Annotated in this window: 108 protein-coding genes and 1 pseudogene (1 of these 109 running past the window's edge); 63 read left to right on the forward strand and 46 right to left on the reverse strand. The window is 67.9% G+C overall.

Annotated features, from left to right (window positions below; all coding sequences use genetic code 11):
* The coding region (locus tag NON00_RS00820) for an AAA family ATPase (protein ID WP_370688646.1) at positions 1–1,244 on the reverse strand (1,244 nt) is incomplete at its 3' end.
* Entirely contained in the window at positions 1,241–1,834 is a 594-nt protein-coding gene (locus NON00_RS00825) for a thioredoxin domain-containing protein (RefSeq protein WP_256016511.1), read from the reverse strand. The genes NON00_RS00825 and NON00_RS00820, both read right to left, overlap by 4 nt.
* 288 nt (positions 1,835–2,122) lie before the next feature.
* Here NON00_RS00825 and NON00_RS00830 point away from each other — a divergent pair, with 288 nt between their 5' ends.
* Positions 2,123–3,400, forward strand: coding sequence for a solute carrier family 23 protein (locus NON00_RS00830; RefSeq protein ID WP_256016513.1), 1,278 nt, complete (start codon positions 2,123–2,125; stop codon positions 3,398–3,400).
* Between the two features lie 127 nt (positions 3,401–3,527).
* The gene (locus tag NON00_RS00835) at positions 3,528–4,313 is read left to right on the forward strand and encodes an SDR family oxidoreductase (protein ID WP_256016515.1); all 786 of its coding nucleotides are present in this window, start codon (positions 3,528–3,530) and stop codon (positions 4,311–4,313) included.
* 75 nt (positions 4,314–4,388) lie between these two features.
* Here the strand turns inward: NON00_RS00835 and NON00_RS00840 are convergent, their stop codons facing one another.
* A complete protein-coding gene (locus NON00_RS00840) occupies positions 4,389–4,832 on the reverse strand; it encodes a DciA family protein (RefSeq protein ID WP_256016518.1) in 444 nt (147 codons plus the stop codon).
* A gap of 95 nt (positions 4,833–4,927) precedes the next feature.
* Between NON00_RS00840 and NON00_RS00845 the strand changes: the two genes are divergently transcribed.
* The 4 genes from NON00_RS00845 to NON00_RS00860 all read left to right on the forward strand — a co-directional run bounded on the left by NON00_RS00845 (position 4,928) and on the right by NON00_RS00860 (position 8,334).
* Positions 4,928–6,094, forward strand: coding sequence for an A/G-specific adenine glycosylase (locus tag NON00_RS00845; RefSeq protein ID WP_256016521.1), 1,167 nt, complete (start codon positions 4,928–4,930; stop codon positions 6,092–6,094).
* Positions 6,091–6,615: a biotin transporter BioY gene (locus NON00_RS00850; protein ID WP_256016523.1), complete on the forward strand. Its 525-nt coding sequence runs from the start codon at positions 6,091–6,093 to the stop codon at positions 6,613–6,615. Before NON00_RS00845 ends, NON00_RS00850 begins: the two co-directional genes overlap by 4 nt.
* 196 nt (positions 6,616–6,811) lie before the next feature.
* Positions 6,812–7,450: a chloramphenicol acetyltransferase gene (locus tag NON00_RS00855; protein ID WP_256016526.1), complete on the forward strand. Its 639-nt coding sequence runs from the start codon at positions 6,812–6,814 to the stop codon at positions 7,448–7,450.
* A gap of 38 nt (positions 7,451–7,488) precedes the next feature.
* Entirely contained in the window at positions 7,489–8,334 is an 846-nt protein-coding gene (locus NON00_RS00860) for a universal stress protein (RefSeq protein WP_256016528.1), read from the forward strand.
* Positions 8,335–8,475: 141 nt separating this feature from the next.
* Here NON00_RS00860 and NON00_RS00865 read toward each other — a convergent pair whose 3' ends face one another.
* Positions 8,476–9,366 (reverse strand): SMP-30/gluconolactonase/LRE family protein, encoded by an 891-nt coding sequence (locus NON00_RS00865; protein ID WP_256016531.1) that lies wholly within the window; start codon positions 9,364–9,366, stop codon positions 8,476–8,478.
* A gap of 247 nt (positions 9,367–9,613) precedes the next feature.
* Between NON00_RS00865 and NON00_RS00870 the strand changes: the two genes are divergently transcribed.
* Positions 9,614–11,980, forward strand: coding sequence for a xanthine dehydrogenase family protein molybdopterin-binding subunit (locus NON00_RS00870; protein ID WP_256016533.1), 2,367 nt, complete (start codon positions 9,614–9,616; stop codon positions 11,978–11,980).
* Positions 11,981–12,124: 144 nt separating this feature from the next.
* Here the strand turns inward: NON00_RS00870 and NON00_RS00875 are convergent, their stop codons facing one another.
* From NON00_RS00875 to NON00_RS00910, 8 genes are all read right to left on the reverse strand, one after another.
* The gene (locus tag NON00_RS00875; RefSeq protein ID WP_256016536.1) at positions 12,125–12,805 is read right to left on the reverse strand and encodes a hypothetical protein; all 681 of its coding nucleotides are present in this window, start codon (positions 12,803–12,805) and stop codon (positions 12,125–12,127) included.
* 11 nt (positions 12,806–12,816) lie between these two features.
* Positions 12,817–13,416 carry a hypothetical protein gene (locus NON00_RS00880; protein ID WP_256016538.1) on the reverse strand — a complete coding sequence of 200 codons (600 nt, stop codon included), beginning with the start codon at positions 13,414–13,416 and terminating at the stop codon, positions 12,817–12,819.
* Positions 13,417–13,703: 287 nt separating this feature from the next.
* On the reverse strand, positions 13,704–14,585 hold the full coding sequence (locus NON00_RS00885) for an MBL fold metallo-hydrolase (protein ID WP_256016541.1): 882 nt from the start codon (positions 14,583–14,585) through the stop codon (positions 13,704–13,706).
* The gene (locus NON00_RS00890) at positions 14,582–15,799 is read right to left on the reverse strand and encodes a lipase family protein (RefSeq protein ID WP_256016543.1); all 1,218 of its coding nucleotides are present in this window, start codon (positions 15,797–15,799) and stop codon (positions 14,582–14,584) included. Before NON00_RS00890 ends, NON00_RS00885 begins: the two co-directional genes overlap by 4 nt.
* 141 nt (positions 15,800–15,940) lie before the next feature.
* Positions 15,941–16,912: a DMT family transporter gene (locus NON00_RS00895; protein WP_256016546.1), complete on the reverse strand. Its 972-nt coding sequence runs from the start codon at positions 16,910–16,912 to the stop codon at positions 15,941–15,943.
* Between the two features lie 216 nt (positions 16,913–17,128).
* On the reverse strand, positions 17,129–17,461 hold the full coding sequence (locus NON00_RS00900; protein ID WP_256016548.1) for a multidrug efflux SMR transporter: 333 nt from the start codon (positions 17,459–17,461) through the stop codon (positions 17,129–17,131).
* Complete coding sequence (locus tag NON00_RS00905; protein ID WP_256016551.1) at positions 17,461–18,444, reverse strand: glycosyltransferase family 2 protein; 984 nt, start codon at positions 18,442–18,444, stop codon at positions 17,461–17,463. Before NON00_RS00905 ends, NON00_RS00900 begins: the two co-directional genes overlap by 1 nt.
* A gap of 42 nt (positions 18,445–18,486) precedes the next feature.
* A complete protein-coding gene (locus NON00_RS00910) occupies positions 18,487–19,224 on the reverse strand; it encodes a class I SAM-dependent methyltransferase (RefSeq protein WP_256016553.1) in 738 nt (245 codons plus the stop codon).
* Positions 19,225–19,430: 206 nt separating this feature from the next.
* Here NON00_RS00910 and NON00_RS00915 point away from each other — a divergent pair, with 206 nt between their 5' ends.
* The 3 genes from NON00_RS00915 to NON00_RS00925 all read left to right on the forward strand — a co-directional run bounded on the left by NON00_RS00915 (position 19,431) and on the right by NON00_RS00925 (position 22,226).
* Positions 19,431–20,300: a MaoC family dehydratase N-terminal domain-containing protein gene (locus NON00_RS00915; RefSeq protein WP_256016556.1), complete on the forward strand. Its 870-nt coding sequence runs from the start codon at positions 19,431–19,433 to the stop codon at positions 20,298–20,300.
* A gap of 142 nt (positions 20,301–20,442) precedes the next feature.
* Positions 20,443–21,324 (forward strand): DMT family transporter, encoded by an 882-nt coding sequence (locus NON00_RS00920; protein WP_256016558.1) that lies wholly within the window; start codon positions 20,443–20,445, stop codon positions 21,322–21,324.
* The gene (locus NON00_RS00925; RefSeq protein ID WP_256016561.1) at positions 21,321–22,226 is read left to right on the forward strand and encodes a DMT family transporter; all 906 of its coding nucleotides are present in this window, start codon (positions 21,321–21,323) and stop codon (positions 22,224–22,226) included. Before NON00_RS00920 ends, NON00_RS00925 begins: the two co-directional genes overlap by 4 nt.
* 129 nt (positions 22,227–22,355) lie before the next feature.
* Here the strand turns inward: NON00_RS00925 and NON00_RS00930 are convergent, their stop codons facing one another.
* Together NON00_RS00930 and NON00_RS00935 are read right to left on the reverse strand one after the other, a co-directional pair.
* Entirely contained in the window at positions 22,356–22,988 is a 633-nt protein-coding gene (locus NON00_RS00930; RefSeq protein ID WP_256016564.1) for a GPP34 family phosphoprotein, read from the reverse strand.
* Between the two features lie 24 nt (positions 22,989–23,012).
* Complete coding sequence (locus NON00_RS00935; protein WP_256016567.1) at positions 23,013–24,671, reverse strand: gamma-glutamyltransferase; 1,659 nt, start codon at positions 24,669–24,671, stop codon at positions 23,013–23,015.
* 171 nt (positions 24,672–24,842) lie between these two features.
* Here NON00_RS00935 and NON00_RS00940 point away from each other — a divergent pair, with 171 nt between their 5' ends.
* The gene (locus NON00_RS00940) at positions 24,843–27,005 is read left to right on the forward strand and encodes a malate synthase G (RefSeq protein ID WP_256016570.1); all 2,163 of its coding nucleotides are present in this window, start codon (positions 24,843–24,845) and stop codon (positions 27,003–27,005) included.
* Positions 27,006–27,142: 137 nt separating this feature from the next.
* Here the strand turns inward: NON00_RS00940 and NON00_RS00945 are convergent, their stop codons facing one another.
* Entirely contained in the window at positions 27,143–27,706 is a 564-nt protein-coding gene (locus NON00_RS00945; RefSeq protein WP_256016572.1) for a GNAT family N-acetyltransferase, read from the reverse strand.
* Positions 27,707–27,956: 250 nt separating this feature from the next.
* Here NON00_RS00945 and NON00_RS00950 point away from each other — a divergent pair, with 250 nt between their 5' ends.
* The 3 genes from NON00_RS00950 to NON00_RS00960 are packed head-to-tail and all read left to right on the forward strand — an operon-like array spanning position 27,957 to position 29,917.
* On the forward strand, positions 27,957–28,667 hold the full coding sequence (locus tag NON00_RS00950) for an ATP12 family chaperone protein (protein ID WP_256016574.1): 711 nt from the start codon (positions 27,957–27,959) through the stop codon (positions 28,665–28,667).
* A gap of 30 nt (positions 28,668–28,697) precedes the next feature.
* On the forward strand, positions 28,698–28,973 hold the full coding sequence (locus tag NON00_RS00955) for an acylphosphatase (protein ID WP_256016576.1): 276 nt from the start codon (positions 28,698–28,700) through the stop codon (positions 28,971–28,973).
* The gene (locus NON00_RS00960; protein WP_256016578.1) at positions 28,970–29,917 is read left to right on the forward strand and encodes a hypothetical protein; all 948 of its coding nucleotides are present in this window, start codon (positions 28,970–28,972) and stop codon (positions 29,915–29,917) included. Before NON00_RS00955 ends, NON00_RS00960 begins: the two co-directional genes overlap by 4 nt.
* Positions 29,918–30,009: 92 nt before the next feature.
* On the opposite strand, the gene NON00_RS00965 is transcribed toward NON00_RS00960, so the two are convergent.
* Both NON00_RS00965 and NON00_RS00970 read right to left on the reverse strand, forming a co-directional pair.
* A complete protein-coding gene (locus NON00_RS00965; RefSeq protein WP_256016580.1) occupies positions 30,010–31,035 on the reverse strand; it encodes an amino acid ABC transporter substrate-binding protein in 1,026 nt (341 codons plus the stop codon).
* A 172-nt stretch (positions 31,036–31,207) separates the two neighbouring features.
* On the reverse strand, positions 31,208–32,245 hold the full coding sequence (locus tag NON00_RS00970; RefSeq protein WP_256016583.1) for an amino acid ABC transporter substrate-binding protein: 1,038 nt from the start codon (positions 32,243–32,245) through the stop codon (positions 31,208–31,210).
* Between the two features lie 451 nt (positions 32,246–32,696).
* On the opposite strand from NON00_RS00970, the gene NON00_RS00975 reads away from it, so the two are divergent.
* Positions 32,697–33,875, forward strand: coding sequence for a multidrug effflux MFS transporter (locus NON00_RS00975; protein ID WP_256016586.1), 1,179 nt, complete (start codon positions 32,697–32,699; stop codon positions 33,873–33,875).
* A gap of 472 nt (positions 33,876–34,347) precedes the next feature.
* Here the strand turns inward: NON00_RS00975 and NON00_RS00980 are convergent, their stop codons facing one another.
* From NON00_RS00980 to NON00_RS01015, 8 genes are all read right to left on the reverse strand, one after another.
* Positions 34,348–36,324 (reverse strand): tetratricopeptide repeat protein, encoded by a 1,977-nt coding sequence (locus NON00_RS00980; protein ID WP_256016589.1) that lies wholly within the window; start codon positions 36,322–36,324, stop codon positions 34,348–34,350.
* 2 nt (positions 36,325–36,326) lie between these two features.
* Entirely contained in the window at positions 36,327–36,959 is a 633-nt protein-coding gene (locus NON00_RS00985) for a hypothetical protein (RefSeq protein ID WP_256016591.1), read from the reverse strand.
* Between the two features lie 10 nt (positions 36,960–36,969).
* Positions 36,970–37,410, reverse strand: coding sequence for a hypothetical protein (locus NON00_RS00990; RefSeq protein ID WP_256016594.1), 441 nt, complete (start codon positions 37,408–37,410; stop codon positions 36,970–36,972).
* A gap of 98 nt (positions 37,411–37,508) precedes the next feature.
* A complete protein-coding gene (locus NON00_RS00995) occupies positions 37,509–38,864 on the reverse strand; it encodes a hypothetical protein (protein ID WP_256016596.1) in 1,356 nt (451 codons plus the stop codon).
* 49 nt (positions 38,865–38,913) lie between these two features.
* Positions 38,914–40,731 (reverse strand): ATP-dependent helicase, encoded by a 1,818-nt coding sequence (locus tag NON00_RS01000; protein WP_256016598.1) that lies wholly within the window; start codon positions 40,729–40,731, stop codon positions 38,914–38,916.
* Positions 40,718–42,502: an AAA family ATPase gene (locus NON00_RS01005; protein WP_256016601.1), complete on the reverse strand. Its 1,785-nt coding sequence runs from the start codon at positions 42,500–42,502 to the stop codon at positions 40,718–40,720. The genes NON00_RS01000 and NON00_RS01005 overlap by 14 nt, the downstream gene beginning before the upstream one ends.
* Before the next feature lie 18 nt (positions 42,503–42,520).
* The gene (locus NON00_RS01010) at positions 42,521–43,540 is read right to left on the reverse strand and encodes a nucleotidyl transferase AbiEii/AbiGii toxin family protein (protein ID WP_256016604.1); all 1,020 of its coding nucleotides are present in this window, start codon (positions 43,538–43,540) and stop codon (positions 42,521–42,523) included.
* The gene (locus NON00_RS01015; RefSeq protein ID WP_256016606.1) at positions 43,533–44,126 is read right to left on the reverse strand and encodes a DUF6088 family protein; all 594 of its coding nucleotides are present in this window, start codon (positions 44,124–44,126) and stop codon (positions 43,533–43,535) included. Before NON00_RS01015 ends, NON00_RS01010 begins: the two co-directional genes overlap by 8 nt.
* A 124-nt stretch (positions 44,127–44,250) precedes the next feature.
* On the opposite strand from NON00_RS01015, the gene NON00_RS01020 reads away from it, so the two are divergent.
* From NON00_RS01020 to NON00_RS01205, 38 genes and pseudogenes are all read left to right on the forward strand, one after another.
* Positions 44,251–44,805 (forward strand): hypothetical protein, encoded by a 555-nt coding sequence (locus NON00_RS01020; protein ID WP_256016609.1) that lies wholly within the window; start codon positions 44,251–44,253, stop codon positions 44,803–44,805.
* 8 nt (positions 44,806–44,813) lie between these two features.
* Positions 44,814–45,842: a hypothetical protein gene (locus tag NON00_RS01025; protein ID WP_256016611.1), complete on the forward strand. Its 1,029-nt coding sequence runs from the start codon at positions 44,814–44,816 to the stop codon at positions 45,840–45,842.
* A gap of 122 nt (positions 45,843–45,964) precedes the next feature.
* A complete protein-coding gene (locus NON00_RS01030; protein ID WP_370688648.1) occupies positions 45,965–48,940 on the forward strand; it encodes a TrlF family AAA-like ATPase in 2,976 nt (991 codons plus the stop codon).
* A gap of 157 nt (positions 48,941–49,097) precedes the next feature.
* Positions 49,098–50,294 carry a DUF932 domain-containing protein gene (locus NON00_RS01035; protein WP_256016615.1) on the forward strand — a complete coding sequence of 399 codons (1,197 nt, stop codon included), beginning with the start codon at positions 49,098–49,100 and terminating at the stop codon, positions 50,292–50,294.
* A gap of 197 nt (positions 50,295–50,491) precedes the next feature.
* Positions 50,492–52,600, forward strand: coding sequence for a ParB/RepB/Spo0J family partition protein (locus NON00_RS01040; protein ID WP_256016618.1), 2,109 nt, complete (start codon positions 50,492–50,494; stop codon positions 52,598–52,600).
* A gap of 62 nt (positions 52,601–52,662) precedes the next feature.
* Positions 52,663–53,697: a toprim domain-containing protein gene (locus tag NON00_RS01045; protein WP_256016621.1), complete on the forward strand. Its 1,035-nt coding sequence runs from the start codon at positions 52,663–52,665 to the stop codon at positions 53,695–53,697.
* A gap of 310 nt (positions 53,698–54,007) precedes the next feature.
* Positions 54,008–54,931, forward strand: a complete 924-nt coding sequence (locus NON00_RS01050) for a DUF2493 domain-containing protein (RefSeq protein ID WP_256016622.1) — start codon at positions 54,008–54,010, stop codon at positions 54,929–54,931.
* Between the two features lie 84 nt (positions 54,932–55,015).
* Positions 55,016–55,594 (forward strand): hypothetical protein, encoded by a 579-nt coding sequence (locus tag NON00_RS01055; protein ID WP_256016624.1) that lies wholly within the window; start codon positions 55,016–55,018, stop codon positions 55,592–55,594.
* Between the two features lie 225 nt (positions 55,595–55,819).
* Positions 55,820–55,987 (forward strand): replication initiator protein A, encoded by a 168-nt coding sequence (locus NON00_RS01060; RefSeq protein WP_256016627.1) that lies wholly within the window; start codon positions 55,820–55,822, stop codon positions 55,985–55,987.
* A 141-nt stretch (positions 55,988–56,128) separates the two neighbouring features.
* The gene (locus NON00_RS01065; RefSeq protein ID WP_256016629.1) at positions 56,129–56,572 is read left to right on the forward strand and encodes a hypothetical protein; all 444 of its coding nucleotides are present in this window, start codon (positions 56,129–56,131) and stop codon (positions 56,570–56,572) included.
* A 562-nt stretch (positions 56,573–57,134) separates the two neighbouring features.
* On the forward strand, positions 57,135–57,461 hold the full coding sequence (locus NON00_RS01070) for a DUF736 domain-containing protein (RefSeq protein ID WP_256016631.1): 327 nt from the start codon (positions 57,135–57,137) through the stop codon (positions 57,459–57,461).
* Between the two features lie 187 nt (positions 57,462–57,648).
* Positions 57,649–57,891, forward strand: coding sequence for a helix-turn-helix transcriptional regulator (locus NON00_RS01075; RefSeq protein ID WP_256016634.1), 243 nt, complete (start codon positions 57,649–57,651; stop codon positions 57,889–57,891).
* A 120-nt stretch (positions 57,892–58,011) separates the two neighbouring features.
* The gene (locus NON00_RS01080) at positions 58,012–58,275 is read left to right on the forward strand and encodes a DNA -binding domain-containing protein (RefSeq protein WP_256016636.1); all 264 of its coding nucleotides are present in this window, start codon (positions 58,012–58,014) and stop codon (positions 58,273–58,275) included.
* A 118-nt stretch (positions 58,276–58,393) separates the two neighbouring features.
* Positions 58,394–58,528 (forward strand): annotated as a pseudogene (locus NON00_RS01085) (transcriptional regulator domain-containing protein); the annotation flags it as partial.
* A 31-nt stretch (positions 58,529–58,559) separates the two neighbouring features.
* On the forward strand, positions 58,560–59,159 hold the full coding sequence (locus tag NON00_RS01090; protein ID WP_256016639.1) for a DUF2285 domain-containing protein: 600 nt from the start codon (positions 58,560–58,562) through the stop codon (positions 59,157–59,159).
* Between the two features lie 127 nt (positions 59,160–59,286).
* Positions 59,287–59,568 (forward strand): AlpA family transcriptional regulator, encoded by a 282-nt coding sequence (locus NON00_RS01095; protein ID WP_256016641.1) that lies wholly within the window; start codon positions 59,287–59,289, stop codon positions 59,566–59,568.
* A 10-nt stretch (positions 59,569–59,578) separates the two neighbouring features.
* Positions 59,579–60,463 carry a replication initiator protein A gene (locus NON00_RS01100; protein ID WP_256016644.1) on the forward strand — a complete coding sequence of 295 codons (885 nt, stop codon included), beginning with the start codon at positions 59,579–59,581 and terminating at the stop codon, positions 60,461–60,463.
* 208 nt (positions 60,464–60,671) lie between these two features.
* Positions 60,672–61,310 carry a ParA family partition ATPase gene (gene parA, locus NON00_RS01105; protein WP_256016646.1) on the forward strand — a complete coding sequence of 213 codons (639 nt, stop codon included), beginning with the start codon at positions 60,672–60,674 and terminating at the stop codon, positions 61,308–61,310.
* Positions 61,307–61,564 (forward strand): hypothetical protein, encoded by a 258-nt coding sequence (locus tag NON00_RS01110; protein ID WP_256016657.1) that lies wholly within the window; start codon positions 61,307–61,309, stop codon positions 61,562–61,564. The genes parA and NON00_RS01110 overlap by 4 nt, the downstream gene beginning before the upstream one ends.
* Positions 61,561–62,082, forward strand: coding sequence for a DUF2840 domain-containing protein (locus NON00_RS01115; RefSeq protein WP_256016660.1), 522 nt, complete (start codon positions 61,561–61,563; stop codon positions 62,080–62,082). Before NON00_RS01110 ends, NON00_RS01115 begins: the two co-directional genes overlap by 4 nt.
* Complete coding sequence (locus NON00_RS01120) at positions 62,079–62,624, forward strand: S26 family signal peptidase (protein WP_256016663.1); 546 nt, start codon at positions 62,079–62,081, stop codon at positions 62,622–62,624. Before NON00_RS01115 ends, NON00_RS01120 begins: the two co-directional genes overlap by 4 nt.
* A gap of 36 nt (positions 62,625–62,660) precedes the next feature.
* Positions 62,661–63,011: a DUF736 domain-containing protein gene (locus NON00_RS01125; protein ID WP_256016666.1), complete on the forward strand. Its 351-nt coding sequence runs from the start codon at positions 62,661–62,663 to the stop codon at positions 63,009–63,011.
* Between the two features lie 3 nt (positions 63,012–63,014).
* A complete protein-coding gene (locus NON00_RS01130; RefSeq protein ID WP_256016668.1) occupies positions 63,015–63,791 on the forward strand; it encodes a lytic transglycosylase domain-containing protein in 777 nt (258 codons plus the stop codon).
* 244 nt (positions 63,792–64,035) lie between these two features.
* Entirely contained in the window at positions 64,036–65,772 is a 1,737-nt protein-coding gene (locus NON00_RS01135) for a VirD2 family relaxase/mobilization nuclease (protein ID WP_256016671.1), read from the forward strand.
* 28 nt (positions 65,773–65,800) lie between these two features.
* Complete coding sequence (locus tag NON00_RS01140; RefSeq protein ID WP_256016673.1) at positions 65,801–67,795, forward strand: conjugal transfer protein TraG; 1,995 nt, start codon at positions 65,801–65,803, stop codon at positions 67,793–67,795.
* Positions 67,796–67,802: 7 nt separating this feature from the next.
* Complete coding sequence (locus NON00_RS01145) at positions 67,803–68,237, forward strand: ribbon-helix-helix domain-containing protein (protein ID WP_256016675.1); 435 nt, start codon at positions 67,803–67,805, stop codon at positions 68,235–68,237.
* 51 nt (positions 68,238–68,288) lie between these two features.
* Entirely contained in the window at positions 68,289–69,011 is a 723-nt protein-coding gene (locus tag NON00_RS01150; RefSeq protein WP_256016678.1) for a hypothetical protein, read from the forward strand.
* A gap of 318 nt (positions 69,012–69,329) precedes the next feature.
* Positions 69,330–70,265 (forward strand): P-type conjugative transfer ATPase TrbB, encoded by a 936-nt coding sequence (gene trbB / locus NON00_RS01155; RefSeq protein WP_305123143.1) that lies wholly within the window; start codon positions 69,330–69,332, stop codon positions 70,263–70,265.
* Positions 70,262–70,594, forward strand: coding sequence for a TrbC/VirB2 family protein (locus NON00_RS01160; RefSeq protein WP_256016682.1), 333 nt, complete (start codon positions 70,262–70,264; stop codon positions 70,592–70,594). Before trbB ends, NON00_RS01160 begins: the two co-directional genes overlap by 4 nt.
* Positions 70,594–70,875 carry a VirB3 family type IV secretion system protein gene (locus NON00_RS01165; RefSeq protein ID WP_008125099.1) on the forward strand — a complete coding sequence of 94 codons (282 nt, stop codon included), beginning with the start codon at positions 70,594–70,596 and terminating at the stop codon, positions 70,873–70,875. The genes NON00_RS01160 and NON00_RS01165 overlap by 1 nt, the downstream gene beginning before the upstream one ends.
* A gap of 9 nt (positions 70,876–70,884) precedes the next feature.
* Entirely contained in the window at positions 70,885–73,323 is a 2,439-nt protein-coding gene (trbE, locus tag NON00_RS01170; RefSeq protein WP_256016685.1) for a conjugal transfer protein TrbE, read from the forward strand.
* Positions 73,320–74,084, forward strand: a complete 765-nt coding sequence (trbJ, locus tag NON00_RS01175; protein WP_256016687.1) for a P-type conjugative transfer protein TrbJ — start codon at positions 73,320–73,322, stop codon at positions 74,082–74,084. Before trbE ends, trbJ begins: the two co-directional genes overlap by 4 nt.
* Before the next feature lie 10 nt (positions 74,085–74,094).
* On the forward strand, positions 74,095–74,481 hold the full coding sequence (trbK-alt, locus tag NON00_RS01180; protein ID WP_256016690.1) for a putative entry exclusion protein TrbK-alt: 387 nt from the start codon (positions 74,095–74,097) through the stop codon (positions 74,479–74,481).
* A gap of 4 nt (positions 74,482–74,485) precedes the next feature.
* The gene (trbL, locus tag NON00_RS01185) at positions 74,486–75,841 is read left to right on the forward strand and encodes a P-type conjugative transfer protein TrbL (RefSeq protein ID WP_256016692.1); all 1,356 of its coding nucleotides are present in this window, start codon (positions 74,486–74,488) and stop codon (positions 75,839–75,841) included.
* Complete coding sequence (gene trbF, locus NON00_RS01190) at positions 75,841–76,524, forward strand: conjugal transfer protein TrbF (RefSeq protein WP_256016695.1); 684 nt, start codon at positions 75,841–75,843, stop codon at positions 76,522–76,524. The genes trbL and trbF overlap by 1 nt, the downstream gene beginning before the upstream one ends.
* 2 nt (positions 76,525–76,526) lie before the next feature.
* Positions 76,527–77,549, forward strand: coding sequence for a P-type conjugative transfer protein TrbG (trbG, locus tag NON00_RS01195; protein WP_256016836.1), 1,023 nt, complete (start codon positions 76,527–76,529; stop codon positions 77,547–77,549).
* Between the two features lie 71 nt (positions 77,550–77,620).
* Positions 77,621–78,751: a TrbI/VirB10 family protein gene (locus tag NON00_RS01200; protein WP_256016839.1), complete on the forward strand. Its 1,131-nt coding sequence runs from the start codon at positions 77,621–77,623 to the stop codon at positions 78,749–78,751.
* 1 nt (position 78,752) lies between these two features.
* The gene (locus NON00_RS01205) at positions 78,753–79,001 is read left to right on the forward strand and encodes a DUF2274 domain-containing protein (RefSeq protein WP_256016698.1); all 249 of its coding nucleotides are present in this window, start codon (positions 78,753–78,755) and stop codon (positions 78,999–79,001) included.
* On the opposite strand, the gene NON00_RS01210 is transcribed toward NON00_RS01205, so the two are convergent.
* The 4 genes from NON00_RS01210 to NON00_RS01225 form a co-directional block, all read right to left on the reverse strand.
* Positions 78,993–79,886, reverse strand: a complete 894-nt coding sequence (locus tag NON00_RS01210) for a LysR family transcriptional regulator (RefSeq protein ID WP_256016701.1) — start codon at positions 79,884–79,886, stop codon at positions 78,993–78,995. The two genes, NON00_RS01205 and NON00_RS01210, sit on opposite strands and share 9 nt — an antisense overlap.
* 62 nt (positions 79,887–79,948) lie before the next feature.
* Positions 79,949–80,818 (reverse strand): SDR family oxidoreductase, encoded by an 870-nt coding sequence (locus NON00_RS01215; RefSeq protein ID WP_256016703.1) that lies wholly within the window; start codon positions 80,816–80,818, stop codon positions 79,949–79,951.
* Positions 80,819–80,840: 22 nt separating this feature from the next.
* Positions 80,841–81,959: an alpha/beta hydrolase gene (locus NON00_RS01220; protein ID WP_256016706.1), complete on the reverse strand. Its 1,119-nt coding sequence runs from the start codon at positions 81,957–81,959 to the stop codon at positions 80,841–80,843.
* A gap of 188 nt (positions 81,960–82,147) precedes the next feature.
* A complete protein-coding gene (locus tag NON00_RS01225; protein WP_256016709.1) occupies positions 82,148–83,032 on the reverse strand; it encodes an NmrA family NAD(P)-binding protein in 885 nt (294 codons plus the stop codon).
* A gap of 108 nt (positions 83,033–83,140) precedes the next feature.
* Between NON00_RS01225 and NON00_RS01230 the strand changes: the two genes are divergently transcribed.
* Both NON00_RS01230 and NON00_RS01235 read left to right on the forward strand, forming a co-directional pair.
* Complete coding sequence (locus NON00_RS01230; protein WP_256016712.1) at positions 83,141–84,034, forward strand: LysR family transcriptional regulator; 894 nt, start codon at positions 83,141–83,143, stop codon at positions 84,032–84,034.
* Positions 84,035–84,499: 465 nt separating this feature from the next.
* Positions 84,500–84,784, forward strand: coding sequence for an AlpA family transcriptional regulator (locus NON00_RS01235; protein WP_256016715.1), 285 nt, complete (start codon positions 84,500–84,502; stop codon positions 84,782–84,784).
* On the opposite strand, the gene NON00_RS01240 is transcribed toward NON00_RS01235, so the two are convergent.
* A complete protein-coding gene (locus NON00_RS01240; protein WP_256016718.1) occupies positions 84,750–86,006 on the reverse strand; it encodes a site-specific integrase in 1,257 nt (418 codons plus the stop codon). The two genes, NON00_RS01235 and NON00_RS01240, sit on opposite strands and share 35 nt — an antisense overlap.
* Before the next feature lie 292 nt (positions 86,007–86,298).
* Positions 86,299–87,873: a glutamine-hydrolyzing GMP synthase gene (guaA, locus tag NON00_RS01245; protein ID WP_256016721.1), complete on the reverse strand. Its 1,575-nt coding sequence runs from the start codon at positions 87,871–87,873 to the stop codon at positions 86,299–86,301.
* A gap of 137 nt (positions 87,874–88,010) precedes the next feature.
* Between guaA and NON00_RS01250 the strand changes: the two genes are divergently transcribed.
* Entirely contained in the window at positions 88,011–88,733 is a 723-nt protein-coding gene (locus NON00_RS01250) for a DUF1028 domain-containing protein (RefSeq protein WP_256016724.1), read from the forward strand.
* A 112-nt stretch (positions 88,734–88,845) separates the two neighbouring features.
* On the opposite strand, the gene NON00_RS01255 is transcribed toward NON00_RS01250, so the two are convergent.
* From NON00_RS01255 to ccoN, 12 genes are all read right to left on the reverse strand, one after another.
* Complete coding sequence (locus NON00_RS01255) at positions 88,846–89,760, reverse strand: SH3 domain-containing protein (RefSeq protein ID WP_256016727.1); 915 nt, start codon at positions 89,758–89,760, stop codon at positions 88,846–88,848.
* Positions 89,761–90,046: 286 nt separating this feature from the next.
* Complete coding sequence (gene infC, locus NON00_RS01260) at positions 90,047–90,559, reverse strand: translation initiation factor IF-3 (protein WP_305123150.1); 513 nt, start codon at positions 90,557–90,559, stop codon at positions 90,047–90,049.
* A gap of 80 nt (positions 90,560–90,639) precedes the next feature.
* A complete protein-coding gene (gene thrS, locus NON00_RS01265; protein WP_256016730.1) occupies positions 90,640–92,595 on the reverse strand; it encodes a threonine--tRNA ligase in 1,956 nt (651 codons plus the stop codon).
* 294 nt (positions 92,596–92,889) lie between these two features.
* Entirely contained in the window at positions 92,890–93,078 is a 189-nt protein-coding gene (locus tag NON00_RS01270) for a hypothetical protein (protein ID WP_256016733.1), read from the reverse strand.
* Positions 93,075–93,242, reverse strand: a complete 168-nt coding sequence (gene ccoS / locus NON00_RS01275; RefSeq protein ID WP_256016736.1) for a cbb3-type cytochrome oxidase assembly protein CcoS — start codon at positions 93,240–93,242, stop codon at positions 93,075–93,077. The genes NON00_RS01270 and ccoS overlap by 4 nt, the downstream gene beginning before the upstream one ends.
* Positions 93,239–95,647: a heavy metal translocating P-type ATPase metal-binding domain-containing protein gene (locus tag NON00_RS01280; RefSeq protein ID WP_256016738.1), complete on the reverse strand. Its 2,409-nt coding sequence runs from the start codon at positions 95,645–95,647 to the stop codon at positions 93,239–93,241. Before NON00_RS01280 ends, ccoS begins: the two co-directional genes overlap by 4 nt.
* A complete protein-coding gene (locus NON00_RS01285; RefSeq protein ID WP_256016741.1) occupies positions 95,644–96,120 on the reverse strand; it encodes a FixH family protein in 477 nt (158 codons plus the stop codon). The genes NON00_RS01280 and NON00_RS01285 overlap by 4 nt, the downstream gene beginning before the upstream one ends.
* Positions 96,121–96,147: 27 nt before the next feature.
* Complete coding sequence (ccoG, locus tag NON00_RS01290) at positions 96,148–97,629, reverse strand: cytochrome c oxidase accessory protein CcoG (protein ID WP_256016744.1); 1,482 nt, start codon at positions 97,627–97,629, stop codon at positions 96,148–96,150.
* A gap of 6 nt (positions 97,630–97,635) precedes the next feature.
* Positions 97,636–98,511 carry a cytochrome-c oxidase, cbb3-type subunit III gene (ccoP, locus tag NON00_RS01295; RefSeq protein WP_256016747.1) on the reverse strand — a complete coding sequence of 292 codons (876 nt, stop codon included), beginning with the start codon at positions 98,509–98,511 and terminating at the stop codon, positions 97,636–97,638.
* 2 nt (positions 98,512–98,513) lie between these two features.
* Complete coding sequence (locus tag NON00_RS01300) at positions 98,514–98,696, reverse strand: cbb3-type cytochrome c oxidase subunit 3 (protein WP_256016750.1); 183 nt, start codon at positions 98,694–98,696, stop codon at positions 98,514–98,516.
* Positions 98,697–98,709: 13 nt separating this feature from the next.
* Positions 98,710–99,441 carry a cytochrome-c oxidase, cbb3-type subunit II gene (gene ccoO, locus NON00_RS01305; RefSeq protein WP_256016753.1) on the reverse strand — a complete coding sequence of 244 codons (732 nt, stop codon included), beginning with the start codon at positions 99,439–99,441 and terminating at the stop codon, positions 98,710–98,712.
* Between the two features lie 13 nt (positions 99,442–99,454).
* Positions 99,455–100,939 carry a cytochrome-c oxidase, cbb3-type subunit I gene (ccoN, locus tag NON00_RS01310; protein ID WP_256016756.1) on the reverse strand — a complete coding sequence of 495 codons (1,485 nt, stop codon included), beginning with the start codon at positions 100,937–100,939 and terminating at the stop codon, positions 99,455–99,457.
* Between the two features lie 252 nt (positions 100,940–101,191).
* On the opposite strand from ccoN, the gene NON00_RS01315 reads away from it, so the two are divergent.
* Positions 101,192–101,992, forward strand: coding sequence for a DUF2189 domain-containing protein (locus NON00_RS01315; RefSeq protein ID WP_256016759.1), 801 nt, complete (start codon positions 101,192–101,194; stop codon positions 101,990–101,992).
* A 76-nt stretch (positions 101,993–102,068) separates the two neighbouring features.
* Here the strand turns inward: NON00_RS01315 and NON00_RS01320 are convergent, their stop codons facing one another.
* A complete protein-coding gene (locus NON00_RS01320) occupies positions 102,069–102,560 on the reverse strand; it encodes a GNAT family N-acetyltransferase (protein WP_256016761.1) in 492 nt (163 codons plus the stop codon).
* A gap of 211 nt (positions 102,561–102,771) precedes the next feature.
* Between NON00_RS01320 and NON00_RS01325 the strand changes: the two genes are divergently transcribed.
* From NON00_RS01325 to NON00_RS01340, 4 genes are all read left to right on the forward strand, one after another.
* Positions 102,772–103,980 (forward strand): amidohydrolase, encoded by a 1,209-nt coding sequence (locus NON00_RS01325; RefSeq protein WP_256016764.1) that lies wholly within the window; start codon positions 102,772–102,774, stop codon positions 103,978–103,980.
* Positions 103,977–105,614, forward strand: coding sequence for an ABC transporter substrate-binding protein (locus tag NON00_RS01330; protein ID WP_256016767.1), 1,638 nt, complete (start codon positions 103,977–103,979; stop codon positions 105,612–105,614). Before NON00_RS01325 ends, NON00_RS01330 begins: the two co-directional genes overlap by 4 nt.
* A gap of 198 nt (positions 105,615–105,812) precedes the next feature.
* A complete protein-coding gene (locus NON00_RS01335) occupies positions 105,813–106,805 on the forward strand; it encodes a tripartite tricarboxylate transporter substrate binding protein (RefSeq protein ID WP_256016770.1) in 993 nt (330 codons plus the stop codon).
* A gap of 72 nt (positions 106,806–106,877) precedes the next feature.
* Entirely contained in the window at positions 106,878–107,843 is a 966-nt protein-coding gene (locus NON00_RS01340) for a tripartite tricarboxylate transporter substrate binding protein (protein WP_256016772.1), read from the forward strand.
* A gap of 166 nt (positions 107,844–108,009) precedes the next feature.
* Here the strand turns inward: NON00_RS01340 and NON00_RS01345 are convergent, their stop codons facing one another.
* Complete coding sequence (locus NON00_RS01345) at positions 108,010–108,735, reverse strand: aspartate/glutamate racemase family protein (RefSeq protein ID WP_256016773.1); 726 nt, start codon at positions 108,733–108,735, stop codon at positions 108,010–108,012.
* A gap of 7 nt (positions 108,736–108,742) precedes the next feature.
* Positions 108,743–109,504: a hypothetical protein gene (locus NON00_RS01350; protein ID WP_256016776.1), complete on the reverse strand. Its 762-nt coding sequence runs from the start codon at positions 109,502–109,504 to the stop codon at positions 108,743–108,745.
* A 135-nt stretch (positions 109,505–109,639) separates the two neighbouring features.
* Here NON00_RS01350 and NON00_RS01355 point away from each other — a divergent pair, with 135 nt between their 5' ends.
* Positions 109,640–110,806: a M20/M25/M40 family metallo-hydrolase gene (locus NON00_RS01355; protein WP_256016778.1), complete on the forward strand. Its 1,167-nt coding sequence runs from the start codon at positions 109,640–109,642 to the stop codon at positions 110,804–110,806.
* Between the two features lie 226 nt (positions 110,807–111,032).
* Positions 111,033–111,983, forward strand: the 5' portion of a protein-coding gene (locus NON00_RS01360; protein WP_256016781.1) for a tripartite tricarboxylate transporter substrate binding protein. Its footprint extends 21 nt past the window's final position; only the first 951 of its 972 coding nucleotides appear in the window; it begins with the start codon at positions 111,033–111,035; its stop codon lies beyond the right edge, outside the window.

Consider the following 111,983-nt stretch of genomic DNA (forward strand, 5'->3'; position numbering starts at 1 on the left):
GGCAGCACGGCGCGCAGCGTTTCCAGCGCCGCCGCCTCCTGCGCCAGCCGGGCCTCGGCGGCGCGGGCATCCTCGGCGAGGCGGGTGGCGTGGGCGAGGTCGTCCCGCAACTGGGCCAGCCGCGCCTCGGCCTCGGCCAGGGCGGCGCGGGCGCGGCGTTCCTCGGCCTCCAGACCTTCCTGCTCGACGCGGCGGCGCTCCAGCGCGGTGCGGGCCTGCGCCTCCGCCTCACGCGGGGCGGGCAGTGCCTGGGCGGCGGCGAAGGCGCGCGTGGCGGCGCGGGTGGCCTCCCCCTCCGCCGCGCCGGTGCGGGCGCGGGCGGCGGCGAAGCCCTCCCGCGCCGCGATCAGGTCGCGTTCCGCGCGGGCGGCCAGCAGCGAGAAATAATCAGCCTCCGCCTGGCGCGTCAGGCCGGAGAGGTTGCGGTAGCGCGCCGCCTGCCGGGCCTGCCGCTGGAGGGATTGCCGCTGCGTCTCCAACTGGCCCTTCAGGTCGTCGGCGCGGGTCAGGTTGGCCTCGGCCTGGCGCAGCTTCAGCTCGGCCTCGTGCTTGCGGGCGCGCAGGCCGGCGATGCCGGCGGCCTCCTCCAGCACCTGCCGCCGCTCCTCGGGCTTGGCCGCGATCAGGGCGGCGACGCGGCCCTGGCTGACCATGGCGGAGGAGCGCGCGCCGCTGCCGATATCGGCGAAGAGCGTCTGCACGTCGCGCCCGCGCGCCTCGCGGCCATTGATGCGGAAGCCGGTGCCCTCGCCGCGCACGATGCGGCGGGTGATCTCAAGTTCCGCCGCCTCCTGGTTGGGCGGCGGGGCGAGGCCGGCGGCCTCCTCCAGCAGCAGCGTCACCTCGGCCTGATTGCGGCCCGGGCGCGTCGTGGTGCCGGCGAAGATGACGTCATCCATCTCGCCGCCGCGCATGGCGCGGGCATTGGTCTCGCCCATCGCCCAGCGCAGCGCCTCGACGACATTGGACTTGCCGCAGCCATTGGGGCCGACGATGCCGGTCAGGCCGGGGCGCACCTCCAGCGTGGTCGGCTCGGCGAAGGACTTGAAGCCGGCGATGCGCAGGCGCACCAGCACGGCGCGCAGCGCGGCCTCGCGCGCCGCGGCCTCGGCGGCGGCATCGCGGGGCGGGGCTTCCGGCACGGCGGGCTCTTCACTTCCGGTCCCGGGCGGCGGGGTGAGGCCGTCCGGGGTCTGCGCGACGGGCGGCACGGTGCCGCCCGCCTCCTCGGTGGAATTGCTCAAGTGGCGGCGGCCTCGGCGGCGAAGCGGTCGAAGGAAATGCCGCCCGGCACCACGCGCGTGCCAAAGACAAAGGTGGGGGTGGCGTTCACCTTGAATTCCTGCTCCGCCTTCAGGCGGCTCTCCAGGATGGCGCGGCGCAGGCCCTGGTCGGCGATGGCGGCATCCACCTGCTCGCGCGTCATGCCGGCCAGCGCGGCGACCTTGGCGATCTCCGCCACCGGGTCGGCATTGCGGTTGAAGGCCCAGCGGTCCTGGCTGCCCAGCAGCGCGCTGATAAAGCCCTCATAGCGCTCCGCCGGCAGGCTGCGCGCCACCTGGGCCGCGGCCAGGGCCAGCTGGTCCAGCGGGAAGTCGCGCCACACCATCCGCACCTTGCCGGTGGAGACCAGCTCCTGCTTCACACGCGGCCAGGTCTCCTTGTGGAAAGCCGCGCAATGGCTGCAGGTGAGGGAGAAATACTCCACCACCACCTTGGCATCCTCCTGCCCGGCCGAGCGCTCGGACAGGCGCGGGTCCGGCGTCTGGGCAAACGCCACCGCCGGCACCATCAGCGCCGGCGCCAGCAACAGAGAACGGCGGGAGAGCGACATACAGCCTCCTCAAAGGGTTGGCGGACAAAACCGCCGGTTTCCGACCGCCTTCCTACCCCGCCCCCTCCTTTTCTTCCAGGCCACCTTTCTTTCGGGCTGCCGCTCCAGCGTGGAGAGGTGGGACGCGGCACGGGGGCGGGGCGCTGCCGGCCACGGGGCAACGGGCGCGGCGGCCCTCATGCCGTGGCCCGCTTCTCAACGCTGGAGCGGCAGCCCGAAAAAAAGACTTGTGGGGGTGGGGGGGATGGGGGAAGGGCGCGGCGCCAGAAACACAAAAAGGAGAGGCCAATGGCCCGCCTGTTCCCTGCCTGGACGCCCGCGCGCGGCGCCGTGGTGGGCCCCGAGGAGCGGTTGCCCGCCGGGGCGACCCTCGCCATGGGGCTGCAACACGTTGTCGCGATGTCCGGCGCCACCATCCTGGGGCCGCTGCTGATGGGGTTCGACCCCAATGTGGCGATCCTGTTTTCCGGCATCGGCACGCTGCTGTTCTTCGTGCTGACCGGCGGGCGGGTGCCGAGCTATCTGGGCTCCAGCTTCGCCTTCATCGCGGTGGTGGTGGCGGCGAGCGGCTATGGCGGCAGCGGGCCGAACGGGAATATCGCCCCGGCCCTCGGCGGCATCATCGCCGCCGGGGCGCTTTATGCCGCCATCGGCCTGGTGGTGATGGCCACCGGCACGGGCTGGATCGAGCGGCTGATGCCGCCGGTCGTCACCGGCGCGGTGGGGGCGGCGATCGGGCTGAACCTCGCCCCGGTGGCGACGCATGGCATCCAGGGCAGCGGCTTCAGCGTGGTGGTGGGGGTGGCGACGCTGCTCGCCGTGGCGCTGCTGGCCTGCTACGCGCCGCCGGCGCTGAAGCGCGTTTCCATCCTGGCCGGGACGGTGGCGGGGTATCTGGTCCATCTGGTGCTGGCCAACGGGCTGGGGCTGGGCCAGCCGATCGACTTTTCCGGCATCGCGGCGGCGCCCTGGCTGGGGCTGCCGGCCTTCACCGCGCCGCGCTTCGAGGCGGGGGCGATGCTGCTGATCGCCCCGGTGGCGATCATCCTGGTGGCGGAAAACCTGGGCCATGTGAAGGCGGTGGGTGCCATGACCGGCCGCAACCTGGACCCTTACATGGGCCGCGCCTTCCTGGGCGACGGGCTGGCGACCATGCTGGCCGGGGCGGGCGGCGGCACGGGCGTCACCACCTATGTCGAGAATATCGGCGTGATGGCGATGACGCGGGTTTATTCCACGCTGATTTTCGTGGTGGCGGCCTGCTTCGCCATCCTGCTGGGTTTCTCGCCCAAATTCGGCGCGGTGCTGCAAACGGTGCCGGGCCCTGTGCTGGGCGGGCTGGCCATCGCGGTGTTCGGCCTGATCGCCGCGGCGATGGCGCGGCTCTGGGTGGACAACAGGGTGGATTTCTCCGACCCGCGCAACCTGCTGACGGTGGGTGTCACCCTCATTGCCGGCGCGGGCGACCTGACGGTCAAGCTGGGCGGTTTCGCGCTGGGTGGCATCGGCACGGCGACGCTGGCGGCGATCCTCCTCTACCAGCTTCTGGGCCTGCGCCGCGCCTGAGCCGTGGCGCCCCGCCGTGCCGGGAGACGGCGGCAGCCTGACAGAAAAAAGATGGGGGTCCGGGGGAATTCATTCCCCCGGATTTTTGTTTTCATCGAAGCCTCTTCTTTTTTCGGAGACTCCATCGATGAAACTCGCAGGCCGCGTGGCGGTGATCACCGGGGGAGGCTCGGGCATTGGCCTGGCCACGGCGCGGCGTTTCGCGCGGGAGGGGGCGCGGCTTGCCCTGGTGGACCGTGACGCCGCCGCCCTGGCCGAGGCCGCCGCCACCCTCCAGGCCATGGGCCAGGCCATGGGCCAGGCCACGGGCGCCGAGGTGATGACCTTCGCCTCCGATGTCGGCGCCCCCGGCGCGGCGGAGGCGGATGCGGCGGCGGTGCTGGCGCGCTGGGGCCGCATCGACGTGCTGATGACGGCCGCGGGCTTCTCCTGTGGCGGCACGGTGCTGACCACGGCGGTGGAGGACTGGGATGCGGTGCTGCGCGCCAATCTCGGCGGCACCTGGCTCTGGGCGCGCGCCGTGCTGCCGGCGATGCGGCGGCAGGGCGGCGGCTCCATCATCACGGTCGCCTCGCAGCTGGCGCGGGCCGGCGGCCGGGGCAACAGCGCCTATATCGCCGCCAAGGGCGCCATTCTCAGCCTGACCCGCACCATGGCGCTGGATTTCGCCGCCGAGGGCATCCGGGTGAACGCCATCCTGCCCGGCGCCATCGAGACGCCGATGCTGGCCCGCAGCTTCGCCCGCCACCCGGACCCGGCGGTGCCGCGCGCGGCCTCCATCGCGCGGCATCCGCTGGGGCGGCTCGGGCGGCCGGAGGAAGTGGCGGAGGCGGCGCTCTTTCTCGCCGGGGAAGGCAGCAGCTTCACGACGGGGAGTGAGATCCTCGTCGATGGCGGGTGGCTCGCAGGGTAGGAGAAGAAGGCAAGAAATTAAGAGAAGACCGGGGGGACAGGGTCCCCCCATATTTTTCCTTTGGGGACCCCGCCTTCAGCTTGTCCGCTTGCCGCGCAGCACACCCTGGCCCAGCCGCGTCAGGGCGGCGCGCAGCTCAGGGTCCGCGATGCCCTCCAGCCGGGCGGCGGTGGCGGGGGGCAGGGCAACCGGGGCCGGTTTGGCGGGGCGGCGGGCGGGGCTGGGCATGCGGATCTGCACCAGGCGGATCCGCTGCACCAGCTTCTGGCCCAGCGCGGTATTGATCTTCGCCACCAGCTGCGGTTCCAGATATTGCAGTTCCATCGCCATGGGGCCGGAACAGCCCAGCGTCAGCGTGCCGGCGGAAAATTTCTGCGGCAGGCTCTGAGCCGCCAGCACCGGGCCGACAATCTCCGCCCAGTCGGAGATCAGATGCGCCGCCGCCGGGCTGCGCTTGCGGAAAATCGGCCGCGTCAGCTGCGGCAGCACCGCCCCCACCGGGCGCAGGCCCCGATCCACCCGCCAGCCGGCTTCCGCGGCGGAAGGGCCTGAGACAGGAGAGCCTGAGATGGGGGGGCTTGATCCGCGGCGCGCTTCGTCCTCTTCCTGCATCCGTGCTGTCCCCCGCTCCCCTGCCCAGGGCCCAGGCCCTGCTCGAATGGTATGATCGCCACCGCCGCGCCCTGCCCTGGCGCGAAGCGGTGCGCGATCCCTACCGCATCTGGCTCTCGGAAGTCATGCTGCAGCAGACGACCGTGGCCGCCGTGACGCCGCGCTGGCGCCGCTTCCTGGAACGCTTCCCGAGCGTGCAGGCCCTCGCCGCCGCCCCCTGGGCGGAGGTGGCGGAGGAATGGGCCGGGCTGGGCTATTACGCCCGCGCCCGCAACCTGCATGCCTGCGCCCAGGCGGTGGCGGCGCGCGGCGGCTTCCCCGATACGGTGGAGGGGCTGCGCGCCCTGCCTGGCATCGGCGCCTATACCGCCGCCGCCGTGGGCGCCATCGCCTTCGGCCGCGCCGTGGTGCCGCTGGATGGCAATGTGGAGCGCGTCACCGCCCGCCTCGCCGCCATCGAGGAGCCGCTGCCCGGCGCCCGGCCGCGCCTCGCCGCCCTGGCGCAGCGCTGGATGGAGCAGGCGGAGGCCGCCGCCCGCCCCGCCGATTTCGTCCAGGCGCTGTTCGACCTCGGCGCCACGATCTGCACCCCGCGCAGCCCGGCCTGTGCCCTCTGCCCCTGGCAGGCGGGCTGCGCCGGGCGCCGCGCCGGGCTGGCCGAGAGCCTGCCACGCAAGGCGCCGAAGCGCGCCCGCCCGGTGAAATACGGCGTGCATTTCCTGCTGGCCGACGCGGCGGGGCGGCTGCTGCTGGAGCGGCGGCCGCCCTCCGGCCTGCTGGGCGGCATGCTCGGCCTGCCCGGCACCCCCTGGCGCGAGGCGCCGTGGACGGAGGCCGAGGCCCTGGCCCATGCCCCGGCCCTGCTGCCGGCCTCCGCCTCCTGGGCTGCCGCCTCCGGCGAGGCGCGGCACGGCTTCACCCATTTCGAGCTGCGCCTGACGCTGCGCCTCGCCCGCGCACCGGAGGGGCTGAACACGGCGGGGGAATGGCTCTCGCCGGAGGCCGCCGCCGCCGCTCTGCCGGGAGCGATGCAGAAGCTTCTGGCGCTGGCAGGCGGGATGCTGGCAGGCGGGGTGCTTGCCGGCGGGGCGGGCGCCGTGGCAAGCCCCACCCTGGCGCCCTCCCCCCGGAAGGCGTCCGGAAAACGAAATACGGGACGCCCCGCATGATGCACCTGACCGCCACCCGCGCCCGCCCGGCCCTGGCCTTCGCCGGCCTCGCCCTGCTGGGCTCCGCCGCCATGGCCGCCGCCGCGCAGATCACCGTGCCGATGTGGCCGGTGCCCGCCACGCTGCAATCGCTGGTGGTGCTGCTGATCGGCGCGCTGGGCGGCCCGGCGCTCGGCGCCGCCGCGCTGATCGCCTATGTGGTTGAGGGCGCCATGGGCCTGCCGGTCTTCGCCGGTGGCGCCGCCGGCCCCGCCGCGCTGATGGGCCCCACCGCCGGCTATCTGCTGGGCTTCATCCTCTCCGCCTGGCTGGCCGGCTTCACCCCGCGCAGCGGCCTGCTGCGCCAGGGCGCCACGCTGCTCGGCGCGCATCTCGCCATGTTCATCCCCGGCGTGCTGTGGCTGGCCACCGTCACCGGCCTGGAAAAGGCGCTGATGGCCGGCTTCGTGCTGTTCATCCCCGGCACGCTGGTGAAGACCGCCCTGGCACTGGCCACGCTGCGCGCCGTCCGCCGCGGCTGAGAGCCAGCAGCCGGCGGGGTCCCCAAAGGAAAATATCGGGGGACCCCACCCCACCGGCCGAGGGGTCTCTCTGGGGAGGCAGAGCCTCCCCAGAGAACAAAAGCTCTGTCTGGGGCGGCGGCGGCGCCCCGCAACGTCACCGATCCGCCGCCAAAGCGTCATCCCCCCGCAATGGCCCGCATGGCACCCGGCTGCCATGCACCAGGATCCTGACACGGCGCGCAAGCAGCTTGGCGATGCGCCCTTCATCGACCCCAGCGCCCGCGTGCGCGACTGCACCTTTGGCCGCTTCAACGAGGTCGGGGCCCGCACCCGCATGGCCGAGTGCAGCATGGGCGACTACGCCTATGTCGTGAACGATGCCGACATCATCTACACGACGATCGGCCCCTTCTGCTCCATCGCCGCGCAGGTGCGCATCAACCCCGGCAACCACCCGCTGGAGCGCGTGGCGCTGAACCACTTCACCTATCGCGCCAGCGCCTATGGCCTGGGCGCGGACGAGGCCGGGTTCTTCGATTGGCGCCGGGCGAAGCCGGTGGTGCTCGGGCCGGATGTCTGGGTGGGGCATGGCGCCATCATCCTGCCCGGCGTCACCGTGGGCACGGGGGCAGCCATCGGCGCCGGCGCGGTGGTGACGAAGGATGTGCCGGATTTCGCCATCGCCGTCGGCAACCCCGCCCGCGTGCTGCGCCACCGCTTCCCGCCCGAGATCCAGGCGGCGCTGAAGCGCATCGCCTGGTGGAGGTGGAGCGATGACCGCCTGCGCGTCGCACTGGAAGAAATCCGCACCCTCCCGGCGGAAGAGTTCTGCCGGCGCCACGACCCGGTCTAGGCTGCCCCCCGAATCACCGGAACGGGGGAAACACGCCAATGCTCCGCAGCATCCTTCTCGCGCTGGACGACACGCCCGGCGCCGCCACCGCACGGGATGTCGCCATCGCCCTCGCCCGGTGCAGCGGCGCGCGGCTGACCGCCGCCAGCGTGCTCGACCTGCCGCACACGCGGGACGCGGTGGAGGCGGTGCCGCCCGGGGCCTCCGCCTTCCTGGAGCGCCGCAACGAGGCCCTGGCCCGCCGGGCGGAGGAAGAGGCGGGCGCCGCCCTGGCCGCCTTCATCGCCGCCGCCGGGGACCTGCCCTTCGCCACGCTGCGCCTGGAGGACGCGCCGGAGCCCGCCCTGCAGAAGGCCGGCGCGCGGCACGACCTGCTGGTGATCGGCCGCGACAGCACGCTGGGGCAGGAGGCGAATGAGGACGGCCTGGCCCCGGTGATCGAGCACCTGCTGCACCGTGGCGCGCGGCCGCTGCTCGTCGTCCCGCCGCGGGCGGAGATGGCGGACCACGACCCGGATGGCCCGGTGCTGGTGGGCTATGACGGCTCCCTGCCCGCCATGCGGGCGCTCCAGCTTTTCGCCCTGCTGCGCCCGGCGGGCGAGGCGCCGGTGACGGTCTTCACCAGCGATGAGGACCGCCCCCACGCCCAGGCCCTGGCCGGGGAAGCCGCCGAGTATCTGCGCGGCCACGGGCTGGCGGCCACGCCGCTCGGCGTCGCCGGGGAGCGCCCGGCGGATCTGCTGCTGGCCGAGGCCGCCTCCGCCCGCCCGCGCCTCGTGGTGATGGGGGCCTATGAAACCTCGGGCCTGCGGAGCTTCCTCCTGGGCTCGGCCACCCGCAAGCTGCTGCGGGAACTGGCCTGCCCGGTGTTTGTGCATCGGTAGGATTCAGGAAAGACGTTCTTTTTTTGAAAAAAAGAACCAAAAAACTTTTTTCAGTGCGGCGTCCCGCTGTGCCGGGAGACGGCGGCAGCCTGAAAGAAAGTCTTTTTGCTTCTTTTTCTTCAGAAAAAGAAGGTCTCTTGCCTAGCCCTGTGGAATTTCCACCGCCAGCACGCTGCCGCTCTCGCTCTCGGTGATGAGCAGGGTGGTGCCATCGGGCGCGAAGCAGCAATTGGTCGGCAGGCGGCCGAAGTCGCGGCAGTCGATGGCGAAGACGGGCACGCCGTGCTCATCCGCGCCCCAGACCATGCCATGGCCGGGATTGGCGGCGAAAAGGCGCCCGCGCCGGTCGAAGGCCATGCCATCCGGCCCCATCATGCCGCCGGGCAGGCGCAGGAAGCATTGCGCCTTGCCCACGAAGCCATCCTCGCGCAGGGCGAAGCGCCAGATGTCGCAGGAGCGCGTCATGGCCACATAGGCATGGCTGCCGGCGGGGTTCACCGCCACGCCGTTCGGGCTGGGGGCATTGGCCAGCAGCTTCTCCACCCGGCCATCGGGCCAGAGGCGCCACAGCCGCCCGCTCGGGTCCTGGAGGCCGGTCTGGCCCTGGTCGGTGAAGAGCACCTGCCCGCCCGGGCCGGTGGTGACATCGTTCAGGCCCTTGAAGCCCTCGCCCTGCACCGTCTCCAGCAGCGGGGCGATGCTGCCGGTGGCGGGGTCCAGGCTGAGCAGGCCGTGGCGGTGGTCGGCCAGCAGCAGGCTGCCGGCGCTGCCCAGGGCCAGGCCGTTCGGCCAGCCATCATACTCGGCCACCGCCTCCCACACCCGCTGGCCGACGCGGAAGATGCGGCCAAAGGGAATATCCACCACCATCAGGTTGCCGGCCTCGTCGAAGCACGGGCCTTCCAGGAAGCTGTGCAGCAGGGCACCGCCCCGGTTGGCATCCGCCCAGGCGGAGCGGCGGGGCTGGCGGTGGGTGTCGGGCAGCCGGCTGAGCAGCTTCGGGGTGAGGGCGCGGGGTGCAGGGAACCACATGGCCGCGCAAGCTGCCCCCGCGCGTCGCCACGCGCAAGAAGCTGCCCGCGCGTGACGGCGCGCAAGAAGCTGCCATGCGCCGCCACGCGCAAGAAGCTGCCCGCGCGTGGCGGCGCGCGAGAAGCCGCCATGCGTGGCGGCGCGCAAGTGGGTGAGCCACTCCAGTGTGATGAGGCCCTGCCCCTTCCCCTCCCCGGATTCCTGACCAATGATACGGGGCGGGAAATAATGCGGGGAGCGGACTCCAATGGCGAAATTCGGCCTCAGTCAGCCGGTGCGGCGCATCGAGGACCCACGCCTGCTGAAGGGCGCGGGGCGCTACACCGACGATATCGCGGCGCCCGGGCAGGTGCATGGCTATGTGCTGCGCAGCCCGCACGCCCATGCGCGCCTCCTCTCGATCGACACGGCGGCGGCGCTCGCCCTGCCCGGCGTGCACGCGGTGCTGACCGGGCAGGACTGGCTGGCCGAGGGGCTGGGCGAGATCCCCTGTGCCATCCCGCTGAAGAACCGCGATGGCAGCCCGCGCGCCAATACGCCGCGCTACGGCCTGGCGGTGGAACGCGTCCGCCATGTGGGCGACCCGGTGGCCTTCATCGTCGCCGACAGCCTGGCCATCGCGCGGGATGCGGCGGAGGCGGTGCTGGTCGATTACGACGTGCTGCCGGCCTGCACCGACCTCGCCACCGCCATGGAGCCGGGCCAGCCCCAGGTGTGGGAGGGCGCGCCCAACAACACCTGCTTCGACTGGGAGACCGGCGACAGGGCGGCGACCGAGGCGCTCTTCGCCCAGGCCGCGCATGTGACGCGGCTGACGGTGGTGAACAACCGCATCGTCGTCGCCAGCATGGAGGGCCGCGCGGCGCTCGCCGAATATGACGCGACCTCGGGGAAATTCACCCTCCATGCCGGCACGCAGGGCTCCTGGCTGGTGAAGAACCTGCTGGCCAATGCCGTCTTCCACCTGCCGCCGGAGAAGTTCCGCGTCGTCACCCCCGATGTCGGCGGCGGCTTCGGCATGAAGCTCTATCTCTACGCCGAATACGCGCTGTGCTGCTGGGCGGCGCGCAAGCTGGGCCGCCCGGTGAAATGGACCTCCGAGCGGATGGAGGCCTTCCAGTCCGACACCCAGGGCCGCGCCAACATCACCCTGGGCGAGCTGGCGCTGGATGCGGAGGGCAAGTTCCTCGCCCTGCGCACGCGCAACATCGCCGATATGGGCGGCTATCTCTCCACCTTCGCGCCCTTCATCCCGACCGGCGCGGGCACCAAGGTGCTGGCCAGCGTCTATGGCTTCCGGGCGATCTACGCCAATGTCCTCGGCGTGCTGACGCACACCGTGCCGGTGGATGCCTATCGCGGCGCCGGCCGGCCGGAGAGCAACTATCTGGTCGAGCGGCTGATCGACGCCGCCGCGCAGGAGACGGGCATCGACCGCATCGCGCTGCGCCGCCGCAACATGGTGCCGCCCTCGGCCATGCCGCACCGCACGCCGGTCGGCCAGAACTACGATTCGGGCGATTTCGCCACCGTGCTCGATGCCGCGCTGGCGAAGGCGGACTGGGCCGGCTTCGCCGCCCGCCGCGCCGCCTCCGAGGCCGCCGGCAGGCGCCGCGGCATCGGCATGGCCTATTACCTGGAGGCCACCGGCGGCGATGCCTCGGAGCGCGCCGAGCTCCGCTTCGCCGCCGATGGCATGGTGGAGGTGCTGGTGGGCACCCAGTCCACCGGCCAGGGGCATGAGACGGCCTATGCCATGATCACCAGCCACCAGCTTGGCATCCCGATCGAGAAGATCCGCGTGGTGCAGGGCGATTCCGACGCGATCCCGACCGGTGGCGGCACCGGCGGCGCGCGCAGCCTCTATTCCGAGGGCACCGCGCTGCTCGCCACCGCCGCCACGGTGATCGAGAAGGGCAAGCAGGCTGCCGGCGAGGCGCTGGAGGCCGCGCCCGCGGATATCGAGTTCACCGCCGGGCGCTTCAGCATCGCCGGGACGGATCGCGGCATCGGCATCCTGGAACTCGCCATGACGCAGCGCGCCCGCGCCGCGCGGGGCGAGGCGGCCACGCAGCTCGATGCCGCCGAGGTCGCCGCCATCCCGGCCCACACCTTCCCCAATGGCTGCCACATCGCCGAGGTGGAGGTGGACCCGGAGACCGGCCATGTCAGCGCCAGCCGCTACATCGTGGTCGATGATGTGGGCCACGCGCTGAACCCGCTGATCGTGCGCGGGCAGGTGCATGGCGGCGTGGCGCAGGGCTATGGCCAGGCGCTGATGGAGCGCACCGCCTATGACCCCGAGACCGGGCAGCTCCTCTCCGCCAGCCTGAACGACTACGCCCTGCCCCGCGCCGCCGACCTGCCGGAGATCGAGGTGGAGCTGATGGAAATCCCCTGCGAGACCAACCCGCTCGGGGTGAAGGGCGCGGGCGAGGCAGGGGCCGTCGGCTCGCCGCCGGCCCTGATCAACGCCGTGATCGATGCCCTGCGCGCGCATGGCGTGACGCATATCGACATGCCCGCCACCCCGGAAACCATCTGGCGCGCCCTGCTGCCGGGCAGCGGCGCCACAGCCGCCCCGTCCAGAACCCTGACCCCCATCCCCGCCTGATTCTTCTTTCAGGCTGCCGCCATCCCGTGGAACAGCGGGACTTCTTTCAGGCTGCCGCCGTCCCGTGGAGCAGCGGGACGCGGCATTGGGGCCAGCCGGAACGTGGGGGGCTGTATGGCCCCTCCTGTTCCGGCCACTGAAAAATCAGCGGAAGGTGAGTTCGCTGGTGGTGCAGAGGTTGATGTTGCGGCGCTCCTCGGCGCGGCCATTGCCCCAGACAATGCGGATGTCATAGGCGCAGGGGCCTTCCGGCAGGCGGATGAACATCCGGTCGCCGGCTTCCACCACCTCCTCGCCCAGGCGGTCCTCGCCCCAGTCGTCATTCGTGGTGGGGGAGGCGTAGAGCTCGCGGATGGGACGGGTGCCCTCATTCACCAGATCAAAGCTCGGGTCGCCCTGCGGGGCGGTGCGGCGGCCATCGCTGCCCTCGGCCAGGGTGCCGGTGCGGGCGGGGGTGCCGATCACCACATCGCGGTCGCGGCAGGTGTCGATGTCGCGCTTTTCCTCCGTCAGCCCGTCGGCGAAGACGAGGCGCAGATCCGTGCGGCAGCCGCCGCGCGGCGGCATGCGCACCGCCGTTTCGCCGCCCTCGGCCAGGCCATCCGGGCCCAGGCGGTTCTCGCCCCAGGCGCGCGCGCGCACGGGCGAGGCATAGAGGCGCTCGATCGCCCTTCCGCTGAGATTGCGCAGGTTGAAGGAACCATCCATGTCGGCCGGGGCCGGCTGCGCCAGGGCGGGCGCGACCAGGACGGGCGCAACCAGGGCGGGGGTGGCCAGCAGGAAGGCGGCAAGGGCGGAAGTAACCAGGGCGGGGGGGATCCGCATGCGGAGACTCCTCACGGAAAGCGCACCGCCGGGCGGGCGCAGAGATCGACACCGCGCTGTTCCTGGGCGGCGCCATCGGCATAGACGACCTTCACGTCGTAAATGCAGCCGCCCGGGGGCAACGGAAAGGCAAGGCTGCCGCCGCCCCGCAGGGGGCGGCCGGCCAGCAGGTCCTGCCCCCAGTCCGGCTGCCCGGCGGGGGAGATGAAGAGGTAGGAGACGGGGCGGCGGTCCCGGTTCTCCAGCCGCAGTTCAGGGGCGGCGGGCGGCTTGGGCGGCGGCAGCGGGCCGAGGAAGACCTGGCGCAGGGCGCAGGTATCGGCGCCGCGCATGTCCTGCACCGCGCCATCGCGGAACACCACGCGGATGTCCTGGAGGCAGCCGCCGCGCGGGTCCAGCCGCACGCGGTGGAGGGCGCCGGGCGGCACGAACTGGCTGCCCAGCCGGTCATGCCCCCAGTCCGGCGCGGCAGCGGGGTTGACGAAAAGCTGCTCCACCGGGCGGGGCGTGTTGTTGACGAGGTCGAAGGAAGGGTCAGGCAGGCGCGGCTGGGCCAGGGCCGGGCCGGCCAGCAGGCCCCAGAACAGAATGGCGGAATACCGGGTCTTCACGGTGGATGCTCCCTTCAACCGGAGGCTGAACGGCGCAGGCATGGCCGGGTTGCCTGCCGCTGTCCACCCGGCGGGCGATCAAGGTTTCGCTCGCTGGGGAGGCTCTGCCTCCCCAAACCCGTTTTTTGTTCTCTGGGGAGGCTCCGCCTCCCCAGACCCCTCAGCCGAGGTGGCACGGCCACCCCAAACCTTCCCTTGGGGCCCCCGCGATCTGATGGCGGGGTCCGGGGGGACCCTGTCCCCCCGGCGGGGTGCGGGGCAGCGCCCCGCATTCTTTCATGCTTATTTTAAGCCACCCACGCCTCGCCCTCGCGCCGGGCCGCGCCTTCCACCCCCAGCTTGACGAGGTGGGCGAGCAGGCTGCGCCCCGCCGCCGGGACGAGCCGCGGATCGAGCGCGCCATAGACCGCCGGCACCAGCCCCGCCGCCGTGGCCCGCCCGGCGGCGCGCAGCGCGGCCAGGACCTTGGCCTCACGCTCTCTCCGGTGGGCCAGCAGGGCGCGGGTGAAGGCGGCCGGTTCCTCCACCGGGGCGCCGTGGCCTGGCAGGAACAGCCCTTCCGGCCGGGCCGCCAGCCGCTCCAGCCCGGCCATGTAATCGGCCATGTCGCCATCCGGCGGGCTGACCACGCTGGTGGACCAGCCCATGACATGATCCGCCGAGAACAGCACCCCGCCGCCCTCCAGCGCGAAGCAGAGATGGTTGGCGCAGTGCCCGGGCGTGTGCAGGGCGGCGAGGCGCCAGCCCTCCCCTTCCACCACCGCGCCATCGGCCAGGGCGATGGCGGGGGTGAAGGCATGGTCGCCGCCTTCATCGCCGGCGCCGGGCGGCGTCTGGTGCGGGCCGAAGCCCAGGGTGGGGGCGCCGCTCACCGCCGCCAGCGCCGCCGCCCCCGGCGAATGGTCCCGGTGCGTGTGGCTGACGAGGATGTGGCTGATCCGTTCCCCCGCCAGCGCGGCCAGCAGGGCGGCGCGGTGGGCGGCCTCCTCCGGGCCGGGGTCGAGCACCGCCACCGCCCCCTCGCCGATCAGGTAGGTGTTGGTGCCGAGGAAGGTGAAAGGCCCCGGATTGCCGCAGCGGATGCGCCGCAGCCGCACCCCGCCGAAGCGGCCGAGTTCCTCCACGGCGCCGGTCTCCAGCGGGTCGTCACGGCGGAAGGGGGGGCTCATGGCGTCAATCCGGGTCCGGTGGAGGCGTGGCGCGGCGCCGGGTCGCAATCCGGCACCACGGGGGCGTCGCGCAGCGTCTGGCGGGCGAAGGCCAGGGCATCGCGCTGGGAGGCCATCCAGGCGCCCTGGTGGTCCTCCCCGGCATAGAGGCGGGCCTGCACGCGCGTGCCGGCGGCGCAGGCGGCGCGGGCCAGGGCGCGCTGCCTCTCCGGCGCCGCCTCACGGTCCGCCGCGCCGATGCCGAGGAAGACGGGCATGGGCAGGCGCAGCGAGGGATAGGCGAGATCGGCCAGCAGCGGCGCCAGCGCCGCCTCCGCCCCCGGGCGCAGCACGGCCTGGGGCGGCGCCCCCGCCCCCAGCCCGGCCATGCGCAGCTGCGTCGCCAGCGTGCCCATGCAGGCGGTGGCGGCGGATTCGGCCAGCGGCAGGGCCAGCGGGGTGAAGAGGCGCTCCGGCGCCAGCCCGCGCCGCTGCCCCCGCGCCCCCTGCACGAGGTAGAAGAGCTGGGAGAGATCAGCCTCCGCCGCGGCATCCCCGGCCGGGGCTGGTGCGGGTGCTGGCGCCGGGGCGCCAGTGGCCAGCACCGCCTTCACCGCGAGTTCGGGCGCATAGGCCGGGGCCAGCGCGCCCGCCGCCAGCGCCGCCGCCCCGCCCTGGGACTGCCCGCCGATCACCACCTGGTTGGCGATGCCGAAATCCTCGCCGATGACGGCGCGCGCCGCGTCCAGCAGGCTCTGCGCCTCCGCCCGGCGGTCGAGATAGGCGGTGCGGCCGGGGGTGCCGAGCCCCTCGAAATCGCTGACGACGATGGCGAAGCCGGCCTCCAGCCAGGCGCCGAGATAGCGCTCGGCGCGCGGGCTGGCGCCGGTCCAGGAGGGGGCGCAGGCATCGCCCACCCCCACCACGGCATGGCCCCAGGCGAGCAGCGGCCAGCCCCCCGCCGGCGGCGCGCGCGGCGGCAGGAAGAGCAGGCCGGAGACGGCGATGGGCCGCCCGTCCAGCCCGCTGCGGCTGCTGTAGAGAATGCGCCGCTGCGACCCCGCCTGGGCGATGCCCTTTTCCTGCGGCAGCGGCTCGGTGCGCAGCAGGTGGCCGGGCGGGCCGTCCAGCGCCGCCTCCCAGTGGTAGAAGGGGGAGATGCCGGGCTCCGCCGCCGCCTCGCCAGGGGCCGGGCCGGTGGTGCAGGCGGCCAGGCAGAGAGCCAGCAGGGGCATGGCCCAGTGCCACCCCCGCGGCCTGTCGGGCCCGCCCGCACCCTGCCTTTCCCCTGCCGCCATGCGCCGGGCTCTCCCCAGATTCTGCCCGGTATTGGGGCAGGATGCGCGGGGCTTGTCCATCAGGCCCGGGTTGAATGATCAGCCGGGGTTCTTGCGCGCCGGGAGGTCCCTGGAGCGGCCCCCCCCTGGAGCGGCCCCCCTGGAGCGGCTCATCGAGAGGGCGATGCCGCCGCCGATCAGCGCCAGCCCCGCCGCGTGGAAGAGTTGCAGCCGCTCGCCCAGGAACAGCACGGCGAGGCCGCTGCCGAAGAGCGGCATGAGGTGGATGAACTGCCCCGCCCGCGCCGCGCCGATCAGCTCCACCCCGCGGTTGAAGAAAAGATAGGCGAGCAGCGAGGGAAACACCGCCAGATAGCCCAGCGCCAGCAGCGCGCCGGGGGCAGGCATGGGGTGGCTGCCCTCCAGCGCGTAGCCCAGCGCCAGCGGCGGCAGGCTGAGGGCGATGCTGGCGGTGAGGAAGCTCAGCGGGTGCAGGCGCGGGCGCAGCCGCAGGCAGGTGGAATAGACGGCATAGGAAAGGACGGCGCCGAGCACCCAGAGATCACCGGGATGCAGGCTGAGGCGCAGCAGATCCTCCAGCGAACCGTGGCAGGCGATGGCGGCGACGCCGGCGATGGAGAAGGCCACCCCCAGCATCTGCCGCGCCCCTGGCCGCTCCCCGAAGAGGAGGAAGGCGCAGAGCAGGATGGCGACGGGGATGACGGATTGCAGCAGCAGCCCGTTGATGGCCGTGGTGCTGCGCAGCCCCTGGTAGACCAGCACGCTGAAGCTGGCGACGCCGAGCAGGGCGAGCAGCAGCAGCCGCCCCGGATGGGCGCGCAGCACCGGCCCGTCCCGCCGCAGATGCGGCCAGGCGAAGGGCAGCAGCACCGCCAGCGCCACCACCCAACGCCAGAAAGCGAGGAAGAAGGGCGAGGCCGTGCCATTCAGCGCGCGGCCAAGGACGAAATTGCCCGACCAGAACAGCGCCGCGAGGCAGAGCAGCAGGGTGGGCGCCTGCCAGAGCCGCCCGGCGAGAGAGGAAGAGGCGGCTCGGGTCTGGCTGGCCATGCGGGTCCTCGCGTGTTGCACCGCAACAGACCTAACGCAGCCGCCCCCGCTCTCCAACCCGGCGGCCGGATTGAGGGGGCTTTGCCCCCTCAAACTCCCCCAGCAGGGGACGGGGTCCCCTGCACCCGCCTTCAGAAAGGGTTTCCAAAGGCCTCAGGCCTTTGGTGGGGAGAGTTTGAGAGGGGCAAAGCCCCTCTCAAGAGCGCGCACCCAGGGTCAGGCGGTGGCGAGCAGCGCCACGCCGAGGGAGATCAGCCCGATGGCGGCGATCTTCTGCGCGCCCAGTGCCTCGCCGAAGAGAAAATGCCCGATCAGCGCGATGACGACATAGGAGGCGGCGGTGCAGGGCAGCGCCACGCTCATCGGGATTTTCCGAAGCGCAACGATGTAGAGCATGGCCGCGCCGCCATAGAAGCCGAGGCCGATGATGGTCTGCCAGCGGAAGAGCTGGGCGAGGAAGCCGCCCTCCCCCAGCGTGCCCGCCTTCAGCAGCACCTGCCCGACCAGGGAGGCGGAGATGGCCACCGCCAGCACCAGCCAGTGCAGCATCACGCCGCGTCCCGCGCGCGGATGACATCGCGCACCACGCCCTGGGGCTTGCCATTGGCCGAGAGGAAGGCGCGGCCGAGATACTCGCCCATCACGCCGAGGACGAAGAACTGCGCGGCGGCCACCAGCAGTTCCACCGTCATCACCGAGGCCCAGCCGGAGGGGGTTTCCTTCGTCAGCGCCTCGATGATGGTGAAGACGGCGCCCAGCATGCCGAGCACGCCCATGCCGAGGCCGACGAACATGGCCAGCCGCAGCGGCATCAGCGAGAAATTGGTGGCGAGGTTCAGCCAGAGGCGGATCAGCCGGCGCAGCGTGTAGTTGCTGCGGCCCTGGGCGCGGGCCAGGTGCATCACCTCGATACTGTCGATGCGCTGCGTCACCTGCACGATGATGCCATCGATATAGGGGTAGGGGCCGGCGTATTTCGTCACCTCCCGCACCACCAGCGCCGACATGCAGCGGAAGGAGGACAGGTAGAGCCCCTTCGGCTTGTCCATCAGCTGGTCCGCCACCCAGTTGGCGAAGCGCGAGCCGAGGTTGCGCCAGCCCTCATGCTCCTTGCGGGCATAGCGGGTATAGACCACGTCCCAGCCGCCGAGGCGGGCATGGTCGTAGAGCTTCACCACCTCCTCGGGCGGGTTCTGGAGGTCGTCATCCATGGTGATGACATAGTCGCCGCGGGCATGGCGCAGCCCGGTCATGACCGCGTTGTGCTCGCCGAAATTGCGCGCATGCTCGACATAGGTGAGCGGCACGCGGGCGCTGGCGGCGAGGGCGCGGCAGACATCGCCGGAATTGTCCGGGCTACCGTCATTGACCAGCACGATCTCCAGCCCGCCCTCCGGCGCCAGGGCGGAGAGCGCCTCGACCAGCAGCCCGACCGTCTCCGCCCCGCGATAGACCGGCACGACGATGGAGAGGCCGACGCGACGGGAGGCGGAACCCTCGGCGGCGGCGGGAAGCGGGTGGGCGAGGCTCATGCGCGTCGGCTTTCCGGTCGGGGGGGGGGAAGGAGATCAGGCTCAGGCGGGCCGGCGCGCGGTGAGCAGCACGGACCCGCCGGCCGGGTAGCGCAGGCCGAGGCGGGCCAGCGCGGCTTCCGCCACCGTGGCCGCGTGCAGCGTGGCATCCAGCCAGGGCGGAAATGGGGCGACATCGCTGGCATCGGCCTCGCCGCGCGCCAGGATCTTGCGCTGCACGATCATCAGCGGCAGCAGCAGGGCATTCCAGTAGCGCGCCGTGACGGCCTCAAACCCCGCCGCGCGCAGCAGCGCCACGGCCTGCGGCGCGGTGTAGCGGCGGGCATTGTGCACGCGCCGGTCATGCGCCGAGGCCAGCCAGGAAAAGGCCGGCAGGTTCAGCACCAGCAGCCCGCCCGGCGCCAGCACGCGGCGCATCTCGGCCAGGGCGGCCGCCTCCGCCACCGCCGCGTGGCACAGCACATCCAGGCTGGTGAGGGCGGCGAAGGCGCCATCGGCGAAGGGCAGGCGCGCGGCATCGCCGGCGGCGATGGCGGCGCCGGACTTGGCGGCGGCGCGGGCGGCGGCAGCGGGGTTGTATTCCAGCCCGGCCAGGGCCTGCCCCGGAAAGGCGGCGGCCAGGTGGCGCAGCAGCCCGCCCGTGCCGCAGCCGACATCCAGCCAGGGGCCGGGCGGCGGGGCCTGGCCGCGCAGCGCCGCGGCGGCGCGGGACCGCAGGGCGCGGTACCACCACATGCCATCCTCGGCGCGGTCCATCAGGGCGTATTCGTCGGCGTCCACGCGATCCTTGTGGCAGCGCCGGACCGGCGCGGCAATGGTCCGCCCGGCCCGGAAGCACCGCCCCGGCCGCGATTTCCACGCCCCGCCCGCTATGCGGGAGCGCGTGGCGGCGGTATCGCGTGAGAGGCGGAATCGCCACCGGGAAGAGCCCGGAAGGGTCCCGGGTGGTCCCGGGCGCAGGGCCCTGGCGCAGGGAAGGAAGCAGGATGGCCTACGAGGAGTATCTCGGCCGCACCGAGAGCCGGGAAGACCGGATGGACCCCCGCCTCGCCGAAGGCATGGCCGCCACCCTCGGCCAGCCCCTGCCCCCGCCCGGGGAGGATCTGCCGCCGCTCTGGCACTGGATGCTGTTCCAGGACTGGCGCCCGGCCGGGGGGCTGGGGCCGGATGGCCACCCGCAGCGCGGCGGCTTCCTGCCGCCGGTGCACCATCTGGAGCGCCGCATGTGGGCAGGCGGGCGCCTCACCTTCCAGGGGGGCTTGCGCGTGGGCGACACGCTGCGCCGCACCAGCACCATCCTGCGCATCGACCAGAAGGCAGGCGGCAGCGGGGAACTGGTTTTCGTCACCGTCCGCCACGCGCTGGAAGGCCCGCGCGGCCCGGTGCTGGAGGAGGAGCACGACATCGTCTACCGCGGCACCGGCGGCGCCGCCCTGCGCGAGGCCCCCGCCGCGCCGGACTGGCTGGAGGCCCGCCGCGCCACGGTGCTGCCGGATGCGGTGGCGCTGTTCCGCTACTCCGCCCTCACCGGCAACGGGCACCGCATCCATTACGACCACCCCTATGTCACCGGGGTGGAGGGCTACCCCGGCCTCGTGGTGCACGGGCCGCTCCAGGCCACCTGGCTGGCGGCGCATGCCCTGGCCCTGGCGCGGGAGGAGAGAGGGCCGGGCGCGCGGCTGGCGCGCTTCGCCTTCCGCGGCCTGCGCGCGGCGATCGCCGGCCGGCCGCTCACCCTGCTCGGCCAGTGGGAGAAGAAGGGGGAGAAGAAGGGGGGGACAGGGGCGCGGCTGCGGCTGGAGACGCGCGACGATACCGGCGCCACCTGCCAGGCCGCGGAGGCCGACCTTGCCTGACCCCACGCCCGCCTCCCCTTCCCCTTCCTCTGTCCAGGCGGAGGCCCCGCCCTCCCCCATCCGAAAACCCCCGGCCGGGGCGGAGGCGCCACCGCCCCGGCCGCAGGCGCCTCCCCAAGCGCCTCCCCCCCGGCGGGAGGTGGTGGACAACACCGTTCTCGGCATCGGGCTGATCGCGCTCGGCTATGCCGTCATCGCCGGGGCGGATGCGGCGGTGAAATGGGCCATGCCGCAGGTCGGCCCGGCCATGGCCATGGTCTGGCGCGGCATCTTCGGCGCCCTCGCCATCCTGCTGCTGGCGCGCGGCGCACCCCTGCGGCCGGTGAATGGCCGCCTCATCCTCTGGCGCAGCCTGCTGCACTGCGTCGTCACCATTGGCTTCTACATCGCCTGGGCGCGGGCGGTGCCGCTGGCCGATACCTATGCCGTCTCCGCCGCATCGCCGCTGCTGATGACGCTGCTCGCCATCCCGCTGCTGGGGGAGGTGGTAGGCTGGCGGCGCTGGACCAGCACGGCACTCGGCTTCTGTGGCGTGCTCGTCATGCTCCAGCCCGGCGGCGCGCTGTGGCGCTGGGAGGCGGGGATGATGCTCGCCGCCACCGGGCTGATGGCGCTGACCCGCATCTGGACGCGCATCCTCTCGCGCAGCGATGGCGCCGCGACCATCGCCTTCTGGCTGCTGCTGGCGCATGTGCCGGTGGGGCTGCTGCTGCTGCCGGCCTTCCCGCCCCTGGCCTGGGTGCCCTCGCCCGGCGTGGCGCTGGCGCTGGTCGGCTTCGGCATGGCCAATGGGGTGGCGCATTTCCTCTTCGCCCGCGCCTTCGCCCTCGCCCCCGTCTCGGTGCTGGCGCCCTTCGAATACACCACCCTGGTCTGGGGCCTGCTGCTCGGCCTGCTGATCTGGGGGGATTTCCCGGCCGGCAGCACCCTGGCCGGGGCGGGCATCGTCGTCACCGCCGGGCTCTACAACCTGCACCGGGAACGGCTGCGCGCCCGCGCCGCCCGCCGGGAGGCCCGCGCATGATCCAGCGCCGGCACGACCTGAAGCGCGGCGCGCTGCTCATGCTCGCCGCCACCGCCCTCTTCGCGCTGATGAGCGCGCTGGTGAAGCTGCTCGGCAGCCGCATCCCCTTCGCCGAGCTGGTCTTCTTCCGCAACGCCTTCGCCCTGCCGGTGGTGGTGGCCATCGCGCTGCGCCGCCACGCCACGCTCTACACCCGCCGCTTCCCCGGCCATCTCGCCCGCGCCTGCACCGGCCTCTCGGCGATGAGCTGTTCCTTCTACGCCCTCACCGTGCTGCCGCTGGCCGAGCAGACGGCGCTCAGCTACTGCACGCCGCTCTTCGTCATCATCCTCTCCATCCCCTTCCTGGGGGAGCGGCCGGGGCCGCACCGCTGGGCGGCGGTGGTGGTGGGCTTCCTCGGCATCCTGGTGATCGCGCTCGGCCAGGGCGCCTTCGGCGGCGGCCACCCGGTGGCGGAGGGGGTGACGCAGGCCATGGTCACCCTCGGCTTCGCCGCCGCCGCGCTGAACGGCCTGTTCTCCGGCATGACGACGATGCTGGTGCGCCAGCTCTCCGACACCGAGGCCAGCGCCACCATCGTGCTGTGGCAGTCCCTGCTGATGAGCAGCCTCAGCTTCATCGCCCTGCCCTTCCTCTGGGTCACGCCCACGCTGGGGGAATGGCCGCTGCTGCTGGCCATCGGGCTGATCGGCGGCTTCGCCCAGGTGCTGCTGACCGAGGCCTATGCCAGCGCGCAGGTTTCCTCCCTCGGGCCTTATTCCTACACGGCGCTGATCTGGGCGATGATGATCGGCTGGCTGGTCTGGGGCGATGTCCCCACCCTCGCCATGCTGGCCGGCGCGGCGCTGATCGTGGGCGCCGGCCTCTACGTGCTGCATCACGAGATGCGGAAGAGAAAATAGTCGAAATTCTTCTTTTTCTGAAGAAAAAGATTTTCTTTCAGTTTGGCGTCCCGCCTCAGGCCACAGGCGGGACGCCAACTGAAAAAAGTTTTTTGGTTCTTTTTTCAAAAAAGAACCCTTCTGAAAAACTTACCCTCGCGCCGCATAGATATCCCGCGTGGCGGCGGCCAGCGCCCGGGCCATTTCCTCGAGCGCGGCGATCTGCTCGACGCGGCCCATGGCGCGGGCGGCTTCCTGCTCGGAGAGCAGGAGGGGGATCAGCCCGGCGATGCGGCACAGCCCGATCATCATGGCATCCCGCGCATCGGGGATGACATCGCCGAGCAGCACCTGCCGCAGGCGCTCGCGCACCGCCTCGGTGGTGCCGCCATCGGCCTTGGGGTAGCGGTGGTCGGAGAGCACCCAGAAGACGCGCCCCTTCTCCCGCCGCAGGATGCCGCGCGCCACCAGCCGCTCCAGCCAGACGGGGCGGAGCTTCGGCGCCTCCCGCATCAGCTGCTCGATCCACCAGCGGCTCGGCCGGGTGGGCTGGGTGGCGCCGATGCGGGAGAGCAGCGCATCCAGCGAGGCCTCGCCCAGCGGCGCCTCGCTCACCAGGTAAAGCTGGTCCGGGTCGGTATCCACCCGCCCGGCCAGGGCAAGCTCCATGAGCATGGCACCCGCCATGGCCAGTTCGGCGGCCGGGCCGGGCAGGCCGATCGGCCTGCCGGTGGCGTCGTCGAGGGTGAGGAGCAGGATCTCCTCCGGCATGGTGAGCGGCATGGTCCTCCCCAGGATAGGCCCGTCTCAGGTCAGGGCGAGGGCGGCGGACCAGGGGCTCATCGCGTCGCTGATGCCCGCATGGCCGTCGCCTTCACGCAGGATCAGATTGGGGCAGGCGAAGTTCACGGGCAACACGGCGTGTTCCACAATCTGCAGCCCGCCCTGCGCCTCCAGCGCCGCCAGCACCGCCGGGGGGAGGCGCCGGTCGGCCGTGGCGCCATCGGGGCCGGAGACGTCGATGCGCGGATGGTGGGCCACCTCCTCCACCGCCATGCCGAAATCCAGCGCGAAGGCGAGGCTCTGATAGACCGAGGCCAGGATGCGCCGCCCGCCCGAGGCCCCCGCCGCCAGCATCGGCCCAACCACTGGCCCAACCACTGGCCCCGCGCCGTCCGAGACGGTGACGGGGCACATATTGCACAGCGGCCGCGCCCCGGGGCGGATGGCGTTGGCGCTGCCCGGCTGCGGGTCGAACCACATCATGCCGTTGTTCATCAGCACGCCGCTGCCCGGCAGCACGACGCGGCTACCCATGGAGGAGAGCAGCGTCGTCGTCATCGCCACCATGTTGCCGGCGGCATCGACCACGGTGAGGTGGGTGGTGCAGGTCTCGGCCGGCTCGGGCGGGGTGGACTGGGGCGGGGTGGCTTCATGCGCCACGGTGCCGGCGCCGAGGCCCTCCAGCCGCTCGGCATAGGCCCGGCGCATGGCGCTGGCCAGGGCCGCGAACCAGGTGGCATCCGGCGCCGCGCCGGGGGTGGTGGCCTCCATCGCCGCCACCACCCGCGCCAGGGTGGGCGCCGCCGTCAGCCCGCCCGCGCCCTGCAGCGTGTAGCGCCCGCGCCAGGGGATGGAGAGCGCCGGCCGCACCACCGCCCGGCAGCCGCGCAGGTCGTCCAGCGACAGCCGCCCGCCCATCGCCGCCACATCCGCCGCGATGGAGGCCGCCACCTCGCCCTCATAGAAGTCCCGCCAGCCGGCGGCGCCCAGGCGCTCCAGCGTCTCCGGCAGGCGGCCAAGGCGGAAGAAGCCCGGCTTGCCCTGGTAGGGCGCGACCGGCGGCAGGCCATCCGGCAGGTAGATGCGCGCGCTCTCCGGGTAGAGGCGCAGCACCTTGGCCGAATTGGCGATCTTCAGCGTGGTGAACCAGTCCTGCGGCAGGCCGCGCCGGGCCAGGGCGATGGCCGGGGCCACGAGATCGGCCCAGGCCATGCCGCTGCCGAAGCGCTCCGCCAGCGTGCCATAGCCCGCCACGGCGGAGGGGATGACGAAGGAGAGCGGGCCGTGGATGTTGCGGTCGCCCTCCACCTCCGGCCAGGCGAAGAGGTCCTGCTTCATCCGCCCGGTCAGCGGGTAGTCCGCCGGGTCGCTGGCGGCGGGGGCGACGGGGCCGAAATCCAGCACCTCCGCCGTGGGGCTGCCCGCCCGGTGGATGACGGCGAAGCCGATGCCGCCCAGGCCGGAATTCCACGGTTCCAGCGCGGCCAGGGCCAGGGCGGTGGCGGCGGCGGCATCGGCGGCGTTGCCGCCCGCCTCCAGCACGGCCAGCCCAGCCTCGGCGGCGGCGCGGCTCTGGCTGGCCACCATGCCGCGCCGGCCGCGCGCGGCGGGCTTGGCCAGGTGCCAGTGCTGCGTGGTGAAGTCCGGCGGCGTGAAGCTGAGCGGAGAGGCGGGGGAGGCCATGGGCGCGTCCATCCTGCGGCGGGGTCGGGCGGGAAGCCTCCACCCGTTGCGGGGCGCGCGTCCATCCCCTCCCCCCTCTGCGGCCCTTCGTTGCGGAACCGACTCTCTGCCTTTGCCGCGCGGGGGGAATGTGGGTTAACTCGCCGGCAGGAAATCAGACGGGAGAAACCAATGGCCGGCATGGTGCGGATCGGCGCGCTCGACGTGGCGCAGACGCTGCGGGACTTCATCGAGGCGGAGGCCCTGCCGGGCACCGGGGTGGAGGCCGCCACCTTCTGGACGGCGCTGGAGACCATCCTGGCCGATCTGGCGCCGCGCAACGCCGCGCTGCTGGCCGAGCGCGATGCGCTACAGGCGAAGATCGACTCGTGGCACCGCGCCCACCCGGCGCGCCCGGTCGATGCCGCCGCCTACCGCGCCTTCCTGGAGGAGATCGGCTACCTCCTCCCCGACCCCGGCGCCGTCGCCGTCACCACGGCGAATGTGGACCCGGAGATCGCCAGCCTGGCCGGGCCGCAGCTCGTCGTGCCGGTGAACAACCCGCGCTACGCGCTGAATGCCGGCAATGCGCGCTGGGGCAGCCTGTATGACGCGCTCTATGGCACCGACGCCATCCCGCAGGAGGGCGATCTGGCGCCGGGCCGCGGCTTCAACCCGGCGCGCGGCGCGGCGGTGATCGCGCGCGCGCGCGCCGTGCTGGACCAGGCCGTGCCGCTGGCCGCCGGGCGCTGGGCGGAGGTCACGGGGCTGGCCGTGCGCGGCGGGGCGCTGGCCGTCACCCTCGCCGGCGGCGGCGCCGCCAGCACCACGCTGAAGGAGGCCGCGCAGTTCGCCGGCCATGCCGGCGCGGCGGAGGCGCCCACCGCCATCCTGCTGCGCAACAACGGCCTGCACCTGGAGCTGCGCATCGACCGCGCCCACCCGATCGGCAAGGAAGACCCGGCCGGCATCGCCGATCTGGTGGCCGAATCCGCCCTCTCCACCATCATGGACTGCGAGGATTCCGTGGCCGCCGTCGATGCGGCGGACAAGGTGGAGGTCTACCGCGCCTGGCTCGGCCTGATGAAGGGCGACCTGGAGGCGAAGTTCGAGAAGGATGGCCGCACCCTGACGCGCCGGCTCAACCCGGACCGCGTCTACACCGCGCCGGATGGCGGCAGCCTGACCCTGCCGGGCCGCAGCCTGATGCTGGTGCGCAATGTCGGCCACCACATGATGACGGATGCCGTGCTGCTGGACGGGCAGGAGGTGCCGGAGACCATCCTGGACGCCCTCGCCACCGTCGCCATCGCGCTGCACGACCTGCGCGGGGCGCGGCGCAACAGCCGCGCCGGCTCCGTCTACATCGTCAAGCCGAAGATGCACGGGCCGAAGGAAGTGGCCTGGGCCAATGACCTGTTCGGCCGCATCGAGGCCGCCTTCGGCCTGCCCGCCTTCACCCTGAAGATGGGCATCATGGACGAGGAGCGCCGCACCACCGTCAACCTGCGCGCCTGCATCGCCGCGGCGAAGGAGCGCGTGGCCTTCATCAACACCGGCTTCCTCGACCGCACGGGCGATGAGATCCACACCGCCATGGAAGCCGGCCCGGTGCTGCGCAAGAACGACATGAAGGGCGCGGCCTGGATCAAGGCCTATGAGGACTGGAACGTGGATACCGGCCTCGCCTGCGGCCTGCGCGGCAAGTCGCAGATCGGCAAGGGCATGTGGGCCATGCCGGACCGGATGGCGGACATGCTGGCGCAGAAGATCGGCCACCCGCGCGCCGGCGCCAACACCGCCTGGGTGCCCTCCCCCACCGCCGCGACGCTGCACGCGCTGCACTACCACGAGGTCAGCGTGGCGGCGCGCCAGGCGGAGCTGCTGGCGGGCGGCCCGCGCGCGAAGCTGGACGACATCCTGAGCATCCCGCTCTCCACCAGCAACTGGGCGCCGGCTGATGTGCAGGCGGAGCTGGACAACAACGCCCAGGGCATCCTCGGCTATGTGGTGCGCTGGGTGGACCAGGGCGTGGGCTGCTCCAAGGTGCCGGACATCAACAATATCGGCCTGATGGAGGACCGCGCGACGCTGCGCATCTCCGCCCAGCACATCGCCAACTGGCTGCGCCATGGCGTCGTCAGCCGCGCCCAGGTGGAGGAGACGCTGAAGCGCATGGCCGCCGTGGTGGACCAGCAGAATGCCGGCGACCCGGCCTATGTGCCGATGGCCCCGGGCTTCGATGGCCCGGCCTTCCAGGCCGCCTGCGACCTCGTCTTCGAGGGCGCGGCGCAGCCCAATGGCTATACCGAGTTCGTGCTGCACCGCCGCCGGCGCGAAGCCAAGGCCGCCTGAGGCAGGCAAGGGGATCTTTTTAAGATCCCCTTCTTTTTCTGAAGAATTTTTTTCAGGCTGCCGCCGTCTCCCGGCATAGCGGGACGCTGCACTGGAAAAGTTTTTTGGTTCTTTTTTTCAAAAAAGAACGCTTCTTCTCAAACCCCTGGCATCGCGTCGCTGATTTGCTTCTGCATCAGCACGAGGTCCAGCCAGCGGCCGAACTTGCACCCCACCTGGGGCATCCGCCCCACTTCCCGGAAGCCCAGCCGCTCATGCAGGCGGAGGGAGGGGGCATTCTCCGCGTCGATGGACGCGACCATGACATGCTTGCCCATCAGCGCCGCCTGCTCCAGCAGCGCGCCCACCAGCCGCGTGCCGAGGCCGCGCCCGCGGCTATCCGGGCGCAGATGGACGGAGTGCTCCACCGTGTGGCGGAAGCCGGGCCAGCAGGGCCGGAAATCGGTGAAGCTGGCGAAGCCCAGCACATCCGTCTCCGTCTCCCCCAGCGCCACCAGCACGGGGTAGCCGAGGGCGCGGCGCTGGGCGAACCAGGCGGCGCGCTGCTCCGCGCTTTCCACGCAATCCGTGTAGACGGCGGTGCTGGCGGCCACGATGCTGTTGAAGATCGCCCGCATGCCGGGCAGGTGCGCCTCGGCCGCCGGCACGATCAGCACCGGCTCGGCCAGCGCCGCGGGGGGAACTGCCGTCAGCACCGTCATGGCACCTGCCCTTGCCTGATGGGCTGCCACGCAGGGTGGTGGATCTCCGCCGCTGTGACTGCCGGGGTTGTGACAGGTGCAGCTTTACATTTTAACGATCATTTCGGAAGTGCTCGCCATCGCATGAGACGGATTCCCGCCTCTCACGGTTACGTCAACACCGCCTCCACCCGCGTGGGTTGAACGGACAGAAAAAAGAAGGGGGTGCGGGGGAATTCATTCCCCCGCCCTTTTGTTCTAATCGGGCGGCATGAAGCGCTTCTGGGACCACGCCACCGCCGCCCCCGCCGGGGATGGCCTTTTCGCCGTTCTGCTGGATGGCCGCCCGCTGCGGCTGCCGGGCAGCGGCCCGCTGCACCTGCCCCGCCTCTCCCTGGCCGAGGCCGTCGCCGCCGAATGGCAGGCCGCCGGCGGGCAGAAGGGCGGCGCCATGTCGATGGAGCAGGTGCCGCTGACCCGCGTGGTCGCCACCGCGCTGGAGCGCATCGCGCCCGACCCGCAGGCCAGCGTGGAGGCCCTGCTGAAATACGGCGAGACGGACATGCTCTGCTACCGCAGCGCCGATGAGCCGCGCCTGGCCGGGCGGCAGGCGCAGGGCTGGCAGCCCCTGCTGGACTGGGCGGCGCTGGAACTGGATGCCCCGCTGCGCTGCACCACCGGCATCATGCCCGTGGCGCAGCCAACCGATTCGCTGGCGGCGCTGCGCCGGGCGCTGTCCGCCCTCGGCCCGCTGGAACTGGCGGCGATGGGCGTGGCTATCCCGGCCCTGGGCAGCCTGGTGCTGGGCCTCGCCCTGGCGCGCGGCCGGCTGGATGCCGCCACCGCCTGCCACCTCGCCTTCCTCGACGAAGCCTTCCAGCAAGAGTTCTGGGGCGAGGATCCCGAGGCCCTGGCGCGGCGGGACGGGGTGGTGAAGGATATCGCCCTGGCCGCCCGCCTGCTGGATCTGGCGCGCGGCTGAGGCCAGGGGAAAGGACCAGGAGGAGGCGGCATGGACGCCAAGCGGGTGCGGATCCGGGGCCGGGTCCAGGGGGTCGGCTACCGGGACTGGATGGTGGCGGAGGCCAACCGGCTGGGCGTGCAGGGCTGGGTGCGCAACCGCGCCGATGGCAGCGTGGAAGCCCTGGTGGCCGGCGATGCCGCCGCCGTCGGCGCGCTGCTCACCGCCTGCCGGGCCGGGCCGCGCCTCGCCCGCGTCGAATCGATCAGCGAGGAATTCGCCGAGCCGCCCGCAGGCCCGGGCTTCCGGCGCGAGGCCACGGCATGAGCGGCGCGCCGCTCGTCAGCGCGCCCGTCATCCTCTTCGCCTTCGACCGGCCGGACTATCTGGAGCGCGTCTGCGCCGGGCTCTCGCGGCAGCGCGGCGTGGTGCTGGACCCGACCAATATCTGGCTGGTGCAGGATGGCGCCATCTCCCCGCGCACCGGGCGGCGCTACGCCCGCGATGAGGATATCGCCGCCAGCATCGCCACCTTCCGGCGGCATTTCCCGCTCGGCACCGTCCTCGCCAGCCCGCACAACCTCGGCATCGCCCGCAACATCCTGCGCGGGGAACGGCTGGTCTTTGACGAGCTGAACGCCGAGATCGGCTATTTCTTCGAGGACGACCTGGAGCCGGGGCCCTGGTATCTCTGGGCGCTGGAACGGCTGCGCGTCATCACCGCGGCCTTTCCGCGCATCGTCTATTTCGGCGCCTATGGTGACCACCGCCGCGACTATCCGGGGCCGGTGGTGAAATACATCCCGCTGGAGCACCATTGGGGCTTCGCCCTGCGCCGCGAAGGCTGGCGCCAGATGATGGACTGGCTCAGGCCCTACTACGCCCTGCTCGAAGGGCGCGACTACCGCGACCGGCCCAACGGCGCGATCCTCGAACTGTTCAGGCCGCTCAGCATCGCCTCGGAAGCCTCCTCGCAGGACGCGGCCAAGAGCATCGCCTGCCTGCATCTCGGCCTCAGCCGCGTCATGACCACCGTCAGCTTCGGCCGCTATATCGGCGAGCGCGGGCATTCCTTCTCGCCCGAGCATTTCCGCCACATGGGCTTCGACCGCATGCGCATCGCCGAAAGCGAGAGCTACGATTTTCAGGCGCTGACGGAGGCCCGGCTCAACGACATCGATGCCCACCACCGCCGCCATTACGAAAGGCTGCGGCGGGAACGGCTGGAGGACATCATCCGGGAATTCGAGGGAAAAGAGAGGTCGAATTAGAAAAGATTAAAAGGGTTCTTTTTGAAAAAAGAACCAAAAACTTTCTGTCAGTTTGGCGCCCCGCTGCCGGCAGGGCGCCAGAGTAGAAAAAATCAGCGCATCGGCGGGGCGTATTGCAGGCCGCCCTTGGTCCACAGGCTGTTGATGCCGCGCTGAATGCCCATCGGCGTGATGTTGCGCTCCCACATCTCCCCATAATGGCCCGTGGCGCGCACCACCTGCACCGCCCAGTCCGGCGCCACACCCATCATCTTGCCCAGGTCACCGCTCTTGCCCAGGAAGCGCTGCACATCCGGGTTGGTGCTGTTCGCCATGCTGTCGATGTTCTGGCTGGTGATGCCCAGTTCCTCCGCCGTCAGCAGCGCGAAATGCGTCCAGCGCACGATGTCGAACCACTTCGCATCGCCCTTGCGCACGGAAGGACCGAGCGGCTCCTTCGAGATGATCTCCGGCAGCAGGACATACTCCGAAGCCGCCGGGCCCTGGCCGGCGCGGAAGGCCGCCAGCGTCGAGGTGTCAGAGGTATAGACGTCGCAGCGCCCGGCGGCGAAGGCGCTGCGGATCTCCTCGACATTCTCGAAGGTCACCGGGTTCAGCTTCATGCTGTTGGCGCGGAAATAGTCGGTGACGTTCAGCTCCGTCGTCGAGCCCTGCTGAACGCAGACGCTGGCGCCATCCAGCTGCTTCGCCGAGGTGATGCCCATCGACTTGCGCACCATGAAGCCATTGCCATCATAGAAATTGATGCCGGCGAAGACGAAGCCCAGCGCCGCCTCGCGCGACAGCGTCCAGGTCGTGGTGCGGATCAGCACATCCACCTCGCCCGATTGCAGCGCGGGGAAGCGCTGCGGCGCGGTGGTGGGGACGAAGCGCACCTTGGACGGGTCGCCGAACACGGCGGCCGCCAGGGCACGGCAGTAATCGGCATCCAGGCCGCGGAAGATGCCCTGGCTGTCCGGCGTGGCGAAGCCGATGGTGTTGGGCGTCACGCCGCAGGCGATGCTGCCCCGGGCACGGATCGCCGCCAGCGTATCGGCGGCGGGCTGCGCCAGGGCGGGCTTGGCCTGGCCCAGGGCCAGCGCGGCCAGGCCGAGCAGGGCGGCGGAAATACGGCGCATGCGTGTCTCTCTGTCTGGTGTGGTCGGGCGGTGCGGGGAGTGTGCCGCTCCCGCCGCGGGCCCGCAAACGGGAAAGGCGGGCCACCACCCCGGGCCGGAAGACTCCGGCCCGGTGCGGCGCCCGCCCCTCAGGCGAATGGCTCGCCGCGCGCGGAAAAAAGGCGCGCGAGGCTCAGCGCATCGGGGGCGCGTACTGCAGGCCGCCCTTGGTCCACAGGTTGTTGATGCCGCGCTGCACGCCCATCGGGGTGATGCTGCGGTCCCACATCTCGGCGAAGTTGCCGACCTGGCGGACGATGTTCACAGCCCAGTCCGGCGAGAGGCCGAGCATCTTGCCCAGGTCGCCGCTCTTGCCCATGAAGCGCTGCACATCCGGGTTGTTGCTGTCGGCGAAGCTCTCGATGTTCTTGCTGGTGATGCCAAGCTCCTCCGCCGTCAGCTGCGCGAAATGCGCCCAGCGGACGATGTCGAAGAACTTGAAGTCGCCCTTGCGGACCACGGCACCCAGCGGCTCCTTCGAGATGATCTCCGGCAGCAGCAGCAGCTCGCCCGGGTTGGAGGCGGTGGCGCGGAACGAGGCCAGCGAGGAGGCGTCCGTCGTATAGGCGTCGCAGCGGCCGGCATTGAAGGCCGTGCGGATCTCCTCGACGCTCTCGATCACCACCGGGGTGAACTTCATGTTGTTGCTGCGGAAGTAGTCGGAGAGGTTCAGCTCGGTCGTGGTGCCGGGCTGGACGCAGACGGTGGCGCCGTCCAGCTGCTTGGCCGAGCTGACGTTGAGCGACTTCTTCACCAGGAAGCCCTGGCCGTCATAGAAGTTGATGCTGGCGAACTCGAAGCCCAGCGAGGCCTCGCGCGCCAGGGTCCAGGTGGTGTTGCGCACCAGCAGGTCCACCTCGCCCGACTGCAGCGCCGGGAAGCGATTCTGCGAGGTCAGGTTGACGAAGCGCACCTTGTTGGCGTCGCCCAGGATGGCGGCGGCGACGGTGCGGCAGCCATCGGCGTCCAGGCCGCGCATCACGCCCTGGCTGTCCGGCAGGCTGAAGCCGGCGGAACTGCCGGACACGCCGCACACCACGGCGCCACGGGCGCGGATGGCACCGACGGTATCGGCGGAAGCCTGCTGCGCGGAGGCAGGCGCCGCGAGACCCAGCAGGGTGGCGGCGGCGACGGCCAGCCCGCCGGCGGCCGCGAGGGCATTACGGAACATGTTGCTCTCCCTGTTTTATCGAGCCGGCGAAAACGCCGGCGGCGGAGGCAGTTTCCGGAACGAACCGGTGCCACGCAAGGCCGCATCGCCACCAGAAAGAGCACCCGGCGACAGGCCAGCCTATCCCGTGGGCAGGGACGTCCGGTTTCTGCCACTTGTTGTATCGTTGGAATAACGCAGTCGTGCGACCGGTTCGCACAGCAAAGTGATGCCAGCAACTTCCCCGCCAGCGCCAGCGCTTTCTCGCACCCGCGTCACGCCGCCGCGCCAGGGCGGCACCGCCACGCTTGCGGCCCGCCGCCGGCGGGCGCATTGCCAGGGTGGCCATCCGCGCCACATGCCGGCCCGGCCGCCCGCTCTCTCCACAACCACCGCCTCCTGGCCGCCTCCTCCCCTGGCAGCCGCCTGCCTGCCCTGCCCCACCTTGCCTGCCCCGCGGAATCCTGACCCCATGCCTGCCTGGCTTCCCCTGCTGCTCGGTTTCCTCACCGCCATCGGGCCGCTCTCCACCGACATGTACCTGCCCGCCTTCCCGGCCATCGAGCAGGGCTTCGGCGCACCGCACGGCTCGGCGGAGCTGACGCTGGCCGCCTGGTTCATGGGGCTGGCTGTCGGGCAGCTGGTGCAGGGCACGCTGGGGGACAGGCTCGGCCGCCGCCGGCCGCTCATCGCCGGGCTGCTCGTCTACCTCGCCGGCTCCATCGGCTGCGCCCTCGCCACCGATATCCAGATGCTGGCCTTCTTCCGCTTCCTCTCCGCCTTCGGTGGCTCAGCCAGCATGGTGCTGCCGCGCGCCGTGGTGCGCGACCTCGCCGATGGCCACGCCGCCGCCCGGCTGATGTCGCGCCTGATGCTCGTCATGGGCGCGGCGCCCATCCTCGCCCCCGGCCTCGGCGGGCTGATGATCCATCTCGGCGGCTGGCGGCCCATCTTCTGGTTCTCCAGCGCCTATGCGGTGCTCTCGGCCTTCCTGGTCTGGCGCCTGCTGCCCGAGACCCTGCCGCCCGAGCGCCGCCTGCGCCTCGCCCCCGGCGCGCTGCTGCTGCGCTACCTCCAGGTGCTGCGCGAACGCAGCTTCCTCACCCATGTCGCCATGGGCTGCGCCGGCATGTTCCTGATGTTCACCTATGTCGGCGGCTCGGCGGCCGTCTTCGTCGGCATGTTCGGGCTGGACCCCACCCGCTTCGGCCTGCTCTTCGGCGTCAATGCCGCGGGCTTCATCCTGGCCTCGCAGCTCAACCCGCCCCTGCTGCTCCGCCTCGGGGCACAGCGCCTCGTGCGGCTGGCCAGCCTCGTCATCCTCGCCGCCACCATCGCCCTGGCCGCCATCGCCTTCAGCGGACCCCCGCACTGGATCTGGCTGATGGGGCCCATCTTCATCGCCGTCGGCAGCTCTGCCTTCGTGCTGCCCAATGCGGCGGTGGGCGCGCTCTCCCGCCACGCCACACAGGCCGGCTCCGCCTCGGCCCTGATGGGCACGCTGCAATTCAGCATCGCCGGCACCAGCGGCATCCTGCTCAGCCACCTCGCCGATGGCTCCGCCCGGCCCATGGCCATCCTGATGCTCGCCGGCGCCATCGGCATGGTCGTCGCCGAGCGGATGCGGCCGGCGGCGCGGGAAAAGGTATAAAAAAAAGTCCGGGGGAAAGAATTCCCCCGGATTTCTATCAGGCTGCCGCGCCAGCGTGGCCACGCGGGACGCGCCACTCCACCGGAAGCACCCCGGCCCCGTGCAGCGTCCCGCTTCTCAACGGGACGGCGGCAGCCTGAAAAAAAATCATTCCCACTCGATCGTTCAAGGACCAGTTAGGTCTTTGATATAGCTTGCTTTTTTCTATCTTGTAGTGCCGGAAGCCGACGCTCGGGCCGTCAAAAAGATATGCTCTTGATTTTAAATAGAAATCGCCCCAGAATTTTTTGTCTGCTGTCGATATCTATCGAGGTCGATCAGGCTCAAAACCCCTCGATCTCGAAACGCAATAACGCTTAATCAGCTTCATCAAAGTACCGTCACGAACAGCTGACATCGCGAGCTATGGCGGCCGATGATCGGTCGGCGCCCCCCTTCACTGATCAAGAACCGTGTTGTCCGAAGATGGGCTTCATCGGCCGGGATAGGGCGGAAAGAATACCGGCATTTCACGTCGGAGTTTGGCGGCGAGCTCGTGATCTGGGAAGCGGTCGATGGCCGTCGTCCAAATTGCCAAAGCCTCAATCTTCTCGCCCCTGTTCCAGTGAGTGCCGCCGAGATTGAACATCGCCAAGTCGTAATCGGGATCCAGCGCGAGCGCCTTCTCATAGGCGTCGATGGCCTGCGCGGACTGGCCAAGATCGCCGTAGGCTGCGCCGAGCTGAAACCAGCTCATGGCGTCAGGCTGGATGCGCTCGGCCTGTTCGCGCAAGATGGGCAGGCTCTCTTCAAACCGACCGAGAAAGTTGAGGGCGGTCCCGAGACAGTAGCCGTAGTGACCGCCCGTCAGATCGTAGGCCTTCCGAAAACAGAACTCAGCCTCGGCCCAGTCCGCTTCATCTTGCGCCCAGTGCCCAAGGCGATCCCATAAAAAGGCGACTTCATCCTTGTCGTCGAGGTGCTCGATTTGGCGATCAAACTCGGCGCGGAATTCCGCGTAGGTCCAGCTAACATCCTCTCCCTCCGCTCGCAGGTACAAGGTCGCCAACAGCAGCTCGCGACGGCCACCAGATGTCTCGGGGTGGGCGCCGACGTAGCGGTGCCAGAAGCCCAGCGCTTGGCGCGCATTCTCCGTCGTTGTCCGACCGAAGCTCGCCACCAGCCGTGCGAAAAACGGCCAGATCCATGGCTCGCAGTCAGCCTGGACAAGGAGGCCATTGATCTCACGGAACGCCGCGCTCCCCTCTCCCATGTTGAAGAGCACGTTTGCTCTCCACCCTGCAACGCCTGCCGCCTTGGCGCGGGTAGGGTCGGTGAAGACGGCCTGATCCAGATGCGCGAGGGCGTGCTTCCACTCGCCGTGGCGCACGTAGAATTGGGCCAAGGCATTGTGAGCTTCAGGAAGGTGCGGGTTCAGCCGCAAGGCTTCGCGATAGTGCTCGACTGCTCGCTTCTCATCTCCGAGCCGCTCAAAGCTCGTCCCGAGGTTCTTATGGCCTTGGGATGCTAGGTCCGGCGTATTGGCGAACGCGGGATCGGCGAGAGCCGCCTCATAGGCGGCCTTGGCGTCTTCCTCCTGGCCGAGCGCCGAGAAGGCGTTGCCGATCGTGTAGTGAAGGCTCCCCCGCTCGTAGCGGCCTAGGTCGAGCTGATTCCTGAAAAACTTCACGGCGTCTTCGATCCGGGCGCGCGACCGACTTAACCCCGCCATCCCCAGGTTGACCTCAGCCATGTAAGCGGGCCCCATGGGTTCGTTGCCCACCCCGAGCACTGCTGCGAACCGATCGAAGGCCACGCTGATCACCGTGTCGGCGTCCTGATCGTAGAGGTGCGCAAGGAGTTGGCTAGCCACGGCCGGATCGTCCGGGACATGGATGTCCGGAATACCGCGCCGAACGAGGCCAGCGATGTCGCCAGGCGCCGCCCGGGTCTGCTCGATCCGACGATCGCGCGCCGCCCGCGCAGCAGATCTAGCCACAGTGGCCAGCCGATCCAGCCGCGCGTTCGTCAGCTCGTCAGTGAAATTGACGGTGAGCGATTGCTGGTGGGTCCAGTTTTTTCCCGCGTGCTCGTATTGGTGGAGAACAGTCTCCGCTGGGCAGATGCGCAGCGACGACGTCGGGATGTGATAAGCGGCGTAGAAGCTGTGCGGGTGCATCAGCAAGTAATTCAGATTCGAGCGGTTGACCTCAATGCTGAGAGAGGCATCCGCGTTGAGCGGGCGTTCGGTCCCTTTGAGCTGCACGTGGACCCTGACGTTGGTGGCCTGCTCCTGATCGACGACTTCGATCTCACAGTCCGTTCCATAGTCCTTGCGGTCGGCGCGTTGGAGGATGAAGCGACCACTCGCCGCTAGACGTGCCTGGAAGGCCGTTTCCGCCTTCTCCTCCGTGACATGATTTGCATCACGCTTCGGCAGGTCGTCGAGGTGGTCGAGATCGTCAGCCATCCCTAACCCTTGCGCGTAATGAAGGCGAAGTCAGTGGCGCCCGCTTTCGCGGACAACTCCAGCCAGTTCTGGTTAAAGTCGGGTAAGTTGGCATGCTTGAGCGCCGCGGCGGCCACCGCAGCGCAGTAAGCGATCCCGACATGCACGGTCGACCCCAAGAAATTGAGGAATCGCGTCAGGTCTGGCGGGTAAGCCAGATCGGTATCGCTGTTAAAGATACGGTGCCGTTCGCCATCCACGAAGGTGTTGATCGCGCTCTCCAACACCGCGAAGCCCAGAAACGCCTCGGCCGGCGCGCCAGGTTGCGTCAGAACGGCGTTGAGCTCGGGCCGCCATTCGAGGGTCTTCTGGCTGAGCGCCGGGTTGACGTGACCAACCGCGATGTTCCGGATGTACTTGGCGAATTCGAAGTTGCGCCGATGAGGCGTGATGATCTCGGAAATCGCCGGATGATCCTTGTAGAGTGCACGACAGATCAGCTCGAGATCGGTGACGTTCGCGCAGGACACCAGGAGCTGTTTCAACAGAATGAGCCTGACGCCGTCGTCGGTGGGGCCGGCTTCGAGGGCAGCGTCGGCGGCGACGAGATCGCCGTGGGCTAGGCGGGCAGAAATGGCAATATGAACAAAATCCATGAACTCTTTCCTACCGGAGCGTGAGCAAACGACAGGCGAGCTCGCGCTCACCCCAGCGGGTTGAGAAGGTGTCGGAGACCTCGAACCAGCTTCCGTCATTGCCAGTGCCGTGGTTGGCGCCCATGCAGGAGCACTGACATTCGTGCCCCTGTGCTTCCTGACAGGCGCGCGCACAGATCTCCTGCTCGCGATAAGGCTGGATGATGTAAACCCGGCCGTAGCGCTGCAATGCTCGATCCACGAAATCGTTGAACCAGGACTTCGGCAGTTCCCAATACGCGTGCTCGCCGCTGATCCACTCTGGTGTCGTCCGCCGACCGTTTTGCAACCATTGCCGATTGTCATCGGCGAAAGGCAGTCGAACCCGAAGCTTCTCACCACGTCCGGTCCGACGCAGAACAACCGGAATTGGTTTCTGCTTCCAGACGTAGTTGAGAGTGAGCCGATCCATGAATGCCTTCTCCGATCTCGATTGCAGACCAAAAATATCCTAGGTTGGTGAACATCCATTCTAGCGAGTACGGAGATGCTAAATGTCAAGGCTTCAATCTATGCTGTAGTCACTCGATGTAGACGAAATAGCTTGTCGAAAAAATCTTGGATTACCTTTTCGGATCCGGTGCCAACCAGTTCATTGGCACCAAATCGGTAAACCTCGTAGCCAGCCAGACGCAGTTCGCGGTCGGCCGATACCATCGCGCTGTAGATCTTCAGCGAAGGCTTTTCGCCCTCCGAGAAGTGATGCTTCCCATCCACTTCGATCACAACCCGCTGGCGGCCGGGAAGCAAGAGAAGAAAATCCATGCGTTGGCGTATCAGGGGCAAACGGTGGCGGAGCATTTTTACGACAGCCGGATCGTAGTGCAGATAAACTTGAGGCAACAGTGCAGGAAGAGCGTCGGCCACGCTGTTTCGATAGGTTTTGAAATAGGTCGCGAAGATCTTTCTTTCAGCATCGGAGGCGAGAGCCTCCTGCAGGCGCTTACCGAGACTAACGGCGTCACCGCCTGATCCTTGTTCAGACCACCATGTCACTAGCTCTGACCATAATAAGCCATTCGCGGCTGTAATTGGACGGTCATATACGAGGCAGCTTTCCTCCCCGGAGAGAATAACGATGTCGTTGTTGATGGCATCGGCAAAGCCAAGTTCCGGCTTCGGGCCGCGAGACGCGAAAATCAGGTTCTTAGGACGCCCCTCTACACCCCGCACTATGGGCCGGAATGTATAGATCGGATGTCCCGATTCATCGCCATCCACCGCCAGCTCGTAACCATCCCGAGCGAGAACCTTGTTGAGTGCGGTTACGGTCCGAAGTTGTTCCTCCCCTGAACGGGCCAATGGGTGGACCGTGTCCTGAAGCAAAGCGCCGAACCGCGCCCGCGAACAATCGAATGCGCCGATCTCTCCGAAGAGGAACTCCACCGACCAGTCGCCCGCGTTTCGCACCATATGACGCTCGATCTTGTTCCTGAGGCTTCCGCTACCGCCAAATAATTCCTCAAATGGATCGGAAATAACGAAATAGCGGCCGACCAACTCGAGTACGTCGGCCTCGCCGGCCAGGTCGTCTCCGAACACGCGCGCAACATCACGACGCGTGATACGGGTCAATGGCGGCTCGTCGGCTTCGAGTACTTTGCGACCTGCCTCGTCCAGGGCGACGTCATCTCGTCCTTGAGCGAGCTTCAGCGCTAGCTTCGCCATCTCCATTTCCGAGAGGTTGTCCAGCGCAGCATCAATCCGCTGGCTCTTCGAAAATCCATCCCCACGTGGAATCTCCAGTCCCGCAATGCGGAACGGCTCTATGTCCAGCGCAGCGTGAGACATCGGATGGAAGAAGTTGGCGATCTTGGCACGGAGATCCGTAGACATGGTCAGATCGCCGCCATCACTATGCGCCAAGGATTGGCCAATTCTTGGATGGTCTGCGCTTCGCGGAATGACAGCATCGTTAGTTGCCCTCGGCCTCGTCCATTCGTGCTTCAAGCTCGTTCAGGAATGGAGAGCGGCCCCAATACATCCTCCCGCGTGCCGTATCGACATAACCAGAATACAGCATGTGGATTTCATCGCGGGCCCGCGTCAGCCCCACATAAAACAGGCGGCGGCTTTCTCGACGAGCAGCAGGAAGTTCGTTGCGCCAAGGCAAGCTGCCCAGATCAAGCCCTACCATGATCACCACGTCATACTCGCAGCCTTTGGCGGAGTGCAGCGTCAACAGATTGAGGTGGAGCGGTGAGCCATCGCGACCGCCAAGGCTTGCAAGATCGAGATCAGCAAGCGGCCCGCCAACAGCGAGCGCCGTCGACATGCGATCGACCTGTTCGCACTGATCCGCCAAGCTTGGCTCGGCCGCCATCAGCGCGTCGAGCATTCCTGCCCGCAGCGCCGCGACGAAGTCTCGCGCTAGCCCCTCTTCAACCCGGAGCGACCAGAGAAGCCGGGTTAGGCTTTGCAATTCCGCGCTGGCCTCCGCATCTGAAATTCGCGCGCGATGAAAGCCGACCCACCGGTCCAGCAAGCCACGCAACTGCGGCCGCGCTTCGCGCCAACCACCCGCGCACCATGCCGCGCAATCCTCGATCCAGCTCGTAAGCGCGACCTTCCGATAAGGCGCGGCCGTGTCGACGCGCACGAAGTCGAACCCCGCTGCCGCTACGGCTTCCGCCACCACGTCGCCGGCGCGATAGTCCCGATAAAGAATGGCGATGTCGCCGAGCGCGCGTCCCGGTTTGGCGGCGAGCGCGGCGGGAATGATTTCGGCAACCGCGTGCGCGGCCTGCCCCTCCAGCCCATCGTCGCATTCAACGAAGGCAATCACCGCCTGGCGATCGGGATCGTTCGATTGATAGCCTCGCGCTTCGCCGAGCGCCATTTCCGACGCGCTGACGATGCGCGAGGCCGAGCGGTAGTTCAATTGGAGCTGGACGCGTTCGACGTCGTCGCGCTCGGCCAACTCCTGCAGCAAAGCGCCATCCGCACCCGTGAATCCGTAGATCGATTGATCAGGGTCTCCCACCGCAAAGAGGCGGACGCCGCCGTCGAAGGCCACGCGCTTGACGATGCAGTGCAACGCGACGCCGAGATCCTGATATTCATCGACCGCGAGCACCGGAAATTTCGCCTGGAGCAACGGGAGCACCCAATCGTGCTCTGAGACCAGCCGCTGACCGAAAATCACGAGGTCATCAAAATCGACGAGGCCTGTCCGCCGCAACTCGGCTTCGTAGCCCTCAGCCCAGGCCGCAAGCCCCTCCTCCCTGGTCCAGTCTTCCGAGGTCCGGTCGAGGATTGACCGCCGATGACGTCCGAGGTCCATTGGCTTGTTCGGATGACCCACGCCAAAGAGCCTGTCGCCGATCCGCTTCATCGCCTGGTCGCTCTGACGTTGCGTGGCGACCGCGAGCGGAAACGGGACCGGCAGATCGGCAAGCCGGCCATAGGGCATCAAGAGATGCCGCAGGCAAAAGCCATGGACCGTGCCGATGAAAAGGTTCGGCGCCTCTCGCAGGCCGAGCCGTTCCAACCGGCGCGTCAGCTCTCGTGCGCACTCCTGGCTGTAGGTGATGCATGCCGCGCCACGTGGCGCGCGTACATCTTCAGCCATGATCCGGGCAAGCTTGAGCACCAGCGTCTTGGTCTTGCCGCTGCCGGGACCCGCGAGCACGACACAATGGCCAGTCGAGTCATAGGCGGCTTGCTGGCCCGGGTTACTGGCCAAGTCCGCCGCTTGGGCGAGATATGCGGCGCTGACACTACGCAAGGGCATCGCGAATGTGCTCCAACGCCCTCCGGATATAGTCCGGGCACGTATCCTCATCGACGTGGGGCGCCAGCGCCTGCGCGAAGCGCCCCTTGCCGATCCGTTCGATGAGCTTGATCAGGCGTTCCTCATCGAGCGTGTCAGTGTCGTCGACCCAGCCTTGAATCAGGTCGCGGGTCGCCTGGTTGATCGACAATTCCTCCTCGATGACCTGCTGCATCGCTTCCGCCAGGCCGTCACAGAACAACTCCGGCTCAAGCGTGTTGCTGTTTACGAAATAGCCGCGTGGCTCGGCACGGGCGATCACGGCGTCGGCGTCCAGCGGCGTATAGTTCACGCCGTTCTCGACCAGGCGCAGCACATTGATGAGGCGGCGGCGCACCAGCGGCGGGTTCGCGCCGTTCGGATCGCGATCGGTTAGGATGACGTGCGGAATGTTCAGGCCCTGCGGCCCCAGCAACTTCACATAGGGCGTGAAATTGGTGCCGCTCACCGAGCAGACCGTGATGCCCAACATGTCGAGCGGTATGCCCAGCGCCTCGGCGAATGCGGGAACGAGAAACCGCTCGGCGTCGCCTTCTACGAGGATGACGCCGCGCGCAAAGAAGATCTCGCCGCGGCTGACGTCGATATAGCGCTGGAGGTCGGCCTCATCGCGCTCGGTCAGCGGAGCTGTCGCCGTGGAGACTGCGGTCGTCGCGTCTTCGCCGGCGTCGTGGCGGAGGAGGACGATCGAGCGGATCGGAGTGACGCTCGCGATATGCGGCGAGTGCGTCGTGAGGATGGTGGTGAGCGGCGGCGCGTCTTCCTGATCATCCGCTGCGCCGCCGAGGAAGTAGCGATAGACCAGCCGCTGGACATGCGGATGAAGATGCGCCTCGGGCTCTTCGACTACGAAGAAGGTGTGGTCTCGCTCGCCGTCAGTCACCAAACGATCGAGCTCGAGGCTCTTCAACGCCAAGAAGATCAGGTTGGCGGTGCCCAGGCTGGCGTCGCCAATGCCGCGCGCGCCATTGTCGATCAGCAAGCGCAGGCTGCGCAGCAGCGCATCGACCCGCGTTGGAGCGAGGCCGAGCGTGAGCGGAACGGCGTGCTGCTCACCCGCAATGGCGATCAGGCGGTCGCTAATCCGTTGCGCGGTAGCAACCACCTCGGCATGGCCGGCTAACTCGGCCTGAGCCTCATTGACCTGTTCCTGGATTTCGTCACGAGCGTCTTCGTCGAGCGAGGCGGCCAACTGCTCGATCAGGGGCCTCAGCGGCGAGTTTCGCCAGCTCGACAGGTCCTTCTCGGCATCGCGGAGCGCGATCTGGACATCGAGCGGCAGCATCCGGCGCAAGGACGATCCGATCGCCATATCTGGATCGTCGCCGCCGAAAATGACGTACTCGTAGTCGGCCAGACTTTCAGGATTGCGGCCGAGATTTGCCTTTGGCTGGAAGCGGTACGTGAGGCGCGCGACCATGGGAGGGCCTGGGTCGATCACGCAATCGTTGAGGTGCGCCATCAGGCGCGGGTCGCCGGTGAAATCCGTCAGATCGACAGAGATCTCAATCGTCTCGCCGAGCTTGTTCTCGCCCAGGCCGTCCCAGAAATGTTCGAGCCCGAGCTGGCGGTCACGCTCCGACAGCCCGGGATCGAGGATCAATTGCAAGGCGCGGATGAAGTTGCTCTTGCCGACCTTGTTCTCGCCGACAATGACGATGCTCTCGCCCGTCTCGACGTCGATGTCCGAGAAGTTGGCAAAATTGCTTATTTTTACCCGTGATATCCGCACACTGTTGCCCCCTGCTTCCTATGTTTGATTGCCGCGGTTGGCGCGCTCGGCAATGTCGGCGCAGCGCGCCATCAACGCTTCAAAAGATTCGGCGTCATCGAGCAGCAGGCCGTCATCGACCATGTGCGCATAGTCATCGCCGAGCGCTTTCAGCGCTTCCCCGGTCGGTACGAGACGCAGACCCCCGTTGACCGCAGCGGCGTAATCGATCGGTTGGCGATCGGCCCCCTTCTCGACGAAGAACATCGACTTGTGGCGCGCGACGGCGCCCGCCAGATCCCGGTCCGCGAACGCGGCGTCTGCCAGGCCTGCCTCGTCCAATCGCACCACGTCATGCCAGTGACGGGCGAAGCGTTCGCCGCGCAGTCGTTCCTGCAGGCAGAAGACATGGATCGCGGTCGCCTTCTCCCAGAAGGTTCGCTCCGCATGCATCACCCGAGGCCGGGCGGTTGGAAAGACGACATTCTCGACCAGCCCGTCAGCATCGCAGACGACATCGCGCAGGCTCGCCGGCTCGCCAGTCGAGCGCGCGCCGAATTCGAGCATCACGCTTGGCGCGACATAGCCCGTCCCGGTGGCCGTCGCCTCATAGTCGATGAACAGTTTCTCGCCGTCGGCGCGAACCGCCGCGGCGAGGTTCTCGCGCGCTAACGCCTCGGCGATCGTCGGGTGGGCCTTTCCGGCCACCCATTCCGGAAGGCGCTTTCGTACTTCGCTCGACCAGCGCTTCTCCTCGCTGCGTGAACGCGGCAGAGCCTCGCCGTTCTCGCCGACGAGATCGGGGGCAATTGCGCGAATGTCATAGGTCAGGTCGACATCCTCGGAGAAGCGCCGGATCACTCCGTAGGCCTTGGACAGCGACGTACCGCCCTTGAAGACCAGATGTTCGCCCAGCGCCGAGCCGTAGAGCGCCGACAGCGCCCAGACCACCCATGCATCCTTTTCGAGAAGATGCGCGGGGCGACCGGATTTATCGGCTGCGATGCCCAAGACGTCGCTACGGTCCGAAGCCGACAGAGCGTGGAACACGTCAGCCATGCGCGGCTTTCCCGACGCTACGCGCCAGCCAGGTCGGAAGCTGCGGCGCCACCGCCACCAGCTCCTGGAACGTGGTCGAAGGAAGCTTGTGCTTCAGGGCCTTTAACGCGGCTTCGGCCTTCTCAGGCCCCAGCCAGGCGAGCGCGCGAACCGCCTCGCCGGCGGGCCTATTGGCCAGGGCGAGCTGCCAACGTGGCGCGTGCCGAAGCTCGACCACTTGCTTACCCAGGCTCATCGTCCGGCTGCGGCCAGAGGTCAGATAGACCGACCTCACCGGCACCTGCGTCGTGAGCCCGAGCGTATTCGCCGCCGCTGCGCCGCTCGACACGATGACCTCGCCACGCTGATTAGCGAGCGCCTCGACCGCCTGCTGGACCGAAGGCGACCTGATGCCGAACCGACTGAAGATCGGACGCAGATAAACACCTCGACCGGCCCTCATCAGCTGGCCCCGTTCGACAAGGCGCGACAATGCCTGGTCTATGGCAGCCCTGTTGCCAAGGTGCAGGAGACCTTTTGCGGAAACGGGCGCGCCCTCGGGCAAACCCTCCGCGTAAGCAAGAATCTGTTCGGTCAGTCGCTGCATCGCTAACTCCTGTCAGAAATATACGCAGTTTTCTGACAGTCTTCAAGGCGCTCCACATTATGGTTGAGGTCATCTTGACCGGACCTTGATGACCGGGCATATTTGCCTGAAATGGAGGTCCGCTATGTTCATCTACAACCCTGAAAAGTTTGCGTCGCTGTACGCGTCGGAACTCGGCCAGCAGATCTGGACCTTCCTGACACTGCCTGAGAACGTCGCCCGCCTCGAGACGGCGTCGGAGCTCAGCAAGCCGGCCGTCGAAGGTATCGAAGAGCAGCTTCTCGAGGCGTTCCGCGAAGACGTGCTGGCGGACCGCGTCAAGCAGATGATCGGCCATATGGTGCGGCAGATTCTGGAGCAGCGCGGTTGGGTGCTCGACCAGGGCGACGTCAAGGTGCAGTCGGTGCCCTTCATGAAGGCCGCGCGTTACCGGCGGCCGGACTGGTTCACCTTCCATGCCTTCCGCAACACGAGTGATCCGCGCGACATCGCCATCACCGATCGCCGTCAGAACGCGCCCCTCCCGGTCGGTGTGCGCTGGACCTACTACGCCACCTTCGCCAGCCCCATCAAAGCCGCCGTGGCGTTCGGGGTTCGTGACCTCGGCCAACTGCGCCAGCAGGTGCATGCCAATGGTTATCAACGCGTCCGCGTCGAGCGGATGCTGCGCCGCGCGTGAGGCCGATGATGGCGACGACATCCATCGACGAACTCGTTCGCGTGTCGCAGTTGCTGTCCGGTCTGACCGTCTCCGTTCCCATCATGATGATGACTCGCGAACAGGTCGAACGGATCAATCTGGACGCCGCCAGCGACGCCACGCTGGCGGCGCTGGACCGCGAGTTGCGCGCCAAGCTCAAGGCGGTGACCGGGCCCGAAGACCATGTCCAGATGGCACAGGCCTATGAGGCCTATTCGGAAGCATCCTTCTACCTGGCGATGAAAGACCGCGGCGTCGTGCTCGAACGCACGCCGGGGACCGGAGGACATCAGGCGAAGCGGCCGGACTTTCGCTACCCGCATCCCGCCGGACACCTCTATTTCGAAGTCAAGGCGCTCGAAATCGCCGAACCGCTTCGACGTCACAAGGAAATCGGTCACGAAGCGCTTGAGATCGCGGCCGAGCTGGATGGCCGCGCACGGCAACCCGGCATCCATTTCGGAAAGCCGCACGAGATTTCAGGGCACTTGCCCGACGCCGACTCCGTCACGCGGATTGACGACACGATCCAGAAGATCAGCAACAACATCAAGGCCGGGCAGATCGAATACGGCCCTACGGTGCTCGTGGTCGATCTTGGGCGCCTCAGCGGCGTCGCGCAGGGTCCGTCCGGCTTGCTGCCGGTGTTCTTCCACGCCGGCCCACCCGCTGAAAGCTGCGTGAGCGGAGAGCTGTGGCAGATCGCGCTCGGCTCCCCCGGAGAACAGATCCTCTCGCTCCCGGAGTTTGAAGGAAAGAGCAATCTTGCGGGGCATCAGACCCAGATCGGTATCCTGCGGCAGTTCCCGACGCTGATGGCGATCACCTTCTTCCTGCCGCGCTGGAGCGACAAACCCGAATTGCTGACGATCTGGAATATCGGGTGGGATCAGACGGCGCTGGAGAACCCCTGCACCTTGAGCGAGCACCAAATCGAGTCCGTTCTTCATGATTATTCGGACGGCCTCAACGACCAGCGTAACGAGCTTGGATGGGCGTTTCGCGTGAGCCGCTAATGCTCGACGTTACTCCGTGCTGGTCGCTCATGTAACGGTTAAAAACTTCAATATTGCAGTCGAATACATTGCCCGGGGCAACGCCGTTACGGCGAAGAACGACCGGGATCAGCGGAGGGAATATGATCAGTCGGGGATCCGAGTGGCGGCGCTGGGAACCGCATATTCACGCGCCTGGCACCGTCTTGAACAATCAGTTCGGCGGCGGCTCGCCCTGGGAAACCTACCTCGACACGCTCGAAGCCGTCACGCCGAAGGTCGAGGCGATCGCGGTGACGGACTATTATTTGACGGATGCCTATCAGACCATCCTGGGATATAAGGCGGCGGGTCGCCTGCCCAATGTTCAGCTCATTTTTCCCAACGTCGAACTGCGCCTCGACGTCGCCGCGAAAACCGGCTTCGTCAACGTTCATCTTCTTGTCAGCCCCGAAGACCCCAGGCACGTCGACGAGCTGCATCGCATCCTTCAGCGCCTGCAGTTCCAAGCGCACGGCGATACCTTCAACTGCACCCGCCAGGATCTGATCTCGCTCGGCAAGAAGGCCGACCCCAGCATTATCGACGATCGGGCGGCGCTCGCGCATGGCGCGACGCAGTTCAAGGTCAATTTCGACCAGCTTCGACGTGTGATGCGCGAGAGCGACTGGGCGAAGGCGAACATCCTCGTCGCGGTCGCGGGCGCGGCCGGCGACGGAACGTCTGGCCTGCGCCAGGCCGCCGATGCGACCATGCGCCAGGAAATCGAGAAGTTCGCGCACATCATCTTTTCGAGCAGCGTGGCGCAGCGTGAATTCTGGTGCGGGCGCCGCGGCGTGACACTCGATCAGCTTCGGGAGCGTTACGATGGCTGCAAACCTTGCCTTCACGGCAGCGATGCCCATGACCAGCAGACCGTCGGACAGCCGGTCGAGGATCGCTACTCGTGGATCAAGGGCGGCCTCGAATTCGACGCGCTGCGTCAGGCGTGCATCGACCCGGAAGGTCGCGCCTATGTCGGCGCTGAGCCGCCGCGCACCGCGATGCCTTCGCAGGTCATCTCGCATGTGGCGATCGCCGATGCTGGCTGGGCGGCGACACCTGCGATTCCCCTCAATCCCGGCCTCGTTGCGATCATCGGCGCGCGCGGCTCCGGCAAGACCGCGCTCGCCGACGTCATCGCCGCCGGCTGCGACGCGATCACGCCGGCGGCCTGGAGAGCCAACGAGAACATCAGCCCCTCTTTTCTGGTGCGAGCCCGCAAGCTTCTCGGCAACGCGACCACGACGCTGGCTTGGGGCGGCGGCGCTTCGGTCACGCGTTTCCTGGACGGCCGCGACGCCAACGGCCATCTCGCCTTCCCCCGTGCGCGTTACCTCTCTCAGCAGTTCGTCGAGGAGCTTTGTTCCTCCTCTGGCGTGTCCGACGGCCTGATCTCCGAAATCGAACGCGTGATCTTCGAGGCCCATCCGCAGGATGGCCGCGACGGAGCCATTGATTTCGCCGAACTGCGCGGATTTCGGACCGCCCGTTTCCAGCAGGCCCGCGAACGGGAAGCAGACGCGATCGCCGACATATCCGAGCGCATCGCCACCGAGATCGAGAAAGAGGCGGCGGTGGCGGGTCTGTCCCTACAGGTCACGCAAAAGGACGGCCAGATCAAGAGCTACAACCAGGATCTGGCCAAGCTGGTCCTCAAGGGGACCGAAGCGCAAGCGCAACGGCATACCCAGATCAGTCAGGCCGTCCAGGCGATTCGCGCGACGATTCAGGCCTACGGCAATCAACGTCGCACCTTCCTCGCCCTGCAGGACGAGGTCGCCAGCACGCGCGTAACCAAGGCGCCCGAACTTTTGCGGCAGGCCATCGAGCGGCACCAGCACAGCGGCCTGAGCCCGCAGCAATGGGATGAATTCCTGCTTATCTACAAAGGCCCGGTCGACACGAGTCTCGCCGGCTACGTTGCCTGGGCCGACCAGCAGATCGCGGCGCTCACGGGCGTGCCGCTCCCTCCGCCGCCTCCGAACACGCCGTACTTTCCGGACAATGCCGACCTGTCCAAACTTCCACTCAACACTCTTCTTGCCGAAATGACCCGACTGGAGGCGTTGGTCAGCGCTGACAATGTCGTCCGAAGCCAATATGCGGCGCTCTCACAGCGCATCGCGTTGGAGAACGCCGCGCTGCAAAACCTTCAGACAAGACTGACCGACGCCCAAGGCGCCGCCGAGCGCCGACGGCTGCTTCAGGCCGAGCGCGATGCCGCCTACGGCCGGGTGTTTCAAGCGATCATCAGCGAGCAGGCCGCGCTCGCGGACCTCTATGCCCCCTTGATGGCTCGCCTGACGGCATCGACCGGCACGCTGCGCAAGCTCGGCTTTTCCGTCCGCCGCGTCGTCGATGTCGCCGCTTGGGGAACGGTGGCCGAGGAAAACCTGCTCGATCGCCGCAAAGCCGGGCCGTTTCAAGGCCGCGGAGCGCTGATCGGCCTCGCCGAAACTACCCTGCGGCCGGCCTGGGAGACAGGATCTGCCGCCGATGTTCAGGCAGCGATGGCCAGTTTCATCGCCCAATATATGAGAGACCTGATTGGCCATGCGCCCTATGCTCAAAACCAGCAGGTGGAGTTCAGGGCCTGGTTGAAACAGTTCGCTCACTGGCTTTTCGACACCGACCACATCTCGGTGCGCTATGAAATTGTCTACGACGGAATCGACATCCGCAAGTTGTCGCCGGGAACGCGCGGCATCGTGCTTCTCCTGCTCTATCTGGCTCTCGACGACGCGGATGACCGGCCTCTGATCATCGATCAGCCCGAGGAAAATTTGGACCCCAAATCGGTGTTCGAGGAGCTGGTGGGTCTGTTCATCGCCGCCAAGGCCAAGCGCCAGGTGATCATGGTCACCCACAACGCCAACCTAGTCATCAACACCGACGCGGATCAAATCATCGTTGCCGACGCCGGACCTCATCCAGCGGGCGGACTTCCGCCGATCACCTATAGGGCTGGCGGGCTGGAGAACGCTGAGATCCGCAAGGCGGTCTGCGACATCCTGGAAGGAGGCGAGGAAGCCTTCCGGGAGCGTGCTCGCCGACTGCGAGTCAGATTGGATCGATAAGGGGAAAGCCTTCCCCTGCGGCCGAGCCCTAGGTCTCGGCCGACCCCTTCTGCGGGGAGACCCCGCAACGCCCCCGAGAGTGAGAGTGCGGACCGATTTTCCGTGACGGGTTGAAGGTTGGAGGAGAGGCCTCCGGCGCCCGTCATGGAGACTAGCCATGACCCATGTGGAGATTCTGGATGCCGGTCGCGACCGCGCTGGCGGCTACAAGGTGGATGTGAGCCGCGGCGAGCGGATCAGCCGGGTATCGTCGGAATGGTTCTCGCGACCGGCGGACGAGCGTTACCTGTCTCTGTCGGACCTCTATGCTGCCGTCCGTAGCCGGACCGAGCGGAGCCGTACCCGAACTGTCGAAAGCGCGGCGATCCGGGTCGAGGCGAGCCGCGACGATGCCGAGCGCTTGGTGCTGATGCTGCCCGGGTCCGACACGCCGATCGCGCCCACCCATTGGAGCTTCGGCCAACTCGCCAGCCTGGTCGGAGCACCGGCGGCCTACCTGCGCCAGCTTCCGGCGCCACTCGCCGGAATCAACCTCCAATATGGACTAACCTCGCATCGCGCCGAGCAGGTGAAGACGCTCGAGATCGAAGATGGCCGCGTTGAGCTGCGCGCCGTCACCGGGCCCGACTACGGCCGCATCTTCGACCACGAGCTGGTCGCGGCCGTGCAGCGCATCGCCGGCAACGGCACGGGCGACACCCGCTGGAAGGTGCCGGGCGTACTCGACTGGTCGACCGGGATCTACAATCCGCGCGTCGACATCACCCAGGACACCACGACGCTCTACGCGTCCGATCGCGACATCTTCCTCTTCCTGGTCGACGATCTGAATCCGATCGAGGCCGGCCGGCTGCCCGACGGTTCGCCCGACCTCTACTTCCGCGGCTTCTACTGCTGGAATTCCGAGGTGGGCGCAAAGACGCTCGGCATGGCGAGCTTCTATCTCCGTGCCGTTTGTCAGAATCGGAATTTGTGGGGCGTCGAGGATTTCGACGAGATCACCATCCGCCACTCGAAATATGCCGCCTCCCGCTTCGCGCATGAGGCTGCGCCGGCGCTGACCCGCTTCGCCAATTCCTCGCCCCTCCCCTTCGTCAACGGCATCAGAGCGGCCCGGGAAAAGATTGTCGCCCGCTCCGACGAGGACCGCAGTCACTTCCTGCGCAAGCGCGGCTTCTCCAAGGCCGAGACGGCGAAGATCATCGAGACCGTCTTGGCCGAGGAAGGCCGCAAGCCCGAGAGCGTCTTCGACTTCGTGCAGGGCATCACCGCGGTCGCGCGGGATAAGACTCAGCAGGACGCTCGGCTCGACCTGGAGGCGCGGGCCAAGAAGCTGCTCGACCGGGCGGCCTGAGTCCCGGAAAGCCGGAGATGCAGAAAGGCGCGTCTCCGGCTTTCAGCCGATGCCGGCTAATTGGGAGTCGAAGGTGCGCTAATTGGAAGTCGTCGGTTCTGCGGCGCTGCCCTCCAGAGTGAGAGGGCGGCGCTGCGCTTCGTGACGAGTTGATGCCGAGAGAGAGGCTTTCGGCGCTCGTCGCGGAGTACATCCCGATGGCTGCCACTGTTCAGAAGATCACCCTCTCGCCCTCGCGCGACATTCCCTTCAACAAGCTCTTGCTCTCCCAGTCGAACGTCCGGCGGGTGAAGGCCGGCGTCTCGATCGAGGAGCTGGCCGACGATATCGCCCGCCGCGGCCTGTTGCAGGGCCTCAGCGTGCGCGCGGTCGTCGATCAGGCTGGCGTCGAGACCGGCATGTTCGAGATCCCGGCCGGCGGCAGGCGCTACCGGGCGCTGGAGCTGCTCGTGAAGCAGAAGCGCCTCGCCAAGACCGCGTCGGTGCCGTGCATCGTCCGCGACAGCGGCATTGCCGAGGAAGACTCGCTCGCCGAGAACGTCCAGCGAGCGCCGCTGCACCCGCTCGACCAGTTCCGGGCGTTCCTGGCGTTGCGCGAGAAAGGCCAGTCGGAGGAGGAGATCGCCGCCGCCTTCTTCGTCTCGGTCAACGTCGTGAAGCAGCGCCTGAAGCTGGCGTCCGTTTCACCGGCGCTGCTCGACGTCTATGCCGAGGACGGCATGACGCTCGATCAGCTCATGGCCTTCACCGTCTCGGGCGACCATGAGCGCCAGGAGCAGGTGTTCGAGCGCCTGAAGGTCTCCTACGATAAGCAGCCCTACGTCATCCGCCGCATGCTGACCGAGGGCGCGGTCCGCGCCTCCGATAAGCGGGCGCAGTTCATCGGCCTCGACGCCTATGTGGCGGCGGGCGGCACGGTGCTGCGCGACCTGTTCCAGGGCGATGATGGCGGGTGGCTGCAGGATGTTCCGCTGATCGACCAGATGGTCGCCGATAAGCTGAAGGCGGACGCCGAGGCGATCGCCGCCGAAGGCTGGAAGTGGATCGAGGTAGCGCCCGACTTCGCCTATGGCCATGCCTTCGGCCTGCGCCAGCTTCGCGGCGAGGCCATGCCGCTGTCGGCCGAGGAGGAAGCGAGCCGCGACGCGCTCCAGGCCGAGTTCGACCGGCTGTCCGAGGAATACCAGGACGCCGACGAGCTTCCGGATGAAGTGGATGAGCGCCTGTCGGAGCTGGAGACGCTGATCGAGGGCTTCGACGACCGTCCCGTGCTGTTCGACGCCGCCGAGATCGCGCGCGCCGGCGCCTTCATCAGCATCGGCGCCGACGGCCAGCTTCGCGTCGGGCGCGGCTATGTCCGGCCGGAAGATGAGTTGCCGGCTGAGCCTGCGTCGGAGACGGACGCGGACGGTGACGATGAACGCGCTATGGCCGCCAGCTACGAGGACGACGATTCAGTCGCGACGGCGGAGCCCGACGCCGAGCCGGAGGAGGATGAGGGTCTCTCGCCCATATCCGACCGCCTGATGACCGAGCTGACCTCGCACCGGACGCTTGGCCTGCGCAACGCACTCGGCGAGCGACCGGACGTCGCCTTCGTCGCGGCGCTGCACGTCCTGACGTTGAAGACCTTCTACCACTACGGCTCGGATAGCTGCCTCGAACTCGATCTGAAGAGCGTCAGCTTCGGGACGCAGGCGCCGGGGCTCAACGACAGCGCATCGGCCGAGGCGATCCGGGCTCGGCACGATGGCTGGTCGAAGGCGCTTCCCAAGGAATCGGCCGACCTTTGGGACGCGCTGCAGGAATGGGACGGCGACAGCCAGGCGGGCCTATTCGCCCACATCGTCAGCCTTTCGGTGAACGCCGTGTACGAGCCCTGGAACCGGCGCCCCCGTGCTGCCGCCCATGCCGACCGGCTGGCCCAGACGGTCGACCTCGACATGGCGGCGGCCGGGTGGAAGCCGACCGTGGACAACTTCCTCGGCAGGGTGACGAAGGCTCGCATCCTTCAGGCGGTTTCCCAGGCGAAGGGGCAGCGCGCCGCCGATCGGATCGAGCATCTGAAGAAGGGCGACATGGCGGCCGAGGCGGAAACGCTTCTGGCCGATACCGGCTGGTTGCCCGAACCGTTGCGCACCGCCGATCGGGGCGCGGCGAATGTCGAGCCCACCGTGAGCAACGAATCTGTTGAGGCGGTCGAACAATCGACGGCAATCGGCGGCGAAACGGCCATGGTCGAAGACGAGCCGCTCGCGGAAGATGAGATCGGCGACGCCGCTCCCCACGCGGTCGCGGCCGAATAACGTCAACGACTTGCGAGACTGGCCCGCCGGAGACGGCGGGCCTTTTCGCATGGGAAACGACCATGACCCAAAATCCGCATGATCTTGCACGTCGCCTCGCCGATCGTGCCGAAACAGTGTGCCGGCACTACCTCTCCAGCGGACGCCGCGAGGGCGGCTACTGGCTGGTTGGCGATGTGCGCAACACGCCCGGCCGCTCGATGTACGTCCGGCTCAAGGACACGCCCAGAGGCCCAGCCGGCAAATGGACCGACGCGGCGACCGGCGAGCATGGCGATCTCCTCGATGTCATCCGCGAAAGCTGCGGTCTGCTCGATTTCAAGGACGTCACGGACGAGGCACGGACCTTCCTGAGCATGCCACCGCCGGAGCCGGAATCTCGCCCGCAACCGCGGCAAAGCCCCGCGCCGCATGGGTCGCCCGAGGCCGCCCTTCGGCTGGTCCGCATGTCGCAGCCGATCTACGGCACGCTCGTACAGGCGTATTTACGCGAACGCGGCATTACGGATTTACGCGGAACCGGAAGCCTGCATTTCCACCCGCGCTGCTACTATCGGCCCGACGAGCATTCGCCGACCGAGACCTGGCCGGCGATGATCGCGGCCGTGACAGACCTCGACGGCAAGATCACCGGGGCGCATCGCACTTGGCTCGATCCCCGCCAACGCGACAAGGCGCCGCTCGACACGCCGAGGCGGGCAATGGGCGATCTTCTCGGCAACGCTGTTCGCTTCGGCATCGGCAGCGAGGTGATGGCGGCCGGCGAAGGCATCGAGACCGTCCTGTCCGTCAGGCAGGTCTTGCCCGACATGCCGATGCTGGCGGCGCTCTCCGCAGCCCATCTCGCCGCCATCCTTTTCCCGGACACGCTGCGGCGGCTCTACATCCTCCGCGACGACGATCCGGCCGGTGATGGCGCGCGGGACAGCTTGGTCGAACGGGCGAACGTGGCCGGGATTGAGGCGATCGCCATCTCGCCCCAACTCGGCGACTTCAACGAGGATCTCCGTACCCTCGGCATCGACGCGCTCAGAAGCCAGACCCGGATGCAGATCGGGCCGCAGGACGTGGCGCGTTTCATGGCGCTGGCGGCATAGCCGGCAGGGAGGAAGGTGGCGGCGGCGCCGCCATGCACGTCCGGATGCACCATGCCGTCTGAGAGGACCGCGCTTCGGCCTTCAAGAGGGCGATCGGCCCACAGTCGAGCCGGCCCGGCAATGGCGGCGGCCGACTATTTTCCGGCGGCGCGTGCCGCGCCTTTCCATCGCGAAGCAAAATAGCCGGCCTTCGCCATCCTGCGCTCACGCTCCGGCCCTGCGCTCACGCTCCGGGTGCAAGGCCGTCCCGCCGGTGGGCTTCGTCGCCATGAAGGCCGCGACGGTCGCGGTCCAATCGACGGAGCATCCCATGGACGCGCACGACGACTTCGAACCGCACCACGAATCCTCACCCACCGACTACGTCCTCAACGAACTGCAGCTCCACGGCTATCGACCCTTCTCCGACGAACCGGATCAGCGGCTTCTTCCGGATGGCAATGCGGTCGCAGGCGCCGTCGCCGACATCTTCGACGCCCTGATCTCCACCTTGGAGGACACGCGCCTCGAACCCGACCTCGACGATCTCCTCTGGTCGACCGTCAACGTCTTCCACCGCGCCACCGACCGGATCGCTCGCGAACTCGACGACAACGAGCAGGCCCAGAAGCGCTCGCAGCGCGAACAGGACGGCAGCGAGGTGAAGTCGGTCGAACTCGAGCGGCAGATCGCAGAGGGCCAGACACTAATCGAACGCCAGGCCGCCTTCGAGCTGATGCGCGACCAGGCCGCCGAACACTACGAACGCCAGATCGGCAAGCCGTGGCTCCCGCGCAGCGGATCCAAGGTCAACCATCGCAAACTCACCTCGGCGATGATCGACAGCCGCGACTTCCTGATGGCGAAGAAGCGTGCCGATCAGGAGGTTCTCCTTCCGCCCGGCCCTAAGATCGTCGTCACCGGCGGGCTCGACTTCAACGATCACCGGCTCATCTGGGCCAAGCTCGACCAAGTGCATGAGAAGCACCCCGACATGGTCCTCGTTCACGGTAAGTCGCCGAAGGGCGCCGAGAAGATCGCCTCGCTCTGGGCGAAGAACCGCAATGTCCCGCAGATCGGTTTTGCGCCCGACTGGACGAAGCACGGCCGCGCAGCGCCCTTCAAGCGCAACGACGAGATCCTGGAGATCGTGCCCAAGGGCGTGATGCACTTCCCGGGCACCGGCATCCACGACAACCTCGCGGACAAGGCCAAGAAGCTCGGCATCCCGGTCTGGAAGTTCGGCGGCGCGTAAGCGCCGCCTCTACCAAGCTGGCGGAACACTGGAACGTAGCCGACGGCGCTTCTACTTACCCAATGAACTGAAAGCGGGGCTTCGATGAGCACAATCACAGACGATGACTACAAAACACATATGGCACCTATCGTCGCCGAAGGCTTTACGCTCGATCCCCCCGGATTCGAGCGTCTTTCGTCGTGGACGCACATGCTGATGCACCTCGTCAATGCGCGCTCCAACTTTGAGTGGGTGCGTGACCACCCGGCCGACCTCGGCGAAATGGAAGACTCGCTGCGCCAACAGGCCTTCTTCATCGCTGGGATCATGGCCCCTTGCCGGTGCTACGCGTCCTCTGGCTCCGGCATCCCGATGCTCGACGCCAAAAAGGTCTATGAGGGGTCAGATGACGGAAAGCAGGTCCATGAACGTCTGATCGCGCTTCGCAACTCGATTGCCGCGCACACGGATGCGTCGGACATCGTCCGCCTCACGCTCGCAGTCAAGGACGAGCCCAAGCGGCTCATCATCCGACATCTCTGGACGATGGCAGTGCCGGTCAACGAGATCGACGATTTTCTGGAAGCCGTCGCTCACACGGAGCATTTCGTCACGATCAGCCTCAACAAATATCTGAACCGGCTTGAGAAGGAACAAGGCAAGACGATCGAACTGGACTGAGCGTCTCGCGGCATTGACCGGCTCCGCCGCGAAAACCCGTTCCCCGCTTCATTTGCGCTGATCCTTGGTCAGACTGATCGCTTGACGCCATCAACCCGTAAAGGGTCGGCTATGCAAGCATGCCTCCGCTGCGGCTTCGCCTGCGCGGTGATTGCAGCGCTCAGCCCGACACATCGGGCGCCTGTCAGCGGGGGATGGTCCTCCGCTCGAACAGGAGCCGGATCGATGTCCCTCAACGACGCCCACGCCTTCGCCTTCAGCCTCGCCACCACGCTGATGGCCGCCATCATCATCTACCAGGCTGGCGACGGCACGCTGTCGGTCACGCCCGCCAGCGAATATGACGGCGACATCGCCGCCATCGTCCATGAGATCGACCCCTTCGCCCCTTGACCGGGGCGACCCGGTCGCACGAGCGGAAATCCCCGCCGGTTTCCGCTCCCGGCACGCGCGCTCTTGCGCTATACTTCAGCCGCGCCGTGGTGGTGGTGGAAGGCGCGGCCGTCAGACCTTGTCCATACGGAGGCCACCGCCATGTTCATCCTCGCAATACTTGCATCCCTCGCAGCGATAGGCCTGCTTTGCTGGCTGCTGTTCACGCTGGCCGTCTTCGCGCTGCCGGCGTTTATCGGCGTGACCACCGGCGCTTGGGCGTACGGCACGGGCGCCGGCATCCCGGGCGCCATCCTGGTCGGCGCCGTCGCGGCGGCGATCACGCTCGCCGCCCGCCATCTGCTCATCACCTTCGTCCGGCCTATGTGGTTGAAGCTGATCTTGGCCGCAGCCTTCGTGGCGCCGGCGGCGATCGCCGGCTTCCATGCCACCCATGGCATCGTGAAGCACCTCATGCCGTCCGACGCGTGGCAGATCACCTTATGCGTCATCGGCGCGGTCGCGGTCGGCATCACCGCCTTCGTGCGGGTCGCTGGAATGGCGGCGGCTCCGGCCCCATCCGGCCGGGACCTTGCACGGGCCTGATCTCCGTCATCGCCGTCAGGAGGATCAGGGCAACCGTGGCCGTGGTCGTTCCCGTCGTCTGATGCCGGAACGATGGGCGTGTGCGACGCGGATCGACGCTGGTCCGGAAAGGCGGTTCTCGTTGGAGCGCTGCGAGAGCTGAGCCGTGTCTAGGCGGGCAGCGGACATCGGCGCGGCGACCTCGGCGGTGGCTGTACGACGGCCGGATGCGGCGGCGTCCACCTGGCGGGAGGAGACGAAGTCGGTGAGCGTGCTGTGGCGCCGGTTTGCTGTTGCGGGACGGCCGCCATCTTCTCCGTTATCTGACCGTGCCTCGACCGCTCCAAACGGCCTCTTCAATGGCCTGATCTGGCCGAAGGCCGGCTTCGCCTCGATCGCCTATGACGCAACAGCCGCGTCAAACTTTCTTCCCCTGCCGGCTGCGCCGTCATTCCTCGCGAGGCAAGAAAGCCCTCCTTAGCTGTCAGGCCCCTTCGGGGTGCGCCGTCGATCGCCTCCGGCCTGCCGATCGCCATCGAGGCCGCAATGGTGCGGGCTCGGGAACGGAAAACGGAGACTTACAATGGCGACCATCGGCACCTTCAAGAAGACCGGCTCGAACGAGTTCACCGGCGACATCGTCACCCTCAGCGTCCAGGCCAAGAACGTGCGCATCGTCCCCGACCAGCGCGCCACCGGCGAGAACGCCCCTAGCCACCGGGTCCTGGTCGGTCGCGCCGAGATCGGCGCCGCCTGGTCCAAGCGCTCCAACGAGGGCCGCGACTATCTGGGCCTCAAGCTCGACGATCCGAGCTTCAACGCCCCGATCTACGCCAACCTCTTCGACGATGAGGACGGCGACACCTTCTCGCTGATCTGGTCTCGCCCCAACGGGCGGCGCGGCGACTGAGGCAACGCGCAAGGCCCCGGCCGGGAGGTCGGGGCCTTCGGCGTCCAAGGCGACCGAATCAGTCGGACACTCCTGAACGGAAGTGCCAACGCAATCGAGACCGTTCAAGCTGGCCTCGATGCCAAAGAACGACTATTATAGTCGTAGTTCTGGCGTGCGCTTGGGTCGGAGTGGGAGGTGATCATGCATGATCACCGCCCGACAGTCTCGGGCCGCACGCGCGTTGCTGGGTTGGACACAGGAGACGCTCGCTGACCGGGCCCGCGTATCTTTGACCGCGCTGAAGCGCCTCGAGTCCGAAAGCGGACTCGAGGTGTATGAGAGCACGCGTGATGAGGTTCGGCGCGCATTCGAAGCTGGTGGGATCGTCTTCCTGAACTCCGACCAAGGTGTAGGAGTGATGCTTGTCAACAGGAAGAGAGACGGCTGACGCGTCAGCGGGGGATCACCCCGCCCCGCCGCAGTGTGCACGCTCGGGCGATGACCTCTGCTCTCAAAACTACGTTAACAATCCCCCTCAAAATGGATACATCTACGGACGGGGGACTCAGTGATCAAAGAAGACTTTCTGGACCAGCCGCCTAACGGCGCGGCGCTTACCGCCTATGACCAGGCGCATCTGAAGCTTTACCTGCGGCTTCTAGACGCTGACGCAGAGGGAGCAGACTGGAAAGAAGTCGTCAAAGTGCTGTTCGGCATTTGTGCCAAATCTGATCCAGAGCGCGCCGCACACGTGCACGCCACTCACCTCTGCCGCGCCAAATGGATGACCCGGAACGGCTACAGCGAGCTCCTTGGGCCGCGTCTCCATTGAGGTGATGCAGCACCTGCATCACGTTGATCCGACTTCGTTCTTCCCAGCAGGCAATCAACTTGGAATCGTCATCGCTTCACAACTCGCGTTGCGTAACATTGCGCGGAGGTGGCGGAGGATGTCGGAGGAAGAAAGCTGGCGGTCCGAGACTGCCTATGACTACATCGACAAACTGACGACTAGCGAACTCGCTTGGGAGTTTCTCCGGAGAAACCCGGATTATCGGGTGGCCTTTCAAGGGCTGTTATCCTCTGGACGAATAACGGACGACATTGCGACCACTTTTGCGCAGCAATGGGGGTTGTCTTTTCGCTGCAGATCCACACGTCACGGGGCTCGCGCAACCGATCTTTTGGACTCCGCAAACCGATCCGGCGGCGATCATTCTCCAAGACGGCCACGCGCTATCCGGAGAATCTCATCTCACCCTTGATGGTCTTCGCGCTCACGCCGTCCAAGACCGCGGCGCAGCGCTTCTCCGACTAAACCTCAACGGCGAGCGCTTCGATGTCAGCCTTACGGGTCGAGTAGAAGGCGACGCGCTCGCCGCGGTCATCCCGCTCGACGAGATGACACCCGACCGCCTGACGGCGTTGGGCCGGTTCTGGTCGGGCGCGACGGGCCGGGCTGTGCTTCCAGATCCGCGCATAACGCCGCAGCGGCTCCAGCGGGCGCGACAGATGCTACGCGCCATCGACGCTCGCGAGACGGGCGCCACCTACCGGGCCATCGCCCAATTTCTTTTCCCCCAACATGAAAACGACGCCGCGTCCTGGGTCGGCAGCGCCATCCGCGAAACCACCATTCGTCTCGCCCGCGACGGCATGAAGCTCGTTCGCGGCGGATACCGGGCGCTGCTGCGCCGTCCCCGACGCGAACGCTGACACCCACCCGGGTGTCGAATTTAGCTTCCTTACTTCGACATCGTCCGAGGCGCCGTCTTCGCGCCACCGTGCTCGCAACCAGCCGCTCGTTCGCAGCGGCCTCCCGCGAGACCACGGAGGTTCGATCATGGCCGAAAAAGCCGCCAATCTACCGCCACGATACCTAAGAACGCAGGAGGCGGCCCGCTTCCTCGGCCTTTCCGAACGTACGCTCGAAAAGCATCGCACCTACGGCACCGGTCCGACCTATCGGAAGCTCGGTGGTCGCGTCGTCTATTCGATCGACGACCTCCAGACCTGGGCGGATCGCGGTCTCGTCACTTCGACGTCCGATCCGCGCGGCGGGACCATCCTTCCGGCAAAGCGCCAGGCGGCCGCGCCTACCGCTGCTGGCCGCATCCCGCGCTGAGCTCCTCGCGATGTCGGCGCGCCATCACCACAGCGAACGCGAGCAGCTCGATCTCTTTCGGGCTCTGCCCGGTAATCTCGCACCCCGCGACGCTCAAGACCTGATGGCATACCCCTTCTTCGCCCTCGGCAAGTCGAAGCGACTGGCGCCGATCAACTTCAAGGCCGGCTCCGTCGTCATCTGTGTGGAGGCCGTCCCCGAGCACGGCATGGCCACCATCTGGGACGCCGACGTGCTGATCTGGGCCGCGTCTCAGATCGTCGAGGCGCGCGACCACGGACTTCGCCCGTCGCGCCTTATGGCGACCACGCCCTACGAGATTCTGCAGTTCATAGGCCGCGGCGTCAGCTTGCGCGACTACGACCGATTGAAGGCCGCGCTCGACCGGCTCCAGTCGACGACGGTGGCGACATCGATCCGCCAGCCGACCGAGCGGCGGCTGCACCGCTTCTCCTGGATCAACGAGTGGAAGGAGCGCGCCGATGGCAAAGGCCGGCCGCTGGGCCTCGAACTGATCGTGCCGGATTGGTTCTACGCCGCCGTTCTCGATGACGCGCTCGTGCTGACCATCGACCGCGATTATTTCGATCTGACGGGCGGTCTTGAGCGCTGGCTTTATCGCCTCGTGCGCAAGCACGGCGGCAAGCAGGAGTTCGGCTGGAGCTTTGACTTCCCGCATCTTCACGCCAAGTCCGGCTCGCTCTCGCCGCTCAAGCACTTCGCCTACGATCTGCGCGACATCGTCCGCCGACAGCCGCTGCCAGGCTATCGCCTGACCATCGAGCAGTGCCTCGGCGGCCCCGAAATCCTCTCCTTCAAACCGATCGATCCGCACGCGCTCGGCATCCCCCGCCAGCGCCGCCGCTCGACCAAGCGCCCTGGGGATAAGCTGTGAATCGTCTCGTGCTATCAGGGACCGGACCCATCGTGCCATCGAGGACCCGATCCTCGTGCTATCGGGGACCAGAATCGCCGAATCCGCTCGCTGAATCAGCAGCTTGTGGGCTCCGTAACTTCTCTAACCTAGATTCCTTCGGAATCTTTCTAACGCAAGCCGCATTTTCGTCGCGGGTGGATGAGTCCCCGATCGCCGGGAGACCGTCATGATCGTCGCGCTGCTCAACCAGAAAGGCGGCGTCGGCAAGACGACCATCGCGCTCCACCTTGCTGGCGAATGGGCGACCCGCGGCCAGCGCGTCACCCTCATCGATGCGGACCCGCAAGGCTCGGCGCTCGACTGGTCGCAGCAGCGGGCGCGTGAACGCCTTCCTCGCCTCTTCGGTGTCGTCGGCCTGGCGCGCGACACACTGCATCGCGAGGCGCCGGAGATTGCCCGCGACGTCGACCACGTCATCATCGACGGGCCGCCGCGCGTCGCCGGGCTGGTGCGCTCGGCGCTGCTCGCCGCCGACCTGGTGCTGATCCCGGTGCAGCCGTCGCCGTTCGATGGCTGGGCCTCGGCCGAGATGCTGTCGCTGCTCGGCGAGGCTCGAATCTACCGGCCGCAGATCGTGGCGCGCTTCGTCCTCAATCGCTGCGCCGCGCGCACCGTCATCGCCCGCGAGACCGCCGAGACGCTCGCCGACCATGACCCGCCGTTGCTTACCACCACGGTCGGCCAGCGCGTCGCCTTTGCCGATGCCGCACAGACCGGCCGGCTTGTCGGTGAGATCGACAGCGACAGTGCCGCCGCTCGCGAGATCGCCGCGCTGGTAAGCGAGATCGGGAGGATCGCACCATGACGGCTACGCCTCCGAAACGCGGATTCGCCACCCGGCCGGGCGGCGATCCCGAGACCTGGATCAAGGCCGCCGACGCGGCCCCGGCGCGGGCTGTCGACCCTGCCGTCTATTCGGCGCGGCTGACGATCGACGTCACCCAGGACCAGCGCGCCCGGATCAAGATCGCGGCCTTCCAGCGCGGCGTCACCGTGGCGGACATGCTGCGCGAGTTGCTCGCGCGCGAATTTTCCCCCAGCAACGGAGACGCGACATGACCGGCGCCAGCGCAATCCATACGCGCGGCGCGCCAGGTCTAGCCGCGCCGCCGCCAATTCACCTGACCGAGGTCGAACTGACCTGGATCGAAAAGCGTATCGAGAACTGGATCAGGTTCGGCCGCGAGGTCGGCGAGCAGATCCTCGACCGCCGCCGACGCGTGCTGCGCTTCGCGCCGGACAGCGTGTTCGGCTTCGTGCGCTGGGCCGCGAACGACCACGGCACCATCGCTTCGCACCTCGACGTGCTGCGCGCGGCGCTGCCGAGCGAACCGCAGCAGACCGTGCCATTCGTGCGGCCCGGCGGCGACATCCTTCTCAAGGTCGAGGGCTGGCCGAAGGTCGAGCGCGTGCTGCAGATGATCGACGCCATCGAGGCCGCCGGCATCGATGCGGCCGACGTCTCGCCCGATCATTGGCGGCACGTCCACAACCGCATGACGGCCGGCCAGCCGCCGCGCCCGTACACGATCGGCCACCACAAGGCGTTCCTCCTGCGGCGGAGGGTCGGCGCATGAGCCGCTTCGGCTACGTGATGGTCACCTACGTGATGACCATGGGAGTGGCGATCGTATCGTTCGTCCATTTCCCGACCAAGCTCATCTGGAACGCGTCCGCGAGCACGCCGATTGGCCTCTACAGCATCGCGCCCACGCGCCATCTCGAAGTCACAGACCTGGTCGCCGTCCGTGCGCCCGAGCAGTTCGCCGCCCTCATGGTCGAGCGCGGCTACATCGGTCGCGGCGTGCCGCTGATGAAGCGCGTCGCGGGCGTGCCGGGACAACAGGTCTGCCGTCGCGATCATGCGATCACGGTCGACGGCGTGCCGATGGGCGACGCGCTCGACCGCGATCATCTCGGCCGTCCGCTGCCCGTCTGGCAGGGCTGCCGCCGCATCGGCGAGGACGAGCTTTTCCTGATGAACTGGTTGGTCCCCGACAGCCTCGACGGCCGCTATTTCGGCCCGCTGCCGACCAGCACCGTGATCGGCCGGGCGACCCCGCTCTGGACCGATGAAGACGGCGACGGCCGCTACGTCTGGCGCGCGCCGACCCACTGACCTGCCGCCTCCAATCCCCCACCGAAGGAGACCACCATGACGCAGATCGGCCAATTCACCCGCACCAAATCCGGCTATTCCGGGCGGCTCACCGTGCTCGGCATCGATGCTGAACTCGTCCTTGTTCCGGCCGAGGCGTCCGATGCCGAGAATGCGCCGGACTACCGTGTGCTGCTCGACGGCGAGGAAGGCAGCGAGGTCGGCGCCGGCTGGAAGCATGTCGGCGAGCGTGCCGGCGACTACGTCTCCGTGCAGCTCGACAGCCCGCTGTTCCCACGTCCGCTGCGCGCCAATCTCTTCCGCGCCAGCGACGACAACTCCACCTGGGGCCTGCATTGGTCGCGGCCCGCCAAGCCGCGCCCCAACACGCGCGACAGCGAGGACTGAGCGGTGCGCGGCCCGCATCGATCGCAGCATCATCGGAGCGGCACGGACAAGTCCCGTGCCGCCTCCCGGCTGCTCCTCCTTCTCTTTTCCGGCCTGCCGATCGCCGCTTCGCCAATGTCGCCGGCGCAGGCTCAGACCGTGCCGCCGGTTCCGGCCGAGGCGAGCACCCAACTCGCCGGCTTCGTGAGCGAGGCCTCGCAGCGGTTTGGCGTTCCGGTCGCCTGGATTCGCGCGCTCATGCGTGTCGAAAGCGCCAACGACGCGCGCGCCGTCTCGCCCAAGGGCGCGATGGGCCTGATGCAGATCATGCCCGACACCTGGGCCTATCTGCGCACCCGCTATCGCCTTGGCAGCGATCCGTTCGATCCCCGCGACAACATCATCGCGGGAACGGCCTATATGCGCGAACTCTACGATCGCTACGGCGCGCCGGGCTTTCTCGCCGCCTACAATGCCGGACCCGGACGGTACGACGACTACCTCGCGAACGGCCGCGCGTTGCCGGCCGAGACGCGCGCCTATGTCGCCCAGCTCACGCCCCTTGTCGGCGGCGAAGCGTCTCCGGCCATCGTCACTGTTGCTGCTGCCGATCCGCTGGCGTGGACGCGCGCACCGCTCTTCATCGGCGCCTCTGATCGCGGTCCGGGCGCAGATCCGGTACGGGCCGATGCGCGGGCGCGTGACGGCGACACCGCGGCGACACCACGTGATGCGGCGGCCGATGCGAACCCGACTGGCGGCCTGTTCGTCTCCCGCCGGGAGCCTGCAGGCCCGCGATGACTGTCTCACCCGTCCATCGCAGCGTGGCGAACCCCAGCGCAGTGTGGAGGGCGTTGGGAGGGAGGACCGGAAACACAACCGCACGATGGCAGGATAAAGGGGCGCGATGTGCGCCTTGGTTCGGTTGTGCTTTTTCAAGGGGTTATGGCGCGATTTCGCGAGGTGCGCCTGATCGGCGCAGCCTGCGCATCGGCGCATCCTCAAGCAGAATCATCGCGTTGGCGCGATGTGCGGAGCGTCGGGCATGACCGACGAGCACGATTTTCGCATCCGGCCAGGCCGCATCCGCTCGACCAGCGCGCAGCGGGCGCGGCCCTTCATCGCCCAGGCGCTCGCGGCCGCTCAGCGCGCCGGCGGCAGCGTCTCCCGGCAAGGGAAGATCGGGTCGGGCGCGCGGTCCCGGTTCGGGCGCGGACAGCGCGCCTCGATCCAGGCGAACCGCCTCATCACCGCGCGCTCGCGCGGTGCGGTCATCAAGGCGCGCGTCGTCCGTCATGGCGCGCGGTCCGCGCCGCTCTCGACGCATCTCGATTATCTCCGCCGCGATGGCGTCACCCGCGACGGGGAGAAGGCCCGGCTGTTCGGTCCGGGCGGGGATGACGTCGACGCCAAGAACTTTGCGGAGCGGTCCGAGGAAGACCGCCACCATTTCCGCTTCATCGTCTCGCCGGACGACGCGCTGGAAATGTCCGATCTCAAGGGCTTCACCCGTGAGCTGGTCGGCCAGATGGAGAAGGACCTCGGCACGCGGCTCGAATGGGTCGCGGTCGATCACTGGAACACCGAGCATCCGCATGTCCATCTGATCGTCCGCGGCGTGCGCGACGACGGCGAGAACCTGGTCATCTCGCGCGACTATATAAAGGAGGGCATGCGCGATCGGGCGCGCGACCTGATCACCCAGGAGCTGGGGCCGCGCACCGATCAGGAGATCCGGCGGACGCTGGAGCGCCAGATCGACGCCGACCGCTGGACCAACCTCGATCGCCAGCTCGCCCGCGATGCCTATCGCACCGGCGTCATCGATCTCACCCCGCATCCCGATCAACAGCCCGACGAGTTCCATGCGCTGAAGATCGGACGGCTGCGTAGGCTCGAAGGGCTCGGGCTCGCTGACGAGATCGGGCCGGGACAATGGACCATTTCGAACAAAGCCGAGGCGACCCTGCGCGAGCTCGGCGAGCGCGGCGACATCATCAAACGCATCCACCACGGTCTGACCGAGCGCGGCATCGAGCGTGGCGCGGCGAGCTATGTGCTCGCGTCCGAGAGCCTCAGCGATCCGGTGATCGGGCGTCTGGTCGCCCGCGGCCTCGACGACGAGTTGAAGGGCACGGCCTTCGCCGTCGTCGACGGCGTCGACGGCCGCACCCATCACATCAAGCTGCCCGATCTCGATGCGGCCGGCGACAGCGCGCCGGGCTCGATCGTTGAGCTTCGGAAGTTCGATGACGCGCGCGGCCAGCGCCGCGTGGCGATCGCGGTGCGCTCCGACCTCGACATCGAGCGGCAGGTCACCGCGACTGGCGCCACCTGGCTCGACCGGCAGAATATCGCCCGCGAGCCGGCAGCTCTCGGCGGCGGCTTCGGCGCCGAGGTGCGTGACGCCATGGACCGGCGAGCCGAGCATCTTGTTGGCCAGGGCCTCGCCGAACACCAAAAGCGTGGCGTCAGTTTCCAGCCCGGCCTGGTCGACACGCTGCGACGTCGCGAACTCGAGGCGGTTGCCCAGCGCATCGCCGCTGAGACCGGACGGCCGCAGGTCAAGCCGGAGTCCGGCGAATATGTCACCGGCACCTACCAGCGGCGGCTGAACCTCGCGAGTGGCCGCTTCGCCATGATCGACGACGGGCTCGGCTTCAGCCTCGTGCCCTGGACGCCATCAATCGAGAAGCAGCTCGGCCGTCACGTCTCCGGCGTCTCCCGGAGCGACGGCGGCGTCGACTGGAGCTTCGGCCGCCAGAGGGGGCTCGGCCTGTGATCACCATCCCAAGCGAAAGGACCTCGCCATGTCCGCTACCAAGATCCTCTGGGGCCAGATCCTCACGGTCTTTGCCATCGTCCTGTTGACGACCTGGGGCGCCACGCAGTGGACAGCCTACCGTCTCGGCTTCCAGCCCCAGCTCGGACCGCCCTGGTTCATGCTCGGTCATTGGCCGATCTACTATCCGTGGTCCTTCTTCCCCTGGTGGTATTTCTACGACGCCTACGCGCCGCCGATCTTCGTCGAGGGCGCCTATATCGCGGCGTCCGGCGGCTTCATCTCAATCGCCGTCGCCATCGGCATGTCGGTCTGGCGAGCCCGCGAGGCGAAGAATGCCGAGACCTTCGGCTCGGCGCGCTGGGCCCGCCATGACGAAGTGCGCGGCGCCGGCCTGCTCGGCGAGGACGGCGTGGTGCTCGGCAAGTTCGACCACGCCTATCTCCGGCACGACGGGCCTGAGCATGTGCTGTGCTTCGCGCCGACCCGGTCCGGCAAGGGCGTCGGCCTCGTCGTGCCGTCGCTGCTCACCTGGCCTGGCTCGGCGATCGTCCACGACATCAAGGGCGAGAACTGGACGCTGACCGCAGGCTTCCGCGCCCGCCATGGCCGCGTGCTCCTCTTCGACCCGACCAACGCGAAGTCGGCCGCCTACAATCCGCTGCTCGAGGTGCGCCGCGGCGAATGGGAGGTCCGCGACGTGCAGAACATCGCCGACATCCTGGTCGATCCGGAAGGCAGCCTCGAAAAGCGAAACCACTGGGAGAAGACCAGCCACGCGCTGCTGGTCGGCGCGATCCTGCATGTGCTCTATGCCGAGGAGGACAAGACGCTCGCCGGCGTCGCCGCCTTCCTCTCCGATCCGAAGCGGCCGATCGAATCCACCTTGGCGGCGATGATGAAGACCGCCCATCTCGGGGAGAGCGGACCGCATCCGGTAATCGCGTCGGCCGCCCGCGAGCTGCTCAACAAATCCGACAACGAACGCTCCGGCGTGCTCTCGACCGCCATGTCATTCCTCGGCCTCTATCGCGATCCCGTCGTAGCCGAGGTGACGCGCCGCTGCGACTGGCGCATCGCCGACATCGTTGGTGCCAAGCAGCCGACCAGCCTTTACCTGGTCGTGCCGCCGTCGGACATTGCCCGGACCAAGCCGCTCATCCGCCTCATCCTCAATCAGATCGGCCGGCGTCTGACCGAGGATCTCAAGGCCAAGGGCAACCGGCATCGGCTGCTGCTGATGCTCGACGAGTTCCCGGCGCTCGGCCGGCTCGACTTCTTCGAATCCGCGCTCGCCTTCATGGCGGGCTATGGGTTGAAGGCGTTCCTGATCGCGCAGTCGCTGAACCAGATCGAGAAGGCCTACGGGCCGAACAACTCGATCCTCGACAACTGCCATGTCCGCGTCAGCTTCGCGACCAACGACGAACGGACCGCCAAGCGCGTCTCCGACGCACTCGGGACCGCGACCGAGATGCGCGCCATGCGCAACTATGCCGGCCATCGGCTCTCGCCGTGGCTCGGTCACCTGATGGTGTCGCGCTCGGAAACCGCGAGGCCGCTGCTCACGCCCGGCGAGATCATGCAGCTCCCGCCCGCCGACGAGATCGTCATGGTCGCGGGCACGCCGCCGATCCGCGCGAAGAAGGCGCGCTACTACGAGGATCGCCGCTTCAAGGATCGGATCACGGCGCCGCCGGCGGTCACCAGGCCGACGCAGCCGGGAATGGACGATTGGAGCCGTCTACCACTTCCAGCCCGGCCGGCGAGCGCGGTGTCGCCAGGCGCGGCTGTCATCGAGGATGGTGGTGACGAAGATCCGACCGGATCGGAACGTCGCTACCAACCGGAGCTGGAACGCGCCGCGCCGGTCGAGAAGAAGGCGCCGATCGAGAACGAGTTCGACGGCGGATTCGACGACGAGGCCGATGACGACGCGGCCCGGATCAGCCGCGCCAACCAGATCATGCAGGGCGTGGCGCGTCAGGTCTCGCTCGACCCGAACGACGGCATGGAGCTGTGAGGCGCCCATGGCCAATCCATCGAAGAAGCAGCGCCTGTCGGTCTATCTCGAACCCGAGGTCATGAAGGCGCTCGCTGCCCATGCGGCCCGGCGCGATCAATCTCGCTCGCTGATCGCCGAGGCGGCAATCGCATCCTTCCTCTCCCCGGATGCTGCCGAGCGCCAAGAAGCGGCGACGACCAAGCGCCTCGACCAGCTCGACCGTCGCATGACCCGAATGGAGCGGGACGTCGGCATCTCGATCGAGATGCTCGCCGTGTTCGTGCGGTTCTGGCTGACCACCAACCCGCCGCTGCCCGAGCCCGCGCAGGCGGCAGCACGCGCCCAGGCGGGTGAGCGTTACGACGCGTTCGTCGCAGCGGTCGGCCGCAGGCTCGCCAAGGGTCCTAAGCTCCGGCAGGAGATTTCCGAAGACATTAACGCGGTGAGCGGCGACAACTGACGGATATGCTAATAGTACCCCAGCAACGCCGTAGAATGGAGACTTACAGCATTGTCGATCCACATTTCCCATGACCAGAAATCGGGGCGTTGGTCCTTTTCTTATAGTCGCCATCTATTCGTCGCCGTCGGCATGGTGTTCCTGGCCGGCGGCATAGCGGCGCTTGCCGGGCCTTGGTGGCTACCCATCGCTGCGTTCGTTTTCGGAAAGATCGACGTCAAGATCGACTCGTCTGCCAACTATTGGGTAGCGGCTATCCTGATCGTAGTCGGCCTATCAATCCTGGCATTCAAATTCTTCGTGCTCGATAAATGGGCGCACCGTCTGGCAATCGACAAAGAGACGATCGCCCGATCCCCTCCGGCAGCGCGGGAAGTGAAACGCTATTTCGATGATCTTCTAGACGACCACTCTTATCGCTCGAGTTTCGATACGCACTTCTATCGCGCGTACAATCAGTTCTCGGACGCTGCTAACGCTCTCCAAGACACAAAAACGGCGGCTCTCTTCAATACGTTTTCCACCGATGCAATGGCGTTACACCATTTTGTCGCACCGAATTTCTTCGTGTTCCCCGACAACCAAGGGCCCAATCCGGACTACCGGTATTGCTTAGCCCCACACATGAACATCGACCGGGACATGGTCTCCTCCGAGGTGAAGAAGGTTGAGCAGTACGACGAGTTGAAACGCGAACTCGCCGAGCGCGTCGCACAAGCTCGGCAATCCTACGACGCTTTTGTCCGTCGACTTAAGAAGCTTGGACATATCTAGCGGCCCTGACGTTAGTCGCAAGTTCGCCTGGGCCGGCGCGTCTTGGTCTGACGCGACGCTAGGAGTCCCCAGGACAGCGATCCCGCGCGCGACGCGCAATAAGCAGTGATTGCGGCGACTCAAGTATTCGGCGATTCCGCCGAACGCCTGTCTTTGTACGCCACGGCACGACAAGCAAAACAACCTGTTGCCGAAGACCATTTTCCGGTTCTCTTAATCATCCCCGATCCAGGGACGGCCTGACGCGGTCCCGCCAAGAACGGGGACAACGTGGCCGTCTATTCCGAGAAATCTGAGGCGATACTTCGCGGAGCCCGCATGCTGCGGACCGCGCTCGGCCCTGCCATCACTGGGTTTCTCGCTGAGGCCGGCGTCGTCGAGGTGATGCTCAACCCTGACGGCCGTCTCTGGATCGACCGGCTTTCGGAAGGCCTTTCCGACACGGGGCAGCGGCTCTCGGCGGCCGATGGCGAGCGCATCGTACGCCTGGTTGCCCACCATGTCGGCGCCGAGGTCCACGCGGGCAATCCGCGCGTCTCGGCCGAGCTGCCGGAAACGGGAGAGCGGTTCGAGGGCCTGCTGCCGCCCGTGGTGGCCGCACCGGCCTTCGCGATCCGCAAGCCTGCGGTGGCCGTTTTCACGCTGCAGGACTATGTCGCCGCCGGCACCATGACGGTCGAGCAGGCCGAGATCCTGCGCCAGGCGGTCGCCGACCGCCGCAACATCCTCGTCGCCGGCGGCACCTCCACCGGCAAGACGACGCTGACCAACGCGCTGCTCGCTGAGGTCGCGAAGACCTCCGACCGCGTGGTGCTGATCGAGGACACCCGGGAACTGCAATGCGCCGCGCCGAACCTGGTCGCCATGCGGACCAAGGACGGCGTGGCGACGCTCTCCGATCTCGTCCGCTCGTCGCTGCGCCTTCGGCCAGACCGCATTCCGATCGGCGAGGTGCGCGGCGCCGAGGCGCTCGACCTGCTCAAGGCCTGGGGCACCGGCCACCCGGGCGGGATCGGCACCATCCACGCCGGCACCGCGCTCGGCGCGCTGCGGCGCCTCGAGCAACTTATCCAGGAAGCCGTCATCACCGTCCCGCGCGCGCTGATCGCCGAGACGATCGATCTCGTCGCGGTCCTCTCGGGCCGCGGTTCGACCAGGCGCCTGGCCGAACTCGGTCGCGTCGAGGGGCTTAGCCCTGACGGCGACTACCGCGTCCGCCCCGCAACCGAGCCCCCCGAAGGAGAACCCGCATGATCCGCCGTACCCTGCATTTTCGTCGCCATGTAGCGACAACCGCATCCGTCATCCTGGCCAGTGTGCTGCTGGCCCCGGCCGCCCACGCCTCCGGCTCCTCGATGCCGTGGGAAGCACCGCTGCAATCGATCCTCGAATCGATCGAGGGGCCGGTCGCCAAGATCATCGCGGTGATCATCATCATCGTCACCGGTCTGACGCTTGCCTTCGGCGATACCTCGGGTGGCTTCCGCCGCCTGATCCAGATCGTCTTCGGCCTGTCGATCGCCTTCGCTGCGTCGAGCTTCTTCCTGTCCTTCTTCTCGTTCGGCGGCGGAGCGCTCGTCTGATGGCGGGCCTAATCGAGAGCGGCGGCGACGTGCCGGGCTACACCGTCCCGGTCCACCGGGCTTTGACCGAGCACATCCTGCTCGGCGGCGCGCCTCGAGCAATTGCCATCCTCAACGGCACACTCGCTGCCGCTCTCGGTCTCGGTCTGCGCCTCTGGCTGGTCGGCCTTGGTCTTTGGGCAATCGGCCATTTCGCCGCCGTCTGGGCGGCCAAGCGCGACCCGCAATTCGTCGACGTTGGTCGCCGGCATCTCCGCATCCCCGGTCACCTGAACGTCTGAGGCGCGCCTATGCTGAACCTTGCCGAATACCGCCGCACCTCAAACCGTCTCGCGGATTTCCTGCCATGGGCGGCGCTGGTCGCTCCCGGCGTGGTCCTCAACAAGGACGGCTCGTTTCAGCGTAGCGCGCGCTTCCGCGGACCCGACCTGGACTCCTCCGTGCAGGCCGAGCTGGTTGCCGTCGCGGGTCGGCTCAACAGCGCCTTCCGCCGACTCGGTAGCGGCTGGGCGATCTTCGTCGAAGCGCAACGCCACGCCGTCGGCGCCTATCCGGCGAGCCGATTTCCCGATGCGGCTTCGGCCATGGTCGATGCCGAGCGGAAGGCCGACTTCGAAGAGGACGCCGTCCACTACGAGTCGAGCTACTTCCTGACGTTCACCTTCCTGCCGCCGGCCGAGGATGCCGCGCGCGCCGAGAGCTGGCTTTACGAAGGCAAGGCCGAGCGAGGCGTCGACGCCTGGGAGGCGCTGCGCGGCTTCGTCGACCGCACCGATCGCATCCTGCAGCTCGTCGAAGCCTTCATGCCGGAGTGCGGGTGGCTCGATGATGTCGAGACCCTGACCTATCTGCACTCGACCGTCTCGGCGAAGCGCTACCGCGTGCGCGTTCCCGAGACGCCGATGTATCTCGACGCGCTGGTCGCCGATCAGCCGCTGACTGGTGGCCTCGAGCCGCGCCTTGCCGAGGCCCATCTGCGCATTCTGACGATCGTCGGATTTCCGACCGCGACGACGCCCGGCATCCTCGACGATCTCAACCGTCTCGCCTTTCCCTACCGCTGGTCGACGCGGGCGATCCTGCTCGACAAGACCGACGCCACCAAGCTCCTAACCAAGATCCGGAGGCAGTGGTTCTCCAAGCGCAAGTCGATCGCCGCGATCCTCAAGGAGGTGATGACCAACGAGGCGAGCGCCCTGGTCGATACCGATGCCGCTAACAAGGCTGCGGATACCGACCTGGCCCTGCAGGAACTCGGCGCAGACTATGCTGGCCAGGCCTATGTCACCGCGACGATCGCCGTCTGGGACAACGATCCCCGCGTCGCCTCGGAGAAGCTCCGTCTCGTCGAGAAGGTGATCCAGGGCCGCGACTTCACCGCGATGCCCGAGACGATCAACGCGGTCGACGCTTGGCTCGGATCGCTGCCCGGCCACGTCTACGCCAATGTCCGTCAGCCGCCGATCTCGACGCTCAATCTCGCCCACATGATCCCGCTTTCGGCGGTGTGGGCGGGGCCGGAACGGGATGAGCACTTTGGTGCGCCCCCCTTGCTCTACGGCAAGACCGAAGGGTCCACCCCGTTCCGGTTCTCCATCCATGTCGGCGACGTCGGCCACACCCTGGTGGTCGGCCCGACCGGCGCGGGCAAGTCCGTGCTGCTGGCGCTGATGGCGCTGCAGTTTCGCCGTTACGCCGGCGCGCAGGTCTTCGCCTTCGACTTCGGTGGTTCGATCCGCGCCGCCGCCATCGCCATGGGCGGCGACTGGCACGACCTCGGCGGCGGCCTCTCCGAGGGCTCGGCCGACAGCGTCGCGCTTCAGCCGCTCTCCCGGATCGACGAGGCGGCCGAACGCGCCTGGGCCGCCGACTGGATCGTCGCGATCCTGATGCGCGAAAGCGTGCAGGTGACGCCCGAGGTCAAGGAACTGATCTGGACGGCGCTGTCGTCGCTGGCGAGCGCGCCCGTTGCCGAGCGCACCATGACTGGCCTGTCGGTGCTGCTGCAGTCGAACGACCTGAAGCAGGCGCTGCGCCCATATTGCGTCGGCGGACCCTATGGCCGGCTGCTCGACGCCGAGAGCGAGCATCTCGGCGTCGCCACCGTCCAGGCCTTCGAAACGGAAGGCCTGATCGGGACGGCCGCGGCCCCGGCGGTGCTCTCCTATCTCTTCCACCGCATCGAGGACCGCCTGAACGGCGAGCCGACGCTCATCATCGTCGACGAAGGCTGGCTTGCCCTCGACGACGAGGGCTTCGCCGGCCAGCTCCGCGAGTGGCTGAAGACGCTGCGCAAGAAGAACGCCAGCGTCGTCTTCGCCACCCAATCGCTCTCCGACATCGACGGCTCGGCAATCGCGCCCGCCATCATCGAGAGCTGCCAGACCCGGCTCCTGCTGCCGAACGAACGGGCGATCGAGCCGCAGATCACCGCGATCTACCGGCGCTTCGGCCTCAACGACCGGCAGATCGAGATCCTCGCGAGGGCCATGCCCAAGCGCGACTATTACTGCCAAAGCCGCCGCGGCAACCGGCTGTTCGAGTTGGGCCTCGCCGATGTCGCGCTCGCGCTCTGCGCGGCGTCCTCCAAGACTGATCAGGCCGCCATCGACCGCATCGTCGCTGAACACGGGCGAGATGGCTTCCTCGCGGCGTGGCTGCGCCATCGCGGTGTCGACTGGGCGGCCGACCTCATTCCCAACCTCACCAACCTGGAGAGCCAGCCATGAAAATGCGTGTCCCTCGCGCGGCGCTCGCTGCCGCCATTCTCGCCGCGCCGCTGTCGGTGTCGCCCGTGCTGATCGCGCCGGCCTCGGCCCAGTGGATCGTTTATGATCCCACCAACTATGCGCAGAACCTGCTGTCGGCGACCCGCGCGCTGCAGCAGATCAACAACCAGATCACGTCGCTTCAGAATGAAGCGACGATGCTGATCAACCAGGCGCGAAACCTCACGAGCCTGCCGTTCTCCTCGCTCCAGCAGCTTCAGCAGTCGGTTCAGCGGACCCAGCAGCTCCTCGGCGAGGCTCAACGCATCGCCTACAACGTCCAGAACATCGACCAGGCCTTCCGCACGAACTACGGGGCCGGAAGTGCCTCGATGAACGCGTCAGACCAGCAACTCTTGGCCCAAGCGAAGGAACGCTGGAACAACACGGTGTCGGGACTCCAAGACGCGATGCGCGTCCAGGCTGGCGTCGTCGGCAACATCGACACCAACCGCACGCAGATGTCGGCGCTGGTCGGCCAGAGTCAGGGCGCGACCGGGGCCTTGCAGGCGACGCAGGCGGGCAACCAGCTTCTCGCGCTGCAGGCCCAGCAGCTCGCCGATCTCACCGCCGTCGTCTCCGCCAACGGTCGGGCCCAGGCGCTTGCCGAGGCGGAGCGCTCAGCCGCCGCCGAGCAGGGCCGCGAGCAGCGCCGCCGCTTCCTGACGCCGGGCGTCGGATACCAGCCCGGCAACGCGCAGATGTTCCTGGGCAGCAACTGAGGGCGCGGCGATGGACGGAAAGATCCTGGCTCGCATCGGCGCCATCGGCTTCGTGACCTTCGCGATCACGGCGACGGCGATCGAACTTTCCCGCAAGGACGAGCCCCGGCTCTACCGAAGCGTCGCCGCGGCAACCGAAACGGGCGTCGACCCGCTGAAGACCGAGCTGCGGCGCTGCCGGCAGCTTGGGGAAGCCGGCACCCGTGATCCCGCCTGCCTTCAGGCTTGGGCGGATAACCGCGACCGCTTCCTGAAGCCGTCGCAGGCCCTGCAGCCGCAGCCGGCTCCGCAGGCGCCCGGCCCGCAGGGTCAGCCGCAGAACCCTCCGGCCGCCCGCGACCCCGCCGCCAACGAGACCGCGCCAGCGATCGACTCCCACATGAACGAGGCGCGTTGAAACCATGGGCGGCACCGGCGTCATCGACCATTTCCTGGAGGTCTTCACCCGCTACATCGACAGCGGCTTCGGCCTTCTCAGCGGCGAAGTGGCTTTCATCGCCACCACGCTGATCGTGATCGACGTGACGCTCGCCGCCTTGTTCTGGAGTTGGGGCGCCGACGACGACATCATGGCGCGCCTCGTCAAGAAGACGCTGTTCGTCGGCGTCTTCGCCTACCTGTTTGGCAATTGGAACAACCTAGCCCGCATCATCTTCGAGAGCTTCGCGGGCCTCGGCCTCAAGGCGTCGGGGACCGGCTTCACAATCGCGGACATGATGAGACCCGGAAAGGTCGCCCAGACCGGCCTCGATGCCGGGCGGCCGCTGCTCGATTCTATCTCCGATCTCATGGGCTATTGGAGCTTCTTCGAGAACTTCATTCAGATCGCGGTGATGCTGCTCGCCTGGGCACTGGTGCTGCTCGCCTTCTTCATCCTCGCCATCCAGCTTTTCGTCACCCTGATCGAATTCAAGCTGACGACGCTCGCCGGCTTCGTGCTCATTCCCTTCGGTCTCTTTGGCAAGAGCGCTTTCATGGCCGAGCGCGTGCTCGGCAACGTCATCTCCTCCGGCATCAAGGTGCTGGTCCTCGGCGTCATCATCGGCATCGGATCTAGCCTCTTCTCCGAGTTCACCGCCGGCTTCGGCGGCCGCACACCGACGATCGACGAGGCGATGGCGATCGTGCTCGCGGCACTGACCTTGCTCGGCCTCGGCATCTTTGGCCCCGGCATCGCCAACGGCCTCGTGTCCGGAGGCCCGCAGCTCGGCGCCGGCGCTGCGGTCGGAACCGGGCTTGCCGCAGGTGGCATGGTCGCGGCCGGAGCTGCCACAGTCGGCGCTGTCGCTTCCGGAGGTTCGGCGCTCGCAGGAGGCGCCGCGGCCGCCGCCCGCGGAGGCGCTGCCCTCGCGGGCGGAGCTTCCACCGCATACAGCCTGGGCGCTGCAGGGCAGACGGGCGCCTCGGGCGTGGTTAGCGGCCTAGGCGGCGTCGCCCGGGCCGCCGGTTCCGCTGCCACATCGCCGCTTCGGCGCGCGGCCGAGCGCGCGTCGAGCATGCGCTCCAGCTTCGCCGATGGAGCCCGGTCCGCCTTCGAGTCGACCGGGGGCTCCTCGACCATGGGCACCGTTGGCGAAGCGGCGAACGATGCCGCACCGAGCCCTGCCGGTGGCGGCGATCAACCGCCTGCCTGGGCCCGCCGCATGAAGCGCTCGCAACAGATGAGCCACGCAGTCTCGACCACCGTCCATGCGGTGCGCAGCGGCGACAGCCACGGCGGCGGCTCCCCCATCAATCTTTCCGAAGGTGACCGCTGATGTTTCGACGACCCTCGACGCACTATGGAAAAGCTCCCGAACCCGAAACGCCGTACCAGCGCGCCGCCCAGGTCTGGGACGACCGCATCGGCTCGGCCCGCGTGCAGGCGCGCAACTGGCGCTATATGGCCTTCGGCTCGCTCTTCCTGTCGGCGGGGTTCGCGGCCGCGCTGGTTTGGCAGTCAGCGCGCGGCACCGTCGTTCCGTGGGTCGTTCAGACCGACCGGCTCGGCCAGGCGCAGGCGATAGCCCCAGCGACGCCAGACTACCAGCCGACCGACCCGCAGATCGCATTCCACCTCGCGCGCTTCATCGAGCAGGTTCGCTCGATCCCGGCGGACGCGATCATCGTTCGCCAGAACTGGCTGCGCGCCTACGACTTCACGACGGACCGGGGAGCGGCCGCGCTCAACGATTATGCGCGCTCGAACGATCCCTTCACCAAGGTCGGCCGCCAGCAGATCGCGGTAGACGTTTCCAGCGTGATCCGCGCCTCTCCCGACAGCTTCCGGGTCGCATGGACCGAGCGCCGCTACGAGAACGGCCAGCTCGCCGAAACGACCCGATGGACGGCGATCCTTACCATCGTCGTCCAGATTCCGCGCAACGCCGACCGGCTGCGCGCAAATCCGCTGGGGATCTACGTCAACGCAATTTCATGGTCACGGGAGCTGGGGCAATGACGATGCCGATTTTCCGTAAAGCCGGAGAACCGGCTTTCCGTACTCACACATTGGCGGCCTTGCTGCTTTCCGCCACAGCGGTGGCGGGCTGCGCGACGACGCAGAAGCCGCCCGAGATCAGCTACGACGACGCGCCGGCCGCCGTGCAAACCGTCGATCCTCCGGCACCCGTCACGGTCGTCGAACTGCCGAGGCCCCTTCCGCTGCCCGGACAGATGAAGCCGGTCGAGCAATCGCGGCGAGCGCCCGAGCCGGCCGACCCCACGGCGCGGGTCAATCAGGCCAATGCCGCCGCCCGCATCCAGCCGGTGCGCGATGGCTTCATCAACTCGATGCAGGTCTATCCCTTTACGCAAGGGGCGCTCTATCAGGTCTACACGGCCATCGGGCAGATCACCGACATCGCGCTCCAGCCCGGAGAGCAGCTCGTCGGCTCGGGGCCGGTGGCTGCCGGCGACACGGTGCGATGGATCATCGGCGATACGCAGAGCGGTTCCGGCGCGACGCTGCAGGTGCACATCCTGGTGAAGCCGACGCGGGCCGAACTTATGACCAATCTCGTCATCAACACCAACCTGCGCACCTATCACATGGAGCTGCGCTCGACAGAGCGCACCTATATGGCCTCCGTCTCCTGGCAATATCCGCAGGACCAACTCATCGCGCTGCGCCGCCAGAACGCCGAGGCACAGGCCACCCAGCCGGTGGCCACCGGCGTCGATCTCTCGCGCATCAACTTCCGCTACGAGGTGACCGGCGACCGCGCCGCGTGGCGGCCGCTGCGCGCCTATGACGACGGCCGGCAGGTCTTCATCGAATTCCCGAGGGGCATCGGCCAGGGCGAAATGCCACCGCTCTTCGTCGTCGGCGCCGAGGGCACCACTTCTGAACTCGTCAACTATCGGGTCCGCAACAACTACATGATCGTCGACCGGCTGTTCGCAGCCGCAGAGCTGCGCTTCGGCTCCGGCGACACGCAGAAGCGTGTCCGGATCACGCGCACCGACGGGAGGCCCGCGTCGTGACCGATGACCGGAACGATGAAGAAGAAGCCGGCGCGCCGCTGACGGGATCGGCGCCGGAGGCGGCCGCCCCGATGCGGCTGCGCGCCGAGGCTCCGCGTGTCACGCGGCTGTCGCGCAAGGTACTGGCGGGGCTCGGCCTGGCGGCGAGCCTCGGCCTCGGCGGCGCACTGGTCTACGCGCTCCAGGCCCGCAACGCCGGGCGTCCGCACGAGGAACTCTATTCGACCGACAACCGCTCGACCGCGGACGGCCTCCAGGGCCTGCCGCGAGACTATACCGGCGTGCCCCAGCTCGGGCCTCCGTTGCCCGGCGATCTCGGTCGGCCGATCGTCAGCGCTCAGAATCGTGGCCAGCCCGTGCCGACGCCCGGCGTCGCGCCAGTGCAGCCCGGTATCAGCCCGGAAGAGCAGCGCCAGCTGCAGGAGATCAAGACGGCGCGAACCAGCCGGCTGTTTGCGGCCTCGGAGGCGCGCACAACGACGCCGGCGACGACGAGCACGCCGACCCTGGCGCAGCCCGATCTAACGAGCCTTGGCCTCGCGCCGGCGGCGACGCCTACGGCCCAGGAGCGCCAACACGCGTTCCTCAACGCTCCGGTCGACCGGCGCACCGTTGCGGCCGACCGCGTCGCCGCGCCGGCATCGCCGAACATCCTGCAGGCGGGCGCGGTCATCTCGGCCGCGCTGGTCACCGGCATCCGTTCGGACCTCCCGGGTCAGATCACAGCCCAGGTCACCGAGAACATCTATGACAGCCCGACCGGCCGCATTCTGCTCGTGCCCCAGGGCACCCGCGTCATCGGCCAGTACGACAACAACGTCCAATTCGGACAGAGCCGCGTTCTCCTGGTCTGGAACCGCCTGATCTTCCCGAACGGCCGCAGTATCGTGCTCGAGCGCCAACCAGGCGCGGACGCCGAGGGCTACGCCGGTCTTCAGGACGGCGTTGACTACCACTGGTGGGATCTGGCGAAGGCCGCCGGCCTCTCGACGCTGCTCAGCGTCGGCGCCGAACTCGCCACCAACGACGACGACCGGCTGATCCAGGCTATCCGCAACGGCGGTCAGGACACGATCAACGACGCCGGCCAGCAGATCATCCGCCGCCAGCTCAACATTGCGCCGACGCTGACGATCCGACCGGGCTTCCCCGTCCGCGTCATCGTCACCCGCGATCTGGTGCTCGAACCTTACGGAGCGTAAAATGACGAAGCTGAAGCTCGGTGCGATCGCCGACGACAAGCCGGTCAAGGTGACGGTCGAGCTGCCAGCTCCTGTACATCGGGATCTCGTCGCCTATGGCGAAGTCTTGGCGCGCGAGACCGGCCGCCCGGTCGCCGATCCCGCGAAGCTCATCGCCCCAATGGTACAGCGGTTCATCACCACCGATCGTGCATTCGTTAAAGCAAAAAGAGCTCTTCTTGCGAGTAAATCAAACCTTGGGTCAGAGTGACGATTGGATCAAAGAAATGAAGTTTTTCAACGTAGCCCGCTTGTTATCTCGTCGCCAAACGAGGCTGGACACCACTGTGTCGCCACCATCCTTTATAGGGACGAATTTCACCTTAGGATAAACAGTGGCTGTAGCTGACAACGGCACCAGAGTTATGCCGAGTCCACTTCCTACCATATGCAGCAAATTATCTCGACCAACGTCATGAATGACAATTTTCGGGAAAAATCCAAGAGATGATAAATTCCTGATGATTATTCCCCTCACGTCGGGACCTGCATCTCGGAACGAGACTAGGAATTTCTCTGACTTTAAATCATTCCATAATACGTAATCATGTTCTACAAAATGTGATTTCATGGAGATCGCAACGCAAATTTTATCATCTGATAGTATGTGCATGTCGCATCCACGCGGGCACTCTGCACCAGAAATCAACGCTATATCAACAGACCCTTTTATAACGCCGTTTATATTCGATTCAGAGGTGGAGTCTTCTACGTAAACATCAATGTCTGGGAACTGCTCTACGAAGCTTTCTATGCATTTATTAAATCCGGCATACTCTAAAGACGTTATAAGTCCGACAGATATTTGGCCAGAATGCCCGCGCTTTGCAGCCAGCACCTCTCGATTTGCCCTCTCCATCACCTCAGCGGCCAAGCGAGCCTCCGACAGAAAGCGATGTCCGATTTCGGTGATGCTGACGCCCTTTCTGTTGCGTTCGAAGAGCTCGATTCCCAGTCGGCTTTCCAGCATCTGAACGCGCCTGCTCAACGTCGATTGGGATAATCCAAGATGATGCGCTGCGCGACGGAAACTACCAAAGTCAGCTATCGACAGCGCATACTTTAAATATCTAAAATCGAGTGAAATATCCGGCATGGTTTTGGTCCGTCGCACGTCAGAACCAGCCCGTAATTTGCGGGCGTTCGATCTTACCGCGCTTAGTTCGGCCCAAAAGCCTCATCGCAGACGTCTCGCCATCCCCGCCATCCCGAGAGGCGCTCCGTGTAATCATTCTCAATTGCTTCGAGAGCGCCATTTCCGAAGAACGCGCGAAGCGGCGGATTCTCAGTGTCGACCAGCTTGAGCATTGCCGCGGTAGAGTCTTGTGGATCGCCGGGCGTCATTGTGCCGAACATTTGAAGGATGCCTGTGCGGACACCATCGTACTCGTCCATAGGTTCAGCCTGCTTTGCCGAGGGGCCTGACCAGTCCGTGGCGTATGGCATCGGCTCTATCAGTGTTACCTTGACGCCAAATTCTCTGACCTCGGCGGTAAGGGCCTGACTCATGCCTTCAAGGGCCCACTTTGACGCGTTGTAGATGCCGAAGAACGGGAATGCCGTGACGCCACCAATAGAAGACACCTGGATAATGTGGCCGCTACCTTGTGCGCGCAGGTGCGGCAGCGCCGCCTGAGTGACCCAAAGCGCGCCGAAGAAATTCGTATCGAACTGCTCGCGCGCCTGTGCTTCAGACACCTCTTCGACCATGCCGAAGAGACCATAGCCCGCATTGTTGATGACGACATCAAGTCGACCGAAATGTGCGACTGCGGCCCCAACGGCGCGCTTTGCCGAGGTGGGATCGGTGACATCAAGTTCCAGTGGAAGAACCTGATTACCGTATTGCTCGACAATGGGCTTGAGAGCGCCAATGTTGCGCGCCGTGGCAACCACTCGGTCGCCACGAGCGAGAGCAGCCTCTGCCCAGACACGGCCGAAACCACGTGACGTGCCGGTAATGAACCAGACCTTTGAATTAGCAGACATGTTCACCTCTGTGCTGCCCTCGTCGCAGAGGGCGATCAAGTTTGGCGTTGTCGAGAGGGAATTACGATTTCAGATGCAGATCGAAGAACGCGTCGATTCGGTCGAACGGGATCTTGTCGTCCCGGTCGTATAGATCCGTGTGAATGGCATCCTTGACGATCAGCAGTTCCTTCGGTTCCTCCGCCGCCCTAAGAGCATCCTCGCTGAAGTAGCGGGAATGGGCTTTCTCCCCAGCGATGAGCAGAAGAGGACGCGGCGAGATCTCGGCAATGCGCGTCAGCATGGGCATGTCTACGAAGGGCAGCGGCGTGGTGGCGGTAAAGGCGCCTTCGGAGTTCAGCGACCGCTTGTGGAAGCCGCGCGGCGTCCGATAGAAATCGAAATACATCTTCACGACGGGATCGGTAACACCATCAAGCGTGGCCGGCAGGAAGCTTGGGCCGGCGCCCGGCGCACCATTCTTCGCATCCACCCAGCGCTGCTGGCTGATGTGCTCCAGCATGCCCGTGCGTCCCGCAAGGTCGACCTTGTCGTAGTAGCCATTGGCCATCAGGCGGGAGATATCGTACATGCTGATGGCGACGATGGCCTTGATGCGTTTGTCGACCGCCGTCGCATTCAGGGCGAAGCCACCACCGCCGCAAATCCCGAGGACGCCGATGCGCTGCTGATCCACATTGGGGAGCAAGCCGACGTAATCGACGGCCGCGCTGACATCTTCCGTATTAATCTCAGGTGAAGCCAAATTGCGTGGCTCGCCGCCGCTCTCGCCAGTATAGGACCGGTCGAATGCGATGGTCACGAAGCCTCGCTCAGCCATCATTTGCGCATAGCGACCCGAGACCTGCTCTTTGACGGAACCGAAGGGTCCGTCGACCACAAGAGCCGCCAGCCGCTGATTGGCCCGTCCCTGCGGCTCATAGAGATCAGCCGCCAACGTAATACCGTAACGGTTTTTGAAGGTCACTTTCTGGCAGTTGACCTTGGGGTTTTGGGGAAAGATCTTGTCCCATCCCTGGATCGGTCGGCTTGCTGCCCCGGGAGCGCGTGACACGCTGCCTTGAGCCCAGGCAGAGCGCGCCATGACCAGCATCGCCGCTCCTCCGACGAGCGTGTTGGTCATGAAGCCTTTGCGGCTGAGGCCGCGGGGAGGCGTATTGAACGGTGTTTCTTCGGTCATGGCGCTCTCTGCGAACAGGATGGTTGCGTTTGCGATGATCGTTGGCGCGGGAACCGCCCGCGCCAGGGCCGCAAGTTGCGTGCGTCGTCGACGAAGCCGAGCGGGTCGCAACGCGGATCTTCCTTCGAGTGGCTGTGTCTGCGGGCCTGGGCGTCTCGACGCGAACCGTCGTCGACGCCCAGGGCATTTCAGACCAACGCCATGGTCTTGCTGTTGCGGCGAACGATCGCGGCGATGGCTTCCTCGACACCGATCCGGCCGACGCGCTTGGTCGTTCCTGCGTCCTCGAACGAGAGCCAGCCCTCGTTGAAGCCATCGAGGCAATTCATCCACATCTCGGGATCCTTGATCCCCTGCTGACGGAAGATGCCTTCCCAAGCCGCATGCGGAATAGCTTGGGCCCCTACATCACGCCCCAGCGCCTTCCCGAAGGCCCTGGCGATGTCCTGCGGCGAAACCAGGCCCGGGCCATGCAGTTCGACGATACGGTGCCCCGTCCAGTCCTCCATCAGGAGTTCACCTGCAGTCCGGCCGGCATCAACAACAGAGACCATCGGAAGCGCCCGGTCGACCGGTTGAAGGAAGGAGTGAATGACGCCCTCATTCGTCGCGCTGGCCACATCCCACTCGGCGTTTTCGATGTACCAGGCGGGCCGCAGGAAGGTGATCGGCAGATCGACGTCCGCCAGTTCCTTCTCGAGGATGGTGAGTTCGCTGATCGTATTGCGTTGCGTAGACTGAGCACCCACGCTCGACAGAGCGACGACCTTGCCCGGACGCGCCGCCATGATCGCCGCGCGATAGGCCGCGACGATGGCTCGCGCTTTCGGCAGATCCTCCGGCTGATCAAGGCTCGGCGGTACGACGAGCATCACGCCTTCGCATCCCGAAAACGCCTTCGTCAGGGCGTCGCGGTCTTCCATCGTGGCCAAAGCGATCTCACATCCGCGATCTGCCCAGGCCTGAGCCTTGCCGGCATCGCGCGCGATGATCCGGACGGCCTTCCCCTGATCCACAAGGGTGCTAGCGGCAGCGCCGCCCACGCGGCCCGTGGCCGCAGTCACTGCAAACATCTGAAGTTCCTTTAACGAAAATCTCTTCGCTAGGGTCTTCGCATATTTGCATTGTGGATTTTAGCGCTATTATGTCTGCATAGATTTGACTCAAAGTCCGGAATTCACATGAGTTACGACAGCCGCCTGCTCTCCGGCGTGACAGTGTTGATGGCCGTTGTCGAAGCAGGAACGATGGCTCGCGCTGCCGAAGCTCTCGGCCTAACTCCCTCCGGGGTCGGGCGCGCTATAGCTCGGCTCGAGACTAGGATCGGCGTGCGCCTTCTGGACAGGACAACCCGTTCACTGCGGCTGACTGAAGAGGGGCGACGGTTCTATGAACAGGTCGGCCCGCATTTGGACAGCATTGAACAGGCAGCGATGGAGGCTTCCGGCTCAGCTGGAGTGGTCCGCGGCCGCTTAAGGGTCAACGTTGCCCCGATCGTATCACAGACCATCCTGTCCAATCGCCTTGGGGAATTTCTAGCCAGCTATCCCGAGGTGCGGCTCGAAATGATTATGAGGGACGCCGTAGGCGACCTCGTTGCCGACGGCTTTGATATGGCTCTTCGGTTCGGCGACCCACCTGAGACGCTGATCGCTCGCAAGCTAGCCGACATGCGAGTTATAACAGCCGCGTCGCCATCATACCTGGAGCGCAGAGGAAAACCGGCTCATCCATCTGATCTCGCTACCCACGACACGATCGACTTTTGGGATCCGTTGCGATCGCGAGCCTATGATTGGGAGTTCAGGCGTGGCGATGAGGTGCTTCCAATCAAGACCAACGCACGCCTCATGACGTCCGATGCAGCTACGATGCTGTGGGCATGTCTCGCTGGCGTCGGCATTTGTCAGATACCCCCTGTAGGTGCAGAGCATCATTTTCGCGAGGGTCGGCTAGTCGACTTGTTCCCCGACTGGCCTGGTGAGCGCTTTCCGCTATTTGCGCTTTATCCTCCTCGTCAACAACACTCGGCAAAAGTTCGAGCATTTGTCGAATTTGTAGAAGCGATAATTTGACCGAAATCTTCGATAATCCGAGAAACGAATGAGCCGCATCCGGCATGCCGATTGGGACTCGTTGTATATTTATTGCCTGCCGGACAGAAGTGACTAACGCAACCTCTGATCACCATGGATAGGGCCTCGTAGCATCAGAAGGACTTCACCTGCACGCTTTCGTACTCGAGAACATCAATAAGTGCCGCGCGGTGTCGCGGGATCAATCGACTCTGGCGTGGAGCCCCGCGTGTCACTGACGCCCGCGCCAACGCTTGCGTGTCGATATACTCTCGGATGTTCCCAGGGCTCACACCTTTTGGGCTCGACCATCAGCGCGTACTCGCCCCCTATGCTGCACCTGACGGCCAAGGGGAGCCCGCCAATGTGTACGCTACGGCCCGAAAATGCCGCACCGCATTTCGGAGGGGCTTCCAGTATCAGCAGCTATCGTTCTCAATCGCCCTAGCAACGATGGAGATTGAGATGGCGATAGCGGAAACGAGGCAAATCAGGAGAACCATCCGGCGCCACCAACTGCGTGAGATGGTGCCACTGGCTGACAGTACGATCTATGAAATGGAGCAGCGTGGTGAATTCCCGCGACGCTTCGCGCTCTCCCCAAGATGCATTGTCTGGGACCTGGCCGAAGTCGAAGGATGGCTGGAGACACGGCGAGCGGCGCCTGTTCGTCGCGCTCAGCACCCCGATGTCACAAAGCGGAAGACGCGTCCCGTTAAAGCGCGGGATCAAGCTCCATCAGAGGCATAGCCGGCGGCAGCAGAGTTGGGGCATGCTTCCGGCCATCTACCCAAGCGTCCACGATGTCGGCCCACTCTTGCATCATATGGCGGCGCTGCACCTCATATTCCGCCTTGTTGTATACGCCCCGCGATGACCGACCGTCTTCATGCGCCAGGCACTTTTCGATCCAGTCGCGATTGAAGCCCAGCTCATTGAGTAGGGTCGATCCAGTCCGTCGCAGGTCGTGGACCGTGAATGGCTCGAGCGGCAGCCCATCTTCCCTGGCCTGCTCCACAACGGAATAAGTGACACGGTTGAAAGTCGCTCGAGACATTGGAGCATCGGCGTCGTAACGCGAAGGCAGCAGATACCGGGAGTTGCCGGCGCAGGTCTTGAGCGCAATCATAATGTCGAGAGTCTGGCGGCACAGATAGACGTTGTGCGCCTTCGACCGCTTCATCCGCTCCTTGGGAATCGTCCAGACGGCGTTCTCGAAGTCGACCTCGTCCCACACCGCGTCCTGCAGTTCGCTCTTGCGCACCATCGTCAGCAAGAAGAGCCGCATTCCGAGCCGGATCGTCGGCAACGTCGCGACCTTTTCCAGCTCCTTCAACATCACTCGAATTTCCGCAGGCGAGAGCGCCCGATCCTTTGGCGTGAATGTCGCGATCGATGCGGGGCCTACGTCATCGGCCGGATTGGCAACCTTCTCTCCATGCAAGATCGCGAAGCCATAGATCTGCTTCAGGATATCCCGGACATGGATCGCTGTCGCCGGCGCGCCCCGATCGACAATCTTCCCGCAGTGGGCGCGAAGATCGTCTGGCGTGATCTCCGTGAGAAGGCGGTTGCGCCAGACTGGCAGTAGCTCACGCTCGAAAATGGAGCGACGCATCGCTCGGGTGCTGTCCGCCATCGGTGCATTGACCAGCCATTTTTCGCCGAACTCGCCGAAGCTCTTCGCTTCCTTGATACGACGCTTTTCGCGCTGCTTCTCAATGGCTGGCGACCGGCCCTCGCTGATCGCTCGCTTCGCATCCAGGCAGAGCTCCCGGGCTCGCGCCAGCGAGATTCCGTCTCGCCCGTATTTGCCCAAGTAGACCGTCTCGCGCCGCCCATTCAGCCGATAGTCCAGCCTGAACGAAAGGGCGCCTGACGGTGCGACGCGCACATACATGCCGTCGCGGTCCGTCACCTTGTACATTTTCTCTTTAGGTTTCAGTGCCTTGATCGCTGCATCCGTCAACATGCTGTGCCACCTCCAAAAAGTACCGTCACGCGGTTTTTGGGGGCTCTCGTCGGAAAAGTCTGCGTATTGTCAGCAGCTTAGCGTAAAAAAAGTACCGTCAGGAGCCTCATCTCTCCTGACGGTACTTCCAAATTTCGCCGCGATCAATATGAGCAAGGGCCGTCAGCGGGGCCGACGGCTCCGATCTATGCCCACCGATAGACATCGATAGATGACGACAGGAAAATTTATTTTTATCAGTGGGTTATGTCGAACTCTGGCGTAGTATCGGATACGCTCGGACACGCCAAAATCATTCCCACTCGATGGTGCCGGGGGGCTTGCTGGTGATGTCGTAGGTGACGCGGTTGATGCCGCGCACCTCGTTCACGATGCGCCCGGCCACGCGGGTCAGGAACTCCATCGAGAAGGGATAGACATCGGCGGTCATGCCGTCGGTGCTGGTGACAGCGCGCAGGGCACAGGCCTGGTCATAGGTGCGGCCATCGCCCATCACGCCCACGGTGCGCACCGGCAGCAGCACGGCGAAGGCCTGCCAGATCGCGTCGTACAGGCCGGCGGCGCGGATTTCTTCCAGGTAGATGGTGTCCACCTTCTGGAGGAGCTGCACCTTCTCGCGCGTCACCTCGCCGGGGATGCGGATGGCCAGCCCCGGCCCCGGGAAGGGGTGGCGGCCGACGATCTCCTCCGGCAGGCCGAGTTCGCGGCCGAGCGCGCGCACCTCGTCCTTGAACAGGTCGCGCAGCGGCTCCACCAGCTTCATCCGCATGTCCTCGGGCAGGCCGCCGACATTGTGGTGGGACTTGATGGTGACGGAGGGGCCGCCGGTGGCCGAGACACTCTCGATCACATCCGGGTAGAGCGTGCCCTGGGCGAGGAAGTCGGCGCCGCCGAGCTTGGCCTGCTCCTCCTCGAACACCTCGATGAAGAGGCGGCCGATGGTCTTGCGCTTCTTCTCGGGGTCGGTGACGCCGGCGAGCTGGCCCAGGAAGAGGTCCGAGGCGTCGCGGTGCACCAGCTTGATGTTGAAGCGGTCGCGGAAGGTGGCCACCACCTGCTCCGTCTCGCCCGCGCGCATCACGCCGTGGTCGACATAGATGCAGGTCAGCTGGTCGCCAATCGCCTCATGGATCAGCACGGCGGCCACCGAGGAATCGACGCCGCCGGAGAGGCCGCAGATCACCTTGCCGCTGCCGACCTGGGCGCGGATGCGGGCGATGGCCTCGGCGCGGAAGGCGGCCATGGTCCAGTCGCCCGCGCAGCCGCAGACGCCATGGGTGAAGTTCTTCAGCAGCGCCGCGCCATGCGGGGTGTGCACCACCTCCGGGTGGAACTGGATGCCGTAGAAGCGGCGGCTATCATCGGCCACCATGGCGTAGGGCGCGCCCTCGCTCACCGCGACGATGCGGAAGCCCTCGGGCAGGGCGGCGACGCGGTCGCCATGGCTCATCCACACCTGCTCGCGCGCGCCGGGGGACCACAGCTCGCGCGTCAGGGCGCAGGCTTCCCTCACCTCGACATAGGCGCGGCCATATTCCTGGTGGTCGCTCTTCTCGACCCGCCCGCCGAGCTGCATGCACATGGTCTGCTGGCCGTAGCAGATGCCAAGGACGGGGATGCCCATCTCGAACACCACCTGCGGCGCGCGGGGGCTGCCCTCATCCACCGTGCTGGCCGGGCCGCCGGAGAGGATGATGCCCCGCGGCGCGAAGGCCTGGATGCGCGAGGCCTCGGCCGTGAAGGGCCAGATCTCGCAATAGACCCCGGCTTCCCGCAGGCGCCGCGCGATCAGCTGCGTCACCTGGCTGCCGAAATCGAGGATGAGGATGCGGTCGTGATGGACGCTGGGGGAGGTCAGGTCGGTCATGCGGGCTTCCACCACAGTCCTGTTTCGATGGCAAGGCTTTCGCGCGCCACAACAGGGTTGCGAAGGTGGCACCCCTCTTGATCCGCGCGCCCGCCCCCGCCACCGTGGCGGTCCAGAGCCCGCAGGAGCGCTTGCCCATGACCTGGTCCATCGTCGCGCATGATCCCGGGACGGGGGCCTTCGCCGTCGCCGTCACCACCTGTGCCTTCGCGGTGGGCGCCTCCTGCCCGCATGTGCGGGCGGGCGTTGGCGCGGTGTCCACCCAGTCCTTCACCAACCGCTATCTGGCGCCGGCGGTGCTGGACGGCCTGGCGCGCGGCCTGCACCCGGCGGACGCCATCCAGGGCGCCCTGGCCGGGGACAAGGGCAGCGACATGCGGCAGATCCACGCCGTGGACATCCACGGCAACACCGCCGTCTGGACGGGGGAAAGCTGCGTGTCCTGGGCGGGCAGCGAGGCCGGGCCGGGCTTCTCGGTGGCGGGCAACATGCTGGCCGGCCCGGCCGTGGTGGCCGACACCGCCGCCAGCTTCCGCGCCGCCGCCACCCTGCCCCTGCCGGAGCGGCTGATGGCGGCGCTGGAAGCCGGGCAGGCCGCCGGCGGCGACCGCCGCGGCCGGCAATCCGCCGCCATGAAGCTGGTGACGACGGAAGATTTCCCCGATCTCGACCTCCGCGTGGACGACCATGCGGAGCCGCTGGCGGAACTGCGCCGGCTGGTGACCATCTGGCGCAGGGACCGTGCCCCGGCCCTGGCCTTCGCCCCGCGCAAGGGCGACCCCTCGGGCCTGATCGACAAGACCATGTACGAGGCCGGCTGGCGCGCGCGCGGCCTGGATCTGGCCTTTCCGGGCCGCTGAGTTTTTTTCAGTCTGGCGTCCCGCCTCCGGCTATCCGCGAGACGCCAACTGAAAAAGTTTTTTGGTTCTTTTTTCCAAAAAAGAACCCTTTCTTTCAAACTCCCTAAACCATCTACCGCCCTGGCGGCCTGTCGCGATCCGGGCGCCCGCCGGGTGGTCCACCGGGTGGTCCACCGGGCGGGCGCCCTGGTGGTGGCCCTGGTGGTGGCCCACGATCCATGCCCGGCGGGCGCGGCGGCGGGGGCGCGGGCGGCGGGTCGCGCCGGGGGGGCGGCTGGAATCCGGCGCCGGGCGGCGGCGGGCGGAACCCAGGTCCTGGCGGTGGAGGCCGGAATTCCGGCGTATTTGGCGGCGGCCGGAAGCCGGGGGCCATGGGTGGCGGGCGGAACTCCGGGGCAATCGGCGGTGGCCGGTAATAGCCGGGCGGCGGCGGCGGTGGTGGCCTGTAATAGCCGGGCGGCGGCGGTGGCGGCGGCCTGTAATAGCCGGGCGGCGGCGGTGGCGGCGGCCGGTAATAGCCGGGCGGCGGCGGCGGTGGTGGCCGGTAATAGCCGGGCGGCGGCGGTGGCGGCGGGCGATAGGGGTAGCCCGGCGGCGGTGGCCGGTAATAGGCCGGCGGCGGGTAGCGCTGCTCCCAGCGGTAGCGTTCCCGGTACCAGGCGCGCTCGCGGTAATAGGAGTCCCAATAGCTGCCGAGGGCGAAGCCCACCAGCGGGATGCCCACCACCGCCGCGACCAGGGGCAGCGAGACCATCCCGCGCTCCTGCGTCAGCATTTGCAGATAGTTGCCATCCAGCCAGCCACGATCCGGGCCGATGCCGATATCGCACCACGCATAATCCTGCGTGCAGCCGAAGACCTCGACGGTGGAGCCGGCCTCGATGCCGGCGACCACGGGGAAGTCTCCGCCCGGCCCGGCGAAGAGCTTTAGCGGGGCGGAGACGATGGCCTGCTCCGCCATGGCCCGGCCGGAGAGCAGGGGCAGGGCCAGCAGGGCCGCCGACAAGGCCAGGAGAGCGCGTTTCATCCAGATTCCTCCCGCCCGATGGGGCGGCCAGGGAAGACGGCCAGGAGGGCTGGCCCGGCTGCCGGGCATCCCTGTCCTCGTCCTAGGGGTGGATAGGGGATGAAAGTGTTAAGAGTGGGGCCAAAAAGAAGGCCCTGGCCTTGCTGCCAGAGCCACGGAAAAGGCGCCACGGAAAAGGCGCCACGGAAAAGGCGCCACGGAAAAGCCGCCACAGAATTAAGATGCCGCTCGGCGGGCGCCACGGCATGGGCGCGGGTGGCCGGGCACGAGGCCCGGCCCCAACGGGTTACTTGGGCGCCAGCACCATGATCATCTGGCGGTTCTCCAGGCGGGGCATCTGCTCCACCTTGGCGAGCTCGGCCAGTTCGGTGCGGATGCGCTCCAGCACCTTCACGCCAAGGTCCTGGTGCGCCATTTCACGGCCGCGGAAGCGCAGGGTGACCTTCACCTTGTCGCCTTCCTCGATGAAGGACTTCGCGGCCCGCATCTTCACTTCGTAATCGTGGTCATCAATGTTCGGGCGAACCTTGATTTCCTTGATCTCGACGATCTTCTGCTTCTTGCGGGCCTCGTTGGCCTTCTTCTGCTGCTCGTACTTATACTTGCCGTAGTCGAGGATCTTGCAGACCGGCGGCACGGCGTTGGGGCTGATCTCCAGGAGATCCATGCCCACCTCATAGGCGCGCAGCAGGGCCTCGCGCGCGCTCATCACGCCGATCATCTCGCCGTCCTGGTCGATCAGGCGCACCTGCGGGACGCGGATCTCCTCATTCACCCGCGGTCCGTCGCGGGGCGGCAGCTGGTTCGGAATAGGGCCTCGGGCCAGAGTCGGCTCCTGTCGCTGTTGGAACGAAATCAGACTGTCTTATGGTGCAGGGGTCAGCCCGCTGCAACCTCTGCGTTGGGCTTCAGATCGGGAGGCGTGGCCTCCGCCGCAAGGGTGGCCACGGCCTCCTCCAGCGACATCGTCACCTGGTCCCGCCCGGGCAGGCGGCGCAGCACCACCTTGCCTTCCTCCGCCTCGCGGCGGCCGATCACGGCCAGCACGGGCACGCGCTGGTCGATATGGTCCACCACCTTGCGGTTGATCTTCTCATTGCGCAGGTCGAGCTCGACGGAGAGCCCGGCCTTCTGCAGCGCCGCCGCCACCTGGCGGGCGAAGGGCGCCGCCTCGTCCACGATGGTTGCCACCGCCACCTGCACCGGCGCCAGCCAGAGCGGGAAGCGCCCGGCATGCTGCTCGATCAGGATGCCGATGAAGCGCTCGAAGCTGCCCAGGATGGCGCGGTGCAGCATGACGGGACGGTGGCGGTTGCCATCCTCCCCCACATACTCGGCATCCAGCCGCTCCGGCAGCACGAAATCCACCTGCAGCGTGCCGCACTGCCAGTCCCGGCCGATGGCGTCGCGCAGCACGAATTCGAGCTTCGGGCCGTAGAAGGCGCCCTCCCCCGGGTTCAGCTCGTATTCGACGCCGGCGATGCGGCAGGCTTCCTTCAGCGAGCCCTCGGCCTTGTCCCAGATGGCATCCGTGCCGGCGCGCTTCTCCGGCCGGTCGGAGAACTTCACGCGGAATTCGGGGAAGCCCAGGTCACGGTAGATGGCCGAGAGCAGGGCGACGAATTCCACCGTCTCGGCGGCGATCTGGTCCTCCGTGCAGAAGATGTGCGCGTCATCCTGCACGAAGCTGCGCACGCGCATGATGCCATGCAGCGCGCCGGAGGGCTCGTAGCGGTGGCAGGCGCCGAACTCGGCCATGCGCAGCGGCAGTTCGCGGTAGCTGCGCAGGCCGTGGTTGAAGATCTGCACATGGCAGGGGCAGTTCATCGGCTTCAGGGCCAGGATGCGGTCCTTCTCGGACTCGTCATCCACGGTCGCGATGAACATGTTCTCCCGGTACTTGTCCCAGTGGCCGGAGGCCTCCCACAGGCGGCGGTCCACCAGCTGGGGCGTGCGCACCTCCTGGTAGGCGGCGGCGTCCAGGCGGCGGCGCATGTAGTTCTGCAGCGTGCTGTAGAGGCGCCAGCCCTTGGGGTGCCAGAAGATCGAGCCCACCGCCTCCTCCTGGAGGTGGAAGAGGCTCATCTCCTTGCCGATCTTGCGGTGGTCGCGGCGCTCCGCCTCCTCCAGCTGGTGGAGATAGGCGTCGAGTTCCTTCTGGTCGCGCCAGGCGGTCGCGTAGATGCGGCTCAGCATGGCGTTGCGGTGGTCGCCGCGCCAATAGGCGCCGGCCACCTTCATCAGCTTGAAGGCCGTGCCGATATCGCCCGTGCCGCGCATATGCGGGCCGCGGCAGAGGTCCAGCCATTCGCCCTGGCGGTAGATGCTGATCGGCGCATCCTCCGGCAGGTCACGGATCAGCTCGGCCTTGTAGCGCTCGCCCTTGGCCTCGAAGAAAGCAATGGCCTGCTCGCGCGGCCAGACCTCGCGCACGAAGCTGGCGTTGCGCGCGACGATCTCGCGCATCTTCGCCTCGATCTTCGGGAAGTCCTCCGGCGTGAAGGGCTCGTTGCGCGCGAAGTCGTAATAGAAGCCGTTCTCGATGGCCGGGCCGATCGTCACCTGCGTGCCGGGGAACAGCTCCTGCACCGCCTCGGCCAGCACATGGGCGGCATCGTGGCGGATCATCTCCAGCGCCTCAGGGTCCTTGCGCGTGATGAAGCGCAGGGAAGCATCCGAGTCGATGACATGCGACAGGTCGCGCAGCACGCCATCCACCTGCATGGCCAGGGCGGCCTTGGCCAGGCCCGGCCCGATGGCGGCGGCCACGGTCGTGCCCGTCACGGCCTCGTCAAAGACGCGGACGGACTGGTCGGGCAGCGTGATCGCAGGCATAGGTCGGGTTTTCCCAGGGTAAGGGTCTTTCGGGCGGCGGACCATGAGCGCCCAAGGCAGATGCGTCAACGCCAAAAGGGTTGACTTATCCTGAAAGGTGGGACGCGGGGGCCGCGCGGCCGCTCATGGCAGGGAAAGAGAAATTTTCAGGTAAGGAAGATTTTTCTTTTTCTGAAGAAAAAGAAACAAAAAGACTTTTTTCAGTCTGGCGTCCCGCCTCAGGCCATCCGCGGGACGCCATCTGAAAAAAGTTTTTTGGTTCTTTTTTTCAAAAAAGAACGAGACCTTTTTCCCTCAATGCTTGCGGGCATCCGCCTCGTCATAGGTCAGCTTCACCAGGAAAAGAGCGAAGCCGACGCCGAAGACGAAAAGGCTGAGGGCGAAGAGGGTCAGCGCCCCATCCATCGAGACGCCGGCCTGGAGCAGCCCGGCCAGGGCGATCAGGGCGGAGAAGACCAGGAAGAAGATACGGGTGCGGCTCATGGCGGGCCTCGGCGGTGGGTGGGGCGGGAATCGTCGAAGAGGATGCGGGCGGCGGCGCCGTCCAGGTCGTCATACTGGCGGCTGCGCAGCGTCCACAGGAACAGCAGCAGCGCCAGCAGGCCGAGGAAGAGCGCCATCGGCACCAGCAGCAGGAGCGCACTCATGACTTCACCTTCCCCGCCCGCAGCGCGTTGAGGATGACGATGATGGAGGAAGAGGCCATCACCAGCGCCGCGATCAGCGGCGTGGCGTATCCGAACACGGCGCAGGGCACGGCGACTATGTTATAGATCAAGCTCATCGCGATATTCTGCCGCGCCAGCCGCTGCGCCCGCCGCGCCACGCGGATGGCATAGGGCAGGACGGACAGCCCCTCCCCCCGCAGCACGAAATCCGCCGCCGTCTGGGCGAGGTCCGTCGCCCCCTGCGGGGTGGCGGAGGCATGGGCCAGAGCCAGGGCGGCGGCATCGTTGATGCCATCGCCCACCATCAGCGGCCGGCGCCCGGCCACCGAGAGGGCGGCGATGCGCTCGGCCTTTTCCTCCGGCGTGGCACGGGCCTGCCAGGGGCCGATGCCGGCGGCATGGGCGGCGGCCTCCACAGCCGGCGGCGCATCGCCCGAGACGAGTTCCGCCTCCAGCCCAAGCTCGGCCAGGGCGGCGATGGCGGGGGCGGCATCCTCGCGCAGCCTGTCGGCGAAGCGGAAGGGCACCGGGGAGAGGCCGGGCCGGGCGAACCACAGGGTCAGCCCCTCATCCTCCTGCGCCAGGCCGATGAAGGGGGCGCTGCCCAGCCGGATCTCGCCCTGCGGCGTGGCGACGCGCAGGCCATGGCCCGGCACCTCCTCCACCGCCGGCGGCGCGGCCGGCGCCTCCGGGCAGGCGGCGACCAGCGCGCGGGAGAGCGGGTGGCGCGAGGCGCGGGCGATGGCGGCGGCCTCGCGCAGGGCGGAGGCGGGGCGGCCCGGCTCCTCCAGCAGCACGGGGCGGCCCTCGGTCAGGGTGCCGGTCTTGTCGAAGACGACATGGCCGGCGCTCGCCAGCCGCTCCAGCCCGGTGGCGGAGGCCACCAGCACGCCGCGCCGGAACAGCGCGCCGCTCGCCGCCACCTGCACCGCCGGCACGGCGATGGCGAGGCCACAGGGGCAGGTGATGATCAGCGCCGCGACGGCGGGCACCAGCGCCTCCTGCCAGGAGACGCCGACGCCCTGCCACCAGCCGAGGAAGGTGCCGAGCGCCACGGCATGCGCCACCGGCACATAGAAGCGCGCCGCCTTGTCGGCGATGGAGACGAAGCGGCCGCGCGCCTGCTCCGCCCGCTCCAGCAGCCGGGCCATGGCGGCCAGCGAGCCATCCGCCGCCGCGGCGGTGACGCGCAGCGCGAAGGGGTTGCCCAGGTTCACCATGCCGGCGGCCAGGGCATCGCCCCGGCGGAAGCGGCGCGGCAGGCTCTCGCCCGTGGTGGCGGCGGTGTCGAGCAGGGCCTCCTCCGCCTCCAGCACGCCATCGAGGCGCAGCCGCTCGCCGCTGGCCAGCAGGATGCGCTCCCCGGCCTGGATGGCGGCGGCGGGGCAATGGGTGGTGATGCCGCCCGCCTCCAGCCGCTGCACCGTGCCATCCTGTAGCGCCAGCAGCTCGGCCACCGCCTGGCGGGCGCGGCGGCGGGCGGCGCGGTCCAGCACCCGCCCGGCCAGCAGCAGGGCGAGCAGCGCCGTCGCCCCGTCGAACCAGGTGTAGGGCCCGTTGCGCAGCGTCTCGGAGAGCGACATCACCGTGCTGGCCAGGATGCCGAGCGAGACGGCGAGGTCCATGTTCGGCCGCCCCGCGCGCAGGCTCTGCCAGGCGGAGCGGTAGAAGGGCAGCCCCGCCACCAGCACCACCGGCAGGCCGATCAGCGCGGCGAGCCAGTGCATCAGGTGGCGCGTGGCGGCGCCCATGTCGCCCCCGGCCCAGACGGCGACGGAGACGAGCATGACATTCATCATGCCGAAGGCGGCGATGCCGAGGGCGCGCACCAGTTCCCGCCCCTCCGCATCCTCGGTGGCGCGCAGGCAGGCGGGGGACCAGGGGGCGGGGCGGAAGCCCAGCCGGGCGACCAGGGCGGCCAGGGCCTTGGCCTTCTCCGCCCCGCCGCGCCAGTCGATGGTCAGGCGCCGGGCGGAGAGGCTGGCGCGGGCGCGCAGCACCTCCGGATCGGCGGCCAGGGCCTGCTCCACCAGCCAGACGCAGGCGCCGCAGGTCAGGCCGCCCACCATCAGCTCCAGCCTGTGGGTGCCGCCCTGGCCGGGGGTGGCGAGGGCGGCGAAATCGGTGTCGGAGGGGACCTCAGCGGCGGCATCGGCCGGGCGCAGGGCGCCCGCCGCCATCTCCCGCCGGCGGTAGAAGGCATCGAGGCCGAGGCCGGAGACCAGGGCATGCGCGCCCTCGCAGCCGGCGCAGCAGAAGCGGCCGGCCCCCTCCGGCAGTGGGGCCGGCCGCGGCGCGGACAGCAGCGCGGGCAGCGGCGCGCCGCAATGCGCGCAGGCGGCCGGCGCCCGGCTGGCGGAGGGGGCGGGGGCGATGACGTTCACCGCACCACCACCCGCTCACGGATATCGAATTCCTCGCCGCGCGGGCCGGTCATCACCAGCCGCGCCTCCCATTGCCCGCGCCGCGGCAGGGCGAGCGGCGCGGTGAAGCGGCCCGGCCCCTCGGCGGCGATCTCCAGCGGCACGGTGCCGCCCTCCAGCGGGCGCTCCATGTCGCCGCGCAGCACGCCGGGCACGGGGGCGCCGGCGCGGTCGCGCAGCTCGACCACCAGCCGCTCCCCCTCCACCCGGAGGGTGGCATTCCAGCCCAGCGCCTCCTGCCGCGCCGTCTCGGCCAGCACGTCGTTATAGGCGAGGCCGCGGTCATAGGCGTGGCCCTGGGTGACGCCGGTGAAGGTGGACAGCGCCTTCCAGATGAGCACGCCATTGACGGCGATGACGAGGCCGAGCGCGCCGACAAAGACCCAGGGGATCCAGCGGCCGCGGCGGGGGTCGAAGGGGATGGTGCCGGACATGGGGCTACTCCGTCACTCGGGGGACAGTCATTTGGGGGCGAGGAAGACGCTGCGCTCATCCACCGCCGTGGCGCCATCGGCGCCGAGCAGGCGGAAGCGCACGGGCGTGCTCTCCGGCAGGGTGGCGCCGCGCGGGGCGGTGACGAGCACGCGCCACTGCGTGAGGCTCTCGCGCTGCATGGCCAGCACGGGGCGGCCCTGGGCATCGGCGGGCGCCTCCTGCACCGCGAGGCGGAAGCCCGGCGGCGCGTCCAGCACCAGGGTCAGCGCCGCCTCGGGCCGGCTGCGGTTGCCGAGCTTCAGCGTATAGGCGTTGCGGATGCTGCCATCGGAGAGGCGCACATAGATCGGCGCGCGGTCGCGCAGCACGGCGATGGTGACGGTCTCGCGCAGGACGAAGGCGGTCAGCATCACCGCCACCACGCCGCCCAGCACGCCGGCATAGAGCCAGGTGCGCGGGCGGGAGAAGCGCACCGGCTGGCGCGCCTTCATGCCGCAGACCTGCCGCACCGGGCCGGGCGCCACGCTGGCGGTGGCCGCGTTGCTGGCGGCGAGGTTGGCCAGCGTCTCGAAGGCGACCAGCCCGGCCGGGCGGTTCAGCTTGGTCATCACCTCGTCGCAGGCATCGATGCAGAGGCCGCAGCCGATGCATTCGAGCTGCTGGCCGTCGCGGATGTCGATGCCGGTGGGGCAGACATGGACGCAGGCGCGGCAGTCGACGCAGTCGCCGACACCCTCGGCCTTGGCCTTGCCGCGCGGCTCGCCGCGCCAGGCGCGGTAGGTGACGACGAGCGAGTTCTCGTCGAGCATGGCCGCCTGGAAGCGCGGCCAGGGGCACATATAGGTGCAGACCTGCTCCCGCGCCCAGCCGGCGAGGAGGTAGGTGGTGCCGGTGAACAGGCCGAAGAAGAAATAGGTCTGCAGGCTGGCGCCGCCGGTCAGCAGGCTGGCGACCAGCGTCGGCGCGTCCTGGTAGTACATGATCCAGGCGCCGCCGGTGGCGGCGGCGATGGCGAGCCACGCGGCATGCTTGGCCAGCTTGCGCAGGAACCTGTCGCGCGACCAGGGCGCGGCATCGCGCTTCATCCGCGCGTTGCGGTCGCCCTCGATGCGGCGCTCGATCCACATGAAGAGATCGGTCCACACCGTCTGCGGGCAGGCGAAGCCGCACCAGACGCGGCCGAACAGGCTGGTGACGGCGAAGAGCCCGATGGCGCCGAGCACCAGCAGGCCGGTGATGAAATAGATTTCCTGCGGCCAGATCTCGATATTGAACAGAAAAATCCGCGCATTGGCGATATCCACCAGCACGGCCTGGCCGGGCATCCCCGGGCCGCGATTCCAGCGCAGCCAGGGGACGAGGTAGTAGAGCGTGAGGCACGCGATCAGGATCGCCCACTTGGCGCGCCGCACCCGGCCCTGGACCGCCTTCGGGTAGACCTTCTGGCGGCTGGCGTAGAGCGAGCCTTCTTCCTGGGGGGCAACGCCCTTGGGGTCGATCCTGCTCATCGGGCGTTACTCCGCCTCACCGCCGCCCAGCGCATGGACATAGACGGTGAGCATGTTGACCACCGCCGGGTCCAGCCGCGCGCCCCAGGCCGGCATCACGCCGGCGCGGGCATAGGAGATGCTGTGCACGATGGAAGCCTTGTCGCCGCCATAGAGCCAGACCTGGTCGGCGAGGTTGGGCGCGCCCATCTCGCGGTTGCCGCGGCCGGTCTCGCCATGGCAGGCCACGCAGTTCTCGGCGAAGAGCGCGGCGCCGCGCTGCGCCGCCGCCGCATCCTTCGCGCGGCCGGAGAGGCTCAGCACATGCTCGGCCACATCATTCACCTGCGCGGACTTCAGCAGGCCGTCGGCGAGGAAGCGCGGCATGATGCTGCTGCGCGCCGCGTCATCCTCGGTGTTGCGGATGCCGTGCAGGATGGTGGTCTTGATGTCGTCGAGCTTGCCGCCCCAGATCCAGTCGTCATCGGCGAGGGTCGGGAAGCCGCCCGGCGCGCCCTGCCCGCCCGCGCCATGGCAGCCGGCGCAGTTGTTGGCGAAGGCGACGCGCCCGCCGGCGAGGGCATAGGCGCGCATCTCCGGGTCCGCCACGATCTGCTGCGGCGTCGCCTCGCGCAGGCGGGCCAGGACCGGGGCCTGCTGCTGGGCGCGCTCGGCCATCTCCTGCTGGATGGCGCCGCGCGCCGTCCAGCCGGTCAGCCCCGTGGCGCCCCTGATCGGCAGCGCCGGGTAGAGCACCACCCAGACCGCCGCGAAGGCGATGGTGGCGTAGAACACATAGAGCCACCATTTCGGCAGCGGCGTGTTCAGTTCCTTGATGCCGTCCCATTCATGGCCGGTGGTGTCCCGGCCGCTGACGGCGTCCTTCTCGATCTTGGTCGGCATCGTCAGACGCTCCGATGCGGCTGCCGCGGGCGCGGCGCCTCGTCACGCAGGGGGATGGTCGCCACCGCCTCGTAGGTCCGGCGCGTCCCCGGCCGCATCACCCAGAAGAGGATGAAGGCGAACAGCAGGAAGAACCACACGACCCACAGGGTCTTCAGCAGCGGGTAGAGGGAGACGAGATCCATGGCCGCGGCCCCCTCATTGCTGCCGGACGCGCTCGGGCGTCACATCGCTGAACTTCACCAGCGTGCCGAGCATCTGGAGATAGGAGACGAGCGCGTCCATCTCGGTGATCTCGCGCGCATCGCCATCGAAGACGCCCTGGCGGGCGCGGGCATAGCGGCGGGCGAAGGCGGTGCCGTCCATCTCCGGCCGCGCCTGGGCTTCCAGGTCGGCCTTGGCGTTGGCGATCATCTCGTCCGTGTAGGGCACGCCGACGCTGCGCAGGCCGCGCAGGTGGTATTCCACGTCCCGGTAGTCGAGCGGCCGGTCGAGGAAGGCATAGGGCGGCATCACGCTCTCGGGCACCACGGCGCGCGGGCTGCGCAGATGCGCCGCGTGCCAGTCATCCGAGTAGCGGCCGCCGACGCGGGCGAGGTCCGGCCCCGTGCGCTTGCTGCCCCACTGGAAGGGGTGGTCGTACATGCTCTCGGCGGCGAGGCTGTAGTGGCCATAGCGCTCCAGCTCGTCGCGGAAGGGGCGCACCATCTGGCTGTGGCAGGTGTAGCAGCCCTCGCGGATGTAGATGTTGCGGCCCATCTGCTCGAGCGGCGTGTAGGGGCGGATGCCCTCCACGCGCTCGATCGTCGTCTCCACGGCGAAGAGCGGCACGATCTGCACCAGGCCACCGATGGAGACCGTGATGAGGGAGAGCACCCCCATCAGGATCAGGTTCTTCTCGATCAGCGCGTGGCTGAAGCGGCGGAACATTTTTTTCAGTTCCTTATTCAGCGGCTGCGGGAAGGGCGGCGGTCACGGCGGGCTGCTTCGCCGGCTCGTCGCGCACGGTGCGCCACAGGTTGTAGGCCATGAGGATCGCGCCGGTGAGGTAGAGCACGCCGCCCAGCATGCGGATGACGTAGTAGGGATGCATGGCGGCGACGGTCTCGACGAAGGAATACTGGAGGAAGCCCAGCTCGTCGTAGGAGCGCCACATCAGGCCCTGCATGATGCCCGAGACCCACATCGCGGTGATGTAGAGGACGATGCCGAGCGTCGCGATCCAGAAGTGCCAGTCGGCCAGCTTCTTCGAATACAGCTCGGTCTTGCCCCACAGCCGCGGCACCAGCCAGTAGAGCGCGCCGAAGGTGATGAAGCCGTTCCAGCCCAGCGCGCCGGAATGCACGTGGCCGATCGTCCAGTCCGTATAGTGGGAGAGCGAGTTCACCGCCTTGATCGACATCACCGGCCCCTCGAAGGTGGCCATGGCGTAGAAGCCGACGGCGGCGACGGAGAAGCGCAGCCCCGGATCGGTGCGCAGCTTGTCCCAGGCGCCGGAGAGGGTCATCAGGCCGTTGATCATGCCGCCCCAGGAGGGCATCCACAGCATGATCGAGAACACCATGCCGAGCGTCTGTGCCCAGTCCGGCAGCGCGGTGTAGTGCAGGTGGTGCGGCCCGGCCCAGATGTAGAGGAAGATCAGCGACCAGAAGTGGACGATGGAGAGGCGGTAGGAATAGACCGGCCGCTCCGCCTGCTTCGGGATGAAGTAGTACATGATGCCGAGGAAGCCGGCGGTCAGGAAGAAGCCCACCGCGTTGTGGCCATACCACCACTGGATCATCGCATCCTGCACGCCGGAGGCGGCGACGTAGGACTTCACATGCCCGAGCGACAGCGGCAGCGAGATGTTGTTGCCGATATGCAGCATCGCGACGGTGAGGATGAAGGCGAGGAAGAACCAGTTCGCCACATAGATATGCGGCTCCTCGCGCTTGATGATCGTGCCGCCGAAGGCAACCAGGTAGGTCACCCAGACGACCGTCAGCCAGAGGTCCACATACCATTCGGGCTCGGCGTATTCCTTGCCCTGGGTGACGCCCAGCACATAGCCCAGCGCCGCCATCACGATGAAGAACTGGTAGCCCGCGAAGAGGAACCAGCCCATCTCATCCCCGCCGAAGAGGCGGGCGCGGCAGGTCCGCTGCACGACATAGAGGCTGGTGCAGAGCAGCGCGTTGCCGCCGAAGGCGAAGATCACCGCGCTGGTGTGCACGGGGCGGAGCCGGCCGAAGGTGGTCCACTCCAGGTCGAGGTTCAGCAGCGGGAAGGCGAGCTGCGACGCGACGACGACACCCACCAGGAAGCCGACGATGCCCCAGAACATGGTGGCGATGGCCAGCGCCTTGATCGGCCCTTCCACATACGAATCCTGCCGCAGGGTGCCGATCTCGGCGGCGAGGCGCGCGGCGTGGCCTCCTTCTGGCATCGTTTTGTCTCCGTCCAGCCCCGGGGGAGCCGCCCCCGCGCGGTCGCACGCCGGGCGTCGGGGCCGGGGCGCGCTGCTGCCGCAGGGAAGCCGATGGCGGCGCAGCTTGTCCTTGATGCGCATCAAGTTTCCGGGAAGGGTTCCGGGGCTAGGCTGCCGCGGGCCAGTCCTGCCCAGGACGGCAAGACGGGGCGGCAAGGCAGACAAGACAGGCAAGACTGGCAAGACAGACAAGACTGGGAGGCAAAGACCATGAACAGCACGCAGAGCCACGCCCCGCCCGCCGGTTCCCTGGAAGGCCCGCTGCCCCGCCCGCGCGAGGTGCCGCATGACCAGCCCTGGGTCTGGCTCTCCGCCGGGTGGAACGACCTCTGGGCCAATCCGGGCCTTGGGCTCACCTATGGCGCGGTGCTGGCGGCGGCGGGCTGGGCGCTCTGCCTCTTCGCCCAGCAGGCGCATATGCTCTGGGTGATCCTGCCGGGCACGGCGGGCTTCTTCCTGGTGGCGCCGCTGCTGGCCGCCGGGCTCTACGAGGCCTCCCGCCGCCGCCAGGCCGGGGAGCCGGCGGGCTGGTCCGGCGTGGCGGAGGGCTTCCGCCGCAATGGCTCGCAGCTGGCCTTCATGGGGGTGGTGCTGCTGCTGATCCACCTCTTCTGGGTGCGGCTGGCGGGGCTGCTCTTCGCCCTCTGCTTCGGGCCGGGCTTCGCGCCCTCGCTGGAGATGCTGCCGCTGGCCATGCTGCGGGAGGAGCGGCTGATTCCCTTCCTCATCGCCGGCACCGCCACGGGGGCGCTGCTGGCCGCCCTCACCTTCGGCATTTCCGCCCTCTCCATCCCGATGCTGATCGAGCGCGACATCTCGGCGGTGGAGGCCATCATCGCCTCCTGGCAGGGGGTGATGGAGAACTGGCGGCCGATGGCGCTCTGGGCCGGGCTGATCGTCCTTTTCACCGGCCTGGCGCTGATCCCGTTCTTCCTCGGCCTCGTGGTGGCCCTGCCGCTGATCGGCCACGCCACCTGGCACGCCTACCGCGACATCTACCCGCCCAACTGAAGGCGGGGACACTGAAGGCGGGGTCTGGGGAGGCCCTGCCTCCCCAGCGGGGGCCTGGGGGCGGCGCCCCCAGCCTTCAGACCGTCCGGGTCATGAACACCAGATCCAGCCAGCGCCCGAATTTCCGCCCCACCTCGCCGAGCCGCCCGGCCTCCACGAAGCCCGCCTTGCGGTGCAGGGCGATGGAGGCGGTATTCCCCGCCTCGATGGCCCCCACCATCACATGCAGCCCGGCGGCGCGGGCGCGCTCCAGCAGCGCGGCCAGCAGCGCCGAGCCCAGGCCGCGGCCCTGCGCGGCGGGGTCCACGTAAATCGAGTGCTCCACCGTCTGCGCATAGCCGGCGAAGGGCCGGAAATCGCCATAGCTGGCGAAGCCCAGGATCGTATCGCCCTCCGCCACCACCAGCACCGGCAGGCCACGGCCCTGCCGCTCCCGCAGCCAGGACAGGCGCGCCTCCAGCGTCGCCTCCTCCGTGTGCCAGACCGCCAGCGTCTCCCGGATCGCCTGATTCAGGATCGCCAGAATGGCGGGAAGATCAGCCTCGGTGGCGTCGCGGATCTCGGGCATGGGCCGTCCATTGATTTGAAAAATAACTGAAAAAATCTGGGGGAATGAATTCCCCCAGGCCCCCTTCTTCTCTCTGCCAGGGCCGGGCGCCGATGGCGCCCGGCATCAGGAATTCCATCATAGGGGACAAAAATCCATAATAAGCGCCGGTTGACCGGCGGCAAGCCGCGCCGCAGTTTGCACCCCCTGCGGGACCACCGGGAGAAAGACCATGCGGCAGGATATCCTCGACGCGATCAAAGCCTTCGAGCCGGAACTGAAAGAGATCCGGCAGGATATCCACCGCCACCCGGAAACCCGCTTCGAGGAGCACCGCACCGCCGCCCTCGTCGCCGAGAAGCTGCGCGGCTGGGGGATCGAGGTGGCCACCGGCATCGGCGGCACCGGCGTCGTCGGCACGCTGAAGGGCAGGCGGCCGGGGCAGCGCGCCATCGGCCTGCGCGCCGACATGGACGCGCTGTTCATCCAGGAAGAGAACGGCTTCGCCCACGCCTCCACCGTGCCGGGCAAGATGCACGCCTGCGGGCATGACGGGCACACGGCCATGCTGCTCGGCGCCGCGAAGTATCTGGCCGGCAGCCCGGATTTCGCCGGCACCGTGCATTTCATCTTCCAGCCCGCCGAGGAAGCCGGCACCGGCGCCGCGGCCATGATCCGCGACCAGCTCTTCACCCGCTTCCCGGTGGACTCGGTCTACGGCATGCACAATTCGCCGGGGCTGCCGGTCGGCACCTTCGCCACCCGGCCCGGGCCGGTGCTGGCGGGGGCGGATTTCTGGGGCGTGGAGTTCCACGGCACCGGCGGCCATGGCGGCGGCGCGCCGCACCTCGCCACCGATGCCACCGTGGTGCTCGGGCATTTCCTGCTGGCCCTCCACACCATCCTGCCGCGCAACCTGCACCCCACGGCCAGCGCCGCCCTCTCGGTGGGCCATGTGGCGGGCGGCAGCTACGGCTCGCCCAACGTCATGCCCTCCAAGGTGGTGGTGCGCGGCACCGCCCGCTATTTCGAGAAGGGCGACCAGGCCATCATCCGCCGCCGCCTGCAGGAGCTGGCCGAGACCCTGGCCGCCGCCCAGGGCTGCACCGCCACGCTGAGCTATGAGGAGCTCTGCCCCCCCACCGTCAACGCGGCGGAGAAGGTGCCGGTGGCCGTGGCCGCCGCCGCCGCCCTGGTGGGGCAGGACAAGGTGGGGGAGGTCACCCTCTCCACCGGCGGCGAGGACTTCGCCTTCATGCTGCGGGAGAAGCCGGGCGTCTTCATGCGCATCGGCAATGGCGTGAACCCGGACGGCAGCTTCCACAACGTCCACACGCCGAAATACGACTTCAATGACGCGATCCTGGGCCTCGGCGCCGCCTACTGGGCGAGCCTGGTGCAGCAGGAACTGGGCTGGACCGAGGAGGAGAACCAGGCATGAGCCGCAACCCCACCACCCCCGCGCGGCGCGCGCCTGGCACCCCGCGGCGCGCCCTGCTGGCCGCGGCCGGCGCCATCGCCCTGCTGGCCGGGACCGCCGCCCCGGCGCGGGCCCAGGGGCAGACCCAGGGGCAGACGCTGACCATGGGCATCTCCGCCCCGCCGGCCAGCATCGACCCGCATTACTACACGCTGACGCCGAGCATCATGCTCTCGCACCATATCTTCGACACGCTGGTGAAGCGGGACGAGAATGCGCGGCTGGTGCCGGGGCTGGCCGAATCCTGGCGCGCGGTGGACCCCACCACCTGGGAATTCCGCCTGCGCGAGGGCATCACCTTCCACAATGGCGCGCCGCTGACGGCGGAGGATGTGGCCTATAGCCTGAAGCGCGTGCCGACGGTGCAGAGCCCCTCCAGCTTCGCCGTCTATACCCGCGCCATCACCGGCATCGAGGTGGTGGACGCCCGCACCCTGCGCCTCAAGACGGCGGCCCCCTATCCGCTGCTGCCGAGCGATGTGGCCGCCATCTTCATCCTGCCGCGCGGCCTTGGGGAGAATGTCGCCTCCGCCAGCTTCAACAGCCCGCAGGTGGCGGTGGGCACGGGGCCGTTCCGCTTCGTCGCCTATGCGCCGAATGACCGCGTCACCCTCCAGCGCCATGACGGCTACTGGGGCAGCAAGCCCGAGTGGGAGAAGGTGGACTACCGCATCATCACCAATGCCGGCTCGCGCGTGGCCGCGCTGCTCTCGGGCGATGTGGCGATGATCGACAACGTCCCCACCCAGGACCTGGCGCGCATGCGCAAGGATGACCGGGTGAACGTGGTGGAGGGCACCAGCCTGCGGCTGATCTTCCTCGGCCTCGACACCTCCCGCGAGGGCGACACGCCGGACATCACCGGCCCGAATGGCGAGAAGCTGGGCAAGAACCCGCTGCAGGACCGCCGCGTGCGCGAGGCGCTGTCCATCGCCATCAACCGCGAGGCCATCGCCAGCCGGGTGATGGAGGGCTCCTCCATCCCCGCCGGGCAGTTCATGCCGCAGGGCGCCTTCGGCTACGACCCTGGCATTCCCGTGCCGCGCTTCGACCCTGAGCGGGCGAGGAAGCTGCTGGCCGAGGCCGGCTATCCCAACGGCTTCACCATCACCCTGCGCGGCCCGAATGACCGCTACGTCAATGACGGGCAGATCATCCAGGTGGTGGCGCAGATGTGGACGCGCATTGGCATCAAGACCACCGTCGATGCCCAGCCGCTGGCCACGCTGATCGGCCGCCTCAACCGCTTCGACTCCTCGGCCTATCTGCTGGGCTGGAGCAACTCGACGGGCGAGCCCTCCACCTCGCTGCGCGCCGTGCTCGGCACCCGCTCGCAGGAGCGCGGGCTGGGCCTGTCCAATTTCGGCCGCTACTCCAACCCGGCGATGGACGACATCACCGCCCGCGGCCTGCTCAGCCTCGACGATGCCGAGCGCGAGAAGCTGATGCAGGAGGCCATGCGCAGCGCCATGCAGGAGACGGGCATCATCCCCATCCACACCCAGAAGAGCATCTGGGCGCTGAAGCGCGGCCTCACCTACATACCGCGCGTCGATGAAATGACCCTGGCCACCGAAGTGCGCACCACCCGCTGATTTCCTCCGGTTTGGCGTCCCGCCTCAGACCTGCGGCGGGACGCCGGCTGAAAAAGTTTTTTGGTTCTTTTTTCCAAAAAAGAACCTTCTTTTCCTTAACTTTTTCCTGAGGCACCGCGCCCGGCGCAATCCGCTTGCCCGCCCGCGCCCGGATCCGGCAGGAGACGGATCAAAGCCTGCCGCCGGGAAAAGACCGTCATGCCGCACCTGCCTCGCCGGGCGCTGCTCGGCGCTGTTGCCCTGCCTTTCCTCGCGCGCCGCGCGCGGGCCGCCGCCTGGCCCAGCCGGCCCGTGCGCGTCATCGTGCCCTTCGCCGCCGGTGGCACGACCGACATCGCCGCCCATATCCTGGCCGACCACCTGCGCCGCCGCCTGGGCGAGCCCTTCCGCGTGGAGAACCGCCCCGGTGCCGCCGGCAATCTGGGCGCCGACCACGTCGCCCGCGCCGAGCCGGATGGCCATACCCTGCTGATGCAGGGGCCCTCCTCCGGCGCCATCAACCATGTGCTCTATGGCGCCGCCATGCCCTTCCGGCCTGAGGCGCTGGCCAGCATCGGCCTGCTGATGCGCGTGCCCAATATCATCCTGACCAGCCCCGGCCTGCCGGCCCGCACCCTGACGGAGCTGGTGGTGCTGGCGAAGCGCCGGCCGGGGCAGCTCACCATCGGCTCCTCCGGCTTCGGCACCACGCTGCACATGACCGGGGAATTGCTGAAGGTCGAGGCCGGCCTCCAGCTCAGCCACCTGCCCTTCCGCGGCGCCGCGCCCATGCTGGAGGAACTGGCGGCGGAGCGCGTGGACGTGGCGGTGGACAACCTGCCCTCCGCCCTGCGGCTGGTGCGGGAGAAGAAGATCCGCCCGCTCGCCGTCACCTGCCCCGCGCGCTGCCCCGCCCTGCCCGGCGTGCCCACCACCGCCGAGGCCGGGCTGCCCCGCGTCGAGGCCACCGCCTGGTTCGGCCTCCAGGCCCCGGCCGCCACCCCGCGCGGCGTGATCGACACGCTGAACGCCGAGCTGAACAGCTTCATCGCCACCCCCGCGAGCTGGGGCAGGCTGGCCGAGATGGGGGCGCTGAAACCCGGCCTCACCCCCGGCGGCGGCACCAGCCCCGCCGCCTTCGATGCCTTCCTGGCCGCCGAGATGCGCAAATGGGCCGAAGTGGCGCGCCGCTCCGGCACGCGGGTGAACTGAGCGCCACCCCCGCTTGCTGCGACAGCCGGGCACGTCTAGGGATTGGGGAGAACGTTCAAGAAGGATCGCGCAATGACGCTCTCCCGCCGCCTCGTGCTGGCCGGGGCCGGCCTGCTGGCCACGCCTTCCCTGCTGCGCGCCCAGCCCGCCTATCCCAGCCGCCCCATTCGCCTCGTGGTGCCCTTCCCCGGTGGCGGCGCCACCGATGTGACCGCCCGCGTCATCGGCGAGCGGCTGAGCCCCCTCCTCGGCCAGCCGGTGGTGGTCGATAACCGCCCCGGCGCCGGCGGGCTGCTCGGCTGCGACATGGTCGCCAAGGCCGAGCCGGATGGCCACACCCTGCTGATGTGCACCATCGGCACCGCCAGCATCAACCAGTACCTCTACAGCAAGATGCCCTATGACCCGCGCGACCTCGCGCCGGTCGCGCTGGTGAACTCGCTGGCCAATGTCGTCGTCGTCCCCGCCAACAGCCGCATCCGCGATATCCGCCAGCTGCTGGAAGCTGGGAAGAAGGAGGACATGACCTATGGCACCCCGGGCAATGGCACCTCCGGCCATATGTGCGGCGAGCTGATGAAGGTCCGCACCGGCACGAAGTTCACGCATGTGCCCTATCGCGGCAGTGCCACGGTGATCCCGGACCTGATCGCCGGCCGCATCGACCTCGCCGTGGACAACCTGCCGCCCTACCTGCCGCATATCCAGGAAGGCCGCCTGCGCGCCCTGGCGGTGACCAGCAAGGCCCGCTGGTTCGCCCTGCCCGACGTGCCGAGCATGGCCGAGGCCGGGGTGGAAGGCTTCGAGGCCGAAGCCTGGTTCGGCCTCCAGGCCCATGCCCGCACGCCGAAGGCGATCACCGAGCGCCTCTCCGGCCTGGTGCTCGATATCTGCAAGGAGGCCGGCGCCATCACCCGCCTGCGCGATGTCGGCTCCGAGCCGCGCCCGCTCGACGCCGCCGCCTTCGGCCGCTTCATCGAGGCCGAGAACGCGAAGTGGAAAGAGGTCGTCCGCGTCTCGGGGGCGAAGCTCGATTGAACGCTTCCGGGGAGGCTCCGCCTCCCCGAACCCCTCCGCCGGGGGGACAGGGTCCCCCCGGACCCCGCCATCAGTTTGGCGCCCACTGATCGCGGGGTCCCCAGAGGAGATTTGGGGTGGCCGTGCCACCCCGGCGGGGGTCAGGGGGCAGCGCCCCCTGCCGCGCTTACCGCAGCAGCGACTCCAGCGCCGGGCTGACCCCGCTCACCTGCCGCCCGCGCGGCGGCGCCATGCTGCCGGCGCTGGCCTTGGGCAGGCCCAGCCCCACCATGGCCTCGGCCAGCTTCACCGCGCAGGCGATGCCGTCCAGCAGCGGCACCGGGCTGTCCGGGATGCGCGCGGCCATACCGGCCAGGGCGGCGCCGCCCAGGATCACACTGTCAGCCCCCTGCGCCACCATGCGGGCGATGCTCTCCGCCACCAGGGCGCGCACGCGCTCCGGCTCGCGCACCGCGTCCTGCGGCGTGGCGGCCACGCCCTCCAGCGCCGCCAGCCGCCCGGACAGGCCGTGCCGCCCGACCAGCTCGCGATAGGTCTCCACCCCGCCCAGCGTCACCAGCCCGAAGCGCGCCCCCACCATGCAGGCGGTCAGGCAGGCGGCCTCCGTCATGCCCAGCACCGGGCAGGGCATGATCTGCCGCGCCGCCTCCAGCGCCGTGTCATGGCTGACAGCCAGCACCACGGCATCCACCTGCCCGGCATGCTCGGCCAGCAGTTCCAGCAGCGCGTGGCCGGCGATGATGTTCTCCGCCCGCGTCGAGATGGCGGCGGCGCCGAAGCGCGGCGTGGCGGGGAGGATCTCCGTCCCCGGCGCGGCGACGGCACGGCCGGCGGCGGCGCAGAGTTCGGAGATCGCCACGGTGGTGTTGGCGTTGGCGACGAGGATGCGCATGGCGGGTTCAGCTTTCAGCGGCGAGCACGGCGAAGGGTCCGCCCTCCAGGCGGGAGGGCGTGGCGCGCAGCGGCAGCGCGGAGAGCCCCGGCGCCCGGCTGGCCCAGACCAGGAAGGGGTTGACCGCCAGCACATCACCGGGGCGCAGCGGCAGCTTCAGCGGCAGGCCAGGCTCGGCCGCCACCAGCTCCAGCGAGGCCAGGGCGCCGCCCAGCGCCGCCGGGTCCAGCGCCGCGCGGTCACAGCGGGCGGAGAAAGTGCCGCCCGACACGGCGAAGACCGGCAGCGCCAGATCCCCCCCGCTCGGCAGCGGGCGGTAGAGCACCTCCAGCGCCGCGCGGTCGGAACCGAGAAGGATGTTGTGCAGCGCGGCGGCGGAGAGCAGGGCGATCTCCGTCGGCTCGCGGCAGAGCAGCAGCAGGATGTCGCACGGCTCGGTGTGCCAGGGGCCGGTGGCGGCGGGCACGGCGGCGGGGCGGCCCAGCCGGCTGCCCAGCAGGCCGAGCAGCGCCATCGGCTCCGCCGGGCAGGGCAGGCCGCGCAGCAGCGCGAAACCCTGGCCATGGCCCAGCCGCTCCACCACCTGCCCGAGCAGGGGGGAGAGCCGCGCCAGCGGCGCGCCCGGCGTGGCCAGCGCCGATTCGATCTCGGCCGCGGTGCCGGCGCCGAGCGGCAGCATCCAGTCCGCCGGCGAGAGCGCCTCGCCGGTCCAGAGATGCGGCCCGGCCTGCGGCACGATGCGGCGGGGGGGAACATAATCTGTCGTCATCAGGACGGATGATGGCGCAGCCGGGGCGCGGATGCACCATCGCGCTTTCGCGCGCGGCCCCCTTGCGGAGCGCCCCCACCCGGCCGCAGGCTGCGGCACCGAGCACCGCCACGCTTCCCAGGACAGGAGAGCACGATGGACGCCGAGACACCCCCGGCCGAGCAGCCCGAGGCCCTGCGCGCCCTCGCCCTGCCCTTCGAGACGGAGGCCCTGCTGGCCGGGCTGCGCCCCTGGGTGGAATGCGAGAGCCCGACCTACGATGCCGCGGCGGTCAACCGCATGATGTCCGTGGCGGCGCGCGACCTCGCCCTGCTCGGCGCCCGCATCGAGCGCATTCCCGGCCGGATGGGCTTTTCCGACTGCATCCGCGCCCGCTTCCCCCACCCGGACGGGGAGATGGAGGGGGGCATCCTCGTGCTCGCCCATCTCGATACGGTGCACCCGGTGGGGACGCTGAAAGCCCTGCCCTTCCGGCGTGACGGCGCGCGCTGCTTCGGCCCCGGCATCTGCGACATGAAGGGCGGCACCTATGTCGCGGTGCAGGCCATGGCGGCCATCATCCAGGCCGGCATCGCCACGCGCCGCCCCGTCACCTTCCTGCTCACCGGCGATGAGGAGGTGGGCAGCCCCTCCACCCGCGACCTGATCGAGGCCGAGGCCAGCCGGCACGAGGTGGTGCTGGTGCCCGAGCCCGCCCAGCGCGACGGCGGCGTGGTGACGGGGCGCTACGCCATCGCCCGCTTCAACCTGCGCGTCACCGGCCGGCCGAGCCATGCCGGCGCCGCCCTCTCCGACGGGCGCAGCGCCATCCGCGAGATGTGCCGCCAGGTGCTGGCCATCGAGGCGATGACCACCGAGTCCTGCACCTTCTCCGTCGGCGTCGTGCATGGCGGGCAATGGGTGAACTGCGTCGCCACCCATTGCGACGCCGAGGCCCTGACCATGGCCCGCCGGCAGGAGGATCTGGACCGCGCGGTGGAGAAGATGCTCAGCCTCTCCGCCCAGGGCGATGTGCTGCTGGAGGTGCGCCGCGGCGTCACCCGCCCCGTCTGGGAGCCGGACGAGGCGACTCTGGCGCTGTATCGCATGGCGCAGGGCCTGGCCGGGCGGCTCGGCCTGCCGCTGCCCCATGACAGCGCCGGCGGCGGCTCGGACGGCAATTTCACCGGCGCCCTGGGCATCCCGACGCTGGACGGCCTCGGCCTCCAGGGCGCGGGCATCCATACGCTCCAGGAGCATATCCTGGTGGACAGCCTCGTCCCCCGCGCCCGCCTCTTCGCCGGGCTGCTGGCCAGCGTGTGAGATTTTTTCTGTCAGGGAAGAATGTTCTTTTTTGAAAAAAAGAACCAAAAAACTTTTTTTCAGTTGAGCGGCCCGCTGTGACGGGAGACGGCGGCAGCCTGAAAGAAAGTCTTTTTGCTTCTTTTTCTTCAGAAAAAGAAGATTTTTTCTACATAAACCGCCATTGACGCCCCATCATATTGCATCGCAGCATCCGCTTTCCTCACCGATTCGGATGCTGCCCCGCATGCTGACGCGCCGCGCCGCCCTCACGCTTCCCGCCCTCCTGGCCATGCCGGCGCTCGCCCAGGCGCCCTGGCCCAGCCGCCCGGTGCGGATGGTGGTGCCCTTCGCCGCCGGTGGCAGCACGGATGTCTCCACCCGCCTGCTCGCGCCGAAGATGCAGGAGGTGCTGGGCCAGCCCGTCGTCATCGAGAACCGCGCCGGGGCCGGCGGCACGCTGGGTTCGGATGCCGTGGCGAAGTCCCCGGCGGATGGCTCGGTCTTCCTGATGGGCACCATCTCCACCCATGTCCTCGCCGTCGGTCTCTACCGCGAGCGCCTGCCCTATGACCCGGTGAAGGACTTCACCGCCGTGGCGCCCACGGTGCTGGTGCCCATCTGCATCACCGTGCATCCCTCGCTGGGGGTGAGGACGCTGGCGGAACTGATCGCGCTGCTGAAGGCCAATCCGGGCAAGTATGCCTATGGCACGGGCGGGGCCGGCGGCTCGGCGCATATCGCGGCCGTCAGCTTCCTCAACGCCATCGGCGCCGAGGCCACGCATGTGCCCTATCGCGGCAGCGCGCCGATGATGAACGACCTGGTGGCGGGGCTGGTGGGCATCGGCTTCGACACCCCGGCGCTGATCGCCCAGCACCACAAGAGCGGCGCGCTGCGCTGCCTGGCCATCGCCACGGATGAGCACTCCACCCTGATGCCGGAGGTGCCGACCGCCGCCGAGGCCGGGCTGCCGGGCTACAAGGCCTATTCCTGGTTCGGCGTCTTCGCCCCCGCCGGCACCCCCGCCCCCATCGTGGCACGGATGAACGAGGCGGTGCGCGCCGCCGTCACCGACACCGCCACCACCCAGCGGCTGAAGGAGATGGAACTGCCCCCCATCGAGAAGGGCAGCCCCGCCGATTTCGCCGCCTTCCTGAAGAGCGAACTCGACCTCTGGGTGCCGCTGGTGCGCGCC

Source organism: Roseomonas sp. GC11, assembly GCF_024437745.1.
Lineage (GTDB): Bacteria > Pseudomonadota > Alphaproteobacteria > Acetobacterales > Acetobacteraceae > Pseudoroseomonas.

Coding starts and splice junctions, on each gene's coding strand:
- NON00_RS00825 (WP_256016511.1), bottom strand. CDS start 1,834: ATGTCGCTCTCCCGCCGTTCTCTGTTGCTGGCGCCGGCGCTGATGGTG.
- NON00_RS00830 (WP_256016513.1), top strand. CDS start 2,123: ATGGCCCGCCTGTTCCCTGCCTGGACGCCCGCGCGCGGCGCCGTGGTG.
- NON00_RS00835 (WP_256016515.1), top strand. CDS start 3,528: ATGAAACTCGCAGGCCGCGTGGCGGTGATCACCGGGGGAGGCTCGGGC.
- NON00_RS00850 (WP_256016523.1), top strand. CDS start 6,091: ATGATGCACCTGACCGCCACCCGCGCCCGCCCGGCCCTGGCCTTCGCC.
- NON00_RS00855 (WP_256016526.1), top strand. CDS start 6,812: ATGCACCAGGATCCTGACACGGCGCGCAAGCAGCTTGGCGATGCGCCC.
- NON00_RS00860 (WP_256016528.1), top strand. CDS start 7,489: ATGCTCCGCAGCATCCTTCTCGCGCTGGACGACACGCCCGGCGCCGCC.
- NON00_RS00865 (WP_256016531.1), bottom strand. CDS start 9,366: ATGTGGTTCCCTGCACCCCGCGCCCTCACCCCGAAGCTGCTCAGCCGG.
- NON00_RS00870 (WP_256016533.1), top strand. CDS start 9,614: ATGGCGAAATTCGGCCTCAGTCAGCCGGTGCGGCGCATCGAGGACCCA.
- NON00_RS00875 (WP_256016536.1), bottom strand. CDS start 12,805: ATGCGGATCCCCCCCGCCCTGGTTACTTCCGCCCTTGCCGCCTTCCTG.
- NON00_RS00885 (WP_256016541.1), bottom strand. CDS start 14,585: ATGAGCCCCCCCTTCCGCCGTGACGACCCGCTGGAGACCGGCGCCGTG.
- NON00_RS00890 (WP_256016543.1), bottom strand. CDS start 15,799: ATGCCCCTGCTGGCTCTCTGCCTGGCCGCCTGCACCACCGGCCCGGCC.
- NON00_RS00895 (WP_256016546.1), bottom strand. CDS start 16,912: ATGGCCAGCCAGACCCGAGCCGCCTCTTCCTCTCTCGCCGGGCGGCTC.
- NON00_RS00900 (WP_256016548.1), bottom strand. CDS start 17,461: ATGCTGCACTGGCTGGTGCTGGCGGTGGCCATCTCCGCCTCCCTGGTC.
- NON00_RS00905 (WP_256016551.1), bottom strand. CDS start 18,444: ATGAGCCTCGCCCACCCGCTTCCCGCCGCCGCCGAGGGTTCCGCCTCC.
- NON00_RS00915 (WP_256016556.1), top strand. CDS start 19,431: ATGGCCTACGAGGAGTATCTCGGCCGCACCGAGAGCCGGGAAGACCGG.
- NON00_RS00925 (WP_256016561.1), top strand. CDS start 21,321: ATGATCCAGCGCCGGCACGACCTGAAGCGCGGCGCGCTGCTCATGCTC.
- NON00_RS00930 (WP_256016564.1), bottom strand. CDS start 22,988: ATGCCGCTCACCATGCCGGAGGAGATCCTGCTCCTCACCCTCGACGAC.
- NON00_RS00935 (WP_256016567.1), bottom strand. CDS start 24,671: ATGGCCTCCCCCGCCTCTCCGCTCAGCTTCACGCCGCCGGACTTCACC.
- NON00_RS00940 (WP_256016570.1), top strand. CDS start 24,843: ATGGCCGGCATGGTGCGGATCGGCGCGCTCGACGTGGCGCAGACGCTG.
- NON00_RS00945 (WP_256016572.1), bottom strand. CDS start 27,706: ATGACGGTGCTGACGGCAGTTCCCCCCGCGGCGCTGGCCGAGCCGGTG.
- NON00_RS00950 (WP_256016574.1), top strand. CDS start 27,957: ATGAAGCGCTTCTGGGACCACGCCACCGCCGCCCCCGCCGGGGATGGC.
- NON00_RS00955 (WP_256016576.1), top strand. CDS start 28,698: ATGGACGCCAAGCGGGTGCGGATCCGGGGCCGGGTCCAGGGGGTCGGC.
- NON00_RS00960 (WP_256016578.1), top strand. CDS start 28,970: ATGAGCGGCGCGCCGCTCGTCAGCGCGCCCGTCATCCTCTTCGCCTTC.
- NON00_RS00965 (WP_256016580.1), bottom strand. CDS start 31,035: ATGCGCCGTATTTCCGCCGCCCTGCTCGGCCTGGCCGCGCTGGCCCTG.
- NON00_RS00970 (WP_256016583.1), bottom strand. CDS start 32,245: ATGTTCCGTAATGCCCTCGCGGCCGCCGGCGGGCTGGCCGTCGCCGCC.
- NON00_RS00975 (WP_256016586.1), top strand. CDS start 32,697: ATGCCTGCCTGGCTTCCCCTGCTGCTCGGTTTCCTCACCGCCATCGGG.
- NON00_RS00980 (WP_256016589.1), bottom strand. CDS start 36,324: ATGGCTGACGATCTCGACCACCTCGACGACCTGCCGAAGCGTGATGCA.
- NON00_RS00985 (WP_256016591.1), bottom strand. CDS start 36,959: ATGGATTTTGTTCATATTGCCATTTCTGCCCGCCTAGCCCACGGCGAT.
- NON00_RS00990 (WP_256016594.1), bottom strand. CDS start 37,410: ATGGATCGGCTCACTCTCAACTACGTCTGGAAGCAGAAACCAATTCCG.
- NON00_RS01000 (WP_256016598.1), bottom strand. CDS start 40,731: ATGCCCTTGCGTAGTGTCAGCGCCGCATATCTCGCCCAAGCGGCGGAC.
- NON00_RS01010 (WP_256016604.1), bottom strand. CDS start 43,540: ATGGCTGACGTGTTCCACGCTCTGTCGGCTTCGGACCGTAGCGACGTC.
- NON00_RS01015 (WP_256016606.1), bottom strand. CDS start 44,126: ATGCAGCGACTGACCGAACAGATTCTTGCTTACGCGGAGGGTTTGCCC.
- NON00_RS01020 (WP_256016609.1), top strand. CDS start 44,251: ATGTTCATCTACAACCCTGAAAAGTTTGCGTCGCTGTACGCGTCGGAA.
- NON00_RS01025 (WP_256016611.1), top strand. CDS start 44,814: ATGGCGACGACATCCATCGACGAACTCGTTCGCGTGTCGCAGTTGCTG.
- NON00_RS01030 (WP_370688648.1), top strand. CDS start 45,965: ATGATCAGTCGGGGATCCGAGTGGCGGCGCTGGGAACCGCATATTCAC.
- NON00_RS01035 (WP_256016615.1), top strand. CDS start 49,098: ATGACCCATGTGGAGATTCTGGATGCCGGTCGCGACCGCGCTGGCGGC.
- NON00_RS01040 (WP_256016618.1), top strand. CDS start 50,492: ATGGCTGCCACTGTTCAGAAGATCACCCTCTCGCCCTCGCGCGACATT.
- NON00_RS01045 (WP_256016621.1), top strand. CDS start 52,663: ATGACCCAAAATCCGCATGATCTTGCACGTCGCCTCGCCGATCGTGCC.
- NON00_RS01050 (WP_256016622.1), top strand. CDS start 54,008: ATGGACGCGCACGACGACTTCGAACCGCACCACGAATCCTCACCCACC.
- NON00_RS01055 (WP_256016624.1), top strand. CDS start 55,016: ATGAGCACAATCACAGACGATGACTACAAAACACATATGGCACCTATC.
- NON00_RS01060 (WP_256016627.1), top strand. CDS start 55,820: ATGTCCCTCAACGACGCCCACGCCTTCGCCTTCAGCCTCGCCACCACG.
- NON00_RS01065 (WP_256016629.1), top strand. CDS start 56,129: ATGTTCATCCTCGCAATACTTGCATCCCTCGCAGCGATAGGCCTGCTT.
- NON00_RS01070 (WP_256016631.1), top strand. CDS start 57,135: ATGGCGACCATCGGCACCTTCAAGAAGACCGGCTCGAACGAGTTCACC.
- NON00_RS01075 (WP_256016634.1), top strand. CDS start 57,649: ATGATCACCGCCCGACAGTCTCGGGCCGCACGCGCGTTGCTGGGTTGG.
- NON00_RS01095 (WP_256016641.1), top strand. CDS start 59,287: ATGGCCGAAAAAGCCGCCAATCTACCGCCACGATACCTAAGAACGCAG.
- NON00_RS01100 (WP_256016644.1), top strand. CDS start 59,579: ATGTCGGCGCGCCATCACCACAGCGAACGCGAGCAGCTCGATCTCTTT.
- parA (WP_256016646.1), top strand. CDS start 60,672: ATGATCGTCGCGCTGCTCAACCAGAAAGGCGGCGTCGGCAAGACGACC.
- NON00_RS01110 (WP_256016657.1), top strand. CDS start 61,307: ATGACGGCTACGCCTCCGAAACGCGGATTCGCCACCCGGCCGGGCGGC.
- NON00_RS01115 (WP_256016660.1), top strand. CDS start 61,561: ATGACCGGCGCCAGCGCAATCCATACGCGCGGCGCGCCAGGTCTAGCC.
- NON00_RS01120 (WP_256016663.1), top strand. CDS start 62,079: ATGAGCCGCTTCGGCTACGTGATGGTCACCTACGTGATGACCATGGGA.
- NON00_RS01125 (WP_256016666.1), top strand. CDS start 62,661: ATGACGCAGATCGGCCAATTCACCCGCACCAAATCCGGCTATTCCGGG.
- NON00_RS01135 (WP_256016671.1), top strand. CDS start 64,036: ATGACCGACGAGCACGATTTTCGCATCCGGCCAGGCCGCATCCGCTCG.
- NON00_RS01140 (WP_256016673.1), top strand. CDS start 65,801: ATGTCCGCTACCAAGATCCTCTGGGGCCAGATCCTCACGGTCTTTGCC.
- NON00_RS01145 (WP_256016675.1), top strand. CDS start 67,803: ATGGCCAATCCATCGAAGAAGCAGCGCCTGTCGGTCTATCTCGAACCC.
- trbB (WP_305123143.1), top strand. CDS start 69,330: ATGCTGCGGACCGCGCTCGGCCCTGCCATCACTGGGTTTCTCGCTGAG.
- NON00_RS01160 (WP_256016682.1), top strand. CDS start 70,262: ATGATCCGCCGTACCCTGCATTTTCGTCGCCATGTAGCGACAACCGCA.
- NON00_RS01165 (WP_008125099.1), top strand. CDS start 70,594: ATGGCGGGCCTAATCGAGAGCGGCGGCGACGTGCCGGGCTACACCGTC.
- trbE (WP_256016685.1), top strand. CDS start 70,885: ATGCTGAACCTTGCCGAATACCGCCGCACCTCAAACCGTCTCGCGGAT.
- trbJ (WP_256016687.1), top strand. CDS start 73,320: ATGAAAATGCGTGTCCCTCGCGCGGCGCTCGCTGCCGCCATTCTCGCC.
- trbK-alt (WP_256016690.1), top strand. CDS start 74,095: ATGGACGGAAAGATCCTGGCTCGCATCGGCGCCATCGGCTTCGTGACC.
- trbL (WP_256016692.1), top strand. CDS start 74,486: ATGGGCGGCACCGGCGTCATCGACCATTTCCTGGAGGTCTTCACCCGC.
- trbF (WP_256016695.1), top strand. CDS start 75,841: ATGTTTCGACGACCCTCGACGCACTATGGAAAAGCTCCCGAACCCGAA.
- trbG (WP_256016836.1), top strand. CDS start 76,527: ATGCCGATTTTCCGTAAAGCCGGAGAACCGGCTTTCCGTACTCACACA.
- NON00_RS01200 (WP_256016839.1), top strand. CDS start 77,621: ATGCGGCTGCGCGCCGAGGCTCCGCGTGTCACGCGGCTGTCGCGCAAG.
- NON00_RS01205 (WP_256016698.1), top strand. CDS start 78,753: ATGACGAAGCTGAAGCTCGGTGCGATCGCCGACGACAAGCCGGTCAAG.
- NON00_RS01210 (WP_256016701.1), bottom strand. CDS start 79,886: ATGCCGGATATTTCACTCGATTTTAGATATTTAAAGTATGCGCTGTCG.
- NON00_RS01220 (WP_256016706.1), bottom strand. CDS start 81,959: ATGACCGAAGAAACACCGTTCAATACGCCTCCCCGCGGCCTCAGCCGC.
- NON00_RS01225 (WP_256016709.1), bottom strand. CDS start 83,032: ATGTTTGCAGTGACTGCGGCCACGGGCCGCGTGGGCGGCGCTGCCGCT.
- NON00_RS01230 (WP_256016712.1), top strand. CDS start 83,141: ATGAGTTACGACAGCCGCCTGCTCTCCGGCGTGACAGTGTTGATGGCC.
- NON00_RS01235 (WP_256016715.1), top strand. CDS start 84,500: ATGGCGATAGCGGAAACGAGGCAAATCAGGAGAACCATCCGGCGCCAC.
- NON00_RS01240 (WP_256016718.1), bottom strand. CDS start 86,006: ATGTTGACGGATGCAGCGATCAAGGCACTGAAACCTAAAGAGAAAATG.
- guaA (WP_256016721.1), bottom strand. CDS start 87,873: ATGACCGACCTGACCTCCCCCAGCGTCCATCACGACCGCATCCTCATC.
- NON00_RS01250 (WP_256016724.1), top strand. CDS start 88,011: ATGACCTGGTCCATCGTCGCGCATGATCCCGGGACGGGGGCCTTCGCC.
- NON00_RS01255 (WP_256016727.1), bottom strand. CDS start 89,760: ATGAAACGCGCTCTCCTGGCCTTGTCGGCGGCCCTGCTGGCCCTGCCC.
- thrS (WP_256016730.1), bottom strand. CDS start 92,595: ATGCCTGCGATCACGCTGCCCGACCAGTCCGTCCGCGTCTTTGACGAG.
- NON00_RS01270 (WP_256016733.1), bottom strand. CDS start 93,078: ATGAGCCGCACCCGTATCTTCTTCCTGGTCTTCTCCGCCCTGATCGCC.
- ccoS (WP_256016736.1), bottom strand. CDS start 93,242: ATGAGTGCGCTCCTGCTGCTGGTGCCGATGGCGCTCTTCCTCGGCCTG.
- NON00_RS01285 (WP_256016741.1), bottom strand. CDS start 96,120: ATGTCCGGCACCATCCCCTTCGACCCCCGCCGCGGCCGCTGGATCCCC.
- ccoG (WP_256016744.1), bottom strand. CDS start 97,629: ATGAGCAGGATCGACCCCAAGGGCGTTGCCCCCCAGGAAGAAGGCTCG.
- ccoP (WP_256016747.1), bottom strand. CDS start 98,511: ATGCCGACCAAGATCGAGAAGGACGCCGTCAGCGGCCGGGACACCACC.
- NON00_RS01300 (WP_256016750.1), bottom strand. CDS start 98,696: ATGGATCTCGTCTCCCTCTACCCGCTGCTGAAGACCCTGTGGGTCGTG.
- ccoO (WP_256016753.1), bottom strand. CDS start 99,441: ATGTTCCGCCGCTTCAGCCACGCGCTGATCGAGAAGAACCTGATCCTG.
- ccoN (WP_256016756.1), bottom strand. CDS start 100,939: ATGCCAGAAGGAGGCCACGCCGCGCGCCTCGCCGCCGAGATCGGCACC.
- NON00_RS01315 (WP_256016759.1), top strand. CDS start 101,192: ATGAACAGCACGCAGAGCCACGCCCCGCCCGCCGGTTCCCTGGAAGGC.
- NON00_RS01320 (WP_256016761.1), bottom strand. CDS start 102,560: ATGCCCGAGATCCGCGACGCCACCGAGGCTGATCTTCCCGCCATTCTG.
- NON00_RS01325 (WP_256016764.1), top strand. CDS start 102,772: ATGCGGCAGGATATCCTCGACGCGATCAAAGCCTTCGAGCCGGAACTG.
- NON00_RS01330 (WP_256016767.1), top strand. CDS start 103,977: ATGAGCCGCAACCCCACCACCCCCGCGCGGCGCGCGCCTGGCACCCCG.
- NON00_RS01335 (WP_256016770.1), top strand. CDS start 105,813: ATGCCGCACCTGCCTCGCCGGGCGCTGCTCGGCGCTGTTGCCCTGCCT.
- NON00_RS01340 (WP_256016772.1), top strand. CDS start 106,878: ATGACGCTCTCCCGCCGCCTCGTGCTGGCCGGGGCCGGCCTGCTGGCC.
- NON00_RS01345 (WP_256016773.1), bottom strand. CDS start 108,735: ATGCGCATCCTCGTCGCCAACGCCAACACCACCGTGGCGATCTCCGAA.
- NON00_RS01350 (WP_256016776.1), bottom strand. CDS start 109,504: ATGACGACAGATTATGTTCCCCCCCGCCGCATCGTGCCGCAGGCCGGG.
- NON00_RS01355 (WP_256016778.1), top strand. CDS start 109,640: ATGGACGCCGAGACACCCCCGGCCGAGCAGCCCGAGGCCCTGCGCGCC.